General features: G+C 72.3%; 100 protein-coding genes, 1 pseudogene and 1 riboswitch (2 of these 102 only partly in view). Of the genes and pseudogenes, 51 read left to right on the top strand and 50 right to left on the bottom strand.

Annotation, left to right across the window (positions count from 1 at the left end; all coding sequences use genetic code 11):
• Positions 1-174: the 5' portion of a hypothetical protein gene (locus tag ABT360_RS05325; RefSeq protein WP_351810991.1), read on the bottom strand. The gene continues 156 nt to the left of window position 1, outside the view; the window shows 174 of its 330 coding nt (coding positions 1-174); it begins with the start codon at positions 172-174; its stop codon lies off the left edge, out of view.
• 164 nt (positions 175-338) lie between these two features.
• On the opposite strand from ABT360_RS05325, the gene ABT360_RS05320 reads away from it, so the two are divergent.
• A complete protein-coding gene (locus ABT360_RS05320) occupies positions 339-1031 on the top strand; it encodes a CPBP family intramembrane glutamic endopeptidase (RefSeq protein WP_351810988.1) in 693 nt (230 codons plus the stop codon).
• A gap of 512 nt (positions 1032-1543) precedes the next feature.
• Here ABT360_RS05320 and ABT360_RS05315 read toward each other — a convergent pair.
• From ABT360_RS05315 to ABT360_RS05305, 3 genes are all read right to left on the bottom strand, one after another.
• Positions 1544-2596 (bottom strand): HTTM domain-containing protein, encoded by a 1053-nt coding sequence (locus ABT360_RS05315; RefSeq protein ID WP_351810986.1) that lies wholly within the window; start codon positions 2594-2596, stop codon positions 1544-1546.
• Positions 2597-2678: 82 nt separating this feature from the next.
• Positions 2679-3413, bottom strand: a complete 735-nt coding sequence (locus ABT360_RS05310) for a DUF5819 family protein (RefSeq protein WP_351810983.1) — start codon at positions 3411-3413, stop codon at positions 2679-2681.
• A gap of 149 nt (positions 3414-3562) precedes the next feature.
• Positions 3563-4903 (bottom strand): ice-binding family protein, encoded by a 1341-nt coding sequence (locus ABT360_RS05305; RefSeq protein ID WP_351810980.1) that lies wholly within the window; start codon positions 4901-4903, stop codon positions 3563-3565.
• Between the two features lie 496 nt (positions 4904-5399).
• Here ABT360_RS05305 and ABT360_RS05300 point away from each other — a divergent pair, with 496 nt between their 5' ends.
• Entirely contained in the window at positions 5400-6233 is an 834-nt protein-coding gene (locus ABT360_RS05300; RefSeq protein WP_351810978.1) for a YhjD/YihY/BrkB family envelope integrity protein, read from the top strand.
• A gap of 40 nt (positions 6234-6273) precedes the next feature.
• On the opposite strand, the gene ABT360_RS05295 is transcribed toward ABT360_RS05300, so the two are convergent.
• Positions 6274-6906: a flavin reductase family protein gene (locus ABT360_RS05295; protein ID WP_351810975.1), complete on the bottom strand. Its 633-nt coding sequence runs from the start codon at positions 6904-6906 to the stop codon at positions 6274-6276.
• Positions 6907-6972: 66 nt separating this feature from the next.
• On the opposite strand from ABT360_RS05295, the gene ABT360_RS05290 reads away from it, so the two are divergent.
• Positions 6973-7701, top strand: coding sequence for a winged helix-turn-helix domain-containing protein (locus ABT360_RS05290; protein WP_351810972.1), 729 nt, complete (start codon positions 6973-6975; stop codon positions 7699-7701).
• A gap of 354 nt (positions 7702-8055) precedes the next feature.
• Here ABT360_RS05290 and ABT360_RS05285 read toward each other — a convergent pair whose 3' ends face one another.
• Together ABT360_RS05285 and ABT360_RS05280 are read right to left on the bottom strand one after the other, a co-directional pair.
• On the bottom strand, positions 8056-9093 hold the full coding sequence (locus ABT360_RS05285; RefSeq protein WP_351810969.1) for a DMT family transporter: 1038 nt from the start codon (positions 9091-9093) through the stop codon (positions 8056-8058).
• Positions 9090-9359, bottom strand: a complete 270-nt coding sequence (locus ABT360_RS05280) for a hypothetical protein (protein ID WP_351810966.1) — start codon at positions 9357-9359, stop codon at positions 9090-9092. The genes ABT360_RS05285 and ABT360_RS05280 overlap by 4 nt, the downstream gene beginning before the upstream one ends.
• A 21-nt stretch (positions 9360-9380) precedes the next feature.
• On the opposite strand from ABT360_RS05280, the gene ABT360_RS05275 reads away from it, so the two are divergent.
• The gene (locus ABT360_RS05275; protein WP_351810964.1) at positions 9381-10118 is read left to right on the top strand and encodes a DUF2470 domain-containing protein; all 738 of its coding nucleotides are present in this window, start codon (positions 9381-9383) and stop codon (positions 10116-10118) included.
• A gap of 100 nt (positions 10119-10218) precedes the next feature.
• Here the strand turns inward: ABT360_RS05275 and ABT360_RS05270 are convergent, their stop codons facing one another.
• From ABT360_RS05270 to ABT360_RS05215, 12 genes are all read right to left on the bottom strand, one after another.
• The gene (locus ABT360_RS05270; RefSeq protein ID WP_351810961.1) at positions 10219-11469 is read right to left on the bottom strand and encodes a cytochrome P450 family protein; all 1251 of its coding nucleotides are present in this window, start codon (positions 11467-11469) and stop codon (positions 10219-10221) included.
• 573 nt (positions 11470-12042) lie between these two features.
• Entirely contained in the window at positions 12043-13026 is a 984-nt protein-coding gene (locus tag ABT360_RS05265) for a hypothetical protein (protein ID WP_351810958.1), read from the bottom strand.
• Entirely contained in the window at positions 13023-15782 is a 2760-nt protein-coding gene (locus ABT360_RS05260) for a hypothetical protein (protein WP_351810955.1), read from the bottom strand. Before ABT360_RS05260 ends, ABT360_RS05265 begins: the two co-directional genes overlap by 4 nt.
• A complete protein-coding gene (locus ABT360_RS05255) occupies positions 15779-16204 on the bottom strand; it encodes a DUF6507 family protein (RefSeq protein WP_351810952.1) in 426 nt (141 codons plus the stop codon). The genes ABT360_RS05260 and ABT360_RS05255 overlap by 4 nt, the downstream gene beginning before the upstream one ends.
• Positions 16205-16228: 24 nt before the next feature.
• The gene (locus ABT360_RS05250; protein ID WP_351810949.1) at positions 16229-16543 is read right to left on the bottom strand and encodes a pore-forming ESAT-6 family protein; all 315 of its coding nucleotides are present in this window, start codon (positions 16541-16543) and stop codon (positions 16229-16231) included.
• Between the two features lie 42 nt (positions 16544-16585).
• On the bottom strand, positions 16586-16918 hold the full coding sequence (locus ABT360_RS05245) for a hypothetical protein (RefSeq protein WP_084898432.1): 333 nt from the start codon (positions 16916-16918) through the stop codon (positions 16586-16588).
• Between the two features lie 136 nt (positions 16919-17054).
• Positions 17055-18476 carry a DUF6177 family protein gene (locus tag ABT360_RS05240; RefSeq protein WP_351810945.1) on the bottom strand — a complete coding sequence of 474 codons (1422 nt, stop codon included), beginning with the start codon at positions 18474-18476 and terminating at the stop codon, positions 17055-17057.
• Positions 18477-18511: 35 nt separating this feature from the next.
• Entirely contained in the window at positions 18512-22489 is a 3978-nt protein-coding gene (eccCa, locus tag ABT360_RS05235) for a type VII secretion protein EccCa (RefSeq protein ID WP_351810942.1), read from the bottom strand.
• A 14-nt stretch (positions 22490-22503) separates the two neighbouring features.
• On the bottom strand, positions 22504-23796 hold the full coding sequence (locus tag ABT360_RS05230; RefSeq protein WP_351810939.1) for a MinD/ParA family ATP-binding protein: 1293 nt from the start codon (positions 23794-23796) through the stop codon (positions 22504-22506).
• A 60-nt stretch (positions 23797-23856) separates the two neighbouring features.
• On the bottom strand, positions 23857-25212 hold the full coding sequence (gene eccD / locus ABT360_RS05225) for a type VII secretion integral membrane protein EccD (RefSeq protein WP_351810936.1): 1356 nt from the start codon (positions 25210-25212) through the stop codon (positions 23857-23859).
• A gap of 100 nt (positions 25213-25312) precedes the next feature.
• Positions 25313-25606: a hypothetical protein gene (locus tag ABT360_RS05220; RefSeq protein ID WP_351810933.1), complete on the bottom strand. Its 294-nt coding sequence runs from the start codon at positions 25604-25606 to the stop codon at positions 25313-25315.
• Positions 25607-25737: 131 nt separating this feature from the next.
• A complete protein-coding gene (locus ABT360_RS05215) occupies positions 25738-26223 on the bottom strand; it encodes a DUF5994 family protein (protein ID WP_351810930.1) in 486 nt (161 codons plus the stop codon).
• A gap of 199 nt (positions 26224-26422) precedes the next feature.
• Between ABT360_RS05215 and ABT360_RS05210 the strand changes: the two genes are divergently transcribed.
• The 10 genes from ABT360_RS05210 to ABT360_RS05165 all read left to right on the top strand — a co-directional run bounded on the left by ABT360_RS05210 (position 26423) and on the right by ABT360_RS05165 (position 35040).
• A complete protein-coding gene (locus ABT360_RS05210; protein WP_351810927.1) occupies positions 26423-26914 on the top strand; it encodes a DUF5994 family protein in 492 nt (163 codons plus the stop codon).
• Between the two features lie 117 nt (positions 26915-27031).
• Positions 27032-27295, top strand: coding sequence for a hypothetical protein (locus ABT360_RS05205; RefSeq protein ID WP_351810924.1), 264 nt, complete (start codon positions 27032-27034; stop codon positions 27293-27295).
• A gap of 100 nt (positions 27296-27395) precedes the next feature.
• Positions 27396-27752 carry a PRC-barrel domain-containing protein gene (locus ABT360_RS05200; RefSeq protein ID WP_351810922.1) on the top strand — a complete coding sequence of 119 codons (357 nt, stop codon included), beginning with the start codon at positions 27396-27398 and terminating at the stop codon, positions 27750-27752.
• A 33-nt stretch (positions 27753-27785) separates the two neighbouring features.
• Complete coding sequence (locus tag ABT360_RS05195; protein ID WP_351810919.1) at positions 27786-27956, top strand: hypothetical protein; 171 nt, start codon at positions 27786-27788, stop codon at positions 27954-27956.
• 404 nt (positions 27957-28360) lie between these two features.
• Positions 28361-29869 carry an ABC transporter substrate-binding protein gene (locus tag ABT360_RS05190; protein WP_351810916.1) on the top strand — a complete coding sequence of 503 codons (1509 nt, stop codon included), beginning with the start codon at positions 28361-28363 and terminating at the stop codon, positions 29867-29869.
• Positions 29866-31575 (top strand): ABC transporter permease subunit, encoded by a 1710-nt coding sequence (locus ABT360_RS05185; RefSeq protein ID WP_351810913.1) that lies wholly within the window; start codon positions 29866-29868, stop codon positions 31573-31575. The genes ABT360_RS05190 and ABT360_RS05185 overlap by 4 nt, the downstream gene beginning before the upstream one ends.
• Positions 31565-32578 carry an ABC transporter ATP-binding protein gene (locus ABT360_RS05180; RefSeq protein WP_351810910.1) on the top strand — a complete coding sequence of 338 codons (1014 nt, stop codon included), beginning with the start codon at positions 31565-31567 and terminating at the stop codon, positions 32576-32578. The genes ABT360_RS05185 and ABT360_RS05180 overlap by 11 nt, the downstream gene beginning before the upstream one ends.
• Positions 32575-33267: a dipeptide/oligopeptide/nickel ABC transporter ATP-binding protein gene (locus tag ABT360_RS05175; RefSeq protein WP_351810907.1), complete on the top strand. Its 693-nt coding sequence runs from the start codon at positions 32575-32577 to the stop codon at positions 33265-33267. Before ABT360_RS05180 ends, ABT360_RS05175 begins: the two co-directional genes overlap by 4 nt.
• Positions 33264-34517: an MFS transporter gene (locus tag ABT360_RS05170; RefSeq protein ID WP_351810904.1), complete on the top strand. Its 1254-nt coding sequence runs from the start codon at positions 33264-33266 to the stop codon at positions 34515-34517. The genes ABT360_RS05175 and ABT360_RS05170 overlap by 4 nt, the downstream gene beginning before the upstream one ends.
• A 181-nt stretch (positions 34518-34698) precedes the next feature.
• Positions 34699-35040, top strand: a complete 342-nt coding sequence (locus ABT360_RS05165) for a hypothetical protein (protein WP_351810901.1) — start codon at positions 34699-34701, stop codon at positions 35038-35040.
• 82 nt (positions 35041-35122) lie between these two features.
• Here ABT360_RS05165 and ABT360_RS05160 read toward each other — a convergent pair whose 3' ends face one another.
• Entirely contained in the window at positions 35123-36499 is a 1377-nt protein-coding gene (locus ABT360_RS05160) for an FAD-dependent oxidoreductase (protein ID WP_351810898.1), read from the bottom strand.
• A gap of 86 nt (positions 36500-36585) precedes the next feature.
• Between ABT360_RS05160 and ABT360_RS05155 the strand changes: the two genes are divergently transcribed.
• Positions 36586-36984, top strand: a complete 399-nt coding sequence (locus tag ABT360_RS05155; RefSeq protein WP_351810896.1) for an ArsR/SmtB family transcription factor — start codon at positions 36586-36588, stop codon at positions 36982-36984.
• A 4-nt stretch (positions 36985-36988) separates the two neighbouring features.
• Here the strand turns inward: ABT360_RS05155 and ABT360_RS05150 are convergent, their stop codons facing one another.
• Positions 36989-37324: a YnfA family protein gene (locus tag ABT360_RS05150; protein WP_351810894.1), complete on the bottom strand. Its 336-nt coding sequence runs from the start codon at positions 37322-37324 to the stop codon at positions 36989-36991.
• Positions 37325-37502: 178 nt separating this feature from the next.
• On the opposite strand from ABT360_RS05150, the gene ABT360_RS05145 reads away from it, so the two are divergent.
• From ABT360_RS05145 to fxsT, 6 genes are all read left to right on the top strand, one after another.
• Positions 37503-39446 carry a protein-arginine deiminase domain-containing protein gene (locus ABT360_RS05145; RefSeq protein ID WP_351810891.1) on the top strand — a complete coding sequence of 648 codons (1944 nt, stop codon included), beginning with the start codon at positions 37503-37505 and terminating at the stop codon, positions 39444-39446.
• A 21-nt stretch (positions 39447-39467) separates the two neighbouring features.
• Positions 39468-40232 (top strand): DUF72 domain-containing protein, encoded by a 765-nt coding sequence (locus ABT360_RS05140; RefSeq protein ID WP_351810888.1) that lies wholly within the window; start codon positions 39468-39470, stop codon positions 40230-40232.
• Between the two features lie 58 nt (positions 40233-40290).
• Positions 40291-41526, top strand: a complete 1236-nt coding sequence (locus ABT360_RS05135; RefSeq protein ID WP_351810885.1) for an alpha/beta fold hydrolase — start codon at positions 40291-40293, stop codon at positions 41524-41526.
• A 72-nt stretch (positions 41527-41598) separates the two neighbouring features.
• Positions 41599-43224, top strand: coding sequence for a VMAP-C domain-containing protein (locus ABT360_RS05130; RefSeq protein WP_351810882.1), 1626 nt, complete (start codon positions 41599-41601; stop codon positions 43222-43224).
• Entirely contained in the window at positions 43221-44258 is a 1038-nt protein-coding gene (locus tag ABT360_RS05125; RefSeq protein ID WP_351810879.1) for an AAA family ATPase, read from the top strand. Before ABT360_RS05130 ends, ABT360_RS05125 begins: the two co-directional genes overlap by 4 nt.
• On the top strand, positions 44255-48673 hold the full coding sequence (fxsT, locus tag ABT360_RS05120) for an FxSxx-COOH system tetratricopeptide repeat protein (RefSeq protein ID WP_351810876.1): 4419 nt from the start codon (positions 44255-44257) through the stop codon (positions 48671-48673). The genes ABT360_RS05125 and fxsT overlap by 4 nt, the downstream gene beginning before the upstream one ends.
• Here the strand turns inward: fxsT and ABT360_RS05115 are convergent.
• The 4 genes from ABT360_RS05115 to ABT360_RS05100 all read right to left on the bottom strand — a co-directional run bounded on the left by ABT360_RS05115 (position 48670) and on the right by ABT360_RS05100 (position 52542).
• A complete protein-coding gene (locus ABT360_RS05115; RefSeq protein ID WP_351810873.1) occupies positions 48670-50538 on the bottom strand; it encodes an HEXXH motif domain-containing protein in 1869 nt (622 codons plus the stop codon). The genes fxsT and ABT360_RS05115 overlap by 4 nt on opposite strands.
• A gap of 33 nt (positions 50539-50571) precedes the next feature.
• Positions 50572-50751 (bottom strand): hypothetical protein, encoded by a 180-nt coding sequence (locus ABT360_RS05110; RefSeq protein WP_351810870.1) that lies wholly within the window; start codon positions 50749-50751, stop codon positions 50572-50574.
• A 138-nt stretch (positions 50752-50889) separates the two neighbouring features.
• Positions 50890-51981, bottom strand: a complete 1092-nt coding sequence (locus tag ABT360_RS05105; protein ID WP_351810867.1) for an effector-associated domain 2-containing protein — start codon at positions 51979-51981, stop codon at positions 50890-50892.
• Between the two features lie 27 nt (positions 51982-52008).
• Complete coding sequence (locus tag ABT360_RS05100) at positions 52009-52542, bottom strand: flavoprotein (protein ID WP_351810865.1); 534 nt, start codon at positions 52540-52542, stop codon at positions 52009-52011.
• Positions 52543-52739: 197 nt separating this feature from the next.
• Between ABT360_RS05100 and ABT360_RS05095 the strand changes: the two genes are divergently transcribed.
• A complete protein-coding gene (locus ABT360_RS05095; protein WP_351810862.1) occupies positions 52740-53993 on the top strand; it encodes a serine/threonine-protein kinase in 1254 nt (417 codons plus the stop codon).
• A gap of 26 nt (positions 53994-54019) precedes the next feature.
• Here the strand turns inward: ABT360_RS05095 and ABT360_RS05090 are convergent, their stop codons facing one another.
• A complete protein-coding gene (locus ABT360_RS05090; RefSeq protein WP_351810859.1) occupies positions 54020-54751 on the bottom strand; it encodes a DUF899 family protein in 732 nt (243 codons plus the stop codon).
• Positions 54748-55548 (bottom strand): VOC family protein, encoded by an 801-nt coding sequence (locus tag ABT360_RS05085; protein WP_351810855.1) that lies wholly within the window; start codon positions 55546-55548, stop codon positions 54748-54750. The genes ABT360_RS05090 and ABT360_RS05085 overlap by 4 nt, the downstream gene beginning before the upstream one ends.
• A gap of 421 nt (positions 55549-55969) precedes the next feature.
• Here ABT360_RS05085 and ABT360_RS05080 point away from each other — a divergent pair, with 421 nt between their 5' ends.
• From ABT360_RS05080 to ABT360_RS05065, 4 genes are read left to right on the top strand one after another with little or no spacing between them, the layout of a single operon-like run.
• A complete protein-coding gene (locus tag ABT360_RS05080) occupies positions 55970-56446 on the top strand; it encodes a hypothetical protein (protein ID WP_351810852.1) in 477 nt (158 codons plus the stop codon).
• A gap of 33 nt (positions 56447-56479) precedes the next feature.
• Positions 56480-57040: a toxin gene (locus ABT360_RS05075; protein WP_351810849.1), complete on the top strand. Its 561-nt coding sequence runs from the start codon at positions 56480-56482 to the stop codon at positions 57038-57040.
• The gene (locus ABT360_RS05070) at positions 57037-58263 is read left to right on the top strand and encodes an MAB_1171c family putative transporter (protein WP_351810846.1); all 1227 of its coding nucleotides are present in this window, start codon (positions 57037-57039) and stop codon (positions 58261-58263) included. Before ABT360_RS05075 ends, ABT360_RS05070 begins: the two co-directional genes overlap by 4 nt.
• Positions 58260-58904: a hypothetical protein gene (locus ABT360_RS05065; RefSeq protein ID WP_351810843.1), complete on the top strand. Its 645-nt coding sequence runs from the start codon at positions 58260-58262 to the stop codon at positions 58902-58904. The genes ABT360_RS05070 and ABT360_RS05065 overlap by 4 nt, the downstream gene beginning before the upstream one ends.
• A gap of 22 nt (positions 58905-58926) precedes the next feature.
• Here the strand turns inward: ABT360_RS05065 and ABT360_RS05060 are convergent, their stop codons facing one another.
• A complete protein-coding gene (locus ABT360_RS05060) occupies positions 58927-59328 on the bottom strand; it encodes an SsgA family sporulation/cell division regulator (RefSeq protein ID WP_351810840.1) in 402 nt (133 codons plus the stop codon).
• A gap of 148 nt (positions 59329-59476) precedes the next feature.
• Between ABT360_RS05060 and ABT360_RS05055 the strand changes: the two genes are divergently transcribed.
• Together ABT360_RS05055 and ABT360_RS05050 are read left to right on the top strand one after the other, a co-directional pair.
• Complete coding sequence (locus tag ABT360_RS05055) at positions 59477-60664, top strand: D-alanyl-D-alanine carboxypeptidase family protein (RefSeq protein WP_351810838.1); 1188 nt, start codon at positions 59477-59479, stop codon at positions 60662-60664.
• Positions 60665-60739: 75 nt separating this feature from the next.
• Positions 60740-61678, top strand: coding sequence for a nucleoside hydrolase (locus ABT360_RS05050; protein WP_351810835.1), 939 nt, complete (start codon positions 60740-60742; stop codon positions 61676-61678).
• Here ABT360_RS05050 and ABT360_RS05045 read toward each other — a convergent pair whose 3' ends face one another.
• A complete protein-coding gene (locus ABT360_RS05045; protein WP_351810832.1) occupies positions 61679-62845 on the bottom strand; it encodes a DUF418 domain-containing protein in 1167 nt (388 codons plus the stop codon).
• Positions 62846-62974: 129 nt separating this feature from the next.
• Here ABT360_RS05045 and ABT360_RS05040 point away from each other — a divergent pair, with 129 nt between their 5' ends.
• Positions 62975-63160: a hypothetical protein gene (locus ABT360_RS05040; RefSeq protein WP_351810829.1), complete on the top strand. Its 186-nt coding sequence runs from the start codon at positions 62975-62977 to the stop codon at positions 63158-63160.
• Positions 63161-63165: 5 nt separating this feature from the next.
• On the opposite strand, the gene ABT360_RS05035 is transcribed toward ABT360_RS05040, so the two are convergent.
• Genes ABT360_RS05035 through cobN form a run of 3 tightly spaced genes read right to left on the bottom strand, consistent with a single transcriptional unit; the run spans position 63166 to position 68336 of the window.
• The gene (locus ABT360_RS05035) at positions 63166-64032 is read right to left on the bottom strand and encodes an SDR family oxidoreductase (protein WP_351810826.1); all 867 of its coding nucleotides are present in this window, start codon (positions 64030-64032) and stop codon (positions 63166-63168) included.
• 24 nt (positions 64033-64056) lie between these two features.
• Positions 64057-64746: a GNAT family N-acetyltransferase gene (locus ABT360_RS05030; RefSeq protein ID WP_351810823.1), complete on the bottom strand. Its 690-nt coding sequence runs from the start codon at positions 64744-64746 to the stop codon at positions 64057-64059.
• The gene (gene cobN / locus ABT360_RS05025) at positions 64743-68336 is read right to left on the bottom strand and encodes a cobaltochelatase subunit CobN (protein ID WP_351810820.1); all 3594 of its coding nucleotides are present in this window, start codon (positions 68334-68336) and stop codon (positions 64743-64745) included. The genes ABT360_RS05030 and cobN overlap by 4 nt, the downstream gene beginning before the upstream one ends.
• 36 nt (positions 68337-68372) lie before the next feature.
• A riboswitch (cobalamin riboswitch) is annotated at positions 68373-68505 on the bottom strand.
• Between the two features lie 23 nt (positions 68506-68528).
• Between cobN and ABT360_RS05020 the strand changes: the two genes are divergently transcribed.
• Genes ABT360_RS05020 through ABT360_RS05010 form a run of 3 tightly spaced genes read left to right on the top strand, consistent with a single transcriptional unit; the run spans position 68529 to position 71820 of the window.
• Positions 68529-69692, top strand: a complete 1164-nt coding sequence (locus ABT360_RS05020; protein ID WP_351810817.1) for a cobalamin biosynthesis protein CobG — start codon at positions 68529-68531, stop codon at positions 69690-69692.
• A complete protein-coding gene (locus ABT360_RS05015; protein WP_351810814.1) occupies positions 69689-70336 on the top strand; it encodes a precorrin-8X methylmutase in 648 nt (215 codons plus the stop codon). Before ABT360_RS05020 ends, ABT360_RS05015 begins: the two co-directional genes overlap by 4 nt.
• A complete protein-coding gene (locus tag ABT360_RS05010) occupies positions 70333-71820 on the top strand; it encodes a precorrin-2 C(20)-methyltransferase (RefSeq protein WP_351810811.1) in 1488 nt (495 codons plus the stop codon). The genes ABT360_RS05015 and ABT360_RS05010 overlap by 4 nt, the downstream gene beginning before the upstream one ends.
• 141 nt (positions 71821-71961) lie before the next feature.
• On the opposite strand, the gene ABT360_RS05005 is transcribed toward ABT360_RS05010, so the two are convergent.
• Positions 71962-72375, bottom strand: coding sequence for a hypothetical protein (locus ABT360_RS05005; RefSeq protein ID WP_351810808.1), 414 nt, complete (start codon positions 72373-72375; stop codon positions 71962-71964).
• Between the two features lie 216 nt (positions 72376-72591).
• On the opposite strand from ABT360_RS05005, the gene ABT360_RS05000 reads away from it, so the two are divergent.
• Positions 72592-74577, top strand: a complete 1986-nt coding sequence (locus tag ABT360_RS05000; protein WP_351810805.1) for a TerD family protein — start codon at positions 72592-72594, stop codon at positions 74575-74577.
• A gap of 411 nt (positions 74578-74988) precedes the next feature.
• Entirely contained in the window at positions 74989-76371 is a 1383-nt protein-coding gene (locus ABT360_RS04995; RefSeq protein ID WP_351810802.1) for a D-glucuronyl C5-epimerase family protein, read from the top strand.
• An 87-nt stretch (positions 76372-76458) separates the two neighbouring features.
• On the opposite strand, the gene ABT360_RS04990 is transcribed toward ABT360_RS04995, so the two are convergent.
• Positions 76459-77208, bottom strand: a complete 750-nt coding sequence (locus tag ABT360_RS04990; protein ID WP_351810799.1) for a cobalt-precorrin-6A reductase — start codon at positions 77206-77208, stop codon at positions 76459-76461.
• An 11-nt stretch (positions 77209-77219) separates the two neighbouring features.
• Here ABT360_RS04990 and ABT360_RS04985 point away from each other — a divergent pair, with 11 nt between their 5' ends.
• Positions 77220-78335 carry a cobalt-precorrin-5B (C(1))-methyltransferase gene (locus tag ABT360_RS04985; RefSeq protein ID WP_351810796.1) on the top strand — a complete coding sequence of 372 codons (1116 nt, stop codon included), beginning with the start codon at positions 77220-77222 and terminating at the stop codon, positions 78333-78335.
• Positions 78336-78479: 144 nt separating this feature from the next.
• On the opposite strand, the gene cobM is transcribed toward ABT360_RS04985, so the two are convergent.
• Both cobM and cbiE read right to left on the bottom strand, forming a co-directional pair.
• Positions 78480-79229: a precorrin-4 C(11)-methyltransferase gene (gene cobM, locus ABT360_RS04980; protein ID WP_351810793.1), complete on the bottom strand. Its 750-nt coding sequence runs from the start codon at positions 79227-79229 to the stop codon at positions 78480-78482.
• Positions 79226-80548 (bottom strand): precorrin-6y C5,15-methyltransferase (decarboxylating) subunit CbiE, encoded by a 1323-nt coding sequence (gene cbiE, locus ABT360_RS04975; protein ID WP_444852177.1) that lies wholly within the window; start codon positions 80546-80548, stop codon positions 79226-79228. Before cbiE ends, cobM begins: the two co-directional genes overlap by 4 nt.
• Here cbiE and ABT360_RS04970 point away from each other — a divergent pair.
• Positions 80547-81467 (top strand): LysR family transcriptional regulator, encoded by a 921-nt coding sequence (locus ABT360_RS04970; protein WP_351810790.1) that lies wholly within the window; start codon positions 80547-80549, stop codon positions 81465-81467. The two genes, cbiE and ABT360_RS04970, sit on opposite strands and share 2 nt — an antisense overlap.
• A gap of 233 nt (positions 81468-81700) precedes the next feature.
• Here the strand turns inward: ABT360_RS04970 and ABT360_RS04965 are convergent, their stop codons facing one another.
• The 3 genes from ABT360_RS04965 to ABT360_RS04955 form a co-directional block, all read right to left on the bottom strand.
• On the bottom strand, positions 81701-82543 hold the full coding sequence (locus tag ABT360_RS04965; RefSeq protein WP_351810788.1) for an ABC transporter permease: 843 nt from the start codon (positions 82541-82543) through the stop codon (positions 81701-81703).
• Complete coding sequence (locus ABT360_RS04960; protein WP_351810786.1) at positions 82540-83526, bottom strand: ATP-binding cassette domain-containing protein; 987 nt, start codon at positions 83524-83526, stop codon at positions 82540-82542. Before ABT360_RS04960 ends, ABT360_RS04965 begins: the two co-directional genes overlap by 4 nt.
• Before the next feature lie 253 nt (positions 83527-83779).
• On the bottom strand, positions 83780-84190 hold the full coding sequence (locus tag ABT360_RS04955) for a hypothetical protein (RefSeq protein WP_351810784.1): 411 nt from the start codon (positions 84188-84190) through the stop codon (positions 83780-83782).
• A gap of 113 nt (positions 84191-84303) precedes the next feature.
• On the opposite strand from ABT360_RS04955, the gene ABT360_RS04950 reads away from it, so the two are divergent.
• The 4 genes from ABT360_RS04950 (at position 84304) to ABT360_RS04935 (ending at position 88376) form a co-directional block, all read left to right on the top strand.
• Positions 84304-85269, top strand: coding sequence for an endonuclease/exonuclease/phosphatase family protein (locus tag ABT360_RS04950; RefSeq protein WP_351810781.1), 966 nt, complete (start codon positions 84304-84306; stop codon positions 85267-85269).
• Between the two features lie 121 nt (positions 85270-85390).
• Positions 85391-85627 carry a DUF2630 family protein gene (locus tag ABT360_RS04945; protein WP_351810778.1) on the top strand — a complete coding sequence of 79 codons (237 nt, stop codon included), beginning with the start codon at positions 85391-85393 and terminating at the stop codon, positions 85625-85627.
• Positions 85628-85833: 206 nt separating this feature from the next.
• On the top strand, positions 85834-87345 hold the full coding sequence (locus ABT360_RS04940) for an APC family permease (protein ID WP_351810776.1): 1512 nt from the start codon (positions 85834-85836) through the stop codon (positions 87343-87345).
• 50 nt (positions 87346-87395) lie between these two features.
• On the top strand, positions 87396-88376 hold the full coding sequence (locus ABT360_RS04935; RefSeq protein WP_351810773.1) for a hypothetical protein: 981 nt from the start codon (positions 87396-87398) through the stop codon (positions 88374-88376).
• A 10-nt stretch (positions 88377-88386) separates the two neighbouring features.
• Here the strand turns inward: ABT360_RS04935 and ABT360_RS04930 are convergent, their stop codons facing one another.
• On the bottom strand, positions 88387-90435 hold the full coding sequence (locus ABT360_RS04930) for a PhoX family protein (protein ID WP_351811032.1): 2049 nt from the start codon (positions 90433-90435) through the stop codon (positions 88387-88389).
• A gap of 259 nt (positions 90436-90694) precedes the next feature.
• Here ABT360_RS04930 and ABT360_RS04925 point away from each other — a divergent pair, with 259 nt between their 5' ends.
• Positions 90695-92161 (top strand): VWA domain-containing protein, encoded by a 1467-nt coding sequence (locus ABT360_RS04925; protein ID WP_351810770.1) that lies wholly within the window; start codon positions 90695-90697, stop codon positions 92159-92161.
• Here ABT360_RS04925 and ABT360_RS04920 read toward each other — a convergent pair.
• Together ABT360_RS04920 and ABT360_RS04915 are read right to left on the bottom strand one after the other, a co-directional pair.
• A complete protein-coding gene (locus ABT360_RS04920) occupies positions 92158-93243 on the bottom strand; it encodes a sensor histidine kinase (protein WP_351810767.1) in 1086 nt (361 codons plus the stop codon). The genes ABT360_RS04925 and ABT360_RS04920 overlap by 4 nt on opposite strands.
• Positions 93240-93896: a response regulator transcription factor gene (locus tag ABT360_RS04915; RefSeq protein WP_351810764.1), complete on the bottom strand. Its 657-nt coding sequence runs from the start codon at positions 93894-93896 to the stop codon at positions 93240-93242. The genes ABT360_RS04920 and ABT360_RS04915 overlap by 4 nt, the downstream gene beginning before the upstream one ends.
• Positions 93897-94014: 118 nt before the next feature.
• Between ABT360_RS04915 and metG the strand changes: the two genes are divergently transcribed.
• The 6 genes from metG to ABT360_RS04885 all read left to right on the top strand — a co-directional run bounded on the left by metG (position 94015) and on the right by ABT360_RS04885 (position 102317).
• Positions 94015-95622, top strand: coding sequence for a methionine--tRNA ligase (metG, locus tag ABT360_RS04910; RefSeq protein WP_351810761.1), 1608 nt, complete (start codon positions 94015-94017; stop codon positions 95620-95622).
• A gap of 139 nt (positions 95623-95761) precedes the next feature.
• The gene (locus tag ABT360_RS04905) at positions 95762-96229 is read left to right on the top strand and encodes an SseB family protein (RefSeq protein WP_351811030.1); all 468 of its coding nucleotides are present in this window, start codon (positions 95762-95764) and stop codon (positions 96227-96229) included.
• On the top strand, positions 96226-96870 hold the full coding sequence (locus ABT360_RS04900; RefSeq protein WP_351810758.1) for a hypothetical protein: 645 nt from the start codon (positions 96226-96228) through the stop codon (positions 96868-96870). The genes ABT360_RS04905 and ABT360_RS04900 overlap by 4 nt, the downstream gene beginning before the upstream one ends.
• Complete coding sequence (locus tag ABT360_RS04895; protein ID WP_351810755.1) at positions 96871-101433, top strand: putative T7SS-secreted protein; 4563 nt, start codon at positions 96871-96873, stop codon at positions 101431-101433.
• On the top strand, positions 101423-101926 hold the full coding sequence (locus tag ABT360_RS04890) for an Imm50 family immunity protein (RefSeq protein ID WP_351810752.1): 504 nt from the start codon (positions 101423-101425) through the stop codon (positions 101924-101926). The genes ABT360_RS04895 and ABT360_RS04890 overlap by 11 nt, the downstream gene beginning before the upstream one ends.
• Positions 101913-102317 carry an Imm50 family immunity protein gene (locus ABT360_RS04885; protein WP_351810750.1) on the top strand — a complete coding sequence of 135 codons (405 nt, stop codon included), beginning with the start codon at positions 101913-101915 and terminating at the stop codon, positions 102315-102317. The genes ABT360_RS04890 and ABT360_RS04885 overlap by 14 nt, the downstream gene beginning before the upstream one ends.
• Positions 102318-102416: 99 nt before the next feature.
• Here the strand turns inward: ABT360_RS04885 and ABT360_RS04880 are convergent.
• The 3 genes and pseudogenes from ABT360_RS04880 to ABT360_RS04870 form a co-directional block, all read right to left on the bottom strand.
• A pseudogene (locus ABT360_RS04880) lies at positions 102417-102518 on the bottom strand (amino acid--tRNA ligase-related protein); the annotation flags it as partial.
• Between the two features lie 28 nt (positions 102519-102546).
• Positions 102547-102756: a DUF397 domain-containing protein gene (locus ABT360_RS04875; RefSeq protein ID WP_351810747.1), complete on the bottom strand. Its 210-nt coding sequence runs from the start codon at positions 102754-102756 to the stop codon at positions 102547-102549.
• Positions 102753-103631 (bottom strand): helix-turn-helix domain-containing protein, encoded by an 879-nt coding sequence (locus ABT360_RS04870; protein ID WP_351810745.1) that lies wholly within the window; start codon positions 103629-103631, stop codon positions 102753-102755. The genes ABT360_RS04875 and ABT360_RS04870 overlap by 4 nt, the downstream gene beginning before the upstream one ends.
• 153 nt (positions 103632-103784) lie before the next feature.
• Between ABT360_RS04870 and ABT360_RS04865 the strand changes: the two genes are divergently transcribed.
• Positions 103785-104219: an ATP-binding protein gene (locus ABT360_RS04865; protein ID WP_351810742.1), complete on the top strand. Its 435-nt coding sequence runs from the start codon at positions 103785-103787 to the stop codon at positions 104217-104219.
• A gap of 272 nt (positions 104220-104491) precedes the next feature.
• Positions 104492-105352 (top strand): helix-turn-helix domain-containing protein, encoded by an 861-nt coding sequence (locus ABT360_RS04860; RefSeq protein ID WP_351810739.1) that lies wholly within the window; start codon positions 104492-104494, stop codon positions 105350-105352.
• Positions 105353-105407: 55 nt separating this feature from the next.
• Here the strand turns inward: ABT360_RS04860 and aspS are convergent, their stop codons facing one another.
• A complete protein-coding gene (gene aspS, locus ABT360_RS04855) occupies positions 105408-107174 on the bottom strand; it encodes an aspartate--tRNA ligase (RefSeq protein ID WP_351810736.1) in 1767 nt (588 codons plus the stop codon).
• A gap of 122 nt (positions 107175-107296) precedes the next feature.
• Here aspS and ABT360_RS04850 point away from each other — a divergent pair, with 122 nt between their 5' ends.
• Complete coding sequence (locus ABT360_RS04850) at positions 107297-109384, top strand: SpoIIE family protein phosphatase (RefSeq protein ID WP_351810733.1); 2088 nt, start codon at positions 107297-107299, stop codon at positions 109382-109384.
• 213 nt (positions 109385-109597) lie between these two features.
• Here ABT360_RS04850 and ABT360_RS04845 read toward each other — a convergent pair whose 3' ends face one another.
• From ABT360_RS04845 to ABT360_RS04830, 4 genes are all read right to left on the bottom strand, one after another.
• Positions 109598-110410, bottom strand: a complete 813-nt coding sequence (locus ABT360_RS04845; protein ID WP_351810730.1) for a class I SAM-dependent methyltransferase — start codon at positions 110408-110410, stop codon at positions 109598-109600.
• 89 nt (positions 110411-110499) lie between these two features.
• Complete coding sequence (locus ABT360_RS04840) at positions 110500-111537, bottom strand: AI-2E family transporter (protein ID WP_351810727.1); 1038 nt, start codon at positions 111535-111537, stop codon at positions 110500-110502.
• Positions 111538-111601: 64 nt separating this feature from the next.
• Entirely contained in the window at positions 111602-112594 is a 993-nt protein-coding gene (locus tag ABT360_RS04835; RefSeq protein ID WP_351810724.1) for a pirin family protein, read from the bottom strand.
• A 428-nt stretch (positions 112595-113022) separates the two neighbouring features.
• Positions 113023-113466 carry an SseB family protein gene (locus tag ABT360_RS04830; protein WP_351810721.1) on the bottom strand — a complete coding sequence of 148 codons (444 nt, stop codon included), beginning with the start codon at positions 113464-113466 and terminating at the stop codon, positions 113023-113025.
• 154 nt (positions 113467-113620) lie between these two features.
• Here ABT360_RS04830 and ABT360_RS04825 point away from each other — a divergent pair, with 154 nt between their 5' ends.
• Positions 113621-114092: the 5' portion of an SMI1/KNR4 family protein gene (locus ABT360_RS04825; RefSeq protein ID WP_351810718.1), read on the top strand. It continues 182 nt past the right edge of the window; 472 of the gene's 654 nt are visible here — the first part of the coding sequence; its start codon is at positions 113621-113623; its stop codon lies beyond the right edge, outside the window.

Genomic DNA, 114092 nt, shown 5'->3' with positions numbered 1-114092 from the left:
GCCGTGACGGAGATCGCAGAAGCGGAAGTTCTCCGGCTTTCCGACCTCGCCTCGGTCCCTCCGCCGCTTCCTGCCGAAGCTGGCCGGCGGTACGGCGCCCTTTTCTCCCCCCACGAAGAGCAGCCCGTCCGGGCCCTCCCCCGCGTACCAGTCGAGGTGTCGCTGGAGATCCACCGAGGGAACTCCGGCAGGATGACGATGCACTTGCCCGCCCCTGACCCGGCTCCAGCACGGGGACCCGCGACCTTGCGGACGCCCGAGCATCCCGGAAGGCGGTGCTTCGTGAAACGGCGCGTTGCGGCCCGCTCGTCGCGAACGTCGGCGATCCTTGTGCGGCCATGTGGATGCTGCTCCTGGCCGTCGTGGTAATCGCGGCCGCGAACGCGCTCAACGACGCGCTCACGCCCGGTTGGTACGTGCCGGTCTGTGCGGTCGCGGCCGTGCTGCTTGTGCTGATCGCCCGCCGGTCCGGCCTCACTTGGGACGATCTGGGGCTCGGCAGGGCCTCTGCCCGCCGCGGTATGCGCTGGGGCCTGGTCCTGGCCGGAGCCGTTCTCGTGGTCTATCTGGTGGGCTTGGCCCTGCCGTTCACCCGGGAGGCATTCCAGGACGAGCGGGCTGCGAGCTTGTCTCCCGAAGAGCTGGTGTACCGCGTGCTGGTCCGCGTACCGCTCGGCACGGTGCTGCTTGAGGAGATCGCATTCCGCGGCGTCTTGTGGGCCATGGTTCGGCGACGGTGGGGGCCTGTATGGGCCACCGTCGTTTCCTCGGTGCTCTTCGGGCTCTGGCACGTACAGCCGTCACGCGGGCTCACGCGCGCGAACGCGGCGGCCCAAGCGGTCTTCGGAGCCGGTCAAGTCGGCGTCGCCCTCTCCGTGACAGCAGCGGTCGTCGGCACCGCCTTCGCCGGTGTGCTCTTCTGCGAGCTCCGTCGCCGCTCCGGCAGCCTCATCCCACCCGTGGCGCTGCACTGCGCCCTCAACAGTGCGGGCTACGCGCTCGCATGGGCGGCGAGTCGCTGGTGGGCCTGATGGGCGCACGTCGGTGTCGTCAACGGCGCACTGGTGATCGCAGGACTGCGAGGGCTGCGTGATGCCCGCTCCGGTCCGGTCCAAGGCCTCGGTGGCTGTGTCAGTTTCTGGGGGCCGCTTCACGGTGACTTCGGGATCCGTTTTGCAGACCCGGCATGACCAATGTCAGATCGGGAACAGCGCAACTGGATCACCGCGACGGCGGACGGCTGGGGCAGGCACAGCGGCCCGGACAGGACCACCGCGCTGTTCTTCAACCATTGCCGAGCGAACCGCTGTCAGAGAGCCAGCCCCGCTGGGCACGCCTCTCGCGACAGACGCCCCATGCAGCGCCCCTCCGGGTCGGCGGCCCGTGCTCGGTGACTCGGCGTGGTCGGTCTGTGCGGGCCGGTCGAGCCCGGCGGTGACTTCCCTGGCTCTCGTGGTGGGAGTGCTGGTGGGTCAGCGCGGCCTGCTCGGTGGACCGGCCCGGGTGTGGTCGGTGTGACGAAGGTCGCGGCGCCGAACGGTCCTCAGCCGACCGGTCCTGGTTGCACTGGTACGAGTCCCTTTTCCGGCCCGGGTGATGCTGGCCTTTCGCCGGCGCCGGTGCGGTGGAACGGACGGCGGCAGAGCAGCCCTAGAGAGTGGTAGAAGCGGTCCGGCAGGAAGACCGCGTCCGCGACGATCATCGCGGCGGAGAAGAGCGGCAGGCCCATGAGCACCGCGATGCCCACGTGCATGGTCAGCAGCATTCCCAGGACGGGGTACTTGAGCCGGCCGAAGAGGACGAAGGGGAAGGCGACCTGCAGCAGGACCGTCAGGTAGCAGGCGGCGGCAATCACGGCCTGGTGGTCGTCGACCATCTGGGAGAGCGCGGGCCAGGGCTGGAACAGGTGGAGGTTCAGAGCGTAGTGGAGGGCGGTCCCATTGCCCCAGGTGCCGCCCTGCACCTTGTACAGGCCCGCCGAGCCGTAGAGGAAGCAGACCTCCGCGGCGATGACGAACATGCCGCAGTTGTGCAGGACGGTGACCACGGTCAGGCGGGCGTCGCGGAGATGACGCCGGAGCCGGCCCCCGACCGTCAGTGGAGGGCGTGTCTCTCCCCCGGCGGCTGAGCGAAGCCGGGCCCTGCGGGCGTCGAGGGACCAACGCCGACCGCAGGCGGTGAACACGAGGTAGACGGCCATGAGCAGGATGAGATTGTCCCCGCCGTCCGTCATGAAGATCGACCTGGCGTGGAATGACGCCACCACGACGGCGAACAGCACGGACACCGCTCTGGTCCGCCAGCCCAGCAGGAACAACGCGGACGTGACGACGGCCACCGCGTAGCAGAGCTCGAAGTACGCGCGGCTGTCGGACAGGGTGAGGATGCTTGCCCATCCCGTCTGGTCGAACAGTTGCCTCGCCAGCGCGGGAGTCCACGGCGACCCGGGCCCCCAGATCTCGTCACGGTGCGGAAACTCGCGTAGGAGGAAGACGAGGTAGAGCAGGCCGTAGCCGATGCGCAGTACTGCCGCCGCGTACAGGGAGATCGGCCGCTCGATCAGGAGGGTGAAGAAAGCAGCGACGCGGTCGAGCATTCGCTGCGTCGCTGTGCGTGTACTTGCTCGCTCGGTGTCGCACTTCGACGGCGTGGGTGCCGTGGTCTGGGTTGGGGTCGGCTCAGTCGGTGCCATGCGGGGCCACCTTCCACCAGGGCAGGTAACGGGTGTCTACGGGTGTGGGCGCGGCTGTGGCCGGGCGGTTGACGCCCGCCGGGGCCGGGGCGCCGACGGGCAGCGTGATGACCCGCAGTTGGAGGGAGTGGAAGGAGCCGCCGCGCTGGTCGGCGACGCGTTCCGCCGCGATGTTGCGAAGGTACTGCTGGAACATCACAGCCCGCTCCGAACGCGGCTGGTCGTCACCCCCGAGCGTTTCGAGGTAAGAACTCCAGGCCCGGCGCAGCATGTTCTGCGACGTATGGCTCGGGAAGGGGTTGTGCTCGATCGCGGAGTTGTCCACACCGCTCAGATCGAACCAGCTGCTCACCTGCGCGGTGCCGTCCGGAGCGGTCCGCATGGTCCTCACCGAGATCTGCCGATTGACCGACTCCGGGTCCGGGGCGAAGAGTCGCCAGTTCTGCTCGAACAGCGGATAGACCCACGCATTGATCTGCCGACTGTACTGCTGCGAAATGGCGTTCGCCGGCGCCACATGCAGAAAGACCAGCAGCACATGAATGAGCGTGACCGCCAGGCACAGGACTACGGTGACTCCTGTGGCCGCGTTCAGCGAGCGGCGCGGCGGCCCTGAACCACCATGAGATTCAGGGAGAGCACCGCTGCGGCCTCTGTCGGCCGAACCTGCGGCGGAGTGCTCCGATTCCTTTGCTTCCGCTTGTTCGACACCGCTCAGCACGGCCCCACCCGGCCTTCCCATCCCGCTGTTCATTTCCACTTCTTCCGGTTCCGCGCGTGGCGCGCGGTGGAGTCGATCGACCGTCCACCGCGCGCCACGCATCTCACTCGCGCAGGCGGGCGACTGACTGCTCAGCCCGCCGCAAGGAACTACCTGCTTGTGTGACCGCCGTGCTCACCGGACTTGCCGTGCTGTCCGTCCTCGGCGTCGCCGTAGCCGCCGGGCTTACCGGGCTTGCCGTCGTGGCCGGGCTTGCCAGGCTTGCTGGGCTTGCCAGGCTTGTCGTGGTCGTGGTCGTGGTCGTGGTCATGGCCAGGCTTACCCGGCTTGCCCGGCTTACCCGGCTTACCCGGCGGCTTGGGGCCGCTTCCGCCCGTGACGCCGCCCGTGACACCGCCGGTCGTCGCGCCCGTGGCGCCGCCCACGGTGCCGCCGGTGGCGCCCGCGGTGGTACCACCGGTCACTCCACCGACCACTCCACCGCCACCGGTGCCGCCCGTCGTCACGCCGCCGAGCCCCCCACCAACACCGCCCGTGGCACCGCCGGTCGTAGGTGCCCCGTTCGTGGCGCCCGTGACTCCGCCGTTCGTGGTGGCCCCGTTGGTTCCGGCCGTGGTACCGCCGTTCGTGGTGGTCCCATTCGTTCCGGCCGTGGTACCGCCGTTCGTGGTGGCCCCATTCGTTCCGGCCGTGGTACCGCCGTTCGTGGTGGCCCCATTCGTTCCGGCCGTGGTACCGCCGTTCGTGGTGGCGTCGGCGCAGTCCGGTCGCGTGATCGTGTTGGTGTCCAGTGTCACGGAGCCGTTACGGGCCAGTGCGCGGCCGACGACGTCCGCCTCCGTGGTGGCGGTGATCGACGTCATAGCCATGATGGTGCCGACGAAGTCGGAGTCCGTACCGAGGGTGGCCGAGCTGCCGATCTGCCAGAACACGTTGCACGGCGAGGCGCCGTTGATGAGGCTCACGTTGCTGGCCGAAGCCGTCGTCAGGCCCGAACCGACCTGGAACACCCAGATGGCGTCGGGGTTGTCCTGGCCGTCCAGGGTGAGCGTGCCCGTGAGACCGAGGGTGGACGAGGCCGTGTAGACGCCCGGAACCAGCGTCAGGCCGCCCGCGTCCGGAGGGAGAGCGGCGTCCGAGGCCTGTCCGGCCGCGTTGTTGTAGGCCGCGACCAGGTCGCTCTTGGCTTGGGCGGCCACGGCGTCAGCCGAGTGGAAGGTTCCGTTCACCAGTCCCGGCGGGAATCCGGAAATGGCCGTCCCCGGATGCACCCCGACATCGCCGGTGATGACCGTAGGTCCGGTGTTGGTGACCGACTCGCCGGCGAGAACGGCGAAACTGTCGGCGGTGCCCAGTGGTACGGGCTGCGCAATGGCGTTCGCCCGCGTCGGCGTCACCGCCACGACGACAGCGGCGATCACCATGGCGAGCAGCGCCGCCATCCAGGCCGATGTTCTGCGCCAGTGAGGCGCGGCAGAGGTATTCAGCATCATCGAGAAGCCAGCTCCTGAGGGATGGTGGCGCGATCAGCGAATGCCGGATGTCCGGAATCGCCCATTTCCGACGGCTGGCATATTACGCAGACATCTTGCTCATGTACGTTCCATAAGGGCGATTTCAGCGGAGCCCACCATATGCATCATGGAATATATGAATATTCGGCCGAACGGTCAGGAACGCCGGGAACAGGGCTAGCCGGGAAGCGGAGCCTGAGGCGCACGGCACACGGCGCAGGCACAGTGCGGTGGCTTGAGGTCCCTCGGCGTCCTTTGCGCGACAGGGACGCCTTGTCGGTGCCCGCCGGTGGGCGGCGCCCGTTCCCTGGAGGGGCACGGCTCACCGCTGAGGGGCCGGCCGTGGCACAGGTGCCCGCCGGCCGCCGAGCCCGGCGGCCCGTTGCCCGTTGCCCGTTGCCTTCAGGACACCCGGGATCCTCTGCGTTGCGCCCTCGCGCGGTGAGGGTGCCGGCCGTGGTAGTCGACAAGCATGCCGACGAAGCCTTCCCGCGAACCAGGCCATCCGTCCCGTCCCAGGCGGCTGCGCCGCGTACTCGGTGATTCAGCGGCCGGACGGGTGTGGCGGCGGAGCCGCGGCCTCGAACTGGGGCAGCGTTCCCTGGGGTTCGCGGCGCTCGGGCTGCTCACGCTGGTGCCGCTCCTGATCATCGTGTCCTCGGCCGATCCTGAGCGCGGACGGGGGTTCGGGCAGTGGCTGGCCGACGGGCTCGGCGTCTCGGCGGCGTCCCGAGGAGAGGTGGAGCGGCTGTTCACACCGCCCAGTCAGGCCCTGCGGACCACAACGGCATTCGGCATCGCCGCCCTCGCCGTCTTCGGCCTGACCTTCGCGGCGGTGGTTCAGGCCGGGTACGAGAAGGTCTGGGACCTGCCCCAGACCCGCTGGTGGGCCAGGTGGCGGCACGTCGTGTGGCTCGGCGCACTGACCGGTTACCTCTTCTTCTCGGCGACCACCACGCTGCGCTGGGAGTCCCCTGTCGGCGCCATCGTGGCGTTGCTGAGCTCTGCCGTGTTCTTCTGGTGGTCGCAGCGCATGCTGCTCGGCGGGCGGGTCGCTTGGCGGGGCTTGCTGCCCGGCGCGGTGGCCACCGCGATCGGGCTGCTCGGCCTCAGAGTCTTCTCCCAGCTCGTCTTCTCCCCTCTGATCGCCTCCAGTACGGTCACGTACGGCGCCATCGGAACCGTCCTGGTGCTTCAGTCATGGCTCGTCGGTGTGGGCGTCGTCGTCTTCGGCGGCGCGCTGCTCGGCCGCCTGATCCACGAGAAACTCCCGCGCGTGGCCCGTGCGCTGAAACGGCGAGGGTGAGAGGGCCCGGTCGACGGCGGTTCGCGTCGTACCCGGCCCGTCATCGCGCGGTGGGTGTCTCCGAGGTGAAGCAGTGGCCGAGTTCGGGCCCAAGGCCTTGATAGTGGCGGAAGTTGAAGATGAGCGGGCTCCAGAGGGTGGGGTCGATGTGCTGGGTGCCCGGTACGACGATGCGCCGGTCGGCGTGGACGCGTACGACCGCGCACTCCACGATCAGGAAGTGGCCCTCCGCGTCCGGTGAGCTGCGCCGGACGCGGGCCTCGAGCTGGAGCGGGCACTCGGCGACGCGCGGAGGGCCCACCGTCCCGGACGGTACGGGCGTGAGGCCCGCCGCGGCGAACTTGTCGGGCTCGTAGCGGTAGCCGCGGGCCAGCTTGGCGGCGGGCACGCGGGCTGCTCCGGTGAGCGGGGCGAGCCGTTCCACCGCTTCCCAGAGGCCGGGCGACGGAAGGTTGATCACCAATTCCGGCCGGGCGGCCAGGTTGGCCGCGGTCCGGCTGTCGGCGCCCAGGCCGAGCACCACGGTCTGCCCGAGCGCCCAGGCGGAGGAGACCGGGGCCAGGTTGGCCGAGCCGTCCTCGTTGCCGGTGGTCAACAGGGCGACGGAAGTACCGAAATAGAGGATGCTCGGGGTTATCGCGGTGTGCGACGCCTCGTGTGTCACTGTCGTCATGGACCGGAACCCTAAGATCCCAACCCTTCGTCGGCGGCCGAACTGTCGCCGGGCGAGACTGTTCGGGTGACCAGCTTCGACGGAACCTTCGCGGACGGCCCCGACCTCGCCGCGTTCGCGGGGCTGCTGGCGGACCGTACTCGCGCCGCGTTCTGTCTGGCGTTGCTCGACGGCCGCGCCTGGACCGCCTCGGAGCTGGCCCGCACGGCGGGTGTCGCACAGTCCACCGCCAGTGCGCACCTCGACCGGCTGGTGCGGGGCGGCATCCTGGCCGAGGAGCGGCGTGGCCGGAACCGGCTGCTGCGACTCGCGAGCGCGGACACCGCCGAAATGATCGAGAACCTGGCTGCCCGGGCCCCGTCCCGGCCGGTCCCGGTGCGCTCGCTGACCGATTCCCACCGCCGCCGCGCCCTGGCTCACGCCCGGATCTGTTACGACCATCTCGCGGGCGCGCTGGCCGTGGCGATCACCGAGGCGATGACCGGACTCGGGCTGCTGGCGTGGGACTACGGACCGGCCCTGACCGCGGCGGGCCGGGACTGGCTGTGCGAGCTCGGTATCGCCGACGACCGCCCGGACAGCTCCTGGCGACCCCATGTCCGTACGTGCCTGGACTGGACGGAGCAGCGCCCCCACCTGGCCGGCGCGGTGGGCGCGGCGCTCTTCCGGCACGCCCTGGACTCATCCTGGCTGGTGCACCGGAGCCCGAACCGGACGGTCACGGTGACCGATGCGGGCCAGGCCGCGCTGCGCGCGCGGTTCGGCCTCACCGGTGATGTGCTCGCCCGCGGCTGAGCCCTGACCGTTCCTCGGCAACGACCAGGCGGGTGCCGATCGCGGCGTTGGCGGGGCCGGCGGCCACCGCGTTCCGTACGTCGGTCTCCCGAGCGGCCAGGGGGACGTGGGCGGGCTGTCGCAGGCGGGCCCCGGGTGGCGGGCGGTGATCTCGGTGGTGGTGGCGACACCGTCGAGGACCGGCATCCGCAGGTCGACAGGGCGACATCGGGCTCGTACCGGCCGGCGAGATCGAGGGCGCCCACGGAGAGCGGGGCGCCGGTATGACCGAACGGCCAGGGTCTTTCGTTTGGATCAGGCTGGATCAGGGAGTGGCGAGGCGTCACGAGCCCAGCAGGGTCCGAACGAGAGGCCCTAGGGGCGGCCGGCCGATTCCAGTCCGGGGTGAGTGCCGTCCGGCCCGGCCGGCTCGACGGCTGACGGCCGCGGCGCGCCGGTGTCCGACGACCGGGGCGGGCGCACGGCGGACGGCTCGGCAGCGGCTGTCGGCTCCGCCTCCGGGTCCGCGGCCGTGCGGCCCCAGGCCGTGCCCGCCAGGATGAGCACCACGCCGAACAGGCCCGGCCAGCCCGGCCGGTCACCGGCCAGGGCGATGCCCACCACGGCGGCCCACACCGGTTCCGTACCGAGCAGCAGGCTGACCCGGGAGGGCGAGGTGCGGCGTACCGCCCACATCTGGACGAAGAAGGCGAACAGCGTGCAGAAGGCCGACAGGTAGAGCAGCCACGCCCAGTCGCCTGCCCCGAAGTCCGCGGCGGCGGCCCACGGGGTGGCTCCCGTCCCGGGGGCGGCGCACAGCAGGGCGAACACCACCACCGAGCTGCCCAGCTGAACGGTCGTCAGCGACATGGCGTCCGCGCCCCGCACCGACCGCATCCGCGACATCGCGAGGACGTGCACCGTACGGGCGACGGCGGCGCCCAGCATCAGCAGATCGCCCACCGACGGCTCGCTGAAGCCCGCCCCCTGCGTCAGCAGCACCACACCGAGCACGGAGAGCCCCGCCGCGGCGACGAACGAGCGCGGCAGGCGCGTACCGCACATCCGGCTCTCCGCGATCGGTGTGAAGATCATGGTGAGGCTGATGATGAGTCCGGCGTTGGTCGCCGAGGTGTGGACGACTCCGTACGTCTCCAGCAGGAAGATCGCGGCGAGGATCAGCCCGAGGACGCCCGCCCCGCGTATCTGCGCACCGCTGAGCGCGCGCAGCCTGCGCCACCCGGTGACCACCAGCACGGGCAGCACGACGGCGAACCGCAGCACCAGGACGGCCAGGACGGTCTGGCTGGTGGTGACGCCCTTCGCGGCCAGGTAACTGGAGCCCCAGACCACCGCGACCAGCAGTACGGGCAGATCGGTCAGCCAGGCACGGCGGGCCGCGGTGACGGTCATGGGGCTCCTCGGACGCGCAGGGTGCGGCGGTCGTCGCCCAGCAGCAGGTCGCCGGGCTCGGACAGCGTAGTGGCCGGCAGGTGCTCGCCCTCGTCCGTGGAGGCGGCGCTCGCTTCACGTTCCAGCTGGTGATGCCGGTCGATCAGCGTGGTCAGGGGGGAGCGGTACGCCGTCGGCAGCGACGGGCCCGGCCATGTCCGCTTCCGGAAGCGAGCGGAGTCGTCGTACCGCTGGCGGGAGCCGCGCCACTCAGATAAGTTAGGCAAGCCTAACCTAAGGAGTGAGTGATGAGCAGTCTCACCGATGCCCGCCCACCCGAGCCGTCCGGCGCGGAACGGGTCCGGTCCGTGCTGGCCGCCGCGCGGTCTCTGACGGTGACGACGGACGGGTACCGCTGCGACCTGGCCGGCGCGCACACCCTCGACGGCCGGGCCCGGCTGACGTTGCGCCTGCCGGCCGACTGCCACCTCGCCGCAGCCGTGGCCTGCGCTCCCCGGGGCGACCTCGCCGCCATGCTGCAGTTCACCGATGTGGCGCCGACCGCCGTACGGGACCGGGTACGCGCCAAGGTCACGCTCTCCGGGTGGCTGACCCAGGACGGCGAGGAAACCGGGGCGGGCCGTGTCGAGCTGCGTCTGGACCCGGTGCGCGCCACCCTCGACACGGGGGACGGCGCCGTCGGCGTCGGTCTGGACGAACTCGTCCTCGCCGAGGCGGATCCGCTGGCGGGCCACGAGGCGGGGCTGCTCCTGCACCTCACCGACGACCACCCCGACGCGGTGGCCCGGCTCGCGCGGCTGGTGGAGCCGCGGTACCTGCACGGCGTCCGGCGCGTGGTGCCCGTGGGCCTCGACCGGTACGGGCTCACCCTGCGGCTCGAACACGCCCGCGCCCACGCCGACATACGGCTGCCGTTCACCGTCCCGCTGCGGGAGGCCGCCGAGTTCGGGGACCGGATCCAGGCGCTGCTGGCCGCCGCCCAGGCCTGCCCCCGTCGGCGCCGCAGCCTGTACACCCGGCCGTGACGCGGGACGCGGCGCCCCCGCCACCGGGCCCCGGCCCCCCTCCCGGACGGCGGGACCAGGTCGCGGCGATCATCCGCGCCGCCCCGCTCGCCGCCGCCCTCTACACACCACCGCCGAGGCGTACCGGCAGTGAACGATGCCCGTTGGAGATGAACGACTCCACGGGCAGCAGCTCCTCCAGCGGTGCGGCCAGTGCCATGTCCGGGAACCGCTCGAACAGCGCGGGCAGCGCGATACGGGCCTCCATGCGGCCGAGCGGGGCACCCAGGCAGTAGTGGACGCCGTGACCGAAGGCCAGGTGCTCCTTGTCGGCACGGGTGACGTCGAAGCGGTCGGCGTCCTTCCCGTACCGCTCGGGATCGCGGCCCGCGGCGGCGTACGCGACCAGGATCGCTTCGCCCTTGCGGATGACCACCTCGTCGAGGGCGATGTCATCGAGCACGATGTCATCGACCGCGTACCGCAGCGGCAGACTGGCGACCGGCGCGTCCGACCGCAGCGTCTCCTCGATCACGTCGTCCCACGAGGCGCGTCCCGCCCGTACGTGCGCGAGCTGTTCGGGGTGGGTCAGCAGGGCGTGGATGGCGTTGTCGATGAGGTTGACCGTGGTCTCGTGACCGGCGCCGATCATGAGCACCAGGGTGCCGAGCAGTTCCTCCTCGCTCAGCCGGGTGCCGCCCTCGTCGTCACGCGCCGCGATGAGGCCACTGGTCATGTCGTCACCCGGGGCCTGCCGTTTGGCGGCGACCAGTTCGCCCATGACGGCGTAGAGCCTGGTGTACGTGGCGGTGACCTCGTCCGGGTCGGCGGAGGTGTGGAAGATGCTGTCGACGATGGACCGCAGGTCCTCCCGCTTCTCCTCGGGGAGGCCGAACAGCTCGCTGATCACCTGGATCGGGAGGGGGTACGCGTACATCTCCCGCAGGTCCACGACGTCGCCGCGCCGCCCCGCCTCGGCGATCCGGTCCAGCAGGTCCGCGGTGATCTCCTCCACGCGCGGCCGCAGGGCGGCGGTCCGGCGCGCGGTGAACGCCTTGGCGACCAGCGTGCGGAGGCGCTTGTGCTCACCCCCGTACGCGGTGAACATGTTCTGCACCGCGACCCAGGTGAACAGGGGCCACTGAGGGGAGATCTCCCCGTTGATCCAGGCCGGCCAGTGCCGCCGAGGGTCCTTGGAGACCCGGGGATCGGTGAGCAGCCGCTTCAACAACTCGGGGCTGCTGACCGCCCACGCCTCGACCCCGCCGGGGAGTTCGACGCGCGCGAGGGGCCCTCGCTCACGTAAGCGGGCCGCTTCTCCGTGGATGTCGCGGCCGGTCGGGTCGATCACCAAGCGGTCCTGATCGCGCATCAGCGCCTCCTGCAATTCGCGTGCCGGTAGGGCGCCTCACGCTACGCGCGGTACGACTCCGGAACGAGACCGCGTCGTCCCCGCCACAACTCGCCCGGCACGGTCGACCGTTCCCACACCTCGCTGGACGCCGAGTGGGTGCAGCTGTACCACTCCAGCGCCCCGGCCGGCGACTCGCCGCCGCCGGTACGGTGCCGTCATGGCCGACATCCACGAGCTCGCGATAGCGCTCGCTGGACCTACGGGACGACCTCACCGACGACGAGGCCGCCGAACTCCGCCGGCACCTCGGCCTCGGGCCGCGACCGGAGACGGCGCCGCCCCGGGGGCTGGGCCCTCACCGCGCGCCAGGAGATCCACCCCGACCGGTTCGGCGAGGTCGGCGAACTGCTCGCCTGGCCGGCGGCCAGGACCACCGACGCACACCGCCGGTGCGAGGGCGCCGTCCACATCGGCTGGACCCGGTTCTACGAGGCCGACCAGCCCAATCCGCTGGTGGTCCGGAACGGCGGAACCGTGTGGCCGGAGCAGGGGCGGGCGCCTCGGAAGCTCGCCCCTGACGCGTCGACGCCGTCAGTCACCACTCGCCAGTTCGCGCAGCGCCACCAGGTCGCACGTGCGTGGACTGTCGCCCTCCGAGAGGTCCGCCAGTTCGGCGAGGGCCTGGAGGGGTGACAGATCGCGGGCGTACGCGGAACGCAGACGGTCCAGCCACATGAGCCCGGTCTTGTACCCCTCCTCGCCGGCATCGTCCCGGGGCTCGAAACTCGCGGCGTTCTCGACGTCGGAGGCCCAGAGATAGCCGAGCACCCCGTGCTCACCTCGCACGGGAACGTAACGCACTTCGCCGTCTGCAGAGCGCTTGTACGCCGCCTCGAATTCGGGCGCGTGGTGGAATACGCGGTTTCGGTAGGGGACCTCGAAACTCGACCAGACATCGGAGGCGCTGCCATCGCTTCCGAAGAAGTTCTCGACGCCTGTCTCCGTCGGCTTACCGAAGTACGTCGGGTCTTCCGGATCCGTCTCCGTGCCGAGCGCCTCCGCGAGATCACGCAGGCCGGCCGACAGCCGTGGCGCGTTCGCCTGGTGCACGCCGGGCTGTGCGCGGCCCTTCAGGTCGTAGGCCATCCAGCCGTCGGAGAACGTCACCAGTTCGACGGTGACGAAGTCGGCGAACGCGGAAGCGCCCAGCAGGAACAGGTTCTCCTGGTGGTGTTCCCCCGCTGGGCCCGCGACCAGGCCGACGCAGTCCACGGAGGCGTCCACGGAGCCGATCTCGCCGGGGCGCAGCGCGGCCCTGACCTCCTGAGCGAAGCGCTCAAGGGCCTCACCGGGATGCTGTCCTGCGGAGAGTGCGAGGTCGCCCCGGAACAGCTGGACGTTGGACTTGCCCGATTCGGACACCGACAGTCGCACCTTCGTCTCGCCAATGGCGAGTCGGTGAGCGGCCAGGACGGAGTGCGCGACGAGCAGGTCACGCAGGCAGCGAACCAGCGCGTCCGCCGAATCGTCCTCGCCGCCCCACGTCCAGCGGGCGACCGGTGTACTGGCGATCACAGCGTTCCCTCCGGCATGAACTTGCCGTCACGCGGCACAAAGATGATTCCGTCCGGCGTACGAATGACGAACTGCACGTTCTTCCCCTCGTACCCCTTCTGGAGTCGCCCGATCTGGGTTGCCATGTCGCTCTTCGCAACCTTGGTGTCGACCACGAATGTCTGCACATCCGCGTGGGAGTCCGTGAGCTGACCGATGTTCTTGAACATCTTGTCGACGACTTTGCTCGGGTTCGTTGTGGAGTCTACTCCGGTCATGTCCTTGAACTGCCAGCCGTGCACATTGCCGTTCGCGTCCCGCGCCATCACATCCAGGTCCGTCTTCACCTCGGTGAAAACGCCGGGCTTGATCTCATGGCCGCCTTGCTTGACCTCGAACGAAATGTCGGTGAGTCCGCTTTCGTGCAGCCGGTTGGCCAGACGGATCTGCTCAAGGCTGCCGGGAACCTCGCTCGGCCTCGACAGATTGGACACCACTGTCGAGAAGCCGTAGGAATCCTTGTAGCGGCCCGAAGCGATCGTTTCGGCGATCTCCTTGCCGGCCGGATGTCCGGCCAGGGTCTTCAGGATCGCGTCGACGTCACCGGGCTTGACCTTCGTGCCACGGAGCTGGTCCCGGATCTGTTGTTCCGTCTCACCGCCGCGCTCGAAGGGACCGGAGTCCTCCGTGGGCCGGGCCCAGCTCGGATCCTCGGGCCCGTTGGGTCCGTCCGGTCCGTCCGTTCCATCCGGTCCATCCGGTCCGTTGCCGCCGGGGCCGTCCCCACCCGGCCCGTTGCCGCCGGGACCGTCCCCATGGCCGCCGCCGGCGGGGGTTTCGTCACCACCACCACCGGTCGGGCCGTCACCATGGCCACCGGGCACGTGATCGGCGCCGCCCGTCGGCGTGTTGTCCAGGCTGTTGGTGGGCAGTTGGTCGCCCGCGCCGCCGCCCGGGAGGTTGTCGCCGGCCTGGCCGGTGGGCAGGTTGTCGGCGAGGCCGCCCGGGGTGTTGTCCGCGAGGCCGCCCGGGGTGTCCGGGACGTGGGTGGGGAGGTCGTCGCCGACGCGGCCCACGTCGCCCAGGTTGGTGTCCAGGCTGTTGCCCAGGTGGATGGCGGTGTTGTCGCCCGCGTGGACGGCCGCGCCCGCCATGGCCGGGACCTTGGCCGGGGTGTCGACGCGGGGATTGTCCGCGCCCGTGGTGGGGGCGGCGTCGGGGTCGGTGCCCCGGTCGACCACGTCCGGGGGCGCGTCCTCGGCGCTGCTGACGACGTTGCCGTTCTCGTCGAGGATGTTGCCCTCGCCGTCCAGGTAGCGGGCCGGGTCGCCCTCGCGGACGGGGAGGGGGTTCGCGTCCGGGGGCAGGGTCGGGGTGTCCTTGGGGAGGGCGACCGTGCCCTCCTGGAGGGGCACCGAGCCCGCCGGGGCCGGGACGTCGTCCGGGAGCTTGACCACGCCGTCGCCGAGGTCGACCGCGCCCGGCGGTACCGGGGCGCCCTCCGGGAGGCGGACCGCGTCGCGGGGGACCTCGATGGCGCCGGGGGGCACGGGGGTGCCGTCCGGGAGGTGGATCGTGCCGTCGGGGCGCATCAGGGAGCCCTCGGGGAGCACGACCGTGCCTTCGGGGATGGGCGGCAGGTCGATGTTGCCCATGCCCTTGAGACCGGTCATCACGTCACCGATCTTCGTGATGCCCGCGCCGGCGCCCTTGAAGAGGTACGTCGTCGGGTCGATCGCCCGGCCGGCCTTGCCCGCGAAGGAGATCGCCCGGGCCGCCGCGCCCGCCTTGCCCGCACCCGACACCGCGCCACCCGCGCCGCCGGTGAAGACGGTGGTCAGCACGTTGAAGGTGACCGCGCCGGCCGCGCGGGCCGGGTTGGAGCCCCACTGGTCCCAGGCGACCAGCGCCTTGCCGGTCTCCTTCATGGCCGTACGGGAGTCCCTGATCCAGCCGGGCAGGTCCTTGTCGTCGGCCATCCAGTACGCCGCGCCCAGCGGGCTGGCGGTGATGACCAGACCCGTGGCCAGCAGGCCCAGGCCCTTCCACGCCTGCCCGGCCGCGTCCCAGCCCTGGAAGCCGACCAGGGTGCCCAGGCCCTTGATCGTGCCCCACACGCCGTCGACGACGATGCCCTTGCCGAAGTCGTAGGCGTGCTCCCACACCTGCCACCACGGCGTCGACTCCTCCACCGCGTCGCCCCACGGCAGGCTCTTGGCCTGCTTGAGGGCCTCGGCGTCGTAGCCGTACATGCCCTCGCCGTTGGAACCGTCGTTGACCTTGAGCGCCTTGCCGCCGACCAGCGCGACGATCTTCGCGTGGGCGGCACGCTCGGCGGCCTGGAACTGGGTCCACACCTCGGCGATCTCGTTGCGGCGGTTGTTGTTCTCCTCGACCAGGTCGCCGTCCTCGCGCCACTTGTCGTCCTCGGCGATCTTCTGCCGGAAGGCGACGGCGTCCTGGCGCAGGTCGTCCAGCTTCTGCTTCAGGGGGCGGATGTCACTGGCGTACGTACCCAGCGCACCCGCGATGGTGCACATGTCCGAGCTGATGGTGAGCGCCTTGTCCTTGACCGGCTGCGTCGTGGCGAACAGCTGGTCGGCCTCGGGGGCCTTGTAGAAGGCGCTCAGGCCGCCGAAGGAGCTGTGGACGTCACCGGCGGCGGTGGCGATCTTGCCACCGGCGCCGGACAGCGCCTTCACCTTCTCGTCGAGCAGTTCCAGATCGCCGGTGAAGACCGGTACTTCGGCAGGGTTGACCGGCTGGTTCTCGCTCACTTCTTCCCCCCGAGCTCCTTCAGCAGGTCCAGCCGCACCTGCCGGGCCGCGTCCTGGGCCTCCTTGGCCTGGTCGAGGTCACCCTCGACGTACTCGTTGGTCGCCGTGGCCGCGCCGATGACCGCTGCCTGGATACGTTTCGCCATGGGCTCGAAGTGCGTCTTCTGCCGGGCGGTCATGTACTCGGCCAGCGCCGCGCCCACCGGGCCCGTCGCCTTCTGCGTCAGCGGCGCGCCGGAGGCCGTCGGCCCCTGCAACGGAATGTTCGCGGCCGAACCCGGCACCGCCGTACCCGCCGCCTGAGCGGCCTGCTGCATGTCCGTGACCAGGGCGTTCAGGGCCTTCTCCAAGTCCCCGGCATGCGTGCCGACGACCTTCAGCTGACCCTGCACCCCCTGGGGCTGGATGTCCCACGCCGTCATGAAAAACGCTCCCCCGTACCCGCGTCAGCCGATGTTGTCGACCGCGGCCTTCGCGCGTTGCAGCGTCGCTTGCGCGGTCGCGTCGTTCTTCTCCAGCGTCGTCTTCAGCAGCTGGATGATGTTGCGGACCTCCTGCGAGGCCGCGTTCCAGCGCAGCTCCTTGCCGTGGTACTCGTCCGCGACGCCATCGGCCGCGAAGTCCGTCATCGCGGCCTTCACCTGCGCGTCACGCGCGGAGATCACCTGCTCCAGACGAGCGATCACCGCCTGGATGTTCATCTGCGCCTCGGACGAGGCACCCGTGTCGTACGCACGACGGTCGCCACCCGCAGCAGCCATCAGCAATCAACTCCCCGTGTACGGATCGGTGTACGGATCGGTCTAGCGGCCCGAGAAACGCGCCGCGTCGAAGTTCGCCGACGACATCTGCGTCCGCGCGTTGTCACCCTGCTCCTGGTCACCGGAGCCGAATGCCGACTCCATGCCCGACTGGCCGCCCAGGATGGCCGCCAGCGAACCGTTCAGCGCCGCCGTGATCTCGTCCGAGCGCGACTTGAACGAGTCGAACGCCACCTTGCCCGAGCCGTGGAACTTGCCCTCCAGCGGCGCCGCTGCCTGCACCAGCTGCCGGATCAACAGGCCGAGGTCGTTGCTCGAACCCTGCGACTGGGACATCAGGGTGGAAAGGACCTGTGCCCCCATATCGAACTTCATCGGGCTACCCCCGCTGCGATGGACGATCGTATGGATCGAATGTACGGCTACATGCCTACCAACTCATGCGTCGCTCCTGCAATCAGCAATCACCGGCTTTGACCGCTCTGTGACGAACGCATGACATCGGAGGAGATCACTCCCCTTTCAGGTGCCGCACCAGCCGCTCGAAGTCCTGCCACCCCGACAGATCGGACGGGTCGCCGGGCAGCGGGTAGTACAACGCGGGGCGGGCTTTCGGGCCCAGTTGCACGGGCGCCTCGGTCAGCGGTGTGTTCCGCGCACGGTCACCGGGCATGGCGCGGACCTCCTCCGCACCGAGCACGAAGGCCAGCGGCACTCCCGGCCCCTCGAAGCGCGGCGGCACCGCCAGGTCACGACGCGCTTTGCGAAGTTGTACGAGCATCGACTGCAGGTGGTGCCGGGTGGCCAGCGCCTCGGCCGCCTTCGGCACGGCGTCCACCAAAGGCTCCTCGTCCGGCCCGTAGCCGAACGCCAGCGTGACCTCCTCCTCCACGCCCGCCTTCGTACGGCTGACGCGTACGGTGGCGAGCCCCGGCCGTTCCGGGCTGCCGACCACGACCACCCACGTCGGCTCGGGCGCCCGCTCGCGCGCCACCTCCGTCAACCGGCGCAGCGACCACGGCAGGTTGGCGGGCTCCGCCGTGCCCCACCCGGCCGGCGCCTCGCCGGTCAGCTCACGCCACACCGCCTCCAGCGCGCCGCCCAGCACCAGCCGGTCGTCCGCCGGGTGGACCGTGCGGAACGTCACGGCCAACTGCCGCTCGCCGGTGTCCTCGACGCCCTCCTGGTACGAGGCGGCCACCCGCGCGCGCAGCTCCTCCTCCGTGGAGCCGGGCCCCGCGACCGGGAAGAACATCCCTTCCTGCCACGCCAGCACCGCCCCGGACAGCCCGTCGTAGTAGCCGTCCCGCTCGTCCTGCACGACCCACCGCGACGGCCGGCCGGACAGGGAGTCCCGTACCGCCGGGGACAGCGTGGTGCCGGCCGGGCTGACGATCTGGAGCCCGAGCCCGCCCTCGGCCGCCGCCCGGAACGCGTCCGCCAGCCATGCCGTCATGGCCACCACCGGACGGTCCTGGATGACGACGGCCACCTTGTCGGTGAGGACGTCCACGGCGGGCTGCGCGGCGGCCTGCGGCGGCGCGACGCCCACCCCGTCCGACGCCACCACGGCCAGCGACCGCGCGGCCTCCGGCGGCCAGGCCGAGCCGCCCGTCAGCGACGCCAGCCGGGCCGCGAAGGTGCCCGCCAGCCGCTCCGCCTCCGCCACCCCGGTGGTGGCGCGGGCCTCGGTCCACCAGAACGGCACGGGTGGCGGCGTCGCCCCCAGCAGCCGCTCGGCCTCACCCGCCACCTGCACCAGCAGCGGCGCCTCGACGGAGACGAGCGGCCGGCCCTCCTCGTCGCAGAGCTGTACGACGGCGTCCTCGCCGGCCGTCCTCACCAGCTTGTCGGGGCCGCCGGAGAGCAGGCCGGCGAGCACGGTCCACGGGTCGGGCATGCGCTCGGTGAGGGCGATGACGTCCTTGGTCATGGGTCGTCCGGTCCTTACGTCTACGTGAAGTCGGGCTACTCGGGCGTGAACACCGTCTGGATCAGGCGGTTCGACTGGCCCCTGCGGATGAGCACGCCCCGCCCCGGCGGCTGCTGGGAGGCGTACACGCCCGGGAACAGCTGGCCCTCGCTGCGGTCGCCCGCCATGAGGATCGCCGACGCCCCCGACTCGCGCAGGCCTTGCACCAGCGGCTCGTACATACCGCGTGAGGCGCCCGCGACGCGGCGCGTCAGGACGAAGTGGAGGCCGATGTCGACGGCGGAGGGGATGTACGGCAGGAACGGCGCGAGCGGCGCCTGGCCAGCCGTCGTCAGCACGTCGTAGTCGTCGACGAGGACGACGATCCGCGGACCGCTGCCCCAGCTGCCCGGCTCCAGGTCCTCCAGCGCGGCGCCCTCGTCGGGCAGCCGCTTCTCCAGCTCGGTGGCGATACCGGCGGCAAGGCCCCCGCACAGCTTGGCGTTGTACGCGTACCCGCCGAGGAACTCCTCGGGCACGACGCCCCGCAGGCCCCGCCGCGGGTCCATGACGGCGAGGACCAGTTCGTCCTCCCCGTACCGCTCGACGAGCCCGGCCGCGATGGTCTTCAGCAGATTCGTCTTGCCGCACTCGCTGTCGCCCATGACCAGCAGGTGCTGGTCGTGCGCGAACAGGTCCAGCAGCACGGGCGCGAGCGCCGTCTGGTCCAGGCCGATCGGCACCCGCTTGGGCTCGGCGACCGGCCCCGGAAGCAGGTGCGGCTCCAGGACGTGCGGCAGGACCCGCACCGGCTGGGCGACCTCGCCGCTCCAGGCGGCGCGGACCCGCCGGGCGGTGCGCTCCAGGACGGTGCCCAGGTCGGTGGTGTCGGCCAGGCCGTCCGTACGGGGCAGGGCGGCCTGCGCGAACAGCTTGCCGTCGGTGAGGACACGGCCCGGCTCGTCGGGGACGAGGGTCTCGGCGAGCTTGCGGTCGATGCTGGTCTCGGTGGCGTCGTTGAGGCGCAGCTCGACGCGGGTGCCGAAGTACGACTGGGTCGCGATGCGGACGTCGTTCCAGCGGAGCATCCCGGCGACGACGTGGATGCCGTACCCGCCGCCCCGCTTGAGGATGTCGACCACCGCGTCGTCGAGTTCGTCGAAGTCGTCGCGCAGCGCGCCGAAGCCGTCGATGACGAGGACGATCTCGGCGGAGGCCAGCTCCGGCAGCCGGCCCGCCGCATGGAGGGTGCGCAGCTGCTCGACGGAGTCGATGTTGTGCTCGCGGAAGAGGTCCTCACGGGCGGTCAGCATGTTCCGCACCTCTTCGACGGTACGGGCGGCCCGCTCGCGGTCGGCGCGGCTCGCGATGCCGCCGACGTGCGGCAGGCCGGAGAGGGCCTGGAGGCCGCCGCCGACCAGGTCGAGGCCGTAGACGCCGACCTCCTGCGGGGTGTGGGTGAGGGCGAGGGAGAGGACGAGCGTACGGAGGAGGGTGGTCTTGCCGGACTGCGGGCCGCCGATGACGGCGGCGTGGCCGCCCGCCACCGTCAGGTCCAGGAACCACTGGCCCTGCCACTGCCTGGTCGGGTCGTCGAGCAGGCCGAGCGGCACCTGGAGGGGTCCGCGCCGCGCCGCGAGCTGCATACCGCGCGGACCTGCCTGGAGGGGGCCCGCGACCTGGTCGAGGGCGATCGCGTCCGGCAGCGGCGGCAGCCAGATGCGGCGCACCGGGTCGGTGCGAGCGTTCTCCAACTGCTCGACCATGACGCCGAGTTCGGTCGGCCCGGTCTCGCGTCGCCGTACCGTGCTCTCCTTGGGGCCGGTCTCCTCCGAGGCGCCGAGGGTGTTGTACGCCTCGTACTCCAGGGCCAGCGGCCCGGTGTCCTCGTCCTCGGTGCGCCGGACGGGGCCGCGGTAGGCGCCGGAGACGTAACTCGCCTTGAACCGCTCGTAGTGGCTGGTGTCGACCTTCAGGTAGCCGAAGCCGGGCAGCGGCGGCAGGTGGAAGGCGTCGGTGGTGTCCAGGACCGTACGGGACTCGTCGGCGGAGAACGTGCGCAGGCCCAGCCGGTACGACAGGTAGGTGTCCAGGCCCTTCAGCCGGCCGCCCTCGATGCGCTGGCTGGACAGCAGCAGGTGCACGCCGATCGAGCGGCCGATGCGGCCGATGGACAGGAACAGGTCGATGAAGTCCGGCTTGGCGGTGAGGAGTTCACCGAACTCGTCGATGACGATGAACAGGTGCGGCAGCGGCTCCAGGTCGGGCCGCTTCTCGGCGCGCAGCGCCGCGTAGTCGCCGATGTCGGCGACGTTGCCCGCGTCCTTGAGGACCTGCTGGCGGCGCTTGACCTCACCGGCGAGGGAGGCGTGGACGCGCTCCACCAGACCGGCCTGGTTCTCCAGGTTGGTGATGACACCGGCGACGTGCGGCAGCTCCGCGAACGGGGCGAAGGTCGCGCCGCCCTTGTAGTCGACGAGGACCAGGGCGAGGTCCTCGGGCGGGTGGGTGGCCACCAGCGCCAGGACGAGGGTGCGCAGCAGCTCCGACTTTCCGGAGCCGGTCGCGCCGACGCACAGGCCGTGCGGTCCCATGCCCAGCTCGGAGGACTCCTTCAGGTCCAGCAGCACCGGTTCACGCGCGTCACTGATGCCGATCGGTACGCGCAGGAAGGCCCGCTCCCCGCGCGGCGCCCACAGCGTCGCGAGGTCGAGGCGCGCCACGTCGTCGATGCCGAGCAGGTCGGCGAAGTCGACCGGCCCGGACAGCGGCGCGTCGACCATCGACTCGGCGGACAGCCGCAGCGGCGCCAGCATCCGGGCGAGGCCCTCCGCGAACGGGACGGACACCTCGTCGACCGTGCCGTGCGCGCTGACCGGCTCCTCCTCGCGGAGGTCCTCGATGAGGACCTGGTCGCCGTCGACGGTGATCCGTACGCCGACGTGGCCCGGCTCCTGGACGCGCTGCTCCAGCAGGTGCAGGACGGTGACGCCCATCTCCCGCAGGCCCACCGCGTCGTCGGGGCGCGGCAGGTCGACGGCGTCCTCGCCGTGCCCGTCGGTGACCACCAGCAGCCGGGACGACATGGACAGGGCGTCCTTGCCGGACAGGCCCCGGCGCACCTCGGCCGCGTAGGAGGCGCGGCGGCGCAGCTCGGGGCCGAGCTGCCGGGCGAGCTGCGGCGCCGAGGGGGCGATGCGGCGGGCGGCGACGGGCCCGTCGAACTGGTCGGTGTCCAGCAGGTGCGGCATCCACTTGGCCCACTCCCACTCCGCGAGCCGTTCGCCGGGCACCGCGAGGGCGATGGCCACGTCGTCGGGGGCATGGAGGGAGGCGGCCTGCACGAGCAGGGCGCGCGCGACCCGCAGGCAGTCCTCGCGGGGGCCGACGACGCTGATGTTGCCGACGCGGTCCAGCGGGACGGTCAGGGGGAGTTCGGTGCCGGTGCGGAAGCGGTCCATCAGCGCCGACGCCTCGTTGAGCATGAACCGGTCGGGCGGGGTGAGGACGGACGACCCCTGGTCGGCGATCCTCAGGTCGCGCACCGGCATCTCGCCGGTGCCGACCCGTACGCGCAGGAAGTCGGCGTCGAGCCGCCGGCGCTCCCACAGCCGGGCGGGGTCGCGGACGATGTCGTACAGCGCGTGCGGCGGCGGGTTGAGCACGTCGGCGCGTTCACGCCGCTCACGCTCCTCGGCGGACAGCTCCTCGCGCAGGTCCTCGAGGTACGCGAGGTAGGCCTCGCGCTGGGTACGGCGGGTGCGCTGGGCCTTGCCGCGCTGCGAGAAGACCAGCACGAGCGAACCGATGATGGTGATGACGAGGATCAGCGCGCCGAGCGCGGCGAACTGGCTGTTGCGCACGACCGTCATCATCACGACGGACGACATGACACCGGCGACGGGCAGCAGCGACATCGCGATGTTGCCGCCCTTGCCCTCCGGGAGGTTGGGCGGGGCCTCGATGGTGCGCGCCTCGGAGGCGGCGGGCGGCCGGGTGGTCCTGGCGGGGCGGTGTATCAGCCGGGTGGTCATCGGTCCGCTCCCCCTCAGTGGCGCTTCTGGGACAACCGGAACACGTCCGCGGCCAGCCGGGTGGCGGCCTGCCGGGTGGGGTGGGCGAGCAGCTCGGTACGGATCGTGCCGCCGGCCGCCAGGTGCCGGTCGTACGGCAGGACCTGGACGGTCGCCCCGGTGGCGGCGAGCTTCCGGGCGGCCTCGTCGAGGTCCAGCCCGGCGTGCGGCACCAGTTCGGTGAGGACGACGACGGTGCCCGCGATGATGTGGCGGGGCAGGCCCTGCATCCACTGGAGCACCGCGTGGGTGCTGGCGATGCCCTCCAGCGTGGCGGGCGTCGTCAGCACGCGGGCCTGGGCGGCGGACAGCGCGGCCCGCGCCACCTCGGCGGGCAGGGTCTCGCAGTCGACGACGGTCACGCCGAAGTAGCGGCGCAGCGCCACCATGACCCGCTCGTACGCCCGGGTGTCCAGCATGGCGCCGATCCGGCCCTGGCTGCCCGGCAGGAGCCAGGCGTTGTCGGGCAGCTGGACGAGGTAACCGGTCACGTCCAGCAGCGACATCTGCGGCTCGACGATCCCGGCGACGTCGCCGGTGGTCCACCGCAGCGTCTCGGCGCCCAGCCGCAAGGGCAGCGACCCGAGCGCCGGGTCGGCCTCGACGAGGAGGACGGGGTCCTGCCGGTAGTGCGCGTACGTGAGTCCGAGCAGCGCGGCGACGGTCGACTTGCCGGCCCCGCCGCGGATGGACGTCACGGCGATCTGCCGCCCGGTCGTCACCGGTTGCTGGAGCGTCTCGGCGGTACGGGTCGTCTCGGCGACCTCCCGCGCGGTGGAGGAGGACACGGTACGCCGGACGGCGCGGAGGGCGCGGGTGGTCAACGGCTCGCCCCGGCGCGGCTTCCGCCCGGCGGCGGCGAGGTCCTTGTCGACGACGGGCCGCGAGTCGGGTGTGGCGGGCCCCTGGGGGTACGGGGCGGGGGCGGCGGCGTGGGGCGCCTGCGGCGCGCGGGGGGCGTGGGGCGCCTGCTGGTGCGGCACCTGCGCGGGGGCGTGGGCGTGCGGCTGCGGGGCGGTGGCTGTGGCGGGCGGGGCGGAGGCGGCGACATGGCCTTGTCGCGGCTGGGCGTGCGGAGGCTCCGCCTGGGGCGCCTGGGGGTTCCCCACCGGGGCGGGCGAGCCCTGCTGGGCCGGACCGGGCGCGGGCGTTCCGGGGGCACCGGGGCTGGAAGGGGCCCCCGTACCCTCCTGCGGCGCGGGCTGCCGGGCGGCGCCGGCGCGCAGGTCGCGCAGGACGTCGCCCTGCCAGTTGTCTCGGTTCGGCATGTCTGCCCTTCTTCTCCCGCCCTGCCGCAGAACTCAGAACTCAGAACTCGAACTCGGAACTCAGAACTTGTCGAGCAGTTGCCCGTACACGCCGAACACACCGACCGCGAGCGGGAAGAGCCCCACCATGCCGATGGATTCGACCAGATCGGCCGTGCGCCCCAGCCGTACCCGCACGTGCTCCGGGGGCTGGACCGCCAGGACCACCAGCGGCAGAACCGCGGCCGCGCACAGCACGGCGAGCGGCCCCGCGCCCCTGGCGTGGTCCATCCACAGCATCACCAGGCGTACGACGAGGAGCGCCGCCGCGGTGAAGAGCGCCACGACCTCCGCGACCAGCGGGAAGGCCCGCGCCCTGGACAGGAGCACCACGGTGACGACGGACGGCAGCACGACGGTCCAGACGGTCGGCCGGTCCGCCAGGGTGAGCAGCCAGCCGCCCGCGGCGGCCGAGAGCGCGGTGACGGTCGTCGCGAGGGCGAGGCCCCGGTGCGTGGCAGCGAGGGCGTTCCCCACCTGGTGGCGGCTGACGGACGTGCCGCCCGAGTGCCGGTCGTCGAGTGCGGTGAGCCCCGACGCCATCAGGGCGAGCCGGGGCAGCAGGCCGAGCAGCACCACGGAGAAGACCGCCATGACGGCGCCGAGCCGCGCCAGGTCGTCCTGGACGGCGGCGACGGCCTCCCACACGACGGTGAGCCCGGCGGTGGCCCCGGCGCCGATGAGTCCGCCGCGGCCGAGCGGCGAGAAGTGACCGAGCATCGCCAGCGTCACGACGAGCACACCCGCGACGGCGGCGAGCCGCGCGGCGCCGGACCAGCCGTGCGCGTCGGCGGCGGTCCAGGCGGTGAGGGCGCCCAGTCCGCCGGCGGTCAGGAGGAGCGCGGTCGCCAGGCCCCGGTTGCCCTGTCCGATCCGCGCGACGAGCGCACCGGCCGCGAGGAGGACGAACGTCACGGCGGCGAGGGCGCCGGCCAGGGCGTCGAGTGCGTACTCGCGGCGGGCCAGCAGCGCGGCGACCACCGCGAAGGCGACCGTCGCCACGCCCGCGCCGGCCCGGCGGGCGGCGGGGCGCCAGCGCCAGGCCTGGAGGTCGAGGTCGTCGGCCACCTGGTCGGTGACGTCGTGCACCACGGGTGCGGGCGGCGCGGAGTGCGCCCGGACGAGCCGGAGGACGGCCCCGTCGGCGACCTGGGCCGACGCCAGCGTGCTGTCGTGCGGCAGCGCCGAGCCGTCGGACGTGAGCAGCTGCCGGGTCATCGGCCGGGACGCGGCCCGGTCGTCCAGCAACCGGAGGATGTCGGGCAGCAGTTGACCGATCGGTGTGTCGGAGGGCAGGACGATGTCCGCCCGGCGCCGCTCGCCGACCAGGGTCACCCGGCTCAGTTGCGCCCGGGAAGTCGTTGCTGTGCTCACCACTTGCGGGAACCTATCATCGCGACGTCGGGAACATTCGGGCCATTTCGACTGGTCTCGAAGTCTGCACTGCCGGCGCTTCCCCCCATTCCCTTTGCGGGAGTTACTGCGAGTTCTTCCCGGATTCCGCGGATTTCTCCGGCTTCGCCGGTTGCTCGAACCGCTGCTCCTGCTTGCGCTGCTCGGCCTTCTGCTTGGCCAGCGTGTGCTGGAGGAAGGACCACCCGACGCACCCCGCGCACAGGACGGCCGCGATGGCGATGCCCGCGAACACCTTCCCGAGCCGCTCGTCGGCCGTGCGCCGCGCCCGCTGGGCCCCGAACAGCAGCGCGTCCCGCATTCTGCGCCGGCGTACGGCCACCGACTCCAGAAGCTGGCTGTCGTAATCCCGTGCCATCCGTCGTCCGTCCCCCTTGCTTTGCCTCCGCAACATAAAGCATGGGCGAGCGGCCAGTACACCCCAGGGGCCGCCGGGCACCGGGGTGCCGCCGAGGGTCAGGAGACCTCCGGGAAACAGCAACCCACCGGTCAGGAGGCCGCCGGGCCCGTGCCGGTGTCGATGAGGATGTGGGCGGCGTCGGTGACGTTGCCGGTCTGGACCGCTCGGGCCATCGCGGCGCGCGCCGCGTCGGGAGTCGCGTGCGGAGGGACGACCAGGAGTGTGAAGTAGTCGCGTTCGCCCCGGGTGACGAGGATGGTGTCGTCGCCGACCGGGAACGAGTCGATGTGCACGACACGGTCCTCGATGACCAGGCGTACGGGAAGGTCTTCCCACGCGGCGGCGTCCAGGCCGACGCGGGTGACGGGGCCGAGGTGCTCGGTGAGCGCGCTGATGAGGTGGGGCAGCTCGGTGCCGATGTCGCGCGAGCGCGGCCACCACGCGCCGTCGAGGATTCCCTCACGGGAGTGGGTGGTCTGGAGCCTGAGCAGCGCCGTACCCGGCTTCACCGCCTGGTGAACGGCGTCCGGGAGGAGCTTGCGCGGGGACGGGGAGGAGGAGTCCGGGTTCGTCATGGTGGTGCCACCCGTCTACGGATCCGGTGCGTCGGCCGGTCGGTGATTTCACCGTACTCCGCTTGTCCTCACCGCAGCGTCCGACATGTCGGGCGGAGTAGAGTGAAGGCACCGGGCACTCTCCGTACACCCGCTTTCACGCGGTGTCGTTCCCGGCGATCGACGACACCGGCCGAGAGGCCGGGGGCAGGTCCGCGCCATGACCGTGACCGAGACCTTCGTCCGTACCGCACCCGATGTACGCGTCCCGCTGCCCGCCCGCCTCTCCTTGACCGCGCCGAGCCGCGTCGCGGGCCGGCTGGACGGCGCGTGGTGGCCGCGCTCCCGCGACCTCACCCAGGAGTTGCCGGCTCTGGCCGCCGCGCTGGACGGCCCGTGGGGGCGGATCACCCGTGTCACCGTGAATCCGGCCCAGTGGCCCGTCGTCCCGCGCAAGGTGCCCGTCGCCGGACACACCGTGCACGTCGGATGGTTCAGGGCCGAGCAGGACCCGCACGCGCTGCTCCTCCTCTCCTACTCCGTCGGCCGCTGGGACCTGCTGGTCGTACCGCCGGAGACCGGCGCCGCGGCCGCCGCCCGGCTGATGGCGGCCGCGGCCACCGTGGGCGGCCTCGCCACGGCGAGCGCGCTGCTCGCCGACGAGGCGGCGACCGGTGACGTTACGGACGCCGCGAGCCGGGAAGTCGCATGAGTGACCGACGGCGGAGCAGCGGCGGCAGCGTCCTTGTCGCCGTACGCTCCGTCGTGATGCGCCGGTTCGGCGCTCAGCCCGACACACGGCCCCCCGCGCGTGAGGAACGACCTGACCATGAGCACCGCGGAACCCATGCCGGCGACCGGACACGCCGAGGTCCGGATCGTCGCCGCGTCTCCCGAGACGGCCCGGCGCGTCGCGGAGGTCCTCCGGCGCTGTTTCGACGCCACCGAGCAGCGCAGCTACCCCGCCGGGGGCGAGGGAGGCACCCGGCTCCACCTCACCCTGGACACCAGCCGGGCGGCCGAACCCGCCCGGTCCTGGCTCTCCTCCAGCAGGTCGGGCACCGACGACCCCTCGCACGCGGACGAACTCTGACGTACCGGATCCGGTGCGGTGGCGCCCGTCGGCGTGCGGGCGGACGCTGGACAGCGACAGCGAGAACGACCGTACGGACCCGCTCAGAGGGCAGAGACGCATGATCCAGTCAGCAGACATCCGCGAGTGGCGCAACCACGATGTCGTGGACCCCAAGGGCCACAAGATCGGCGTGCTGGAAGCCATCTACGTGGACACCGCCACCGACGAACCGGCCGTGGCCACGGTCCGGACCGGGCTGCCGACCCGGCAGCGGCTGGTGTTCGTCCCGCTCGACGGGGCGATCGTCGGACCGGACTACCTGAAGGTCTCGCACCCCAAGGGGGAGGTCCGCAAGTCCCCGTCCATCGGTACGGACGACGTTCTGCCCGCCGAGAGCGAAGCCGCGATCTTCCAGCACTACGGCATGCCGTACCAGCCCGGCGCCAACGGCGAACGGAAGCTCGCCCGCCGCTGACCGTCCGCCCCAGTCGAGGAGGTGCTCGTCCCCATGGCGCTGTTCCTGTTCCTGATCATCGTCGCCATCGTCCTCGGGCTCATCGGCGTCGTCGCCGAAGGCCTGATGTACCTGCTGATCATCGGCATCGTCGTGCTGGTCATCGACGTGATCTTCTTCGCCGTCCGCTGGAACCGTCGCTCGCGTGGCCGCCCGCTCCGCTAGGCACCGCATCACCCGGTCGGCCGATCGGCCCGCCCCCGGCCGGCGTGGTCCGGACGGGAGGGGCGGGACGGGCCAGGCGGTGACGCGCTGGTCCCCCGCGGCGAGGACACCCTCGCGCGGGCGGCGGCGACGCTGCGGACCGGCAGGCCCGGGCTCGCCGTGGGATCTGTGAGGTGCCGGGGACTTCGACGTCCAGCTCACCGAGCTGCTGCCGACCGTCGCCGGCGGGGCCCCCGGACCACTGGCTGGAGCAGGTGACAGCGCGCCGGCGCTGTCGCGGGCGGGCAAGGGCGCGCTGCTCCCACCCGCGCCCACGTGGATCAACATTCAATTGTTGAAAACGATTGTCATTGTGTTACGGTCCCGTCCGCCCCCGCTGCTCGTCCCTGCCCGGAAGGGTTCCCGTGCGCCTGCCCGCCCGTCTCCTCCCCACCGCCGCCATGGTCTGCGCGTCCGTCCTGCTCACCGGCTGCTTCAGCGCCTCGGGCGGTGACGGCGCACACGGCGGTCAAGGCGGACCCGACGGTCACGGGAAGCGCATCCGCGTGGCGATGATGAACCCGCCGCGCTCCGGGCTCTCCCCGCTCTCCGACGACGCCTTCAAACTCTCCCGCTGGTCCACCGCCGAGACCCTCGTCACCCTCGACGCCAACGGCGACCCCCGGCCCGCGCTGGCCACCTCCTGGCGGCAGACCGGCCGGACCTGGACCTTCACCGTCCGCGACGGCGTCACCTTCCACGACGGCAGCCCGCTCACCGCCCGGGCCGTCGCGAACTCCCTCACCAAGGCCGCGACCGCCTCGCCCAAGCCCCGCATCCTCGACGGCGTCGACCTCCGGGTGAAGACCTCGGGCCGGTCGGTCACCGTCACCACCGCCGCCCCCGACCCGCTCCTCCCGCAGCGGCTCAGCTCGCCCCAGCTGTCGATCCTTTCGGCCAAGGCGTACCGCGGGAAGACGGTCAGCCCCGTCGGCACCGGCACCGGCGCGTTCCGGCTCACCAGGGTCGACGGCACCTCGTCCGCCGCCCTCGACCGGTACGACGGCTACTGGGGAACGAAGGCCAAGGCGCCCGGCATCGACGTCACCTTCGTACCGGACGGCACCGCCCGCGCCGCCGCGCTGCGCAGCGGGGAGGCCGACATCGTGGAGGCCGTACCGGTCTCGCAGGCCGCGCTCCTCGACCCGGAACTGATCACCGAGGTGCCGATGCCTCGCACCAACACCCTTTACCTCAACACCGCCAAGGGCCCCTTCAAGGACGCCGGGCTCCGGTCCGCCGCCCGTGCCGCCATCGATGCGAAGGCTCTTGTCGAGGGCGTGTACGAGGGACGGGCCGACGTCGCCCGGGGCCTGCTCGGACCGGCCCTCCCGTGGGCCGCCCCCCTCCGCTCGGAACCCGGGCGCGCCAAGGCCGCCGACCCGGACGGCGCCGCCATCACCATCGGCACCTTCACCGACCGCGCCGAGCTGCCCGAGGTCGCCCAGACCCTCCAGCAGCAGCTCCAGAAGGCGGGCTTCCGGGTCGAGCTGGAAGTGCGCGAGTACGCGAACATCGAAACCGACGCGCTGGCAGGCGAGTTCGACGCGTTCATCCTGTCCCGGGCCACCGTCCTCGACTCCGGCGACCCCGCCGCCTACCTCTACAGCGACTTCGCGTCCCGGGGCTCCTTCAACATCTCCCAGCTCGCCGACCCCACCGTCGACAAGGCCCTGGACAAGGCCGCCGCGACGAAGGCCGGTGACGCCCGCCGCCGGGCCGTGATGGCCGCCGAGGCCGCCGTACTCGCCACCGACGCCGCGATCCCGATGCTGCACGAGCGGGTCGTCCAGGGCGACGCGGCCGGTGTCGTGGGCGCCGAGCACGACCCGCGCGAGCGGCTGCTCGTCACGCCCGCGACGTACGTCAAGTGAGCGCGGGGGTCGCGCGGGGCGCCGGGACCGCCGGGGCGCTCGCCGCCGTCCTCGCGGTGGTCGGGCTGCTGCCCTGGCTGTCGGGCCGGGACCCGGCGCTCACGGTGCTGCGCGCCCGGTCCGCCGAGCAAGAAGCCACGCCCGAGGCGCTGGACGCCATCCGTGCCGACCTCGGGCTGGACGCCGGGCCGCTGTCGCTGCTGGGCGGCTGGGCCGCCGGGCTCGTCCGGGGCGACCTCGGCACCTCGTGGGTGTCCGGCACCGACGTCCTGCCGTCCGTGGTCACCGGGCTCCAGGTGTCGCTGGGGCTGATGGGCGCCGCGCTCGCGGTCGCCCTGGTCGTGGCGGTCGCCCTCGCCGCACCGGTCCTGGTGCGCGGGCGGGGCACGTCCGGGACGTTCGCGGCGATGCTCGCGGCCGTGCCCGAATTCCTGCTGGCCACCGTGGTGTTGGTCGTCGCCGGGGTGTGGCTCGGCCTGCTGCCCACGTCCGGCTGGGAAGGACCCACGCACCTGGTGGCGCCCGCCGTCGCGCTCGGTGTCCCGGCGGGCGGGCTGCTGGGGCGGCTGGTCGCCGACGCGCTGCCCGCCGTGCTCGACGAGCGGTGGGTGGAGCTGTGGCGCGGGGCGGGCGTGTCCCGGGCACGGGTCGCGCTGGCCGCGCTGCGTCGCATACTGCCGCCGCTGGTGCCGCAGTTCGGCATGGTCGCGGTGGGCCTCACGGGCGGGGCGGTCGCGGTGGAGACGGTGTTCGCGGTGCCCGGCATCGGACGTACGTCCCTGGGCGCGGCCAAGTCCCAGGACCTCCCGCTGCTCCAAGGCTCCGTGCTGGCACTGCTGGCGCTGGGCCTGGCCGTCGGGGCGCTCGCCGCCCTGGTACGGCGGCGGCTGCTGGGGCCGGGGCTGCGGGACGCGGGCCTGACGCTGCCCGCCGCGCGGCCGGTACGGGTCGCCCCCGCCGTACCGGTGGTCCTCGCGGTGGTGCTGGTGGCCGTCATCGGGTGGGGGCTGCTGCGTGACCCGTACACCGTCGACACCGCCGCCCGGCTCGCCCCGCCGTCCCTCGTACACCCGCTGGGCGCGGACGGCCTCGGCCGTGACGTGCTCGCCCGGCTCGGGCACGGGGCGGCGGCGACGGTCGGCACGGCGGCGGCCGTGTGCGCGCTCAGCTGGCTGCTGGCCGTGGCCCTGGGCTTCGTCCCGCACATGACGTCCGGTCTCTCCGACATCGCCAACGCCCTGCCGCCGGTGATCGTCGGCATCCTCGTCGCCGCCGTCCTCGGCCCCGGCACGGGCGGTGCCGCGCTCGCCGTGGCGCTGATCTCCTGGCCCCCGCTCGCCGCCCATGCGGCGGCCCTGGTCCAGGAGGTGCGGGCGTCGGGCTTCCTGCTCGCCCAGAAGGCGATCGGGGCGACACCCGGCTGGATCCTGTGGCGGCACGTGCTCCCGTCCACCGCCGCCCCCGTCGCCCGCCACGCCGTGCTGCGGCTGCCGGGCATGGCCCTCGCCCTGGCCTCGCTGGGCTTCCTCGGCCTGGGCGCCCAGCCGCCCGCCCCGGAGTGGGGACTCCTGCTGGACGAGTCCCGCGCCTATGTGGAACGCGCGCCCTGGGCGGCGCTGGCCCCCGCCCTGGCCCTGGCGCTGCTGGCCGGCCTGGCGGTGTCATTGTCCGCGTACACCAGGAAGGCGCCCTTCCATGGCGGCTGAACCACTCCTCTCCGTACGCGACCTCTCGGTGGCCTTCGGGGCCGTCGAGGCGGTGCGCGGGCTCACCTTCGACGTGTACGACGGTGACGTCCTCGCCCTCGTCGGCGAGTCCGGCGCCGGAAAGTCCCTGACCGCGCGAGCCCTGCTCGGCATGGCGCCGCGCGGCGCGACGGTGGGCGGCAGCGTCCGGCTGCGGAAGGCCGACGGGGCCGACGAGCCGGTGGGCGCGCGGGCGGACCGGCTCTGGGGACGCCGGGTGGCCCTGGTACCGCAGGACGCGCTGTCCGCGCTGTCACCCGTGCACCCGGTAGGCGACCAACTGGCCGCCGCCGTCCGTTCCGTGACCGGCCTGTCCCGCAAGGACGCCCGGGCCAGGGCCGCCCTCGCCCTGGAGCGCGTCGGCATCCCGGCCGCCCGGTGCCGCGCGTATCCGCACGAGCTGTCCGGCGGGATGCGGCAGCGTGCCGTGATCGCCATGGCGACGGTCAACGAGCCCGAGCTGATCGTCGCCGACGAGCCGACCACCGCCCTCGACCCGGACCTGCGGGAACAGGTCCTCCACGTTCTCGCCGAGCAACGGGAGGCGGCGGGCGCTGCGCTCGTCCTCGTCACCCACGACCTGGACGCGGTGCGCGCGCACGCCGGCCGGGTGCTGGTGATGTACGCCGGAGGGCACGTCGAATCGGGCCCGGTGGACCGGGTGTTCGGCCGGCCCCGCGGCCCGTACACCGCCGGGCTCCTCGCCGCGCTGACGCCCGTGGAGCGCGGCCGCCGCCTGCCCGTGATCGCCGGATCCCCGCCCGCGCCGGGCGCGCTGCCGTCCGGGTGCGCGTTCGCGCCGCGCTGCCCGCTCGCCGACGACCGCTGCCTTACCGAACGCCCGGAGCCGCAGGCCGTGGGCGGCCGTGGGGGCGGCCACGAGGTCGTCCACGAGGTGTCCTGTCACCGCTGGGACGCCGTGCCCGAATCCGCCGCCGGCCTGTTCGCCGGGGAGCACGCATGAGCGACGCCCTGCTGGACGTCCGTGACCTGGTCGTACGGTACGGACCGCATCTCGCCGTCGACCACGTCTCCTTCAGCCTGGGTGCCGGGGAGACCCTCGCCCTGGTCGGCCCGTCCGGCTGCGGCAAGTCCTCCACCGCCACCGCCGTGCTCCAGCTGCGCCGCCCGGCCGCCGGTGAGGTGTGGTTCGACGGCCACGAGCTGACCCGGCTCGGCGAGCGCGAGCTGCGGCCGCTGCGCCCCGCGATGCAGCCCGTCTTCCAGGACCCGTACGGCTCCCTCAGCCCGCGCCGCACCATCCGTGACGCCGTCGCCGAACCGCTGCGCGTCCAGCGCCGCTGGGACGCCGGCACCGGTCCGGCCCGGGTCGCCGAACTGCTCGACCTGGTCGGCCTGGACGACACCGTCCACGGCCGCCGGCTGCCGCACGAACTGTCCGGTGGCCAGTGCCAGCGCGCCGGAATCGCCCGGGCCCTGGCGAGCGGGCCGAAGCTGCTCGTCCTCGACGAACCGGTCTCCGCGCTCGACCCCTCCGTCCGCGCCGGGATCCTCAACCTCCTCTCCGACCTCCAGGAACGTCTCCGGCTCGGCTACCTCTTCATCTGCCACGACATGGCCCTGGTACGGCACTTCGCCGACCGGACCGCCGAGATGCGGGCGGGCCGCATCGAACGGATCACCACCCCATGAGCCCTCTCGCCCGCCTCCTCATCGGCAGCCAGTTCGCGTTCAACGTCGGCTTCTTCGCCGTTCTCCCCTACCTCGCCGACCACTTGAGCGACTCCCTCGGGCTGGGCGGCTGGCTGGTCGGCCTGGTCCTGGGCCTGCGCACCTTCAGCCAGCAGGGCCTGTTCGTGGTCGGCGGCGCCCTCACCGACCGGTACGGCCCGCGCCCGGTGGTGCTGGCCGGGTGCACCCTGCGGGTGACCGGGTTCCTGTGGCTGGCGGTCGCGGACTCGGTGTGGACGGTGACCGGCGCCGTCCTGCTGGTGGGTTTCGCCGCTGCGCTGTTCTCACCCGCCGTGGAGTCGGAGATCGCGCGGGAGGCGGTACGCCACGAGACGACGACCGGGACCGCGCGCACCCGCCTGCTCGCCCGCTTCTCGGCGGGGGGCCAGGCGGGCGCGCTGATCGGGCCGGTGCTGGGCGTCCTGCTGCTCCACGGGGGTTTCGGCGCGGCCTGCGTGGCCGGGGCGGCGGTCTTCGCCCTCGTACTCGCGGGCCACTGGCGGCTGATGCCGCACCGGGAGCCGCGCGGCACGGTCCACCACCGGGCCGCTTCCCCGTCCGCCCTGCACGAACTCCTTGGCCACCGCCGCTTCCTGGCTCTCGCCCTCGCGTACTCCTGCTATCTGCTGGCCTACAACCAGCTGTATCTGGCGCTGCCCGCCGAGCTGGAGCGGGCGACGGGCTCGCAGGCCGCGCTCGGGTGGCTGTTCGCCCTGTCGTCGGTGCTCGTGGTGGCGGGGCAACTCCCGCTGGAGCGCTGGGCGGCGCCCCGCCTGTCGTGGGGCGCCTCGGTCCGTACGGGGCTGCTGCTGATCGCCGCCTCGTTCGCGGCGGCCGGGGCGCTGCGGCCCGTGGGCGGGGTGTGGCCGTCACTGGCCTTCGTGGTGCTGCTGACGGCCGGCCAGATGCTGGTGGTGCCCGCCACCCGCGCATGGCTGCCGGACCTGGCCGACGAGCGCCGGCTCGGGCTGTACACGGGCGCGTTGTCGTCCCTGTCGGGCCTGGTGGTGCTGGCGGGAGGCGCTCCGGCCGGGGCCCTGGTGGAGCTGGGCGGGGTCTGGCCGTGGGCTGCTCTGGCTGCGGTGCCGCTGGCGGGGCTGGCCCTGGTCCCCCGCCGGCCGCGCGGTGCCGCGACCGGCTTGGGCGCCGGTGCCGTCGGTCCCCCGGCCTCCCCGGAGGAGTGCCCGGGTGGGGCCGGCCGAGGCCGGTGACGGCCCCCGGCGGGGCACAGCCCGGTGGCCCCGCGCGCGGCGGCGGTTGCCCGGCCCCGCACCGGTCGACCGGCGCCGCGTTACCGCCATCCGGTGCCACAGCCGCCCTGGACCGTGCCTTCCGGCCACGTGGCGGCGTTGTCCGGGTACCGCAGGACGATCGCGAACCGGAAAGAAGCTCATGACCAGGACCCGCCGCGTCACCGCCCGTATCGTCGCCACCACGGCCGCCACCGCCACCCTCGCCCTCGGCGGCGCCGCCACCGCCCAGGCGGCGGCCGCCGACCCGCTGAGCGGCCTCACCGGCGGCGCGCCCGCAGGTCTCCCCGGCGGCCTGCCGGCCGGTCTGCCCGGCGGCCTCACCGAAAACCTCGGCGGTGGCCTCCTCGGCAGCGCGTCCGGTCCCCTCGGCAGCGTGACCGGCCCGCTCACCGGCGCGACCCACCTCGCTTCCGCCGGCGGCCTCTCGGGCGCCACCCAGTTCGTTCAGGGCGTGCTCGGCACGCTCGCCGCGGTGCGGTAGGCACGGCGACAGCGTCGGCACCACGGCGCGGGGCCGCGACCGGAGGACTCCCGGTCGCGGCCCCGCCCCTTTGGTCTGCGTTTCAGCACGACGCCGCCGGGCCGCCACCGATCCGGAGCACGGTGGGCGCGCCGCAGCAGCCGCCGTCGCTCTCCTCGTCGGACGTCCCCGGCTCGTCGAACAGGCCCGCGCCGCCGCACACCCCCGTCTCGGGGAGCGTCAGCTCCACGCGCTCGGCGGCCTCCCGGTCACCGGCGAGGGCGGCAGCGACGGAACGGACCTGCTCGTAACCGGTCATGGCGAGGAACGTCGGTGCGCGTCCGTAGGACTTCATGCCCACCAGGTACACGTCCTTCTCCGGGTGGGCGAGCTCGTTCACGCCGTGCGGGTAGACCGTGCCGCAGGAGTGGACGTTCGGGTCGATGAGGGGGGCCAGCTCCAGGGGTGCCTGGAGGCGCTCGTCGAGGCCGAGGCGCAGTTCGCCGAGGAAGGACAGGTCGGGGCGCAGTCCGGTCAGGACGACCACCTCGTCCACCGGGTCCAGCCGGCGGCCGTCGTCCCCGACGAGGACCAGGCCACCCCCCTCGGGGCGGCGCTCCACCGCCTCCGTACGGAAGCCGGTGACCGCGCTCGCGCGGCCCGCCTCCACGGCCGCCTTGGCGCGCAGGCCGAGGGCGCCGCGCGCCGGGAGCTGGTCGGCCTCGCCGCCGCCGAAGGTGGAGCCGGTGAGGCCGCGGCGCAGGATCCATACGGCGTGGGTGCCCGGCTCGTCCTTGGCGAGGTCCGCGAGGAGGGCGAGGGTGGTGAAGGCGGAGGCGCCGGAGCCGACGACCGCGGTGCGCTTCCCGGCGTAGCGGGCCCTGACCGCCGGGTCGGTGAGGTCGGGTACGCGGTACACGATGCGGTCGGCGGCCGCGCGCTCGCCGAGCGCCGGGAGGCCGTCGCCGCCGAGCGGGTTCGGGGTGGACCAGGTGCCGGAGGCGTCGATCACGGCGCGGGCGAGGACCCGCTCCTCGCGGCCGCCCTCACTGCCGCCCTCACTGCCGTCCGTCCACAGGGTGTGGACGGTGAAGGGCCGCTCGTCGCGACCCGCGTCGACCACGCGGTCGCGTCCGGCCCGGGACACCCCGGTCACCCGTGCGCCGAAGCGGACCCGGTCACCCAGGACGTCGGCGAGCGGCTGGAGGTAGGCGGCCACCCAGCCGCCGCCGGTGGGGTACGTGTTCCCCGCGGGCGCCGTCCAGCCGGTGGGCGCGAGCAGCTTCTCGGCCGCCGGGTCGACGAGCTCCGCCCATGTCGAGAAGAGCCGGACGTGCGCCCACTCCCGTACCGCCGTACCGGCCGAGGGTCCGGCCTCGAGGACGAGCGGCTCCAGGCCGCGCTCGACCAGGTGCGCGGCCGCCGCGAGACCGGCCGGGCCCGCTCCGATGACGACCACCGGAAGGTGCTGCTCGCTCATGGCTGGATCTCCCTCGTTGATTCGACAGTTGTCGATGTCCCGGGGTCGAGCTTGCCAGCTGCATCGACAAGCGTCAACATAGACGCATGTCGAATACGAAGGTGGCCGACCTGCCGATGGCCGGAACCGGCTCCGGTCCCGGTCCCGGTTCCAGTTCCGAGTCCGGTTCCGCGGTGCCCTGCTGCGCCCCGCTGACCTCGGAGGCCCTGTCCGAGGAGGACGCGGTCAGGACGGCGGCCATGTTCAAGGCCCTGGGCGATCCGGTCCGGCTGCGCCTGTTCTCGCGCGTGGCGTCGCACCCGGGCGGTGAGGCGTGCGTGTGCGACATCTCCGACGTCGGGGTGTCGCAGCCGACCGTCTCCCACCACCTGAAGAAGCTCAAGGACGTCGGTCTGCTCACGTCCGAGCGGCGCGGCACCTGGGTCTACTACCGCGTCTCCCCCGGCGTACTGGCGGCCATGGCCGCCCTGCTGACGACGGGGTGAGCCCTCAGCCGCCGCGCGGCGCGTACATGATGACCGCCATGCCGGCGAGGCAGACGAGAGCGCCGATGACGTCGAAGCGGTCGGGCCGGTAGCCGTCGGCGACCATGCCCCAGGCGATGGAGCCCGCGACGAACACTCCGCCGTAGGCGGCCAGGACGCGCCCGAAGTTCTCGTCGCTCTGGAACGTGGCCACCGCCCCGTACAGGCCGAGCGCGATCACGCCCGCGCCGATCCAGATCCAGCCCCTGTGTTCACGGACGCCCTGCCATACGAGCCAGGCGCCCCCGATCTCGAACAGCGCGGCGACGGCGAACAGGGCGACGGAGCGGGCGACGAGCACGGCGGCGGGGTCCTTCCGGTGGCGGGGCCTCCAGCATCCCCTCCCCGCCCGCCCCGGCGCATCCGCCCCACCCACCCCCTCAACCACCCCGAACCCGCCAATTCCCCCTCCCCAGGCAACGGGACGTTCGTCCACGCCCTCTTCGGTCTCGGCAACCCAACCCCCCACGAAGGGACGCATGGTGGTTACGAGCACGCCGAGACGAACGGCCCTGGCCCTCACCGTGATCGGCGCCGTACTGGCGCCCACGTCAGCGGTGTCCGCCGCCCAAGCCGCAGCGGCCCAGGCGCCGCCCCCCGTCGATCTCCGGGCGGACGTGAACCGGGACGGGCGGGTCGACGTCACCGGGACGACGGACACCGCCGGTGAGGACGCCTGGACCCCCTCCCGGGGCGCGGTGTTCCTGCCCAACATCGACGACGACACCAAGCGGTGCCCGAGCGCCGGCCCCGGCGGCAAGCCGCTGCCCGACGCCAAGCTCGCCGCCTGCCACGACGCGGCCGACGCCGTCGTCAACGGCAACGCCGACCTCGCCGACCTGGCGCGTGTCCGCGCCGCACCGATGGCGAACCTGCCCGCCACGGCGACCGGCGCCGTCAGCGTCCCGGCCGGCGGCAAGCACACCCGGGTGTTCGCCAAGCGCGCCACCGGCTGGGCCCACGTCACCGGCAAGACCCGCCTGACCGCCGCCGAGCTGCGCGCCGGGGTCGAGTTCGCGGTCGAGAGCACCGACATCGTCCGCGACAGCAAGGTGTGGGACGGCCGCGCCGTGATCCGCCTGACGGTGACGGCGCCCGGCAGGCCGGCCACCACGGACGACATCACCCTCCGCGTCGCCCCGCTGCTGACCCACCACCACCTCCAGAAGGCCCAGCGGGTACTGGTCACCAAGGTGCCCGGCAAGGACGACTTCGCGCGCCGTCAGCAGGCGTTCGTCAACGGCCTGGCCAAGGAGGTGAAGTCGGCGGGGATCACCCAGCCGCTGATCACCTTCGACAAGTACCAGGACATCTGGGCGCAGGACTTCGTCGAGCCGGGCTATGTGAGCATGACCGGACCCGACGGGCGTCGCCAGGTCATACGCGTGATGCTGCGCTCGGCGCAGCCCGACCGCGAGGCGGGGCGCGAGCTGTTCGAGAAGATACGCGGCAACGGCACAGGCGTCGTCCAGGTCTCCGGGGTCCGCGACTCGGAGGAGTGGACGCTGAACTCGATGGGGAACCTGGAGACCATTCCCCCGTACGCGCACAAGGGCCGGTCCTTCCCCGCCGGGCGCATCATCATGGGCGAGCGCAAGGACGACGGCTCCAAACCCGCGCAGGTGATGCGCACGATGCTCGCGTCCCAGGGGTTCCAGGACCCGCTGCTGCTGGACACCTCCTGGCTGCACGTGGGCCATGTGGACGAGTTCGTGCAGTTCCTGCCCGCGCCGGGCACCCCGCGCGGCTGGAAGATCGGCATCGCCGACCCCGAGGCGGGGCTGAAACTGCTGCGCGACGCGCAGAAGGCCGGGCACGGCAAGACCCGCATGTTCTCCGTGCCGGACTCCGTGGAGCGACTCGCGCCGAAGGAGACCGTCGACCAGGCGCTCGCCTCCCAGTGGCTCGTCGCCGACAACACCCTGGCCGCCGCGCGGATCAAGGCCAACCTGGCGGTCCTCCAGCGCGAGACGGGCGTGACGGACGCCGAGGTCGTGCGCGTACCGGCGCTGTACACGCGCGGTACGGAGCAGGTGGGCGAGCGCGGCGAGCGCATGCCGCGCCTGTCGCGGCTGGGCGCCGGTGAGGTCCCGGAGGCGGTCAGCGAGTACGGCCAGCAGAAGCGGCTGGACCGCCGCGACGGGCGGGCGGCGGGTCCCGGGCCCGTCATGACCAGCGCGTACGTCCCGGGAGCCGTCAACGGCATCCTGCTGGGCAGCGACCGGTACCTGGCCCCGCGCCAGTGGGGTCCGGTCATCGGCGGCAAGGACATCTTCACCACCGCCGTGACCGCCGCCTACACGGGCGCCGGGCTGAAGGTGTCGTACATCGACGATTGGTACACCTACCACCTCGGCATGGGCGAGGTGCACTGCGGCACGAACACCCTGCGCGACGCCTCCGCCGCGTGGTGGAAGCCGTAGACAGCGGGGAGCATGGGTGATGTGCCCATGCTTGTCGGAACCTCGGGGTGGAGTTACGCGGACTGGCGCGGCGTGCTCTACCCGGCCGGGCTGCCGCAGCGGCTGTGGCTGGAGGAGTACGTCCGCCACTTCGTGACCGTGGAGAACAACAACGCCTTCTACCGGCTGCCCACCAGGGAGGTCTTCACCGCCTGGCGCGAACGGACCCCCGAGGGGTTCGTCATGGCGGTGAAGGCCAGCCGGTACCTGACCCACATCAAGCGGCTCCGTGACCCCGAGGAGCCGGTGGAGCGGCTGATGGGCCGGGCGGAGGGCCTCGGCGACCGGCTGGGGCCCGTCCTGGTGCAGTTGCCGCCGAACTTCCGCGAGGACACCGGCGCACTGGAGGCCTGCCTGCGCTGCTTCCCGGACACGGTCCGGGTGGCCGTCGAGCTGCGCCACCCCTCCTGGTGGGAGGCGGAGCGGGAGCTGCGGGCGGTGCTGGAGCGGCACGGCGCCGCCCTGTGCTGGGCCGACCGGGGCTCCCGGCCGGTGACGCCGCTGTGGCGCACGGCGCCCTGGGGGTACGTCCGGTTCCACGCCGGCGCGGCCCGGCCCTGGCCCCGGTACGGGCGCCAGGCGCCGGCCTCCTGGGCCCGGCGCATCGCGGACGCCTGGACCGACGCGGCCGACGTGTACGTGTACTTCAACAACGACCCGGGCGGCGCGGCCGTCCTGGACGCCGCCGTGTTCGCGCGGGCGGCGGCCGCGCTGGGGCGGACGGTGACGCGTACGCCCTCCTTCTGATCCCCCGGGACCCTAAACTCCCCGAACGGAGCTTGTGGGCAAGCGACTTGGGGGGCACATGGTCACGGTCCTGTTCGTGCACGGTACGGGGGTTCGCGAGCCGTCGTACACCCTCGCCCTGGAGGCCATCCGCGGTGGCCTCGCGCGGGTGCGGCCCGATGTGCGGGTCGAACCGTGCGACTGGGGGTCCGCGCTCGGCTCCTATCTGCGGGCGGGCGGCGTCTCGATCCCCGGGTACGTCACCGAAGACGTCCCCGGGAACGTCACCGAAGACGCCGTGCCGGTGCGGGAGGACGACGAGGACCGGCTGCGGTGGGCGATGCTGTACGCGGACCCGTTCGCCGAGCTGGGCGTCTACGCCCTGGCGGACCGGCCGTCCGGGACGGCGCCCGCCTTCGTCCCCGGTGCGGTCGCACCCGGCGACGCCCTGCTGGACCTGATCGGCCGGCTGGACGGCTCGGCGGCGATACGCACCGCCTGGGACGCCGCCGTCCCCGACGTACCCCTCTCCGAGGCCGTCGACGCCCTGCTCGCCGCGCCCCCGCTGCGCCGCGCCGCCGCCGTGGCCGCCCCCGAGGGCGACGCCCTGCCCCGGCTGGCCGCCCGCGCCCTGACCGCCTGGGCGCTGGTGCGCGCCGACCGCCCGGCGGGCGACGTGCCGGTCGCGGCACGCGACGACCTCGCGGACACCCTCACCGCCGAACTGGGCGGCGACGTCAAGGGCCTCGGCGACGCGCTGGTCTCCGCGCTGGGCTTCTCCGCCCGGCTCTTCGAGCGCTCCGTCGGCTCCCGGCTGCTGGTCTCCCGGCGGGCCGCGCTCAGCGGCCGCTCGGTGGGGTTCTTCGGCGACATCCTGGCCTACCTCACCCGCGGCCAGGCCGTCCGCGACCACGTCGCCGCCACGCTCCGCGCCCTGCCCGGCGACGCCGGTCCGGTCGTCGTCCTCGGCCACAGCCTCGGCGGCATCATCGCGGTGGACCTGCTCACCGATCCGCCCGCCGGTGTGTCCGTAGACCTGCTGGTGACGGTCGGCTCCCAGGCGCCGCTGCTGTACGAACTCGACGCGCTGCCCTCCCGCCCGTACGGCAGTGGGCTGCCCGGGGCGTTCCCCCGCTGGCTGAACGTCTACGACCGCCGCGACCTGCTGTCGTACCTCGCGGCCGGGGCGTTCGGCGGCGACCCCAGGATCACCGACGTGGAGGTGGACAACCGCCAGCCGGTCTCGGCCGCCCACAGCTCCTACTGGGCCAACGATCAGTTCTACCGGGTGTTGTCCACAGCGCTTCCCGGCTGAGCGGAAAACCGCTTAACCTGGGCCATCCAGTACGCAGGGGCATCACACGGCACGGTGCGAGGGGGAACGCGCGTGGCCGCCACGGGAGGGTTCGACGCCGTACAGCTGCGGATCCTGGGCGCGTTCGTCGACGCGCTGGAGGATCCGGCCGTCCGGCTGATCAACGACAACAGCAGGGATCTGTGGCGCCAGATGGTGCACCAGCACATCCCCGGCCTGACGGCCGTCAGCTTCACCGTGCCCCGCCAGGAGTTCCTCAGCATCGTCAACAACTGCGCGACGATCGACGGCGGCATGGACGGGCTCGTCGCGGCCACCTGCCTGGTCACCCCCGTGCTGGAACCGGCCCTGTCCCTGCTGCTGGCCGAGTGGAAGGCCCGCCTCGCCTTCCCCGGCCCCGACTGGGCGCCGCTGCGCCGTGTGCTGGAGGTGCCGGTGTCCGAGCTGGGCGGCCTCGTGGACCGGGCCACGGACGGCCTCGTACCACTGCCGGAGCACTGCGCCACCCCGTGGGAGGCGTTCGTCCACCTCGCCGACCGCAACAGCCACCCCGGCGGTCTCCTGCCCGCCATGGCGTTCCTGGAGCACACCGCCGCCCTGTGCCCGGAAGTCGCGGCGGGCGTGGGGGAGTTACGGGCGTGGAACGACCACTTCGCACGGCAGTGGCACCTGACCGGCCCGCTGACGACCCTGCGCACGGAACTCTCCGGCGCCCCCCTGGCAGGCAGCACCGGGCCCGCCCAGGACCCGCCGCCCGCCCGGCCCGCCGGGCCGGCCGCCCCCGTCAGACCGCTGATCAGGATCTACGTCAAGGTCGAGCCCGACCGCACTCCCCAGGGCGGCGTCGGCAGGCGCCGCGCCGTGCGCACCCAGCGGTACTACGTCTCCGCGTGTGTGAAGTACACCGACTCCAGCGCCCTTCACCGCGATCCTCACACCGAGCCACGAGAGTCCGTGACTCGCTCCCAACTCCCCATTGCTGTGGCAGAGTTGCTCACGCATATGACTCAGCTACGCCACTCCCGCGCCGAGAACGCCGCCCTGGAGCTGTTCCTCCCGGCGGAGCTCCTCAACGAACCCGTGGAGTGGTGGGACCGCGACCCGACCCTGGGGTTTCCCAACTCCCTGCTGAGCCGCTACCGGGAGATCCTGCTGCACAGCCTGGAGCGGGTGCAGCGCCCCGCCTTCCACAACGCCTGGCGGGCCCGCTGGGCGCACTGGCGGACCGGAGAGGGCCCCGGACTGGTGCACGAGTGCGACCCGGAGACACTGACCGACACCGAACACCTCGCCCTGCTGGACGCGAAGATCGGGCGCGACGACGACGTGGTGGGGATGGTGCTCAGCCGACCGCCCCACCGCGACAGCGAGCTGGGCTTGAGGGAGATGAGTCTGGCCCTCGACCTCGGGGTACCCATAGTGGTGTATCACCGCGACGACCCGGCGTCGGAGGTGTTCCGCAGCATGATCAGAGAGACCTTGGCCAATGAAGGACTGTCAGGGCTCCCCGAGCGTGCGCAACAGTGGAAGTCCGACGTCGCCGTCCGTGCCACCACCACCGCCTCCGGCGGGGCGAGCGCCGTGACCGACCGGGACGTCGAAGCGATCCGGTCCATGAGCATGATCTGGGACGACCCCGAGCTTCTTCTCGAGGGCGGGCAGAGCGCTCCCGCCACCTTTGTAGGGGGGACCGAGTGAACGCGGCGCACCATGGCGGGCCGCTCTACCGGGGCACCGGAGAGCTGTTACCGGACACACCGTACGAGGACCGGACCTGGCCCGAGGGCCCGCCCTGGCGCGACTTCCGCGCCCCGGCGACCATGCCCCCGCCGCCGGACGACGACGAGGCCGACCGGCGCCTCGGCCCGCCCGGCCGGCCGCGCACCCCGCGCCCCGAGGAGGTGCGGCTGGTCAACGCCGCGCTGCTGCTGCGCAGGCCGCTGCTGATCAGTGGGCGGCCAGGGGTCGGAAAGTCGGGCCTGGCGTACCGGATCGCGCGCGAGCTGCGGCTCGGCCGGGTGCTGCACTGGCCGGTGACCAGCCGCACCACGCTGGCCTCGGGGCTGTACGAATACGACGCCATCGGGCGTGCCCAGGCGGCCAGGGACGGGACCGACGACCACCGGCCGGGGATCGGGAACTACGTCCAGCTGGGGCCGCTGGGCACGGGGCTGCTGCCGTACCGGCTGCCGCGCGTCGTCCTGATCGACGAGATCGACAAGTGCGACGCGGACCTCCCGAACGACCTGCTCACCCTCTTCGAGGACGCCTGGTTCGAGGTCCCGCCACTCGTCCGGGTGAAGCAGGCGGAACCGACGGCGACCGTCCATACGGCTGATCCCGGGGGCACCGCCGTCATCCAGGACGGAGTGGTCAGGGCCCACACCTTCCCGGTCGTCGTCATGACCTCGAACGGCGAACGGGAGTTCCCCGAGGCCTTTATGCGCCGCTGCCTCCGGCTGGACATTCCGGACCCGGACGCGGAGACATTGGGGGAACTGGTCGCGGGTCATTTCGGCGACCGCCTCGGACCGGCGCAGGAAGCACTGATCCAGGATTTCCTCCGGCGCAGCAGCCGGGTCGGCGGACTGGCCGCCGACCAGTTGCTGAATGCCGCCCATTTGGCGACCTCGGGCCTCTACCGGCAGGACGGGAGCGATGCCGGTGAGTGGCAATCGGTCCTCGCCGCCATTTGGCACCCTCTGGGTGGTGAAGGGGCGGATACGGCGTGACCGGCGATACTTCGGCGGCCCGCGGCGCTGAAGGGCGGCACCGACGGGACGGCCCGGCAGACCTGCCGGGCGGCTCCTGGCTGCCCGTCACCGGCCTGTACGCGTGGGAGGTCGCCGACGCCGTGTGGCTGGCCGCCCACCACCCGTGGCTGGCGGGCGGGCAGGAGGGGACGGAGGAGCGGAAGACCGACGCCCCGGCGCTGCCGCCGGACCCCGGCGCCCACACCCCCGCACCCGACGAGCCGCCCCACCCCCACCCGGGCGCCCACGACACGCCCGAGCCCCCCGCGCCCGGCACCGCACCGGACGCACCCGCACCACCGGGCCCCACCGCGGACGCCCACGCCCCGGAGAACCCCGCCACGGACGACCCCGCCACGGACGACCCCGACCCCCTGGACGAAGCACCCCCGCACCCGTCACCCGCCGCCGTACTCCCACCCGCCCCCGCCGGGCTCACCCGTCCGCCCGGAACACGGGAGCTGGGCCGGGCGCTGCGCCCGCTGCGCGGCCACCTCGACTCGGCCCACGCCGACGTCCTCGACGAGGCGGCCACCGCCGAGCGGATCGCCCTCGCCCCGCACCTGCCGCCGGTGCTCGTCCCCGAGCCGGAGCGGCGGTGGAGCGCGGTCCTGGTCGTGGACAGCGCCCCGCACATGGCCCTGTGGCAGCCCGCGGTCGACCGGTTCCGCTCGGCCCTCCACGGGTACGGCGGTCTGCGCGACGTGGAGGTCCTCACCCTCGACACCGCCCGTCCCGAGCGGGCGGTGCTGCGCGGCCCCGGACCGGTCGGCCGGCCACGGCCGCCCGGCGGCCTCGTCGACCCGACCGGGCGGAGCATCGTCTTCCTGCTGACGGACGGCGCCGCGCCCGCCTGGCGGTCCGGCGCCGCCCAGCGGCTGGCGGCGCTGTGGGGCAGGTCCCAGCCGGTGGCCGTGGTGCAGATGCTGCCGCAGCGGCTGTGGTCCGGCACCGGCCTGTTCCCGGTACGGGTGCGGCTGCGCGCCCACGGGCACGGGTCGGCGGGCGGACAGGTCCGCTGGACGCCCGCCGAACCGCTCGCCGCGTCGCTGCTGCCCGACGCCCCCGGCCGGGTGGTGGCCGTGCCGGTCCTGGAACTGAGCCCCGAATGGCTCGACCCCTGGGCCCGGTTCGTCTCCGGGACCACTCCGCGCTGGGCGGACCTGCCGGCGATCCTCACCACCTGCCGCCCCCCGTCGCCCGCCCCGCCACCCCCGTCGCGGCGGTCCACGGCGGCGGAACTGGTGGCCCGCTTCCGCAACCGCGCCTCCCTCCAGGCGTTCGACCTGGCCACCCGGCTGGCTGCCGTCCAGCTCGACCTGGACACCATGCGGGAGGTGCGGCGGCAGACCATGCCGCACGCCACGGACGCCCATCTGGCGGAACTCGTCATCAGCCCCCTGGTGGAACCCCTGCCGGGCTGCGCCGGGAATTCGTACCTCTTCGTCGACGGTGTACGGGAGGAACTCCTCGCCGCCGGCAGCAGGTCGGCCACCGAAAGCGCCCTGAAAAAGGCCGCCGAATTCCTCGCGCCGCACAATGAAGCCGCCCGCGAGCTCCTCGACTACCTGGAAAGCGCCTCCGACTCAGCGGCTCCCGCGTTCCGCGAGGAAAGTCTGGCGGCCGTCGAGGCGACCGCCGAGAACCTCCGTTTCCGGCAGGCCGAGCACGCGGCGCTCCAGGCGATCTCCGGTTCCCATCTGCGCCGCGCCCGGAGACTCGGTGAACACATCGGAAACGCACCTCCGAACGGCGTTTCACCGGGTCCGGCTGATGAGACACTCCCCGACGACAGCGACTACCCCATTCCCCCGTCTGGAGGCCCCCACGTGAGCACGGTCCCCGCCCCGGCACAGACCCCGGCCCAGCAGCCTCCGGCCGGAGGGGGTGCGCGACCCGCCATGCCCGCTGTCTGGGGGAACATGCCGCCGAGGAACGTGGTGTTCACCGGCCGGGAAGAGCTGCTGGTCGCCCTGGAGAACGGGCTGCGCCAGGGCCCCACCGCCGTGCTCCCGCACGCGCTGCACGGAATGGGCGGAGTCGGCAAATCGCAGCTGGCGCTCGAATACGTGTACCGGCACGCGGCCGAATACCAGGTCGTCTGGTGGATCCCCGCGGAACGGACCACGCAAATTCAGCAGGCGTTCGTCGAACTGGCCCGGCGCCTCCACCTCCCGGTCAGCACGGAGGCCATTACCGCCGTGCCCGCCGTACTGGAAGCGCTTCGCACCGGAAATCCGTACAACAGCTGGCTACTGGTGTTCGACAACGCCGAAAGTCCGGCCGCCGTGCAGGAATACTTCCCGAGCACTCCCGAGGGCGGGCCGGTAGGCTCCGTCATCGTGACATCGCGCAACCCTCAGTGGAACACCTTGGCCCATCCGCTGGAAGTCGATGTGTTCGAACGGCAGGAGAGCATCCAGCTCCTACGGCGGCGTAATCCCGACCTGTCCGAGGAAGACGCGGACATGCTCGCGGAAATCCTCGGTGACCTGCCGCTCGCCGTGGAGCAGGCTTCGGCGTGGCGCGCCGAGACGGGAATGCCCCCCGCCGAATACCGGAGGGTGTTCGAGGAAAAGAGCGCCGAGCTGATGGCGGTGTCACCGCCCACCCAGTACGAGAAGACCGTCGCCACCGCGTGGAACGTGTCCCTCGACCACGTCGAGGGCAAGAACGCCGGAGCCATCCAACTCCTGGAACTGTGCACCTATTTCGCGCCGGAGCCGGTCAACCGGCAGTTCTTCTCCAACGCGGTGTCCGAACCGATCGCGCCCGAGCTGGACCGGATCTTCACCGACCCCATCCGGCTCAGCCGCGCCATCCGTGAGATCAGCCGGTACTCGCTGGCGAAGATCGACCACCGCACCAACTCGATCCAGATGCACCGGCTGGTGCAGGCCGTGCTCGAAGCACGCATGACCGAGGAGCAGCGCCAGAGGTTCCGCCACGGCGCACACCTGCTGCTGGCGGCGAACGCGCCCAGCGATCCGCAGGCCCCGCAGAACTGGCAGCGGTTCGGGGAGCTGTACCCGCACGTCATCGCGTCCAAGGCGGCGCTCTCGCCCCACCGCAACGTCCGCCAGATGGTGCACAACGTGGCGGAGTACCTCTTCTACTGGGGCGATCACGCCGCGGCCCAGGACTTCGCCCGGGAGACCTACCGCGAGTGGTGCCGGCTGTTCGGGGAGGACGACCAGCAGACGCTGGTGCTGGGCCGGCACCTGCGGTTCGTCCTGTGGCGGGACGGCCGCTACAAGGAGGCCGCCGAGCTCGGAGAACGCATGCTGGCCACCTTGGAGGCCGCGGGCCCCGACCTGGAGGAGGAGTACCTGCGCGTCAAGGGCCAGGTGTCGGGCGACCGCAGGGCCCGCGGCGACTTCCGGGGCGCGCTGGAGTTCGACGAGGAGGTCTACGAGCGGGCCGTCCGGGCGTACGGGGACGAAGACCCGGAGACGCTGCTGCACGCCCACAACCTGGGCGTCACGCTGCGCGTCAACGGCCTGTACGCGCGGGCGCTGGAGCTGGACCGGGCGAGCTGGCGCACCAAGGTGCAGCTGTTCGGTGCCGACGCCCCCACCACCCTCAGCTCCGAGGCGTCCCTCCACCTGGACAAGCAGGAGCTCGGGGAGTACGCGGCGACGGAGAAGGCGTACGAGGAAGCGATCGACATCCACCGCGACACCTTCGGCGACATGCACCCGAACACGCTGAAGGCGATCGCCCGCCTGGGTGTCGCCCAGCGCAAGGCGGGCCACCACGCGGCCGCCGAGGCCAATACCCGCAACGCGCGCAACGCTCTCGTCGAGCGGTACGGCGAGCGCAGCCCCGACGCGCTCCAGGCCTCACTGAACCTCTCCATCGACCTGCGCCAGAACCGCTCGCTGGAGGAGGCCCTGAAGCTCGGCGAGCGGACCAGGACGCTGTACGCGGACATCTTCGGCCAGAGCCACCCGCACACCGCGGCGGCGGACGCCAACGCGGCGATCACCCTGCGGCTGCTGGACCGGGTCGACCAGGCCCGCAAGCTCAACGAGTCGGCGCTCGCGCGTTTCCGCGAGAAGTTGGGCGACGGGCACCCGCACACGCTGATCTGCTCGGTCAACCTCGCCAACGACCTGTTCGCCCAGGGTGACGCCGCCGGTGCGCTGGAACTGGACCAGCGGTCGCTGCCGTTGCTGGCCGAGGCGCTCGGCGAGGCCCACCCCACGGTGCTCGTGCTGCGCGGCAACATGGCCGCCGAGCTGCGGGCGCTGGGGCGTACGGGCGAGGCGGAGGAGCTGCACCGGGCCGCCATCGACGGCATCCGGGCGACCCTCGGGGAGAATCACCCGGCGTGCGCGGACATGCTCGCCTGGCGCCGGGCCAACTGCGACATCGACCCGATGCCGATCTAGCCGATCCAGGGGCGTCCTAGGGTGCCCCGGCCCATCCACCGGGCCAGGGCCACCGGGTCGGGCGGCCGTCCCGTGCGGCCGGTGACCTCGCGGTGGACGGCCGCGACCAGTTCCGGCACCGCCGTCAGGGCGGCGACCGCCTCCGGAGCCTCGCCGGTGTCCGCCAGGGCCAGCCCCAGGCCCGTCCACGCGACGGCCCGCCGGTCCAGGTCACGGACGTGGAGGCGGCGGGCGCCGTGCGGGTCGCCGCACGCCCACAGCAGGTCCGCCCTGCTCGCCCCGGTGGCACCCGGCACGGTGTCGCCGGGGCGGGCGCGCAGCGTGTCGAGGGCCTTGGGGTCGGCGAGCCCGATGCGTACGAGCATGGCGCGCGCGTCCAGGTGCCGGTGCCCGCCGTCCCGGGGCGCTCGCCGGCGCGACGGCAGCGCGGGCGGCCGGTCCCGTGCCGTGTGCCAGGCCGTCGCCAGGTCCTCGACGTCCGCCGCGTGCGGCCGGACGTGCGCGAGCCGCCAGGAGGCCCGGTGGTCGGCGGCCATCCGGTGGGCGAGCCGCTCCTCACGCCCGTCGCCGCAGCCGTCGCCGAGGCGCCGCACGGCCTGGAGCAGGTCCTGTAACGCCCTGCGGCCCGCGGTGGTGAGCGCCGGGTCGGCGGCCGGCTCCGGTACGACCCGCGCCAGCTGCGTCTGCCAGAGGGTGCTGTCGAACCGGGCGACGGCACTGTCCGGGCCGCCGGGGTGCCGGGCGGCGTACGCCCGCCAGAACCGTGCCACGGCCGTGAACGCGTACACGCCCTGGAGCATCCCGCCCAGCGGCCGCGGATCGTCGCGCCATGGCGCGTAGTACAGCCGCCGCGCCTGCGTCGGGTCGTACAGCGGGCACAGGTGCATCAGCGCGCTGAGCTTGCTGTGCTGGAGCTCGTGGACGAGCGTCGCCGCGCACAGGGCGACCGAGTCGGGCAGGGACGACGCCAGCCCTCCCACGCCGTGTCCGCTGGTGACGCTGCGCACCCGGAACGGTTCATGGGCCGGCAGGGGCTGGATCGAGCGCAGCAGCACGGCGGCGGCCTCGGCGGTCGGAGGGTCGACGTCCGCCAGCAGCGCGTACGCCTCACGCAGCAGCCGGCTCCAGGTGTCGTGGGCGGTGGGGGTCAGGCGCCGGGCGGCCCCGTAGGGCAGTGGCGCGATCCGGTGGGGGCCGAGGTCGTCCACGACGATCCCGCGGGCACCGGGGACGAGGGCCGCCCGGCGCACCGGCAACCATCCGGGGGCGGGCCGCTCGGTACGGGCAGGCAGAGCGGTCCTCCCGTACCGGCCGGTGAGGGTGACCCGCCCGCCGGACGCGTCGGCCTCGGCCGTGTCCCATCCTCCGCCCCGCCGGTGCACCGTGGAGAGCCTTGCCATGCCCAGGGTCGGAAGCCGCACCGTGCCGTGGTGGGCCGGGACGGGGAAAGAGAAGGCCATGCCCGCGCGGATGGCGGCGACCGCGGCCAGGGTGTGGAGGTGGCCCGTGTCCGCCCACAGCGGGATGTCGGCCTTCTCGGGGCTACGGAGCCGGGCCAGCAGCCGGTTGAGCCACAGCCCCGTCTCGGGCAGCAGGAGAAGCTCCTCCACCGCGGCCGGCCGGTGCCGCTGGGCGGCGGCCAGGAGGTCCCAGGCCCGCTGGGCGGCGGGGAGGGGGCCCGTCACTCCGGTCAGTGGGGTGAGCGTGTCCATCAGCAGATCGAACAGCAGCAGGCGGTGACTGAACTCGGCTCGGGACAGGGTGGCGAGGACGTCCGTTCCGCCCTCGCCGCGGGCCAGTGCGTGGAACTGGCGTGATGTCAGTGAATGCCGTGACTCCGCTTCGGGCAGTGAGTCAGGGCGCATACCGTCCCTCTGTGTCGCCGCACCCCCGGCGCATCAGGCGGTCCAGCTGTTTTCCCCGCCGGGCGACATGCTGCCGGCCGCGCGTCCCGCGTCCGCCAGCAGCCGGGCCTTGGCCACCGCTCTGCTCTCGTCGGGCCGGGAACGCAGCTCCTCCAGGGAGGTGCCCGTGAGGTCGGGCAGGTCCGACATGATGGCGGTTTCCGGCTTTTCCACTGCCGTAGACCTCCCCCGGTGTCCGAGCGGTGTTCGATCCGCCGCCCTTACATGATGTCCTAAGCACCCACCGCTGGAAACATGCGCTACCGGACAGCCTGTGGTCCTTCCAGGGCCCCGTGGCCGAATCGCCGAGGCTCAACCACCGTTCGAGGACGGCCCGGTGAACCATTCCGGATAGTCCTGGAGGACCTCCAGGAGGTCGTCGAGGGCGGTGGTCCCCGGGTCCACCAGGGACACCGCCTCCCACAGGCGGGTCAGTCCGTCACCGAAGGTCACACAGGTGTCGATGAGCCCCAGGATCTCCAGCCGGGTCTCTCCCCGCCTGGGGACGCTGCCCGCCATCACGTCGGGGAGGAGGCCGATGATCTGGCCGCGGGACTCGGGGCGGCGCATCGCCTCCACCGCGGCGAGTGCGTCGTGCAGGCGGCGCTTGTCGGCCAGTTCCAGTTTCCGGCGCGGTGCCGCGCGCCGGGGGCCCGGGACCGTGGGGTGTTCGCCACGGGTACGGGCGGCCTCGCCGTCGCCCTCGAACCAGAGCGAGGTGGTGTTCCCGAACGTGCGGCGCAGGGCCTCGGCGAGCGGCCGGGGGGACGCGCGCCAGTCGGGGTGGTCGCGCAGCAGGCGGAGCGCCTCGGCGCTGAAGAGGCCGGAGCGCATGCCGTTGCGGGTGGTTTCGCCGGGGCCGCAGGCGAACAGCGCGTACTGGTCGGCCCGTTGGCGCGGGGCGGCGCGGGGCAGGGGGTCCGGGCGGAGGGCGCCGGAGGCCGCCGCCGCGTCGGCGTACGTCTGGCAGGCGTCGAGGAGCCACAGCTGGCGCGGGTGGCCGGGGGCGCCGTCCGAGCGGTACAGGGCGAGGGCGACCTCGACGTCCAGGCAGCGCAGGTCGCGCTGGACCGCGTCGGCGAACAGCAGCCGCCGGTTGCGGTCGGCGTCGACGAGACCGTGGCCGGACCAGGCGACGAACAGCCAGTCGCTGCGCTCGTCGGCCAGCTCCCGCGCCAGCACCCGGTGCACGGTGTCCCGGTCGGCCGGCCGGTGGGGCAGACCGGCGCCGTCGGCGAGCGCCCGGTTGCGGGCGAGCGGGGACAGCAGCAGGGTCATGTCCCGGTCCGGTACGCCGAGTTCGCGCAGCCAGCCGACGTAGCCGAGTGCGTCGCGCACCGGTCCGTCAAGGTCCCAGGCGGAACCCGCCTCGTAGGACTCCACCCCGACCACGAGCGCCCTCATCCGCACCTCCCCGCTCCAGAGTAGGGCTCAACGGGCGTTCACAGCGGGGACGTTCAGCAGATCCAGCGCCTCCTCCCAGCGGAAACCGCCGGCCTTGACGTGGTCCGGATCCTGGGTGCCGATGCGGACGCCCATCTCACGGAGCGCGTCCAGACTGCGCCGGTAGGCGGGGTGGGCGGCCTGGGCGGTGCTGAGGCACGGCAGGACGGCGGTGGGGACGCCGGCGCCGTACGCCTCGCAGAGGATGCCCAGTGCGAGGGTGTCGGATATTCCGGCGGCCCACTTGTTGAGGGTGTTGAAGGTGGCGGGGGCGACCGCGATGGCGTCCGGGTCGGGCAGCGGGCGCGGGTCTCCGGGGCGCCGCCAGGCGGAGCGGATGGGGTGGCCGGTCTGGGCCTCGATGGCGGCCGTGTCGATGAAGCCGAGGGCCAGGGGGGTGGCGACGACACCGACGTCCCACTGCCGCTCCTGCGCGGCGGTGATGAGCTTGCCGACGTCACCGGCGACTCCGGACGCGCAGACGACGACGTACAGGAAGGGCTTCGACGGCTGGTGGGACACGTGGGCACTCCGGGGTGGTTCGGCGGGATGCGGGTCGATCCCGGTGTTGTACACCGATGGTGGCGCAGTGCGCGCGGCGGGCGGTAGGTACCCTGAGGCCGTCGCGGACTCTCCCATCACCTCATCCGTACGGTGCAGTTGGTTCCGCCGGCGTCGGGTGGGGTGGCGGATCGATCGGAATCAGGCAGGTGCACAGGGTGCTGGTGGCGGATCGGTACCGGTTGGAGTCGCCCATCGGCCGCGGCGCGATGGGGGAGGTCTGGCGCGCCACGGACGAGGTGCTGGGCCGGCCGGTGGCCATGAAGCTGCTCCTCGGGGACGACTCGGACGCGCAGACGGCGGCCCGGTTCCGGCTGGAGGGCCAGACGGCGGCCCGGCTGAGTCATCCGCACGTGGTGGCGGTGTTCGACTTCGGGGCCTGGGAAGGCCGCTTCTACCTGGTCATGGAGCTGGTGGAGGGGCGCAGCCTGGCGCAGGAGCTGGCGGCCGCCGGTTCGCTGACGGCTCCTCGGGTGGCCGCCGTCGCCGCGCAGACCGCGGCGGGGCTGGCGTCGGCACACCGGCAGGGCATCGTGCACCGGGACATCAAGCCCGGGAACCTGATGTCGGACGCGGACGGGACGGTCAAGCTCGGGGACTTCGGGATCGCCCGGTTCGTCGACGACCCGGCCGCCGCGCTGACCCAGGCCGGGCAGATCGTCGGTACCAGCCTGTACCTGGCGCCGGAGCGGGCGCTGGGCCGGCCGGCCGGCCCGGCGTCGGACGTGTACTCGCTCGGGTGCGTGCTGTACCAACTGCTGACCGGGCGGCCTCCGTTCCACGCCGACACGGCGACGGCGATCCTGTACCAGCACATCGACACCGCGCCGGTGCCGCCGCTGCGGCTCGGGGTGGACGTGCCGCCCGCGTTCGAGAACTACCTGCTGGGGATGCTGGCCAAGCAGCCGGAGGAGCGGCCCTCGGCCCAGGACGTCGCCGACTGGTTCGCCTCGGGCGCCTGGCAGGGGCGGGCGCAGTCGCTCCCGCACCCGAGCCCGGCGCCCGCCGCCGCGCACGCCACCGCGCACGCCACCGCGCACGTCACCGCCCCGGCGCCGATGCGCGCCGCGCCCGCCTCCGCGCCCACCCGCCCGGGCGGCCCGCTGCCGTCGGCGGCGCCCCTGCCGGGGGCGTCGGGGAGCGATGCCGGGACGACGTACATGCTGCCGAACGTGGAGCGCCAGGGGGGCCGGGGCCGACGGGCGCTGCCCGCGCAGACCGGCGTCGGCAGCGCCCGGCAGTTCGTCAGGCGGCGGCCGCGGGTGGCGAGCCTGATCGCCGGGAGCGTGGCCTTCTTCACCGCCGTACTGATCGGGATGGCGCTGTTCTCGCCGGACGCCACCTCGGCGGACACGCCCCAGGTGGAGATCGCGGTGACGCCCAGCACCCTGGGCGGGGGAGCCGGCGACTGAGGGCCCGGCGCCGTCCCGCGTCGGCGTCAGTCGTACGACAGCTGCTCGTCCCAGTCGGTGCCCCGGCCCTCCGGGGTCAGGTCGAACATGTTCCACGCGGGTTCCAGGGTGCCCACGTGGCGGGGGTCCTGGCCGGGGTCGGTGGGCGCGTAGAGCAGCTCCGACCCCCAGAAGTGCCGGATCCGTGTCCCGTCGCGCCGGAAGACGTTCAGCATCGGCATCGCCGAGCCGTCCGCCGTCTCGGCGAAGTAGTCGCGGCTGTAGCGGTTGCCCGCCGTGGACAGCAGCCGCAGCCGCCGCCAGCCGCGCTCCTCGGCGAAGGTGAGGAGGCGGTCCAGCGATGTCCTGGCCACCACGGCGAAGGCGAGGTGCGGGGTGACGTGTTCGACGGCGCCGTCGAGCTGGTCGAGCAGGGCCGTGCACGACGGGCACGGCCCTTCCGCGATGGGGAGCTCGGCGGTCCGGCCGGATGCCGGGCCCGGCCGGTCGTCGTGCGGGTGGCGCGGGAACATGTAGCTGTAGAGCACCAGCGAGTCCCGTCCGGGCGCGAACAGCTCGGAGAGCCGTACGTCGGCCGGGGCGCCGTCGGGGCCCACGCCCCGGAAGACGTAGTCCTCCGGCACCTCACCGCCGGGGGGCAGGGCGCGCCGGGCGGCGGCGACCGCCTCCATGGCGCGGCGCAGCTCGGTCTCCTGCTGGAGGAGCCGGTCGCGGGCGGCCCGGTACTCGGGGGTCTCGCCGGGGAAGGAGATCCTCACGGCACGTCGGTCATGGCGGGCATCTCGCCCTCCGTCCGGCTCATGTCGATGACCGAGAACGTCGCGCCCTGCGGGTCACGCACGCTCGCGAACCGGCCGAACGGGGTGTCCATCGGCCCCCACACCACCGCGCCGCCGCGCTCGGTCGCCTTCGCCACCGCCGCGTCGCAGTCGTCGACGCCGAAGTACACGTTGATGTACGGCGGGACCTCCGGCGGGAACTCGTCCCCCATCTCCATCCGGCCGAGCACGGGGTCGTCGCCCACATGGAAGACCCGGAAGTCGATGCCTTCGGGGGTCTCCATCGTCTTGGCGCGGTAGGGGAAGACGGCGGGGAAGAAGCCGTCGGACTTCCCCGGTTCGCGGGTGAAGACCTCGGCCCAGCAGTACGCGCCGCGCGTCCCCATCGCCTGGAAGCCCTCGTGGGTGCCCGCCTGCCACACCCCGAAGACGACGCCGCCGGGGTCACGGGCCAGCACCATGGTGCCGAAGTCGGAGACCTGCATCGGCCCCATCAGGATCTCGCCGCCGTTGTCCTGGATCTTGCGCGCGGTGGCCGCCGCGTCGGGCGAGGCGAGGTACAGGCACCAGGCCGACTGGCCCTCCGCCCCGGGCATCGGAGGCACGACGGCCGCCACGGCCTTGCCGTCGGAGTACACCTCCGTGTAGTTGCCGAACTCGGTCGCCGCCTCGCCGAACGTCCAGCCGAGTACGTCGCCGTAGAAGCTCTTCGCGCTCTCGACGTCCGCGAACATCGCGTCCGCCCAGCACGGCACGCCTTCGGATTGCACCGCCATGATTCGTCCTTTTTCCGCTCCGTGCATACGTGGTCCGATTTGCCACGCTAGCGAGCGATACGCCAGGGCGCTCGCCGGAACGGACCGGGCGGGAACGGAAAGCCGGTGCCAAGGACGGCCCACAGCCCTTGACGAGATGTCATAATGCGAAACGTAGCCCATCGTGCATCCCCCGTCGCGATGGGCTACACCCCTGTCCGGGCATATCCAGACGGACATACACGGGCAAGGGACTCCCCTCGTGGCCCCCTGCCCGTGTTTTTTCGAGTTAACAGTGACGTAGAGTGGTTGCGCAAGTGTTCTTCTGATGCGGGAGTGGGATGCTCCGCTTTGTCGCTGGTGCAAAGGCGCCAACGTTCTGCGTCGGTTACAGTACGAGCCCGTTGACCGAACTCGAACACCGCGCGACGTGGGGACCCCGATGGACGACGGCGCAGAGCGCAACGGCGAGCAGCACACTCCCGAAGAGCGCCCGCCCGAACTGCGGACGTTGCAGCAGAAGGTCGAGTACATGGTCGAGAAGACCTTCCCGGGCCAGAAGATCTCGGGACGCGTCTTCGCCGATCTGGTGAAACAGCGCGGCGGCTCCCTCTCCCACAGCTATTTCTCCAACATCCTGGCCGGGAAGGTCACCCACCCCTCCGAGGACATCCTCAAGGCGCTGGGCCTGGGATTCGGGGTCGACTGGCGGTTCTTCAAGGACGAATCGGAAGTCGTCGACGATGTCGTCGCAGGTCTGCAATTCCTCGCGAAACGGCGCACCGGGGAAATCAGCGGGGTCGCCGCGCGCGGCAACGACGAGGACGGGATTCCGGCGGAACTGCTGGAGTTCGCCCTCGCGCTGCTGGAGGAGACCAAGCAGAAGGACTCCGGCCGGGGGCAGCCGGACGGCCGGTAAAATCGCGGATCATCACGAGGGCAAGAGGCGTCCATGTCCATGCGCGAGCTGCGGAAAGAGTGCGAAGCCGGACTCGCCGGCCTTCCCATCCCGGCGCCCTTCACCATCGAAGGGCTGGTGGCCAATATGGAGGCCGCCCGGGGCCGCACCATCGTCCTGCGGGAACTGCCCGACCGGCTGGCGCGCGTCAACGCCGCCTGCGGGCTGCGCCTCGCCTCCGGCACCACCAGCGTCGTCCTGTACCGCCGGCGGCCCACCGCGTACCAGACCCAGCACGTCATCCTCCACGAGCTGTGCCACGAGTGGTTCGACCACGGCACGACCCTGGACGCCGAGCAACTGCGCCGTCTCCTGCCCGTGTTCGACACCTCGCTGATCTCCCGGGTGCTCGCCTCCGGCGGCACCGTCCAGGCCCGTGCGCAGTACGACACGCACGACGAGCGGGTGGCCGAGTTCGGCGCCTCGCTGATACCCCGGATGGCACGGGACATGACCAGCGACGACATGGTGGGACGGCTCGCCAACTCCCTGTCGCGGCCCGTGGCCCACCGGCGGCGCGGCCCGTTCCGACGTCACCCCAAGGATTCCGCGTGACCTCGCTCGACCTCGCCGGCTACCTCATAGCCGGCCTGATGACCGCCGTCGCCCTGTGGCGCATGCCGGCCGCCCTGTGGGGCGACGAGGAGGACCGGCGCCGCCGGGCGCTGTGGGGCTGTTACGCCGGGTTCGCCGCCGCCCTGTGGACCAAGACCGAGGCCGTGCGCACCGCGCTCAACACCAGCCCCGTCGTCGACCTCGCCGTGCTCATCAAGCACTACACGTCGACCCTCGCGATCCTGGCGATCCTCAGCTACATCGTCGCCATCTACGGCCACTACCCGGAGGACGGCACCGTGCCGCGGCACGTGCGGTTCGCGCGGACGGTCCAGCACGTGGCGGCGAAGGCCTCCGTCGCGACGCTGATCCTGCTGACCGTGCTGTTCTTCACGGTCGTCGACCGGTCCGTCCCCTCCGACCGGTTCGTCTCCGACCACGCCGGGCAGTGGGGCGCCGCCCTCTACATGAGCGTGTTCTACCTGTACTTGGGCGCGGCGTCCGCCGTCTGCGCGTACCAGTGGGCACTGGCGACCGGCAACGCGCGGCTGCGGCACCTGCGGGTCGGGCTCGGCATGATGACCGCCGCCATGTTCATCGGCGTCGGCTACACCGTCAGCCGGACGGTGTTCATGTGGGTCAGTGTCGTCCACCACCCCGGCCAGGGCTTCGCCCGGACCTTCGACAAGGCCACCGAGCTGGCGCAGATCGTGCTGTTCGCGCTCTTCGCGGTGGGCGCGTCCATCCCCGCCTGCCGCACGGGCTGGCGGCGGGCCAGGCTGTGGCGGGCGCAGGCGAAACTGCACCCGCTGTGGCGTGAGTTGATGACCGCCTTCCCCGACCAGCCCTTCGAGCCGCCGGCCTCGCTCCTGCGGGAACTGACCCGCTTCGACACCCCCGCCGACCTGCGCGTCGACCGGTGGGCCGCCGACATCGCCGACGCCGTCGAGAAGCTGCGCCACTACGTGCCCGACGCCCTGGTCGGCGCGGCCGCGGCCGCCGCGGGCGGGCCCGGCCCGCTCGCCGACGCGTACTGGATCAAGGCGGCCCTCGCCGCCAAGGCGGACGGAGCGCCCGCCGGGAAGGCCGCGGCCGTCGAGCAGAGGCACGCCACCGACCAGGACGACGAGGTGGCGTGGCTGGTACGGGTGGCGGCCGCGTACCGCAGGACCGACGGCGACCGGGCACGCGCCCTCCTGGCACCCGCGGAGCGGACCGCGTGAACCGCTCCTCCGGCCGCACCACCGCCACCGAGACCGCGACCGCCACCGCCACCGCCACCGCCACCGCTCGTACGGTCACCGCCACCGCCCGTACGGTCACCGATGTCTTCCAGCCCCGCAACGTCCTGCTGGTCGGTATGCCCGCCATCGGCTGGGCGGCGGCCGGTCACTGGTCCGGACTGCTGTGGGGCCTCCTCGGCGCGCTGTGCGCGGGGCTGGTCCCGGCCGGGTACATCGAGTGGGAACGGGCCCGCGGCACCTGGGGTGACCGGCACGTCGTCGACCGCACGAAGCGCGCACCGATCTTCTTCGTGATCCTCGGATCCATCGGTACGGGCTCGGCGGTCATGGTCCTCGGCCACGCCCCGACGGGGATCCTCGTGGCGATGCTGGCGCTGTGGGTGATGACGGTCGGGCTGCTGACCGTCAACACCGTCTGGAAGATCTCGGTCGACTCGGCCGTCGCCTCCGCCGTCGTGGCCCTGCTCTCCGTCGTCCACTCACCCTGGTGGCTGGCGGCGTACGCGATGACCACCGCCGTGTGCTGGTCACGGGTGGCGCTGCGGTACCACACGGTGGCGCAGACCGTGGCGGGCGCGTCGCTGGGCGCGGCGACGGCCGCGGCGGCCTGGCTGCTGTGAGCCGGCGCGCCACCGGATCCGGTCAGCCCGCGGCCAGGAGCTCCGCCAGGAACGCGTCCAGGTCCTCCAGGCGCTCCCGGCCCGCCGGGACCTCCTCGTAGGTCCGCTCCAGGAAGCGCCGCAGCGACGGCACCCACACGGTGAACACGGCGGCGTGCGCCAGCTCGATGCGCAGTTCCTCACGGGTGCCGTTGAGCACCGGCCACATCCGTACGTCGCCCTCGCCGACCGGGTGTGCCATGCCGTCCCGCAGCATGTCGCGGTCCAGGCGCCATTCGGCGTACACGAACCCGCCGTGGGTGAAGCCGACCGTGACCGCGTACGGGTCCCGCACGTCGTAGGTCAGGTGCGCCAGCACGGGAAGCTCCTGGCCGTCCGGCGAGAGAAGCCGCATGAAGACCTTGTCGCGCAGGACCGCGTTCATGTCGTTCCTCCAGAGGGATGGGTGACGTCAGGCCCCCTCTCAGGTGCCCCGGGAAACGGGAGTAATGCGAGTGACGGGGCGACCCGCGGTACTCCGGTCGGCCGCACACCACCCTGCGTCCGGTCCGTCCCGTTCTTACCGTGGCTGAATGATCGTCAGTTCGCTCGTGGCCGCCCTTCTGCTGCTGCCGTCCGCACCGGCCGGCCCGGCCGCCGCCCCGCGCCCCGTCGAGCCGGTGCCGCCGCCCGCCACCGTGCGCGTGGACCCGGCGCTGCTGCACCGCCCCGGCACCCAGGTGCGCCTCCCGCCCGGCGTGAAGGCGCCGCCCCGGTTGTCCGCCCGGTCGTGGCTGATCGCCGACGCCGTCACCGGTGACGTCCTGGCCGCCCACGACGCCCACCGGCGCCTGCCGCCCGCCTCCACGCTGAAGGCGCTGTTCGCGCTGGCCTCGCTGCCCGGCCTGCCGGCCGAACGGCAGCACACGGTGAGCGAGCACGAGCTGCGGGGCATCGGGGACGGCAGCAGCCTGGTGGGCGTCCGCGAGGAGGTCACCTACCGGATCGCCGACCTGTGGCGGGGGGTCTTCCTCAGCTCCGGCAACGACGCCGTCCGCGTCCTGGCGGGCCTGGGCGGCGGGTGGGAGGCCACCGCCCGCAAGATGCAGGCCACCGCCCGGGCGCTGGGCGCCCACGACACCCGGGTGGTGTCCCCCGACGGGTACGACGCGCCCGGTCAGGTCTCGTCCGCGTACGACCTCGCGGTCTTCGGCCGCGCGGGGCTGCGGAACCCGGACTTCGCCCGCTACGCCGCCACGGCGTACGCCAAGTTCCCCGCCGGGCGCTGGTCGTACGGCATCCGCAACACCAACCGGCTGCTCACCGGAGCCGACGGGGTGCGGCGCTACCCGGGCATCCTCGGCATCAAGAACGGCTACACCACCAACGCCGGCCACACCCTGATCGCCGCCGCCCGCAAGGGCCCGCGCACGCTGGTCGTCTCGGTGATGAACCCCCGCCGGGGCGGGGCGTACGCCGTGTACGAGGAGGCCCGCGACCTGCTCGACTGGGGGTTCGCGGCGGCCCCGCACGCCCGCCCGGTGGGCTCCCTGCTGCCCCCGCGCGCCACCCTCCCGGTCCAGGCGGCCGCCCCGCCGGCGCCTCCCGCCCCGCACTCCGCCCCGCGCTCCGTTCCGCCGACCGCCGCCGTCTCCGTCGCCACCCTGCCGGACGCGGGCCACGGCGACGGCCCGCACCTCTTCCTCCCCCTCACCTTCGTCGGCTCGGCCTGCGTGGCGGCGGCCACGCTCTGGCTGGTCCGCCGCCGTGCCGAGCGGTGACTCACGGCGGGAGGCCGCCGGGCTCGGTGTCGTACTCGGCTGCCGGTGCGACGTCCGTCGCGTCACACTGCCCTCATGACGCCCATCCCCGTGATCCTGGACTGCGACCCCGGCCATGACGACGCCTTCAACATCCTGCTGGCCGCCGCCCACCCCGCCATCGAGCTCCTCGCGATCACCACCGTCGCCGGCAACGCCACCGTCGACCGGACCGCGCTCAACGCCCGCCGGGTGTGCACGGTCGCCGGGATCGAGGGCGTACCGATCGCCGCCGGGCTGGCGCGGCCGCTGCACGGGACCGGGATCGTGGCCGGGAACATCCACGGCGAGTCCGGCCTCGACGGCCCCGGTTTCGGCGAGCCGGCCGTCCCGCTCGACCCGCGCGACGCGATCACGCTCCTGCGCGAAACGCTGCTCGCCCACCCCGCCCCCGTGACCCTCGTCCCGACCGGCCCGCTCAGCAACGTCGCCGCGTTCCTGCTCGCCCACCCGGACCTGGCCGCCGACCGGGTCGACCGGATCGTGCTGATGGGCGGCTCCACCGGACGGGGCAACCGCACCCCGGCCGCCGAGTTCAACATCGCCGCCGACCCGGAGGCCGCCGACATCGTGTTCTCCAGCGGGCTGGACGTCACCATGATCGGCCTGAACGTCAGCCACCAGGTCCCGGCCGCCCCCGACGTCCTCACCCGCCTGGAGGCACTCGGCACGCCCCTGTCACGGCTGTGCGTGGAGCTGCTGACGTACTTCGGCGCCACCTACCGCGAGGTCTTCGGCCTTGCCGCCCCGCCCCTGCACGACCCGCTGACCGTCGCCCACCTCATCGACCCGGACCTCATCACCACGGTCCGCGCCCCGGTCGCCGTCGAACTGACCGGCACCCACACACGGGGCGCCACGGTCGTCGACCTCGACGGCGTCACCGGCCGCCCCGCCAACGCCCGCGTCGGCACCGCCGTGAACGCCCCCGCCTTCTGGGACCTGATCATCGACGCCGTACGCCGGCTGGGCTGACTACCGCCGCAGCGCCCATTTCTGCACGGACTCCAGCGGGCCGGTCGAGAAGCGGCTCAGCCACAGCGTGGAGCCCACCAGCAGCACCACCGACACCGCCGCCCACAGTCCCATCACCCACCACGGCCGCCACGCCCCGCCGAGCTCGGACGCCAGGCCGAGGCCGATGCCGTACGAGACGAGCATGCAGATCACGTTCTGCGCGACGTAACCCGACAGCGCCATCCGCCCCACGGACGTCAGCCCGTCCATCAGCGGTCCCGGGCGCCGGACGCGGTCCACGGCCGCCCCGATCAGCCCGATGTACCCGACCGCCATCAACGGCGCCGCCCCGTACCGCCCCAGCAGGAAGAGGTCCGAACCGCCCAGCGCCACCGCCACGTTCAGCGGGACGCCCAGCCCCAGTCCCCACGCCAGCATCCGCGCCCGGATCCGCCGCGCCGCCCCGTCCGTCCCGAAAGCGCCCGCCCGGAAGAGCCGTACGCCCAGCAGGAAGAGGAACAGCAGCAGGCAGAACGTCAGGACCGGCTCCATGCGCAGCGCGATCGCGTTCTCGAGCCGGAAGGCGATCTGCTCCGCCCAGCTCCCGTGCGCGTACAGGTCGACGACCTGCCGCGAGACGCCGCCGCCCGGCGACGAGGCCGACGCCAGGGCGGCCGTCAGCAGCCCGATCACCGTCAGGTGCAGCCCGGCCGCCCACCACATCACCCGCCGCCACGCCCGCTCCGAGCGGGTCAGCAGCCAGGCGACGAGCAGCGCGGTCACGGCGTACCCCATCAGCACGTCCCACGCGAAGACCAGCACGAAGTGCACGGTCCCCTCCGCGAACAGGAACAGCGCCCTCCACTTGTAGCGCCCCGGCCACGGCTGCCCGCGCCGGGCCGCCGAGCCGTACTGGATCGCCAGCCCGACCCCGAACAGGATCGTCAGCATCGACAGGAACTTCCCGTCCGCCAGCATCCGGAACACACTCTCGGCGGCGCCCGGGAACGACCCGAACGACGTCTCCGCCAGCGATCCCTGCAGCACACCCCACTCGGCCCCCGGCCCGGTGAACACCCATACGTTCGTCATGAGCGTCCCGAGGATCGCCACCCCGCGCAGCACGTCGAGGAGGGCGAGGCGTTGCGTCGTGGTCCGTACGGGAGCGCCAAGGGTCTCGGTCATGCCTCCAGCGTCCCGGCGGCCCACGCCGAAAACGTCATGAGCGCAGACGAACCGGCGCTCCATCGAACGATGTAGCACGGCGCCCGACACGCGTCCGTTTCGTCCTTGTTGGGCGGGTACTCGGACTGTATGAACACGCAACCAGTCCCCACCAGAAGCGACGGGCCGAAGAAGCGGGTCACGACCGCCCTTGAAACGCCCCTCGGAACGAGCCGCGAGCTCCGGGGCCGTATCCGCATGTACCAGCCGGCCGTTGCCGACGCCGAGACCCAAGGCACCCCGGGCGAGGGGAACATCGTCCTCGGTGAGGACTGAAGCCGTCACACCAGATGGGCATAGGAGCGCGGGTGGGCCGCGAGGTACTCGCGCAGTGTCATGGGGGCGTGGCCGGCCAGGCGGCGGACCGTGTCGGCGACCGTGCCCATCTCGCCCGCCGCGATCGCCTCGTAGGAGGTGACCCAGCCGGTGACCTCCCAGTGGTCGGCACCGTACCCTTCGCGTGAGGCATAGGCCTCCGCACGGGTCTCGGGGACGTAGCGGACCGGGCGGCCGGACGCGCGCGACAGCTCCTCCGCCGCCTCCGCGAGGGTGAGCGCCTGCTCGCCGGTGACGTCGTAGGTGGCGCCGTCGTGCTCCCCGCCGCCGAGCAGCACGGCCGACGCCACGTCCGCGATGTCCTCGTGGGCGACCGCCGCGACCCGCCCGTCGCCCCCCGGGCCGCGGATGACGCCGTCCTCGCCGGCCATCGCCGCGAACCCCGCGAGGTACCAGCTGTCCCGAAGGAACGTGTGGGGCACGTCCTGCGCCTCGATGTACCGCTCGGTGTGCCAGTGGTCGCGCGCGAAGGTGAACGTCGCCTGGGGCGCGGCGCCCAGGAACGACACGTACACGATCCGCCCGACACCCGCCGCCAGCGCCGCGTCGATCGCCGTGCGGTGCTCCTGGATCCGGTCGGGGCTCTCGTGCGCGGACACCAGGAACAGCGTGTCGGCGCCGTCCAGGGCGCGGCGCATCGCCTCTCCGTCCCCGTACGGCGCGGGCGCGGCCCTCACCGCGCCCGGCAGGTCCGGCAGCCGGGCCGGGTCACGGCCCAGCAGCCTGGTCTTCAGGCCCTGGTCGGCGAGGCGGCGGGCGACACGGCCGCCGACACGGCCGCTCGCCCCGGTCACAGCGATCACGGATGACATACGGCCGAGTCTGCCTCGGCTCGCTCAGCCGTACACCTCGGTGACCTCCAGCACCCGCGCGGTGACGCGCCCGTCCGGCGTACGGTCCGGGTCGGCCAGGTAGGCGCGGTAGGCGTCCTCGGACGGGAACCTCAGCAGGTGGACCTCCGACAGCCCGTCGGCCGTGCGCAGCCGCCGCTCCAGCCGCCCGCCGTGACGCGGGAGCAGGGACAGCGCCTTCTCCTCGTACGCCTGGGCGTCCGCCGGCGCGTCGGCCGGGTAGTCCAGCAGCACGGCCAGCTGGAAGGCCGCCGTGGCGGACGGCTCCAGCGACTTGGAGAAGTGGACGTCCACGTTCCCGCCGGGGATGCCCTCGGAGCGGCCGGTCTCGACGTACCCCAGGCGCCGGTAGAAGGGCGGCGCCTGGAACGAGAACGACGACACGATCATGCGGTCGCAGCCGCGCCGCCGGGCCTCGTCCTCCGCCGCGCGCATCAGCTTCGTCCCGAGCCCGGTACCGCGCTGGTCGTCGCGGACCCACAGCATGCTGACGCCACCGAGCCCGCCCCACGTCCAGCCGGTGAGGCCGCCGATGATCTCGCCGTCGTCGTCGGTGGCCCGCACCGACAGCTCGGCCTCGTCCGAGGCACCGGTGGCGGCCTGGTTGAAGGCCGTCAGCTCCCTGTCGAGGCGCGCGGACAGTTCCTTGTCCTCGCCGCCCACCGTGAGGGTCACTTGTCCTCCAGGTCGCCCTCGGTCTCCAGGTACACCTGCCGCAGCGCCTCCAGCACCTGCGGGTCGGGCTTCTCCCACATGCCGCGCGACTCCGCCTCCAGCAGCCGCTCGGCGATGCCGTGCAGGGCCCACGGGTTGGCCTCCTGGAGGAAGGCCTTGTTCTCCGGGTCCAGGACGTACGTCTCGGTGAGCTTGTCGTACATCCAGTCGGCGACGACACCGGTGGTGGCGTCGTACCCGAAGAGGTAGTCGACGGTCGCGGCCAGCTCGAACGCGCCCTTGTAGCCGTGGCGGCGCATCGCCTCGATCCAGCGCGGGTTGACCACACGGGCGCGGAAGACGCGGGAGGTCTCCTCGACGAGGGTGCGGGTGCGGACCGTCTCGGGGCGGGTCGAGTCGCCGATGTACGCCTCGGGAGCCGTGCCCTTGAGCGCGCGGACGGTGGCGACCATGCCGCCGTGGTACTGGAAGTAGTCGTCCGAGTCGGCGATGTCGTGCTCGCGGGTGTCGGTGTTCTTCGCCGCCACCGCGATGCGCTTGTACGCCGTCTCCATCTCGGTGCGGGCGGGCTTGCCTTCGAGGCCGCGCCCGTACGCGTAACCGCCCCACACCGTGTACACCTCGGCGAGGTCCGCGTCCGTGCGCCAGTCGCGCGAGTCGATCAGCTGGAGGATGCCCGCGCCGTACGTGCCCGGCCGGGAGCCGAAGATCCGGGTGGTGGCGCGGCGTTCGTCGCCGTGCTCGGCGAGGTCGGCCTGCGCGTGGGCCCGTACGTAGTTGTCGGTGTCGGGCTCGTCGAGGGAGGCGGCGAGGCGTACGGCGTCGTCCAGGAGCCCGATGGTGTGCGGGAACGCGTCGCGGAAGAAACCCGAGATGCGCAGCGTGACGTCGATGCGCGGACGGCCCAGCTCGGCGAGCGGGATGGGCTCCAGGCCGGTGACGCGGCGCGAGGCGTCGTCCCAGACGGGGCGGATGCCGAGGAGGGCGAGCGCCTCGGCGACGTCGTCACCGGCGGTGCGCATGGCGCTGGTGCCCCACAGGGACAGGCCGACGGAGGTGGGCCATTCGCCGTTGTCGGTGCGGTACCGCTCCAGGAGGGAGTCGGCGAGGGCCTGGCCGGTCTCCCAGGCGAGGCGGGAGGGGACGGCCTTGGGGTCGACGGAGTAGAAGTTGCGGCCGGTCGGCAGGACGTTGACCAGGCCGCGCAGCGGCGAGCCCGAGGGGCCTGCCGGGACGAAGCCGCCGTTCAGGGCGTGGACGGCGTTGTCGAGCTCGTCGGTGGTGGCGGTGAGGCGCGGGACGACCTGGCGGGCGGCGAAGTCGAGGATCGCGGCCACCTGCTCGCCGTGACCCTCGGCGACGGTGGCGACGGCGGCCGGGTTCCAGTCGGCGGCCTCCATCGCCTCGACCAGGGCGCGGGCCTTGGCCTCCGCCTCGTCGGCGGTGGTACGGGTCGCGGCGGACTCGTCCAGCCCGAGGGCCTCGCGGAGGCCGGGCAGCGACTGCGTACCGCCCCAGATTTGCCGGGCGCGGAGGATGGACAGGACCAGGTTGACGCGCTCGGGGCCGGTGGGGGCGCCACCGAGGACATGCAGGCCGTCGCGGATCTGGGCGTCCTTGACCTCGCAGAGCCAGCCGTCGACGTGGAGCAGGAAGTCGTCGAACCCGTCGTCGTCCGGCCGGTCCTCCAGGCCCAGGTCGTGGTCGAGCTTGGCGGCCTGGATCAGCGTCCAGATCTGGGCGCGGATGGCCGGCAGCTTGGACGGGTCCATGGAGGAGATCTGCGCGTACTCGTCGAGCAGCTGCTCCAGACGGGTGATGTCGCCGTACGACTCGGCGCGGGCCATCGGCGGCACCAGGTGGTCGACGAGGGTGGCGTGGACGCGGCGCTTGGCCTGGGTGCCCTCGCCCGGGTCGTTGACCAGGAACGGGTAGATCAGCGGGATGTCGCCGAGGGCGGCGTCGGGGCCGCACGCGGCGGACAGGCCGGCGTTCTTGCCGGGCAGCCACTCCAGGTTGCCGTGCTTGCCGAGGTGGACCATGGCGTCGGCGCCGAAGCCGCCGTCCTCGGCGCGGGCGGCGATCCAGCGGTAGGCGGCCAGGTAGTGGTGCGAGGGCGGCAGATCGGGGTCGTGGTAGATCGCGATCGGGTTCTCGCCGAAGCCGCGCGGGGGCTGGATCAGGATCAGCAGGTTCCCGCGCCGGAGGGCGGCGAGGACGATGTCGCCCTCCGGGTTGCGGGAGCGGTCCAGGAACATCTCGCCGGGCGGCGGGCCCCAGTGCTGCTCCACGTTCTCGCGCAGCTCCTCGGGGAGCGTGGCGTACCAGCGCTTGTAGTCGGCGGCCGGGATGCGGACCGGGTTCCTGGCCAGTTGCTCCTCGGTGAGCCAGTCCTGGTCGTGGCCGCCCGCCTCGATGAGGGCGTAGATCAGCTCGTCGCCGTCCCCGGACGCCAGGCCCGGCACGGCCTCGTCGCCGAAGTCGTACCCCTCCTCCCGCAGTCGGCGCAGCAGCGCCACGGCGGAGGCGGGGGTGTCGAGGCCGACGGCGTTGCCGATGCGGGAGTGCTTGGTCGGGTACGCGGACAGGACCAGCGCGAGGCGCTTGTCGGCGTTCGGGATGTGGCGCAGCCGGGCGTGGCGTACGGCGATCCCGGCGACGCGGGCGGCGCGCTCGGTGTCGGCGACGTACGCGGGCAGGCCGTCGGCGTCGATCTCCTTGAAGGAGAACGGCACGGTGATGAGCCGGCCGTCGAACTCGGGGACGGCGACCTGGCTGGCGGCGTCGAGCGGCGAGAGCCCCTCGTCGTTCTCCTCCCACGCGGAGCGCGAGCCGGTCAGGCACAGGGCCTGGAGGATCGGTACGTCGAGGGCGGCGAGGGCGCCCGCGTCCCAGGACTCGTCGTCGCCGCCCGCCTGGGCCTCGGCGGGCTTGGTGCCGCCGGCCGCGAGGACGGTGGTGATGACCGCGTCGGCCGTCCGCAGGCTGTCCAGGAGCTCCGGCTCGGGGGCGCGGAGGGACGCCACGTACAGGGGGAGGGCCTGCGCCCCCGCCTCCTCGATGGCGTCGCACAGGGTGTGGATGAAGGCGGTGTTCCCGCTCATGTGGTGGGCGCGGTAGTAGAGCACGGCGACCGTCGGGCCGGTGGTGCTCCGCGCGGTCCGCTCCAGGGGGCCCCAGGTGGGGGCGGCGGCCGGGGGCTCGAAGCCGTGGCCGGTGAGCAGGACGGTGTCGGAGAGGAAACGGGCGAGTTGTTCCAGGTTGCCCGGTCCGCCGTGGGCGAGGTAGGCGTGTGCCTCGGCCGCGATGCCGATCGGGACGGTGGAGGTCTCCATCAGCTGGGCGTCGGGCGCCTGTTCGCCGGTGAGGACGACGAGCGGCTTGCCGGTGGCGCGGAGGGCCTGGAGGCCTTCCTCCCAGGCGCGGATGCCGCCGAGGAGGCGTACGACGACGAGGTCGGCGCCGTCGAGGAGGGCGTCCAGGTCTTCGAGGGGGAGCCGGGCGGGGTTGGCGAACCGGTACTCCACGGGGCCGCCGGCCGCGCGGGCGCTCAGCAGGTCCGTGTCGGAGTGCGACAACAGCAGGATCATGGCGTGCGCAGGCCTTCCTCGGGGTGTCCGCGCCCCGGGTGTTCGTAGGACGGCGGGAGTTCCTGACTTACCGGACCTGTCGGGTTCGGCTCACAGTGGCGGGACCGCGCCGGAATCGCACCGGGCTTCCTCCCTAGGGCCCTGGGACCCTGTGCCGTCTGCATAGTAGAGGCTGCGCGTATGCTCGCCGCCATGCCGCCCAGCTCACCAAAGCCCCAGGACCGGGGCGAAGCGCACATACGGGACCGCGGTGACGCCTGCCCGGGTGCGCTCCGGCTGCACCGGGCCGACGACGGCGCCCTGGCCCGCCTCCGCCTCCCCACCGGGGTGCTGACGCCGCGTCAAGTGCTGCTGCTCGCCGACGCGTCGGACCGCCTGGGCGACGGACACCTCTCCCTCACCTCGCGCGGCAACCTCGAACTGCGGGGACTCGGTGAAGGCTGCGGGCTCGGGCTGGCCGACGTGCTGCGCGAGGCGGGCCTCCTCCCCTCCGAACGCCACGAACGCGTAAGGAACATGGTCGTCTCACCGCTCGCCGGGCCGGACGTGCAGGCCTGGGCCGCGCGCCTGGACGAGCTCCTGTGCGCCGAGGACTGGACGCCCGAACTGTCCGGCCGCTTCCTCTTCGCGGTGGACGACGGCCGGGGCGACGTGGCGGCCCTGTCCCCCGATGTGACGTTGCTCGCAGCCGCGGACGGGCCACTGCTGCGGGTCGCGGACCGGACGTACCGCGTGGCCGCCGCCGACGCGCCCCGCGCCGCGCTCGCGGCGGCGGAGGCGTTCCTCGCGGCCGCCCGGGAGGCGGGCACGGGCGCGTGGCGGGTACGGGAGCTGCCGCCGGGGCAGGACGTGGACGTGACGGGACACCTGCGGCGCGCGGCCATCGCGGCGGAGCCCGTACCGGACTCCGTGCGCGCCCCGAGCGGGCCACCCCCGCCCGGCGTGATCGGCGACGACACGGTCTCCGTCCTGGCCCGCCTCGGCCGGGTGACCTCGGCGCAGTTCCGGGCGCTGCTGCCCGCCGAGGAGGTACGGGTCACGCCCTGGCGCGGCTTCGTGCTGCCGCGCTTCGCCGACCGGGCCTCGGCCGAGGAGCGGCTGCGCGCCCTCGGCGAGGCCGGGTTCCTCACCCGTACCGACTCCCCCTGGATCGGCGTCACCGCGTGCACCGGCCGCCCCGGCTGCGCCAAGTCCCTGTCCGACGTACGGGCCGACGCACGGCCCCGCGAGGGTGCGCTGCCCGTCCACTGGTCGGGGTGCGCCCGCCGCTGCGGCCACCCGCAGGGCACGTGGACCGACATGGTGGCGACCGCCGAAGGCGCCTACCAGATGACCGTACAAGGATCGACGAGATGAGCGAGAGCAGAGTGTTCGACTACGAGAAGGACGGGGCGGAGATCTACCGCCAGTCCTTTGCCACGATCCGCGCCGAAGCGGATCTCGCGGACCTGCCGGCCGACGTCAGCCAGGTCGCCGTGCGGATGATCCACGCCTGCGGCATGGTCGACCTCGTCCACGACCTGGCGTACACGCCGGACGTGGTGGCCCGCGCCCGCGAGGCGCTGCGCGCCGGCGCGCCGATCCTGTGCGACGCGCAGATGGTCGCCAGCGGCGTCACCCGCAAGCGGCTGCCCGCGGACAACGACGTGATCTGCACGCTCTCCGACCCGTCCGTCCCGGCGCTCGCCGCCGAACTCGGCACCACGCGCAGCGCCGCCGCGCTGGAACTGTGGCGCGACCGGCTCGAAGGGGCGGTCGTCGCGGTGGGCAACGCCCCGACCGCGCTGTTCCGGCTCCTGGAGATGATCGAGGCGGGCGCGCCGCGCCCGGCGGCGGTGATCGGCATACCGGTCGGGTTCATCGGGGCGGCCGAGTCCAAGGACGCGCTGGCGGCGTTCCCGGGCCTGGAGCACCTGGTGGTGCGCGGGCGGCGGGGCGGCAGCGCCATGGCAGCGGCGGCGATCAACGCGATCGCCCACGAGGCGGAGATCCAGGCATGAGCGGCAAGCTGTACGGCGTGGGCCTCGGCCCCGGCGACCCGAACCTGATGACCGTGGCGGCGGTGAGGGCCATCGCGGCCGCCGACGTCATCGCGTACCACTCGGCGCGGCACGGCCGCTCGATCGCCCGCTCGATCGCGGCCGAGCACATCCGCGAGGACCACGTCGAAGAGCGCCTGATGTACCCGCTGACGGTCGAGACGACCGACCACCCGGGCGGCTACCGGGGCGCGCTCAACGACTTCTACGAGGAGGCCTCCGCACGGCTGGCCGCGCACCTGGACGCGGGCCGCACGGTGGCCGTCCTCGCCGAGGGCGACCCGCTCTTCTACGGCTCGTACCAGCACATGCACAAGCGGCTGGCACACCGGTACGACACCGAGGTCATCCCGGGCGTCACCTCGGTCAGCGCGTCGGCGGCCCGCCTGGGCAAGCCGCTGTGCGAGGCGGAGGAGATCCTGACGATCATCCCCGGCACCCTGCCGGAGGAGGAGCTGACGGCCCGTCTGGCGGCCACCGACTCGGCGGTCGTGATGAAGCTCGGCCGCACCTTCCCGACCGTGCGGCGCGCCCTGGAACGGGCCGGGCGCCTTCAGGACGCGCACTACGTGGAGCGGGCCACGATGGCCGGCGAACGCACGGGTGCCCTCGCGGACGTCGACCCCGAGTCGGTGCCGTACTTCTCCGTGGCGGTGCTCCCGTCCCGGATCGACGCCGCGCCGGCCGCGCCCGACCGGGGCGAGGTCGTGGTCGTCGGCACCGGCCCGGCGGGGCCGCTGTGGCTCACGCCCGAGACGCGCGGTGCGCTCGCCTCGGCGACCGACCTGGTGGGCTACACCACGTACCTGGACCGCGTCCCGGTGCGCCCCGGGCAGGAGCGGCACGGCTCCGACAACAAGGTCGAGTCGGAGCGCGCCGAGTTCGCCCTGGACCTCGCCCGGCGCGGGCGCCGGGTGGCGGTGGTGTCGGGCGGCGACCCGGGCGTGTTCGCCATGGCCACGGCGGTCCTGGAGGTCGCCTCGCAGGACCCGTACCTGGACGTCCCGGTCCGCGTCCTGCCGGGCGTGACCGCCGCGAACGCCGCCGCCGCGAAGGCGGGCGCCCCGCTGGGCCACGACTACGCGACGATCTCCCTGTCGGACCGCCTCAAGCCCTGGGACGTCATCGCCGGGCGCCTCGCCGCCGCGGCCGCCGCCGACCTGGTCCTCGCCCTCTACAACCCGGGCTCCGCCAGCCGCACCTGGCAGGTCGCCAAGGCCCGCGAACTCCTCCTGGAGCACCGCGCCCCGGACACCCCGGTGGTCGTCGCCCGCGACGTGGGCGGCCCGGAGGAATCCGTCCGCGTCCTGCCCCTTGCGGACCTGGACCCGGCGGAGGTGGACATGCGCACCCTCCTGCTCATCGGCTCCTCCCAGACCCAGGCGGTCCGAAGGGGCGACGGCGACACGGTGGCCTGGACGCCCCGGAGGTACCCGGAGGGCTGATCCCGCCCCTGGGCCGGCGCCCCGCACGGCGCCGGCCCCCGCGCGTGCCTCCCCTCAGCGCCGCTGTACGAACGCCCGGCCCCGGTGGTCCGCGTCGGCGGAACAGGACCGCTTCTCCGCGTCCGTCCTCTTGCGGCTCTTTCACCACCACCGCGTTGCTCCTGCCCTCCGTGCCTTCTCGGCCGGCCCGGTGATCGTGTCCGGGAAGAACCAGTAGTAGTGCCCCCAACTGTGGCTGTGAGTCGCCGTCACACTCAGGTCCACTATGCCCGCGATCTTGCCGCCCGCGGTGACGGAGGCGCCGAGCGAGTCGGTCGAACCGACGGTGTCGGTCCACGTCATGCTCTGCGTGGCGTCCGAGCCGGAGCAGTTGTCCAACGAGTCCGAGACCTGGCGGAACGCCCCGAGGTACGCCTCCCCGAGCTTCGGCTCGTTGAACGTGCACTTGCCCAGTCCCGAGGCGCAGCCCGCCATGAGCTCCGGCTTCGTCGGCCGCTCGGCGGCGGATGCGGGAAGCGCACCGGCCACCGTCATCCCGCAGGCCGCGACCGCCACGGCCGAGTTCGTTTCCGGGGGAACCGGAGGGGCTTCCCGGCACCCACCGCCCCGATTCAGCTACCGAGGGTGGCTTCCTCTCCCACTTCTCGCAGTTCTCCTCATACGCTCCGGCCGCTAGGGTTCCCGGAAACGGCGCACGTGTGACGCACCACACACTGCCTTCCGTCTGGCTGCCGGGGTGCGTCCCGACGCAGCTGTGCATCCGGGGGACACATGCACACGATGGTCAAAGGTTCCAACATCGGCCTGTCGGCGCTCAGCGAGGACGTCGGCTCGGTGACGGTGAGCCTGAGCTGGAGCAGCAGCACCGGAGAGGGCGACGCGGATGTCTCCGTCCTCTTGCTCAACGGAACCGGCAAGGTGCGCAGTGACGCCGATTTCTACTTCTACAACAACCCTGTCGCCGCTGACGGAAGCGTCCAGCTTCTCGGCAAGACCCCCACTCCCGACGGGAGCGAGGACCGCATCAGCTTCGACCTGGACGCCGTACCACCCGACATCGAGCGGATCGTGGTCTCCGCAAGCCGGTACGGCGGATCCCACTTCGGTGAGCTCGACGACCTGTGCCTGTCACTCGTCGACGGCGCTGGAGAGGGACTGGTCCGGTTCCGTATCGAGGACGCGGGCGTGGTGAGTGCCTTTATTTTCGGAGAGCTCTACCGGCGGGCCGGGACATGGAAATTCCGCGCGGTGGGCCAGGGATACGAGTCCGGTCTGGTCGGCCTTGCCACGGACTTCGGGGTCGACATCGACGACGACGCCGGGGAAGGCCCCACCGAAGAGGACACCGGACCGGATCAGGATGACGCGAGCCCGGTGGCACCGCCGGTGCCGCAAGCACCCAAGCCCGTTCCCTCACCGAGGGCGGCCGAAATCAACCCCCGGGAACGGCCAGTTCCCCAACGCTCCTCACGACCACGCACCGCGAAGAAGAAGGTCACCCTCCCGAAGACGACGAAGACGTCCCTCGCCGAGAACGAGTCCTGGAAGACCGCCCGGCTCTCCCCTGTCACGGCGCTCAAGAGCGATCGGGAACGCGAAACGCGCGCCACGTCGGTACTGCTGTCGGTGATGGCCCAAGTGCCGGAATTCGGTCGTCGCCTCACCGCCGGCTTCGGAGCACCGGCTGGACGCATGGAGACGTTCACAGAGGTCTCCCTGCCGCATGGCGACTCTCCGAGGCGTCCGGACGGTGTCGTGCGCGTCGAGCGTGCCGGCAAGCTGTGGACCGCTCTGATCGAGACGAAGACCAACGGCAACCCCCTCAGGTCCGACCAGGTGCAGGCTTACGCCGACATCGCCGCGCGGCGCGGTTATGAGGCCGTGATCACGCTGTCCAACGATGTCGCGCTGGAGGGCAGTCCGCTGGTCGGCGTCAAGATCGATGGCCGACGCAAGCACAAAGTGGCTCTCTGGCACCTTTCCTGGGCCGAAGTCGCCCACCAGGCGCAGATGTTGATTCGCCACGAAGGCGTGGGCAACGCCGCACACGCATGGCTCTTGCAGGAACTGCTCCACTATCTCCAGCACGACAACTCGGGGTGCCACGGATTCCAGAACATGGGGTCGGCATGGGTGCCGGTGCGCAATGGGATCGACAACGAAACCCTCTGCCAGGGTGATTCGCGGGCCACGGAGGTCACCGAGAGCTGGGAACGACTGATCAGGCAGGTCTGTCTACGTCTGGGTGGTGAGCTCGGCCAGAAGGTGTTGCCCGTCCAACGCGCCAAGCGTGGGACGGATCCGCGTACCCGCCGTGCCGAAATGGCGGACCGACTCTGCCTGGAAGGGCGGCTGCACGCCGAGCTCCGCATGGAGGACACGCCCGGAATCCTCGCCATCACCGCTGATCTGCGCACGGGCAAACTGCGTACGTCGATCGAGCTGCCGTCGGCCCAGGAGGGTTATCCCCTCACCAGGGCCAAGCGGCTCATTCGCCGACTGGCGGCTGCTCCGGCGGACCTCCACATCGAAACGCTGGTCGCGGGGTCGGGAATCGGCTCGCGGGGCACGCTGGAGCGACTTCGTCCCGAACCGGCCGACCTCCTGCCGAAGGACGGCGCGGAGATCACCGGTTTCCGCCTCTCCCTCTTCAAGAGCATGGGCACGGGACGCGGCTCCGCCGAAACCGGCTTCATCCGCAGCGTGGACGAGGCCGTGGACCGCTTCCACACACAGGTCATCACGCATCTGGAGTGAGGGGGGCGCACCGCGGTCATCCGGCCGGCGACCACTGCCCGCCGAGGCAGCCGGCTGTACTCCGCCGTGCCCCCAGGCACCCTCGGCCCCCGGCCCGGAACCACGACGTCACACCTTCCGCACCACCACGCGGGCGTGCCCGGCGATGAGCAGGGTGATGTCCTCCACGCCGGAAATCAGGACGGTCACGCGTCCCGGATGCGCGAGCGCCGTCGCGCACGGGATTTACATGCCGGAGCCTGTCCGACGGCCCATGGGGCCCCGCGGACCCTGAACCAAGATCCCTCCTTCGGGGAACAGCAGGTGACTGTTCGACCGGGTGGGGGATTCGTGGTGGAGAGCCGTAGACGGTTCTTGAAGGCCGTCGGGGGCAGCGGGGCGGCAGTGGCGCTGGCTGGAGGTGGATTCCTGGTGGGACAACGGGCTCCGGGTGAGGTGGCGGTGCCCACCGGGCTGCCGTTCACCTTCGGCGTGCAGGGGTTCCGGTGTGTGCTGGACGTGCCCGACGGGCTGCGGCCGTGGCGCGACCGGGTGGCCGGGCGGGAGGACGAGGGGACGCACGACCGGGACGGGGTGCGGATGTTCCGGTGGAAGGGGCGGCTGCACGACCATCCCGTCGGGCAGATCCAGTACGGGCTGGAGAACCTCGCCGCGTACCGGCGCACCGGCGACGCGTTCTTCCTCGAGCGGGCGCGGGCGCAGGCCGGACGGGTGGTGGCGCGGCGGCACGAGCGGCGCGGCGCGTGGTTCTTCCCGTACCCGTTCGACTTCGCGCACGACGTGCACACCGGCATCGCCTACGAGGCGCCCTGGTACTCCGGGATGGCCCAGGGCGAGGCGCTGAGCCTGTTCGCCCAGCTGGCCCAGCTCCCGGCCGTCCCGGCGGCGGCACGGGGGCAGTACCGCAGGGCGGCCGACGGGGCGTTCCGGTCGCTGCTGGTGGGGGACGACGGGGTGCCGTGGGTGGTCGCCCGGGACGAGGCGGGCCACCTGTGGATCCACGAGTACCCGATGGACGCCCCGGGCACCTCCGACTACACGTACAACGGCTTCATGTTCGCCGCGCTCGGGCTGTGGGACTACTACGCGCTGACCCGCAGCCCCCTTGCCGCCGACCTCTTCGACGGCTCGCTGACCACCCTCGCCGCCAACTTCCGGAACATGCGCAACCCCGGCTGGCTGTCGCACTACTGCCGCACGCACGCCGTGCCGACGGCGTCGTACCACCCCGTGCACGTCACACTGCTGCGCCAGTTGTCCTGGCTGTCCGGCAGTGAACTGCTCGCCGCGCAGTCGGACCTGCTGATGGACGACCACCCCTCCCCGTCGCTCGGCGAGGACGGCGGACGGGTGCACCTCGCGGAGGGCACGCACACGCTGTTCCGGTACGACGAGGACGGCGCCGTCACCGGCACCCGCACCCTGGACCTGGTCCGCCCCGCGGAGGCCACCGCCTCGCACCGGAAGCGGATCAAGGGGCGGGAGGTGCACTACCTCCTGACGGACGGGCCGGACAAGACGGAGGGCTGGTACGTGGCGGAGCGGTACCCGGCCGCGTACCTGAGGGGCGAGTGGTGCGCGTCCGACTACCGGCCGGCGCGGCGCGCGCGGTTCCGGGCCGGGGTGAGCGTCGTGTGCCGCAGAGGGGCGGAGGAGCGGACGGTGACGTACCCCGAGGACACGCCCGTGCGGTACGACCGGCGCGCCCTCGTCGACGGCCGCATGATGCTCCGCGCGGTCGACGGGGACGCCAAGGGCTGGTGGGTGCCGGGCTCCCAGCTGCTGGCGGGCTGACGGGCCGGCGGGGGCGGAACACCCGGGCGGTGGCCCGCGTCGCCGGCCCGGCCGCCCCGGGGGTGGCCGCGCCCCGGGACGTGACCGTCACATGTGAGGCCGGTCCGCCGCGAGGGCCGCCACCCATGCCGCCGCCTCTTCCGGCGTGGGCACCACCGGCACCGCGGCCGGGGCCGGGGGCCGGCGGACGATCACGACCGGGAGTGCGGCCTCACGGGCGGCCCGGAGCTTCGGGGCCGTCGCCGCAGCGCCGCTGTCCTTGGTGACCAGGACGTCGATCGCGTGGCGGCGCAGCAGCTCCCGCTCGCCGTCGAGGGTGAAGGGGCCGCGGTCGAGGAGGACCTCCAGCTGGGGCGGGAAGGGGGGCTCCGGGGGGTCGACCGAGCGCACGAGGAACCAGGCGTCCGTGATGTGCGCGAAGGAGGCGAGACCCATACGGCCCGTGGTCAGGAAGATGCGGCGGCCCAGGGTCCGTGCCGTGTCCGCGGCCTCCGTGAGGGTGTCCACGGGGTGCCAGTCGTCACCCCCGGCGGGGGCCCACCCGGGACGGCGGAGGGCGAGCAGGGGAACATGGGCTTCGGCGGCCGCCCGGGCCGCGTGGGAACTGATCGTGTCGGCGAAAGGGTGAGTGGCGTCGATGACCGCGTCCACCTGGTGCTCGCGCAGCCAGCGGGCGAGGCCCTCGGCTCCGCCGAAGCCCCCGATGCGCACGTCGCCCGGAGGCAGCGTGGGGGCGGCCACACGGCCCGCGAGTGAGGTCGTCACACGCACGGTGCCGTGGAGGGACTCGGCCAGGCGGCGGGCCTCGGTGGTGCCGCCGAGAAGGAGTATGTGCACGGTGACGGTCCATGGGTGAGGCGACGGGTGGGCGCAGCGCCCAACTCAAGCACACCGGCCTGAGGTCCGGATGGACGACCGGGGCGTGCGCGACGGCGGCGACGACCGCCGCGTACACCGCCCTGCTGACCGGGGACTTCCCGGATCCGGTGACGATCACGCTGCCGAAGGGGCAGACCCCGGCGTTCGCGCTGGCGGCGGAGGAGCTGACCGGCGCGTACGCCATGGCGGGCATCGTGAAGGACGCCGGGGACGACCCCGATGTGACCCATGGGGCCCTGGTCCGGGCCACGGTGCGGTTGCTGGCGGCCGGGGCGGGAGTGGTGTTCCGGGCAGGGCCCGGGGTGGGGACCGTCACCCGGCCCGGCCTGCCGCTGGAGGTGGGGGAACCCGCGATCAACCCCGTGCCGCGGCAGATGATGCGCGAGCACGTCGCGCGGGTCGCGGCCGCGCACGGCGGCACCGGGGACGTCGAGATCACCGTCTCCGTCGACCACGGCGAGGAGATCGCCCGCTCCACGTGGAACCCCCGCCTCGGGATCCTGCACGGCCTGTCGATCCTGGGGACCACCGGCGTGGTGGTGCCGTACTCGTGCTCGGCCTGGATCGACTCCATCCGGCGCGGCGTCGACGTGGCACGGGCGGCGGGCCGCACCCATGTCGCCGGGTGCACGGGCTCCACGTCGGAGCGCACGGTCACCTCGCTGTACGGGCTGCCCGAGGACGCCCTGCTCGACATGGGCGACTTCGCGGGCGCGGTCCTGAAGTACGTACGCAGGCACCCGGTCGACCGGCTCACCATCTGCGGCGGCTTTGCGAAGCTGTCCAAGCTCGCGGCGGGACACATGGACCTGCACTCGGCGCGCTCCCAGGTCGACAAGGGCTTCCTGGCGGAGCTGGCCCGCCGGGGCGGCGCCGACGAGCCCCTGGTCGCCCAGGTGGCGGCCGCCAACACCGGGCTCGCCGCGCTCCAGCTGTGCGCCGCGGCCGGCGTCCCGCTGGGCGACCTGGTGGCCGAGACCGCCCGCGACCAGGCCCTCGACGTGCTGCGCGGCGCGCCCGTCGCGGTCGACGTGGTGTGCATCGACCGGGCGGGCACGGTGGTGGGGCGCAGTGCGGTGCGGTGACCGGACGACGCGCGTCAGCGGGTGACCGAGGCGCGCGTCAGCGGGTGACCGGGGGCCGTGTCAGCGGGTGACCGGGGCGCGCGTCAGCAGGTGACCGGGGCGCGCGTCAGCGGGTGACCGGGGCGCAGCGCCCCCCGGGGGCGTTCAGCAGACGTGACGGTCGCGTTCCGGCGAGTACAGGTGGCTGTCGCGGAACTGGGTCGCCGCCAGGGTGCGGCCCACCAGGATGACGGCCGTGCGGGTGATGCCGGCCTCCTTGGTGGCGGCCGCGATGTCGGCGAGGGTGCCGCGCAGGATCACCTCGTCGGGGCGGCTGGCCATCGCGACCACGGCGGCCGGGCAGTCGGCGCCGTAGTGCGGGGTGAGCTCCGCGACGACCCGGTCGACGTACCGGGCCGCCAGGTGCAGCACCAGCAGGGCGCCGCTGCGCCCCAGGGTCGCCAGGTCCTCGCCCTCGGGCATGGCCGTGGCCTGCTCGGCGATCCGGGTGAGGATCACCGTCTGGCCCACGGTCGGGACGGTCAGCTCCCGCTTCAGCGCCGCCGCGGCGGCCGCGAACGCCGGGACGCCCGGCACGACCTCGTAGGGGATCCCGGCCGCGTCGAGCCGCCGCATCTGCTCGGCGACCGCGCTGAAGACGGACGGGTCGCCGGAGTGGAGGCGCGCCACGTCGTGGCCCTCCTCGTGGGCACGGACCAGCTCGGCGGTGATGGCGTCCAGGTCGAGGCGGGCGGTGTCGACGAGCCGGGCGTCGGGCGGGCACTCGGCGAGCAGCTCGCGCGGGACGAGGGAACCGGCGTACAGGCACACCCGGCAGGAGGCGAGGGTGCGCGCGCCGCGCACGGTGATCAGGTCGGCGGCGCCGGGGCCCGCACCGATGAAGTAGACGGTCATTCTTCTGTCTCCTGCTTGGTTACGGACCATTGCGTGACCGGCATGGCCTGGCGCCAGCCGGTGAAGCCGCCCACCGGGACGGCGTGTGCGACCGCGAGCCGGACCAGTTCGCCGCCGTGGCGCCGGTAGCGGTCGGCGAGCAGCGCCTCGGATTCGAGGGTCACGGTGTTGGCGACCAGCCGTCCCCCTGCCGGGAGGGCGTCCCAGCAGGCGTCCAGCAGCCCGGGAGCGGTCAGTCCGCCGCCGATGAACACCGCGTCGGGGCGGTCCAGTTCCGCGAGCCCGGCCGGGGCGGCCGCGGTGACCACCTTCAGGGCGGGTACGCCGAGGGCGGCGGCGTTGCGGGTGATGCGCTCCGCCCGCTCGGGCGAGCGCTCGACCGCGATGGCGCGGCACGTGCGGTGCGTACGCATCCACTCGATGCCGATCGAGCCGGATCCGCCGCCGATGTCCCACAGCAGTTCGCCGGGCGCGGGGGCCAGCGCGGCGAGCGTCGCGGCGCGCACGTGCCGCTTGGTGAGCTGGCCGTCGTTCTCGTACGCCGCGTCCGGCAGCCCCGGCACGGCGCCCAGGCGCAGGGCGTCGGTCGAGCGCACACACGTGACGGCGATGACGTTCAGCGGGTCGCCGGGCGGGTGGGGCCAGTCGTCGGCGGTGCCGGTCAGGTGGTTCTCGCGGTCGGAGCCGAGCTGTTCGAGGACAGTGAGGCGGCTCGGCCCGAAGCCCCGGTCGCGCAGCAGCGCGGCGACCTCTCCGGGGGTCGCCGCGCCCGCGCTCAGCACCAGCAGCCGGCGCCCGTCGTGGAGCGCGGCGGCCAGGGAGGCGAGGGGGCGCCCGACGAGGGTGACGGTCTCGGTGTCCTCCAGCGGCCAGCCGAGGCGGGCGCACGCGTACGAGACGGAGGACGGGTGCGGCAGGACGTGCAGCCGCTCGGGGCCGGCCGTCTCGGCGAGGGCGCGGCCGATCCCGTAGAACATGGGGTCGCCGCTGGCGAGCACGGCGATCCGGCGGCCGGTGTGGGCGGCCAGCAGGGTGGGTACGGCGGGCCGCAGCGGCGAGGGCCAGGCGACCCGTTCGGCCTCGCACTCCTCCGGCAGGAGGGCGAGTTGCCGATCGCCGCCGATGACGACGTCGGCGGCGCGCAGGGCGGCGCGGGAGGAGTCCGGGAGCCCGGCCCAGCCGTCCGCGCCGATACCGACGACGGTCACGGGCGGTCGGGTGCCGGGGACGGGACCGGGGACGGGGCCGGGGACGGGGCCGGGGCTGCTCACGGGCTGGAACCCTACCGGCCGGTCGCCGCGCCCTAGGGTCGGGGGCATGACCGACAGTGCACCCGGCGGGCCGCCGCTCGACCTGACGCTGCTCCGTACGTTCCTGGCCGTGCACCGCTCCGGTTCGTTCACGGCCGCCGCGCGGCTGGTGGGCCTGTCGCAGCCGACGGTCACCGCGCAGATCCGGGCGCTGGAACGGCAGCTGGACCGGGAGCTGTTCACCCGCCTGCCGCGCGGGGTCGCCCCGACCGCCGTGGCGGACGCCCTCGCCGCCCGGGTCGCCGAGCCGCTGGACGCGCTGGAGGCGGTGACCGGCCGGCCGTCGGCGGGGGAAGCGGAGCCCGTACGGCTGGCGGGGCCGGCCGAGCTGCTGTGCGTCCGGGTGCTGCCCGCGCTGGCGGCGGCGGTCGCCGAGCGGGGCGTTTTGCTGCGGGTGGCGACGGGGCTGACCGACGACCTGCTGGACGGGCTGCGGGCCGGTCAGCACGACCTGGTCATCGCGACGTACCGGCCGAGGGGCCGGGCGCTGGTGGCGACGCCGCTGATGGACGAGGAGTTCGTGCTGGTCGCCGCGCCCGCCTGGGAGGCCCGGATCGGGGCGGGGCGGGTGGCGGCCGAGGGCGCGGCGGCACTGCGGGGCGTGCCGCTGGTGGCGTACGCGGAGGACCTGCCGATCACCCGCCGCTACTGGCGGCACGTCTTCGGCACCCGGCTGACCGACCGGGCCACCGTGACCGTGCCCGACCTGCGGGGCGTGCTGGCGGCGGTGGCGGCGGGCGCGGGCATCGGCGTCCTGCCGCGCTACCTGTGCCTGGACGAGCTGGCCACGGGGGCGCTCGTACCGCTGCTGACGCCAAAGGACCCGCCGATCAACACGGCCTACCTGGTCCGGCGGCCGGGAACGGCGGACCACCCGCACCTGACGCTGGTGCGCGACCTGCTGCTGCGGGAGGCGCGCGAGTGGTGAGGTGCTGCTCGCTCTTCGACCTGGCCGCCCCGGACCGGCAGCGGCACCTGCTGCCCGGGCGCTGCCCACGCCCGGGGCAACCCGCCCGGCCACCGGACACGGCACGCCCACCCGCACCCGCCTGCCCGCACCACCCCGACCCCGCGGCGCCCGTCACCCGGCGCCCCGGCAACTCGGCGCCCGGCCCCACCGATGCTGGGCCTTCCCGGGAGGGGAAGGTCAACAAGGGGGAATCACTTGCGGTTGTAGAGCCGCATCGTCACCGCGCCGAAGACGGCCACGAACACCGCCGACCACCCCAGCGACCAGCCGATGTCCGCCGTCGGCCACTCGCCGGCCATCAACTCCCGTACCGCGCTCGCCAGGTGGGTCACCGGGCTGTTGTTGACGAAGGCCTGGAGCCAGCCCGGCATGGTCTTCGGGTCGACGAAGATGTTGCTCAGGAACGTCAGCGGGAAGATCACCATCATGCTGACGCCCATCACGGACTTCTCGCTGCGCAGCAGCAGACCGAACATCGTCCAGATCCACGAGAACGCGAACGAGAAGACCAGCAGCAGCGCCACCCCCGCCGCCACGCCGACCACCCCGCCGTGCGGGCGGTAGCCGATGATCAGGCCGACCGTGAGCATCACCGCGGACGCGATCAGATAGCGCACCACGTCACCGAGGAGATAGCCGACCATCGGCGCGGGCCGCCAGATCGGCAACGTACGGAAGCGGTCGAAGACGCCCTTGGTGATGTCGGTGTTGACCGCGACACCCGTGTACATCGTGATCATCACGACGCTCAGGGTGAGGATGCCGGGCAGCAGGAACTGGATGTACGCCGAGACCGACCCGGCCAGCGCACCCCCGAAGAGGTACGTGTACATCAGCACCATCATGATCGGGAACGCCGTCACGTCGAAGAGCTGCTCCGGCACGTGCTTGATCTTCAGCATGGCGCGCCAGCCGAAGGTCAGGGAGGCGGACAGTGCGCTCGGGCGCGGCGGCCGCTCGCCGGCGACCAGCAGGGCCGCCAGTTCCTCGGTGCGGGGACCGGTGAAGGTGGCGTCGTCGGTGACGGTGCTCATGCCCTGACCTCCTCGGCCTTGTCCGTACGGTCCGTGAGCGCCAGGAACACCTCGTCCAGACTCGGCTGGCCCAGCGCGAAGTTGTCCACCATCACACCCGCCCGGGCCAGCTCCGCCAGCGCCCGCGCCGCCTGCTCGGCCGCGCCCAGGTCCGTGCCGTGCCCGTCGACCGTGGCCGTCAGGGCCACCGGGTCGTGGTCGAGCTGCACGGTCGCGTTCAACGCGCCCGTCAGCACCCGTTCCGCCTCCGGCCGCTGCCCGGCCTCCCGCAGCCGTACGTGCACGGACCCGGAGCCCACCGACGCCTTCAGCTCGCCCTTCGTCCCCTCGGCGATGACCCTGCCGTGGTCGATGACCGCGATCCGCGAGGCCAGTTGGTCGGCCTCGTCCAGGTACTGCGTGGTGAGCATCACGGTGGTGCCCTGGGCGACGACCGCGCGGACGATGTCCCACACCTGGTTGCGGCTGCGCGGGTCCAGGCCGGTGGTCGGCTCGTCGAGGAAGAGGAGGTCAGGCGTGTTGAGGATGGACGCGGCGATGTCGATACGGCGCCGCATGCCGCCCGAATAGTTCTTGACCTGCCGGTCGGCCGCGTCCGACAGCCCGAACGCCGCCAGCAGCTGCGCGGAGCGCTCCCGCGCGGCCCGCTTCCCGTGACCGAGCAGGCGGCCCAGCAGCACCAGGTTCTCGGTACCGGTCAGGTCCTCGTCGACCGACGCGTACTGCCCGGTGAGGCTGACCCGCCCGCGTACCGCGTCCGCGTCCCGCACCACGTCCTTGCCGAAGACCCGCGCCTCCCCGCCGTCCGGCCGCAGCAGCGTCGCCAGCACCTTCACGGCGGTCGTCTTGCCCGCCCCGTTGGGCCCGAGCACCCCGTACACGGTGCCGGCGGGCACCCGGAGATCGATGCCGTCCACGGCTCGGTTGTCGCCGAAGACCTTCACCAGGCCGTTCGTCTCGATGGCCAGGTCCGCGATCGTCATCGTCACTGTCCTTGGGAAGGCGGGTGTACGGGCATCCGGCACGATCCCTCCCAGTCTCCGGCCGCCGCCCGCACCTCGCCACCGGTTTGTTGCAGTGGTACGGCCACGTGCCGGCCGATCCCGCCCCGTCCACCGCGAGCTCCACGCCCGCGGTGAACGCCGCGCCCACGCCGCGTCCACGCCGCGTCCACGGCCGGGAACAGCGCCGCCCGCGCCACCATGACGAGTGCGCGAGGACGTCGACGCGCAGGGATTACTCGTGCGTGTAGAACACGTAGAACGCCATCAGCCCCGCTGCTGCCGCCACGATCAGCGAGACCACCGCCACCGTGAGGACGCTGTTGCCGGACAGGCCGTAGAGGAAGCCGACGCTGAGGCCGAAGAGGAGCCCGAAGGCGACCGCCCGTGCTTCGCGCGGCAGTGCGCGGCGGACGCGGAGGTAGCCGTACCAGAGGACGCCGAAGCCCACCATGCTCACCACGGCGAGCACGGCCTGCCCGCCGGTGAAGGGGCCGTCGCCGCGGCGGACGATGACCTCGGCGTAGAGGCCGTAGAGGACGGCGCACACCGCGAGCACGAGCAGGGTGGACCGGTGTGCGTGAGGACGGGTCGCCCGTTCCCGGGTGCGGCGGTGTCGTCGGGGCAGCGTTGCGTGTGCGGCCATGGCGCGCTCCTTCCCGTGGCCTTCCTCCAGAGCACACCCGCCGCGGCGGCCCGGCAAGTGGATCAGCGCGGGAACCGGGGACGGGGGCCGGGGGGCCATGAGAAGGTGACGGCTTGGCCGATTCCTCCACCTCGCATCTGCTCCGCCGGGCCACCTCGTGGGCCGCCGGGCTGTTGCTCGTCGTGCCCACCGCCGTCACCGGCTGCCGGCTCTTCGGCACCGACGCCGTCACGCCCGTACCGCAGCTCCTCGCCCTCCTGCCGTGGCTCGCCGTCCCGGCCGGGCTCGCGTTCCTCGTCTCCCTCCCCGCCCGCCGCCCGCTCCTGACCGCCTGGGCCGGCGGGGCGCTCGCCGTCACGCTCTGGTTCACCCAGCCGTACGGGCCCGCCGGCACCCCCGCCCACGGGCCCGTCACCGGCAGGCTGCGGGTGCTCGCCGCCAACGTCGAGTTCGGCAACGCGACCGCCGAACTGCTCGCCACCGTCCGGCGCGAGCGCCCCGACCTGGTCTTCGTCTCCGAGTGCGACCCCGCCTGCGCGCGGGCGCTCACCGCCCACTACCCCTACGGCGCTCATGTCGCCGCCGCCGGCTCCGCCGGATCCGTCATCCTCGGCACCCTCCCCCTCACCCCCGAACCCGCCCTGCCCGGCACCACCATGGGCATGCCCGGCGCCACGGTCCGGGTGGGGGACAAGGACGTGACGCTCCGGCTCGCCCACCCGATGCCGCCGCTGCCCGGCGGGATCGGCCTGTGGAAGCACGAGCTGGGCCTCCTGCGCGACTTCGCCGCCGCCCACAAGGGCCGCCCTCTCGTCCTCGCCGGCGACTTCAACGCCACCCAGGACCACGCCGCCTTCCGCTCCGTCCTCGACTCCGGCGCCCTCCACGACGCCGCCCGCCTCGACGGCGCCGCCCGGACCGGGTCCTGGCCGCAGAACGCCACGCCGCCCCCGTACGCTCAGATCGACCACGTCCTGGTCAGCGGCCACTTCTCGGTGCGCGGCACCCGCTTCCTCGACCTGCCCCGCACCGACCACCGCGCGCTCCTCGTCGACCTCGACCTGCACACCGGCCCCTGAGCGACCTGCACACCGGGCTTGCACCGGGCCCTGATCGACCATGCACACCCGACCCTGATCTACCCGCATCGGGCCCCTGATCGACCTGCACACCGGAGCCTGATCGGGGAACGTGGGGAGCATGGACAACGAGCAGATCCTCGACCACATCGGTGCCCTCGTCCGCGAGGAACACGCCCTGCGCGACCGCGCAGGCGGCCTCACCGACGACGAACGCGTCCGCCTGCGGTCCCTGGAGGTCCAGCTCGACCAGTGCTGGGACCTGCTGCGGCAGCGGCGCGCCAAGTCCGAGTTCGGCGACAACCCGGACAACGCGACGACCCGGCCGCCCGGCGAGGTGGAGGGCTACCTCGGCTGACGTCTCCATCGGGGCCGAAGCCGCCCCGCTCCGGCGCGTGCCGATCACGCCGATACATTCCGGACGTCATCCTTCCGGGTGACCTCACCGCACCGCGTCCACCCGACTACGATGCGCACGACTCACGCGTGCCGCCCCATCCCGCGCCATGCGCGGTCCGCGCCTGCCCCACCGCCACATGCCGTGCAATACAAGGACATTCGCCAATGCGCAGCAGCTCAAGCAAGGCCTCCAGCAGGGCTTCCCGGAGGCCTCCCGGGCGGGGGCTCCAGCCCAATGTCCTCGGTACGTTCGACACGATCGTGATGGCCGTCGCCGGCAGCGCGCCCGCCTACTCGCTCGCCGCCACCAGCGCCGTACTCGTCGGAGCCGTCGGCCTCGCCGCGCCTGCCGCGCTGCTGTACTGCGCGATCCCGATGCTCGGCATCGTGCTGGCGTTCAGCCGGCTCGGCCGGATCGACGTCAGCGCGGGCGCCAGCTACTCCTGGGTCGGCCGGACCCTCCACCCCGCCCTGGGCTTTCTGTCCGGCTGGGCGCTGATCGTCGCCGCGACCATCTTCATGGTGGCCGGGTCGCTGCCGGCCGGGCAGCTGACCCTGACGCTCCTCGCGCCCGGCCTGGCCGCCGACACCGCGCTCGCGACGGCCGTCGGCGCCGGCTGGTTCCTGATGATGCTGCTGGTGGTCCTGGGCGGCGCCCGGCTCACGGTACGGGCGCAACTGCTCATGACGGGCGTCGAGTTGGTGATCCTGCTCCTCTTCCTTATCGGTGTGGTCGTGCACCGGGGCGCGGCCACCGCCTTCGACTGGTCGTGGCTGGGCTTCGGGCACTTCGACGGGGTGTCCGGGTTCGCCTCCGGCGCGTTGATCGCCGCCTTCTACTACTGGGGCTGGGACGTCACGAGCAACCTGAGCGAGGAGACCCGCGACAGCCGCCGTACGGCCGGGCTCGCGGCGCTCGTCGGCATCGGGGTCGTCTTCCTCCTCTTCGAGGCGTTCACCATCGCCGTCAACGTCGTCCTGTCGGCCGGGGAGATCCGCGCGGGCGGCGCGAACGTGCTGGCGCTGCTCGGTGAGGCCGTGTGGCCGGGCGTCGGCGGCAAACTGCTGATCGTGGCCGTGATGCTGTCGAGCATCGCCACCCTGGAGACCACGCTGATCCAGGTGACCCGGTCGCTGTTCGCGATGGGCCGGGACCGGACGATGCCGGCCGCTCTCGGCGCCGTGCACCGCCGCTGGAACACCCCGTGGGTGGCGATCGCCGTGGTCGGGGCGGTGGCGCTGGTGATGTTCGTCGCGGCGACGGCGCTCGGTTCGGTCGGCGACATCCTGGACAGCGCCGTCAACGCGATGGGGCTCCAGATCGCCTTCTACTACGGGCTGGCGGGCATCGCCGCCGTGGTGGCCTACCGTGGGACGCTGCTGAGGTCGGTGCGCGACTTCGTCCTGGGCGGCGCGTGGCCGCTGGCCGGCGCGGCCTTCATGTTCTGGATCTTCTTCGAGTCGCTGGGCGGGCTGACCGGCACGACGGTCGCGATCGGCCTGGGCGGTCTGGGGGCCGGAGTCGTACCGATGATCTGGTACTGGCGCAAGGGGAGCTCGTACTACCGTCCGGCGCGCCTGGACGCGGTCCGCGCGATGGCGGCGGCGGGGCCGTACGACGTACCGCGACAGCACCACCGTGCCGATGGGAACGAAACCCTGGCGACCGACTTCTAACACCACACAACGGAGTGACACGACCGCGCTTTTGACGGGGGGACAGGGAAGTGGCCGTACGCCGCAGCCGCCGCTCCACACGTTTCGCGCCGGACTTCGACCCGGACTTCGGCGACCGGGCGCTGGGCCACGCCCGGCACGACATCGTTATCGGTCGCTGGCAGGGCGTCCGTGACCTGCTGTGCGACACCGGTGACGACTGGTCGCTGCGTACCCACCGGCTGCGGCTGCTGTCGCACGCGGCGGCGGGGAGCACCGCCGTCGAGGCGTGGCGGGCGGCCGAGCCGGACAGCCCGGACGCGGCGGTGCTGCGGGCGGCGACCGAGGTGGTACGGGTCTTCAACCAGGCCATCGCGGTGGGGCGGGGGACGGCGGTGGACCGGGCGCGGCTCGACGCCACGGTCATGGCCTGCCTGGGCGCCGCCGACGCGCGTCCGGCCGACCCGATGCCGTGGGTGTCGCTGCTGACGGTGGCGCGGCTGTACGAGGGCGGGGTGGGGCGGGCGGAGCTGCGGCGCTGGTGGGACGAGCTGCGGCGGCGCGACCCGCACAACCTGGAGGGCCATGTGCAGCTGCTGCGGTACTGGTCGGCGCGGTGGCACGGCACGCACGGCTCGATGTACGACTTCGCGCGGGACGCGGCCGGGGCGGCGCCGCCCGGGTCGCCGCTGCCGGTGCTGGTGCAGATCGCACGGGTGGAGGAGTACCGGTACATCGTGGACGCGGGCCGCGGGCAGGGGCCGGTGCGGGGCTTCGACCAGCACTGGAAGCACGAGCTGGCGGCGACGGAGGTACGGCGGACCTGGGAGCGGTGGCTCGGCGGGCGGCCGCCGGGCCAGGTGCGGCCGGAGGAGGTCGAACCGCTGAACTACCTGACTCACGCCGCCTGTTACGCGGGGCTCCCCGAGGTGCACGGGCAGCTGTTCGGGCTGCTGGAGGCGCGGGCGTCGTGGGCGCCGTGGGCGTACACGGGGGAACCGGCGGAGCAGTTCACGAGGTGGCGCGGGGGGACGGCCCGCGCCACCTCGTGACCCCCGTGCGTCAGACGCCGATGTTCCGGCCGTCCTTGCGGTATACGGCGACGACCGACGGGCGGACGATCCGGCCCGGGCCGTCGGGCCAGTTCGACGCCGGCTTCTCGACGGACGCCCCGTCGACCTCGCCCGGGTGCTGTACGGCGACGAGGACGCGGCGCTCCTGGATGATCGGGCCGCAGGTCTCGGCGCCGGCCGGCACGGTCAGGAACTGCTTCAACTCACCGCGCCGCTCGCCCTGCGTCGCGACACCGAACAGGCCGTCGTGCGAACCGAGCTGGTTGCCGTCCGTGGACAGCCACAGGTTGCCGTACGGGTCGAAGGCCACGTTGTCAGGGCAGGAGATGGGGCTGACCTTCTCCTTGGGGTAGCCCGCGAAGTACGTGGACGGGTCGTCCGGGTCGCCCGCGACGAGGAACAGCCGCCAGGCGAAGCCGTCGGACGCCGGGTCGTCCCAGTGCTCGGCGAGCTCCAGGACCTGGCCGTGCTTGTTGTTGTTGCGCGGGTTGGCCTCGTCCGCGCCGGGCTTGCCCGCCGCGCCACGGTCCTTGTTGTTGGTGAGGGCGACGTACACGCGGCCGGTGCACGGGGACGGCTCGACGTCCTCGGGGCGGTCCATCTTGGTGGCGCCGACCTTGTCACCGGCGATGCGCGTGAAGACGTACACCTCTTCGGCGGTCATGCCGGGGACGTGGCTCTTGTCGCCCGTCGCGAGCGGGATCCAGTGGCCGCTGCCGTCGAATTCGCCGTCGTTCGGGAGCTTGCCGGTGCCGTCGATGTCCTGCGGGCTGTCGCCGGTGAGCTTGGCGACGTACAGGGTGCCCTCGTCGAGGAGGGTGAGGTTGTGCTCCCGGGCCTTGCGGGAGGTGCCCTTCATCATCCGCTTGGACGAGACGAACTTGTAGAAGTAGTCGAACCGCTCGTCGTCGCCCATGTAGACGACCGGACGGCCGTCGGCGGTCAGGCGCGGCTGGGCGGCCTCGTGCTTGAAGCGGCCGAGCGCGGTGCGCTTGCGGGGCGTGGAGTCCGGGTCGTAGGGGTCCAGCTCGACGACCCAGCCGAAGCGGTGCGACTCGTTGGGCTCCTGCTTGGCGTCGAAGCGCTTGTCGAACCGCTCCCACTTGCGTTCGGTGGCCCCGGAGCCGATGCCGTACCGCTTGTCGGTCGGGCTCGATCCGTTGGCGAAGTACTGGTTGAAGTTCTCCTCGCCGTGGAGCGTGGTGCCCCAGGGGGTGGTGCCGCCGGCGCAGTTGTTGAGCGTCCCGAGGACCTTGCGGCCGGTCGGGTCGGCACTGGTCCTGAGGAGAGCGCCGCCCGCGGCCGGCCCGGTCAGCTCGAACTCGCTGGTCGCGGTGAGGCGGCGGTTGAGCGGGTGGCGGGTGACCGGGACCAGCCGGCCGTCACGGTGCTGTTCCTGGACGACGACCACGGACAGGCCGTGGGCGGCCCAGGCGATCTCGGCCTGCTCACGGGTCGGGTTCTCGGGGTCGTACCCCTTGAACATCAGGACCTCGTCGGTGTACTCGTGGTTCGCCACGAGGACCTGGCGGCCGTGCTCGCCCCGGAGCGGCAGCAGGGACAGGAAGTCGTTGTTGTACCCGAACTGTCCGGCCTGCGCCGTGGCGGTCTGCTTGTCCGGATCGAAGGCGGGCGCGCCCCGGAGGATGGGCTCGCCCCAGCGGATGACGACGCTCTGGGCGTAGCCGTCCGGGACGGTCACCTTGTCGTCCGTGTTGGGCGCGACGGGCGTGAAGCGCAGCCCCCGGGCACCGGCGCTCTTCCCCGCCGTACGGGGCATGGCGGCCACCGCCTCCGGTCCGGCCGCCGCCTGCGCGACGACGGCACCGCCGGCCGTGGCGGCGACGGTGACGACTGCGGCGGCGCGCATCATCGAACGGCGCGACAGGGCACCGGCTATGACGTCGCCGACGTACTCGTTGTCGCTGGTGTTGGGCACCTCGTGGAAGCAGGCGTCGCCGCACCGGTAACGGCAGGTGAGGGCGGAACGGCCGCCTCCGTGCGGGTTGGTGCTCAGCAGCGGCAGCAGCTTGCGCACTTCGTCCTCCTCCGGCGCAGCCTGCGCCGACATGGTGTCGGGAATCGGTCCGGCGGTGACGTTAGGCGCGTAGATGTGCAGGTCGGCGGCGGCGGGGTGAACGGTGGATGAATGCGGTGCGGCCGGGGTGGGGTTGACGCGAATGCCCCTTGCCTTTCCGCGCCACTCGGGGCGGCTAACCTTACGTGTCCGCCATGGCCAGGGATGATTCCTAGCAGTACGGACATACACGGCACCCAACATGCGAAAGGCCTCGCCCATGGGCATTCGGAGCTTGCTGCGCAAGGTGTTTGGACGCGACCGTGCGGAGCGCAACGAGACGGCAGCCGCCTCCGTCCCGCCCCAGACGGAACGCACGGTGCCCCGGGAGGAGCCGGCGGAGCCCGCGGATTCCACGGCGACGGTTCCGCCCCAGACGTCCACGTCCACGTCCCCGTCCCCAGAGCAGGCGGCGGCGGACCTGGTGGCGGCGTCGTTCGACAAGGCACGCCGCGCCTCGGTGCCGGCGGCCCGCGAGGCGGCCCCCGAATCCACCACCGCCGCCCCGAAGGCGGACATCCCGCCCCAGCCGGAGGCCGCCGCTTCCGCCGAACCGGCCACCCCGAAGGCGGAGCCGGCCACCGACCCGGAGCCCGCGCCGAAGGCGTCCGCCGACCCGGAGCCCGCGCCCGAGGCCGCCGCCACGGGCGCCGCCGCCGAGCGGGAAGCCGAGCCCGAGGCCGCGCCGGAGCCCGAGCCGAAGGCCGCCGCCGAACCGGAAGCCGAGCCCGAGCCCGAGCCGAAGGCCACCGCCGAACCGGCGGCAGAGCCCGAGGCAGACGCCCCGACGACCGCCCCCACGCCCGACGCCTCAGCACCCGACGCCTCCGCGCCGGAGGCCGAAGCCCAGGCCGAGGAGCCCGCCGCAGCCGGCTCCAAGGCCCCGGAGGCCAAGACCACCGACGAACCGGAGCCGGAGCCCACCGAGGCCCCGGCGGCGAAGGCCACCGACGAGCCGGAAGCGGAAGCGGAACCGGAAGCGGAGCCGGAGGCGGAACCGGCGGCGAGCGCCCCCGCGGCCAAGCCGGCGCATTCCGCCGCGCGGGTCAAGGCGCGGGCGCCGCAGCTGGCCGAGGCGTACAAGGCGGCCGGGGCCGCCCTGCGCAAGCGCGAGCTCGTGGGCGCCCGGGCGACCGTGTACCTGGTCCTCGACCGGTCCGGGTCCATGCGGCCGTACTACAAGGACGGCAGCGCGCAGCACCTCGCCGAGCAGGCCCTCGCGCTCGCCGCGCACGTCGACGACAAGGCCACCGTCCCGGTCGTCTTCTTCTCGACCGAGATCGACGGCACCGGCGAGATCACCCTCGACGACGTCGACGGGAAGATCGAGGCCCTGCACAGCTCCCTGGGCCGCATGGGGCGGACGAACTACGACCGCGCCGTCCGCGAGGTGCTGGCCCACCACGAGAAGTCGGACGCGGCGGACCGTCCCGCGTTCGTGCTGTTCCAGACGGACGGCGCCCCCGAGTCGAAGACGGCCGCGACGCAGGCGCTGGCCGACGCGTCGGCGAGCGGCAGGAGCCTGTACTGGCAGTTCGTGGCGTTCGGCGAGGAGGACTCCAAGGCGTTCGACTACCTCCGCAAGCTGGAGGCGCCCAACGCCGGGTTCTTCCACGCGGGGCCCGCCCCGCGCGAGGTGCCGCACGCCACGTTCTACCGCGAGATCCTCGCGAACTGGTCGGTCTAGGGCCGCCCGGGGGCCCGGTCGCGGACGGGCAGGCGCACCGTCACGACCAGGCCCCCACCGTCCCGGCCGGTCGCCGTCACCGTGCCCCCGTGCGCGAGCGCGACCGACCGCACGATGGACAGCCCGAGCCCCGCGCCGGGCCCCATCCGGTCGCGCCCCTCACCCCGCCGGAACGGCTCGAAAAGCCCAGGTATGTCCGCTTCCGGAATCACCGGCCCGGTGTTCGCGACCGTGAGCACGCCCCCGTCCACGGCCACGCGCACCCACCCGCCCGGCACGTTGTGCGTGACGGCGTTGGCGACGAGGTTCCTGGTCATCTGAGCCAAGAGCACCCGATTCCCCCGTACGAGACCACCGCAACCACCGCCCGTCACCGCGGTGACCACGTCGAACCCTTCACACTCCTCCGCCACCACCTCGCCCAGCCGCACCGGCTCCCGCTCCTCCAGGCCCCGCTCGCCGCGCGCCAGCACCAGCAGCCCGTCGATCAGCCGTTCACTGCGCCGGTTGCTGTCCAGCAGCACCTGCTTGACCTCGACGGAGTCGTCCAGCCCCACCTGGATCGCCGTGCGCTGCGTGGCCAGCGGCGTACGCAGCTCGTGCGACGCGTTCGCGATGAACCGCCGCTGGCTGTCGAAGGCCGCTTCCAGCCTCGCCAGCAGCGCGTCGATGGTGTCGCCCAGCTCCTTCAGCTCGTCGTCCGGCCCGCTCACCCGGAGCCTCTCGTGGAGGTTGCGCTCCGAGAGCCGCCGCGCCCGGGCGGTCATCTCGTGTACGGGGCGGAGGACGCGCCCCGCCGTCCACCACCCCACGACCACGGCACCGAGCGCCATCACCAGCAGCGCCCCGCCCGACCAGATCAGCAGCTGCTCCGAGGCCGCCCGGCTGACGTCGCCGGTGACCTGTTCCACCCGGACGATGTCCGGGCCCTGCACCCGCGCCGCGATCGCGTCCGCCTCGCCGCGCGTCCCGGCCCCGGAGAGCAGGTTCACCACGCCGAGCAGACAGCCGCCCAGCACCAGGAAGACGCCCCCGTACACGAGGGCGATCCGCGTCCTGATCGTCGACCCCGGCCCGATCACAGCGCGTACCCCACGCCCTGCACGGTCCGGATGATCACCGGCTCCCCCAGCTTCCCGCGCAGCTTGCTCATGCACACCCGCACCGCCCCCGTGAACGGGTCGGCGTGCGCGTCCCAGGCCCGCTCCAGCAGCTCCTCCGCCGACACGACCGCGCCCTCCGCCTCCATCAGGATCTGGAGCACCGCGAACTCCTTCGGCGACAGCTCCAGGTCCCGCCCGTCCCGCTCGGCGGTCCTCCGTACCGTGTCCAGCCGCACCCCGTGCCGTTCCAGCAGCGGCGGCACCGGCGGCCGGGCGTTGCGCCGCCGCAGCGCGCGCACCCGCGAGACCAGCTCGGGGAACTCGAACGGCTTCCCCAGATAGTCATCGGCCCCCAGGTCGAGCCCTTCCACCCGGTCCTCGACCCCGGCCGCGGCGGTCAACATCAGGATCCGGGTCCGTGCCCCGCCCCCGACCAGCCGCCGCGCCACCTCGTCGCCGTGCACCCGGGGCAGGTCGCGGTCGAGGACGACGACGTCGTAGTCGTACAGCTCGACGTGGGCGAGGGCGGCGTCCCCGCTGTGGACGGTGTCGACGGCGAATCCGGCGCGCCGCAGTCCGGCGGCGACGAGCTCGGCGAGGACGGTCTCGTCCTCGGCAACCAGTACACGCATGCCCCCACTCTCCACGCCCCCAGGTTTCGCGAACGTCTCCCCCTCCCCCCTCCCCCCTCCGTCTCCCCCCGTGAAACGAAGGTGAGGGGAGCTTCCGCGGCCGGATAGGATTTCGACCATGGCGGCCACTGGATCCGAGAAGCAGGGGGCGAAGGCGTACTACGTCTCGACCCCCATTTACTACGTCAACGACGCTCCTCACCTGGGCCACGCCTACACGACCGTCGCAGGCGACGTGCTCACCCGCTGGCACCGTCAGCGCGGCGAGAAGGTGTGGTACCTCACCGGCACGGACGAGCACGGTCAGAAGATCATGCGCACGGCCGACGCGAACAACGTCACCCCGCAGGAGTGGTGCGACAAGCTCGTCGAGGAGGCCTGGAAGCCCCTCTGGGAGCACCTGAACATCGCGAACGACGACTTCATCCGCACGACGGAGAAGCGGCACACGGACCGTGTGCAGGAGTTCGTGCAGGACCTGTACGACAAGGGTGAGATCTACAAGGGCGGGTACGAAGGCCCGTACTGCGTGGGCTGCGAGGAGTACAAGCTCCCCGGCGACCTCATCGAGGACGAGCAGGGCACCAAGCTCTGCCCGGTCCACAAGAAGCCGGTGGAGATCCTCAAGGAGGAGAACTACTTCTTCAAGCTGAGCGAGTACGGCCCGAAGCTGCTGGAGTTCTACGAGGCGAACCCGGACTTCATCCAGCCCGAGTCGGCCCGCAACGAGGTCCTGAACTTCGTGAAGCAGGGCCTTCAGGACCTCTCCATCTCCCGGTCCACCTTCGACTGGGGCATCCCGATCCCGTGGGACGACAAGCACGTCATCTACGTGTGGGTCGACGCGCTCCTGAACTACGCGACGGCGGTCGGCTACGGCTCGAACCAGGCGAAGTTCGACGAGACCTTCCCGGCGAACGTCCACCTCGTCGGCAAGGACATCCTGCGCTTCCACGCGGTGATCTGGCCCGCGATGCTGATGGCGCAGGGCCTGCCGGTGCCCGGCAAGGTCGCGGCCAACGGCTGGCTGATGGTCGGCGGCGAGAAGATGTCGAAGTCCAACCTGACCGGCATCAAGCCGCAGGACCTGACCTCGCACTTCGGCGTGGACGCCTACCGCTGGTACTTCCTGCGGGCGATCGCCTTCGGCAGCGACGGCTCCTTCTCGTGGGAGGACTTCACCGCCCGCTACACCTCCGAGCTGGCCAACGACTACGGCAACCTCGCCTCGCGCCTCGCGGCGATGGTCGGCAAGTACTTCGCCGGCGCCCTCCCGGAGGCCACGGCCGCCGGTGAGGCCGAGCAGGCCGTCCAGGAGGGCCTGGCCAAGGCGGTCTCCGAAGCCGACCGGAAGATCGGCGAGGAGCTGGACTTCCAGGGCGGCATCCTGGCGATCTTCGACTTCGTGAAGCAGGTCAACGGCTACATCACGGAGCAGGAGCCCTGGAAGGTCGCCAAGGACGACTCCGACGAGGGCCGCGCCCGCCTGGCGACGATCCTCTACACCGCCGCCGAGTCGCTCCGCGCGGTCGCCGTGCTCCTCAACCCGATCATGCCGGAGACCTCCCAGAAGCTCTGGGACTCCCTCGGCGCCGAGCCGGTCCTCGGCCCCCTCGCCGACCAGACCGTCGACTCCGCCGCCACCTGGGGCCTCCTCCCCACCGGCGCCACGGTCACCAAGGGCGCGGTCCTCTTCCCGCGCCTGGAGGAGCCGAAGAAGGACTGACCCCCTTCCTCCGCACGACCGGGACCGCCGCTCTCTCCAGAGGGCGGCGGTCCTGTCGTAGGCGGTACTGCATCCAGCCGTTTCTTGGACATCTCATTGGAGTCGAAAATCCGAACGTGTGATGATCTCCGTCGTGACCATGAACGGGGACATGACCACAGCGGACGAGTCGACTGCCGGCCGGCCATCGCGACTGGCGGATCTGCTCGACGGACCGACGCCATCCGCCCCGTCCGAACCGCCCTCTCCCGCGGCGGCACGGCGGGAGTTCGCCGTCCTGCTGGGGGAGTTCCGGCGTACCGCCGTGCTGGTGCCGATCGATCCGTACGGGAGCCTGTGGACCGCTGAACACGGCGGGGTCCGGTGGATCTGCGCGTTCTCGAACGAGGAGACACTGGCGCGGTTCGCACATGTACGTGGTGAGGCCGGGCGGGAGTGGGAGTACCGGACGGTGCTCGGGGCGCGGTTGTTGGATGTGCTGGTGCCGGGACTGGGGGTCCCGGCGGGTGTGGCGCTGGACGCGGGCAGCGACGACGGCGTGGTGTTCCCGCCGGTGAAGGGCATCGTGCCGGACGCGGCGGTGGTGGAACTCGGGGGGACGCAATGAGCGGTACAGATCCTGATCTCGCGGCGTCCAACGCCGGCTTCCGGCTCATCGCGATGGGCATCGACAAGGCACACGAGGAGCTGAAGGACCTCGGGATGATCGGCGAGGCAACCGCCGGTCGTGGCTTCTCGGAGCTGACCCTGTCGGGGCTGGAGTTGGGGCACGCGGGGCTGGCCGCCGGGTTCAAGACGTTCTGCGAGCGCTGGGAGTGGGGTGTCCGGGACCTGATGCAGCGGGGCAACAGCTTCGCCTCGGCTGTCGGGTTGTCCGCAGGGGCCTTCCACGAACAGGAGCTGTACGTCAAGGACACCATCAAGATCGCCGTGAATGCGCTGAACGGCAATCCGCACCTCACGGAGGACGAGGTCAAGGCCAAGGACTGGGACGAGATCAAGTCCCAGCGGACGGGCGACAACCCGGACTACAGCCTCGAGTCGATGGCAGCGGCGCAGCGGAACGTCGAGCAGACGTGGAAGGACACCGGCTACGACGTCGAGGACGCCGCCTTGGACTCGTTGGAGAACATCGGTGCCTTGGACCCGGCGTTGCGTGAGGCCGTGGACGAGCACATGCGCGAGACGTTCGATCCCTCCCAGGAAGCGGTCGAGCGTGCGGAGCGGCCGGCTTGGGGGAGCGAGTAGATGACGGACTGGCTGGGGAAGCTGGGGGACGTCTGGGAGGCCGGCGAGAAGGTCGTCGGTACGGGCGTCGACAAGGGCACCAACGCTCTCGGGGAGGTGCTCGACTACGTCGGTGCCGAGGGCGTGGCGGAATCGGTCACGGACTGGGGCGACAGCGCGGCCTCCTGGCTCGGAGCGGAGGTCGGAGAAAAGCAGCTCGGCCAGAGCGAGGATGCCAATGAGCTGATCCACGGCCAAGCATCCAAGATCACCGCGAGTGCGAAGAACCTGCGCGACTTCAGCGCGGCCTTCAATCTGGTCGGCGCCGGCATGAAGGGGCTGGACTCCGCCCACTGGAAGGGTGAAGCCGGCGATACCTTCCGTGAGAAGTTCCAGCTCCTGCCCACCGACTGGCTGCACGCGGCGGACGCCTTCGAGGCCGCCGCCGCGGCGCTGACGGCGTACGCCGCGGCGGTGACCGCGGCACAGGGCATGGCCAGGGAGGCGATCGCCCTGTTCAAGCAGGGCGACGAAACCTCCCAGAAGGCCGTCGACGCGCACAACAAGAAAGTCGACGCCTACAACAAGGCCCTCACCAGCGACACTCCGCTCCCCGAACCGGCTCCTTTCACCGACCCGGGCAAGGCCCAACGCGACCAGGCCCAAGAGATCCTCGACAACGCCCGCCGTCAGCGCAACGAGGCGGCCGAGACGGCCAACCAGGTCGTCACCGCGGCCCTCGCCCACGCACCCGCCGAGAAGTCCGCCATGGAGCGCGCCAAGCTCGGCCTGGTGGACTTGGCGATGGGCAACGGCGTCGAGACGATGCACTTCGTCGGCGGAGCCGTCAAAGGCACGGTCGGCCTCACCAACTTCGTCCGCTCGCTCAACCCTCTCGACGGGTACAACCGCACGCACCCGGCCGAGTACTACGAGAACGTCAACATGACCCTGGCCGGCGTCTTCTCCAGCGCTGCCCATCCCGACCGGGCGTTGAAGGGCGCGTGGGACGCGTTCCAGGAGGACCCGAGCGAGTTCGGCGGGCGCCTTTTCCCGGAACTACTGGGGACCCGGGGCGCGGGCGGGCTGAAGTCCCTGGCGCGCAAGGGCGTGGACGACGCCAAGGGCGGGCCGGGCAAGGGGCATGACGGACAGAATCCTCACGCCACCTCGCAGCAATGTACCGAGCTCAGGTGCGAGAAGGACCCGGTCGACATGGCGACCGGCCGGATGGTCCTTCCACAGACGGACATCACCCTCCCGGGGTCACTGCCGCTGGTCTTCACCCGCACCTTCCAGTCGTCCTACCGCGCCGGACGCTGGTTCGGACCGACCTGGGCCGGCACCGTCGACCAGCGCCTGGAGATCGACTCCGAAGGTGTCGTGTTCGTCTGCGAGGACGGCAGCCTCCTCGCTTATCCGCACCCCGCGCCCGGCGTACCGGTCATGCCCACCCACGGCCGCCGCTGGCCCCTGGACCGTGACCGGGACACCTACACCGTCACCGACCCCGGCACCGGCCGCGTCTGGCACTTCACCGAGCAGGGCGCCGACCTTGCCCTGCTGACCCAGATCGACGACCGCAACGGCCGCTGGATCACGTTCGAGTACGACACGAACGGCACCCCGACCTCGATCGTCCACCACGGCGGCTACCACCTGAAGCTCACCACCGACCAGGGCCGCGTCACCGCCCTCCACCTCGCCGGCGCCGCCCCCGACGGCACGGACCAGGAGATCCTCCGCTACGCCTACACGGACGGCCATCTGACGTCCGTCACCAACTCCTCGGGCCGTCCACTGTCCTTCGGCTACGACGAGCTCGGCCGCATCATGTCCTGGACCGACACCAACGGAAGCCACTTCGACTACGTCTACGACGACCGGCACCGCTGCGTATACCAGTCCGGCACCAACGGCCACCTCGAATCCAGCTTCACCTGGGACGACACCGATCCGGACACCGGTCTGCGGCAGACCTCCGTCACCGACGGCCTGGGCCACACCACCCGCTTCCTCATCAACGAACGGATGCAGGTCGTCGGCGAGATCGACCCGCTGGGCGCGGTCACCCGCTACGAATACGACCGCTACAACCGGCTCCTTTCCCGCACGGATCCTCTCGGCCACGTCACCCGCTTCACCTACGACGAAGCCGGCCGGCCGACCGCACTGGTGAGACCGGACGGCCGCGAGATGTCCGCCGAGTACAACGCGCTGGGCCTGCCGGTCCGAGTGCGCGGCGCGGACGGCACGGTGGTACGCCAGGCGTACGACGAGAAGGGCAACCGCACCGCGGTCACCGACACGACTGGGGCCACGACCGCATTCACCTACGACGAGGCCGGCCACCTCACGACGATCACCGACGCACTCGGCCACTCGACCGTCATGCGGTACGACCGCGCCGGCCTGCCCATCGCGATCACCGACCCGCTCGGCGCGACCGTCCACTACGAGCGTGACGCCTTCGGCCGACCGGTCACCATCACCGACCCCCTCCGGTCGGTGACGCGCCTCGAATGGACCGTCGAGGGCAAACTGGCCAGGCGCATCGAACCGGACGGCACCGAGCAGTCGTGGACGTACGACGGTGAGGGCAACTGCCTGTGCCACACAGACGCGATGGGTGGCACGACCCGCTTCACGTACACCGACTTCGACCTGCTCGCCTCCCGCACGGACCCGGACGGGGCGCGCTACGAGTTTTCCCACGACACGAACTTGCGGCTGACGCGGGTGACGAACTCGCAGGGTCTGACCTGGGACTATGCCTACGACCCGGTGGGCCGCCCACGGTCCGAGACGGACTTCGACGGCCGGACGTTGGACTACGCGTACGACGCGGCGGGCCGACTGGTCGCCCGCACCAACGGCCTGGGGCAGACGGTCCGGTTCGAGCGCGACGCCCTCGGCCGGATCGTCCGCAAGGACGCCGAAGGCACGGTCAGTACCTACGAGTACGACGTCTTCGACGAACTGGCGGTGGCGACGAACCCAGACGCGAGGCTTGAGCGCATCCGGGACCGCCACGGCCGTCTGAGGTCGGAGACGGTCAACGGTCGGACGCTGTCGTACGCGTACGACGAGTTGGGCCGCCGGGTGGGGAGGACGACACCGGGCGGATCGGCCAGCGCGTGGTCGTACGACGCGGCGGGCCGCAGGACCGGCCTTAACGTGTCCGGCCGGGAACTCGCCTTCACCTTCGACGCGCTGGGGCGTGAGGTTGAGCGCACGGTCTCGGACTTCGTGTCGCTGACGTCGTCCTACGACGCGGTGAGCCGGCTGACGGCCCAGGAGGTCACCTCACGGAGCGGCCGTCTCCAGCACCGGGCGTACGGCTACCGCCCCGACGGTGGGCTGGTCTCCGTCACGGACAGCCTCTCGGGCACACGCGACTTCGACCTCGACGGGGCGGGCCGGGTCACGGCAGTGCGGGCGGACCGGTGGACGGAGCGGTACGCGTATGACGAGGCCGGTAATCAGACGGAGGCGGACTGGCCGTCCACGCACCCGGCCCACGCCGCGACGGGCCCGCGTGCCTACGAGGGCACCCGCATCACCCGCGCGGGCAGCGTCCGCTACGAGCACGACGACCAAGGCCGGATCGTCCTGCGCCAGAAGACCCGCCTGTCCCGGAAGCCGGACACCTGGCGCTACGAGTGGGACGCGGAGGACCGGCTGACGTCGGTGACCACGCCGGACGGCACGGTCTGGCTCTACGCGTACGACCCACTGGGCCGCCGAATATCCAAACAATCCGCCCTGGAAACAGTCCACTTCACCTGGGACGGTACGACCCTCTGCGAGCAGACGACCGCGAACGTCGTCCTGACCTGGGACCACGCGGGACTGCGCCCCCTGAGCCAGACGGAACGCCGCACGGACACGGACGACGAACGCTTCTTCGCCATCGTCACCGACCTGATCGGCACCCCCACGGAACTCGTCGACGAATCGGGCGACCTGGCCTGGCGCACCCGCACGACCCTCTGGGGCACGACGACCTGGAACCGCGACGCCACGACGTACACCCCGCTCCGCTTCCCGGGCCAGTACTTCGACCCGGAATCCGGCCTCCACTACAACTACTTCCGCTACTACGACCCGGAATCTGCTCGATACCTGAGCCAAGATCCGCTGGGGCTGGCTCCAGCTCCCAACCCGGCAACTTATGTCCACGATCCCCGCACGTGGAGCGACCCGCTGGGACTTGCTCCCAAGGAGTGCCCGCCAAAGGTCGGCCGCGATCTGGCGGAGACAAAAACCAAGGCATTGAGGGATGCGGGTATTCCAGAGGGTGCAACACCTATCGATGTGAACGACTACGTTCCCGCGACAACACCGGAGTGGCAAGGCTCGAAACAGTTGCTGGACGAAAATCACCAGCCGATCTACTACCGGGAGGAGGTCTACGAACATCCCAACGGTCAGGATCTCATCGTATTCCAGGACCACTGGTTCGGCCACCAGAAGCCTGGAGAGCCCGGGTACCAACCACCGCACGTACATGTGAGACCTTTTGAGGACACCCGAAACGGCCAGGTACCCGGAGCCGAGGAGCATTATTACTATGACCGATAACATTGTACTAGTAAATTCCGATGACCTTCTCAACCTATACGGAGAGGCCCCGCCTCTCGGGCAACTTCGCCTACGCTCCCTGAATATGGATTGGCGAGGCCCGACGGTCACCCTTCGAGTGGACCTGTCGAGCTTCCCGGCAGTGGTCCCCCAGGAGTGGCAGGGGGAAGAACTCGACACGGTTCAATGCCACCTGCAGTTCCTCGCTGTGGAGGATTTCTCTCTGGCGGAGTGGGAGCCACCTGTCGCCTCCGCTTCCTTCCGGGTACAACCCCTAAAAGAGAACCGAAGGATCCGGGTGCGAGTGACAGGAGCCGGAGTAGCTCTCGAATTCACCAGTAATTCAGCCGTTCAGGTGGGACATGTGAGCGCCTTCAAAATTTCACCCGATGGCACGGACAGGGAACGGCACATCTTCTTGAAAAAACTTGACAGGTTGCGCTACGAATTCATTCCGGGAACTGAGGAGAAGACCTTTTATGGGAGAATCTGACTGGACGACAGTTCTCAACTCAAAGGTTATGACGGACTCGTACACATCACCTCCCAATCTGAGTGAATGCAGACTTCATTACACTCAGATCGACGAAAGAGAGGCGTCGGTAACGTTGGCGTTCGAGACGTCCGCTCTACCCTCGAGCCCTCCTGCCGACTGGAAGAGAAGGGAATACAACACCGTTGAGTTCTACCTGAAATTCACCGGCGTGAAGAAACTCCGAGTCGCCGGCTGGGACTTTACCATCCGCGACGCAGAAGTCACCTTGAGCCGTTGCGGAGACGAAGGCATCCAGGTCTCGCTCGCAGCAGTGGGTTCGCACATTGATTTCATGGCAGCCCAATGCATCATGCCTCGGATGCGCTCCTACCTCTCTGCGCAGGAGTGATACTGGGGAGGCAAAGTCATCATCCACTGAGCGAGGCGCTCCGGGGCCGCCGATGGTCCGTAAAAGCGCGGCCGCCCCGGAACCGGTGGCTCGCCCGCAGACGTTGGGCTCGTCGGCGAAAGGCATGACGATGCGGTCCACGCCCGGGGCGATGCTGCCGTGCGGTGGGGCTCCGTATTGGAAGGCCGACGACAGCCTGCCGCTGCGTGGGCGCGTGCGGTCGGTGAGGTCAGGTGCCCGACGCGTACGACACGAAGCCCGCCCACGCAGTCGGGGTGAGCGTGAGCTGGGGGCCGGCGAGGCACTTGGAGTCGCGGACGTGGACCGTGCCGGGAGTGGTGGCGACCTCGACGCAGGAGTCGCCCTCGCTGCTGCTGCTGTAGCTGCTCTTGAACCACGCCAGTCCGGAGCCGTCCCCGGACGAGGTGTTGCGGATCATGTCTCTCCCAGCAGTTGCTCAATGAGGGCTGTCGACTCACGGGGAGTGAGAGCCTGCGCCCGGAGGATGCCGTAGCGCAACTCCAGGATATGGAGCGGCTTCCGCTCGGTCACGGGTCGGCCGTTGGCCACGGCAGGTGAGCGTCCGACGGCCGACCCGTCGCCGAACTTCAGCACCTCGATACCACCTGCCAGCCCTGCGTGCTCCTCGCGGTCCATCGGCATCACCTGAAGCTCCACGTTCCGCAGGTGGGCGACCTTCAGCAGGTGTGCGAGCTGGGCGCGCAGCAGCGCCCTTCCGCCCAGCGGGCGCCGGAGCGTCCACTCCTCCAGGACGAAGCTGAGTTCGGGTACGGGGTCCCGCTCGAAGACGGACTTGCGGGCCATACGACCGGCCACCATCCGCTCCACCTCGTCCTGCGAGTAAGCCGGCCTTCGCATGAGCAGCAGCCCCCGTGCGTACTCCGGGGTCTGCAACAGGCCGTGGATGTTGAGCGGGTCGTAGAGCTGGAGCTCCACCGCCTGGGCCTCCAGCTTGGCCAGTTCCCGGACTTTCTTCGGGTACCGGACCTTCGCCACGTCCTCCTTCATGGCCGAGAGCAGCCCACCCGCGCCCAAGACCTCGTCCGCCTTGTCCAGGAACTCGGGGCGGGGGATCCGCTTCCCGCCCTCGATCTTGTAGACGAGGTCCTCGCCGTAGCCGACGGCCACCCCGAAGTCGGCGGCGCGCATCCCCACCGCTTCCCTGCGCAGCTTCACCTGCCGTCCCACCGTGGCGATGACGGCCACGCCCCAGTCGTCGTCCGGGTCCACCTCCCAACCCGGCTCGTCCGCCTCGCTCTTGAGCCGCACCCCGGTCCCGCCGTCCTCCGGCATACCCGCACCCCTCTGTCCACGCTCTCGTGCCGCGGCACTACCCCACCCGCGGGTTCGGACAGCCCGGACAGCAGTGGACAAGCTCCGGACAGTCACTCTACGCATGGACAATGTCACTGTTCGCGGCCAGGCGGGGCGGCCAGGCTCGGTGATGTGAACCAGATCGACGTCACTCACCTGCCCTCTCTGGAAGCCCACTTCCGCGTGTTGCTGTCCGCCACCCCACGCGGCGCACGGCTCGCCCGGCTGCTCGCCTCCGAGTGGCTGCGGACCCGGCAGGAGCTGCCGTACGGCGTGATCGAGGCCGCCGCGCAGCTCGTGGCCGAGCTCGCGGCCAACGCCGCCACGCACGGCCGCGTGGCCGGCCGGAGCTTCCGGGTCGCGCTCCTCGCAGACGAGGGGGTCCTGCGGATCGAGGTCACGGACACCCGGGCCGACGCGCTCCCGCACCGCAGGCCCCCGTCGTCCCACGCGGAGTCCGGCCGTGGGCTGCTCCTCGTCGAGGCGCTCGCCGACCGCTGGGGCGCCACGCTCGGGCCCGCCCCGCAGAAGACCGTGTGGGCGGAACTCGACCTCCCGCTCCCCTGACCGGAGTCCGGGAACGTGGATTCCGGTGGGGCCGCCGGTCTCCCAAAGAAACGACGAGAGAGAAAGGAACCGGACCAAACCCCACCCCTCCTCCCCCGCTGCGAGCCACTCACTCACGCGGGTGAAAAACACCAACTCGGCTGGCTTTGGGACGGGTTGCTTGATCTACGCTCAGCGCGACAGACCACATCACCGCTGACATGCGTCGGCCCCCGCCGGGACTGCGAATCCCAGTGCGGGGGCCTGACCATCAAGGAAGAAGACGCTTCCCGATGGATACTCAGAACAGTAGCGCGCGCACGCGCGCCCAGTCCCGTAACGACGGGAAAAACCACCCCTCCCGGGGAGCCCGCAGAGCCACGCACCGCGGTGGCGTCATCCACGACAACTCCCGCCACACCAGCCGCTTCACGGTGATCGGCAACCACCTCGCCCAGCACACCGAGCTGTCGCTCCTCGCGATCGGCCTGGCCGTCCACATCCAGTCGCTCCCCAGCGGCGCCCAGGTCGACATCGAGACCCTCGCCGACCGCTTCCCCGAGGGCAAGACCCGGATCGCGGGCGGCCTGCGCGAGCTGGAGGCCCATGGCTATCTGCGCCGCACCCGCATGCGCACCGACGGGGGCCTCATCGTCACCCGCACGGTGTCCTGCAACCAGCCCGGCCGGACCGGCGCCACGGAGGAGCCGAAGCCCCGGCCCCGGCGCAGCACCGACCAACCGGCCCGCCGCCGCGCGCTGCCCGCCGTACCGCAGCCCGCGTACCGCGCGCCGGACCTTCTCCAGACCGCCCTGGGGGTCCTCTCCGGCCTCCGCCGCGAGGATCCCCGTCTCCTGCTCTCCGCCGCGGACGCCGACCATCTCGTCCCGGGCGTCGCCGCGTGGCTCGAACGCGACCTCACCCCCGAGGACGTCCAGCGGGCTCTGACCACCGGCCTGCCATCGGAGCCGCTGTCCCGCCCGGCAGCTCTTCTGGCCCACCGCCTCTCCGCCCAGCTGCCGCCTCTGCCGCCCTTCCGCGCTCCGGGCGCGCCCTCGGCCGTCAGGCATCCGCTCCAGAACTGCGACATCTGCGACCGCGCCTTCCGTGGCCCGGAGCCAGGGGCCTGCGGGACATGCGCTTCCGGACGGTGACGCGCCGAAGGGCCCGGAATCCGAGGATCCCGGGCCCTTCGTGAAGCGGCGGCGACTACTTGTCCGCGACCGGCTTGCGGAGCGCGATGTTGAGCTCCTTCAGGCGGGCCTCGTCCAGCTCCGTCGGGGCGCCCATCATCAGGTCCTGGGCGTTGCCGTTGAGCGGGAAGGCGATCGTCTCGCGGATGTTCGGCTCGTCGGCGAGGAGCATGACGATGCGGTCGACGCCCGGGGCGATGCCGCCGTGCGGCGGGGCGCCGTACTGGAAGGCGCGGAGCATGCCCGCGAACTCGGTCTCGACGGTCTCCCGCGAGTAGCCGGCGATCTCGAAGGCCTTGAACATGATGTCGGGCTCGTGGTTGCGGATCGCGCCGGAGGACAGCTCGATGCCGTTGCAGACGATGTCGTACTGCCAGCCGAGGATGTCCAGCGGGTCCTGGGTCTCCAGGGCCTCCAGGCCGCCCTGCGGCATCGAGAAGGGGTTGTGCGAGAAGTCGATCTTGCCGGTCTCCTCGTCCTTCTCGTACATCGGGAAGTCGACGATCCAGGCGAACCGGAAGACGTTCTCCTCGAACTGGCCGGCACGCTTGGCGGCCTCGACGCGGACCGGGCCCATGATCTTGGAGACCTCGTCGAACTCGCCCGCACCGAAGAAGACGGCGTGGCCGGGCTCCAGGCCGAGGCGCTCGGTGAGGACCTTGACGTTCTCCTCGGTGAGGAACTTGGCGATCGGGCCGGTCAGGGCGTTGCCCTCGCCGACACGGACCCAGGCCAGGCCCTTCGCACCGAGGGAGACGGCGTAGTCGCCGAGGCCGTCGAAGAACTTGCGCGGCTGGTCACCCGTGTTGGGGACGGCCAGGGCGCGGACGTGCTTGCCCGCGAAGGCCTTGAACTCGGAGTTCTCGAAGACGTCGGTGATGTCGACGAGCTCCAGGTCGGTGCGCAGGTCCGGCTTGTCGTTGCCGTACTTGAGCATCGACTCGCGGAACGGGATCCGCGGGAACGGGGACGTGACGTGGCTGCCGCCGCCGAACTCCTCGAAGAGCTCGGTCATCAGCTTCTCGATCGGCTGGAAGACGTCCTCCTGCTCGACGAAGCTCATCTCGACGTCGAGCTGGTAGAACTCGCCCGGCGAGCGGTCGGCGCGGGCGTCCTCGTCGCGGAAGCAGGGCGCGATCTGGAAGTACCGGTCGAAGCCGGAGATCATCAGCAGCTGCTTGAACTGCTGCGGGGCCTGCGGCAGCGCGTAGAACTTGCCCGGGTTCAGGCGGGACGGGACGACGAAGTCACGGGCGCCCTCGGGGGAGGTCGCGGTGAGGATCGGGGTCGCCATCTCGTTGAAGCCGAGGGCCGTCATCTTGGAGCGGATCGAGGCGATGACCGCCGAGCGCAGCATGATGTTGCGGTGCATGCGCTCGCGGCGCAGGTCGAGGAAGCGGTACTCCAGGCGCCGCTCCTCGTTGACGCCGTCGTCCGTGTTGATCGTGAACGGCAGCGGGGCGGAGGCGCCCAGCACCTCGACCTCGGAGACCTCGACCTCGATCTCGCCGGTGGTGAGCTCGGTGTTGATGTTGTCGGCACCGCGCGAGACGACCTTGCCGTCGACGCGGACGACCGACTCCTTGGTCTGCTTGTCGAGCGCCTCGTACGCGGCGGTGCCAGGACGGGCGACGAGCTGCGTGATGCCGTAGTGGTCGCGCAGATCGATGAAGAGGATGCCGCCCAGGTCGCGCCGATTGTGCAGCCAGCCGCTCAGCCGGACGTCGGTACCGACGTCAGAGGCGCGGAGCTCGCCGCAGGTGTGGGACCTGTACCGATGCATCGTCGTTCATCCAGTCTTGGGGGAGAGGGTTTGGCTCGACCCGTCAAGGTTACCGGGCCTGCCGGGATCGCCGGGGCTCAGCTCGGTGGCGGCCGATCCGGTCATCTTCTTAGAGTGGGGCAATGCGCACCGAGGACGTCCTGGCCGCCATCGCGACCGGCCTGTGGCGCTGGGACAACGCATCCGGGATCGTCACGCTCGACGCGGAGGCGGCCCGGCTGCTCGGGCTGCCCGCCGAGCCCGCCGAGCTGACCGAGGCGGCGGTGCGTTCCCGTTTTCATCCCGTGGACTGGAACGAGATCGACGGGATCGTGAACCTCGCCGTGGCGGAGGGCACCCTCGCCGAGGCCCGGCTGCGGATCATGGACGAGAACGGGCGGGTGATCCGTACCGTACGCAGCCGGTCGAAGCCGTTCGTCGAGGGCACGGACTACCAGCTGGTCGGGACCTTGCAGGAGGTCGCCGAGCCGCAGCCCGGTACCGCGGCCCGTACGCCCGTCACCGGTGACTGGCGCCGCTCGCGCGAGGCGTTCCTGCTGGACGCGGGGCGGGCGCTGGCGGAGGCGCGGTCGACGGCCGAGGTGCTGCGGGTGGCGGCCTCGCTGTCGATGCCCGGATTCTCACCGGACGGGCTCGCGGTGTTCGGCGTCTCGGGTGACCGGCTGACGATCATCGGCCACCACGGGCACAACGCGGGCGACGACGGCCCCTTCTCGGACATGCCGCTGGACACCGACTATCCGGCGGCGGAGGTGGTGCGCACCGGGCGGGCGATCTATCTGCCGACGCCGGAGGAGTACCGGGCCCGTTTCCCGGCGACCTGGCCCCTGGCGCAGCGTTTCGGCAGGGAGTCGTGGGCGTTCCTGCCGCTGATCGTCGCGGGGCGCACGATGGGCGCCTGGATGGCGGCGTTCCGCTACCCGGTGTCGTTCACGCCGGACGAGCGGTCCGTCCTGACGACGGTGGCCCGGATGCTGGCGCAGGCGCTGGCCCGCGCCGGGGTCGCCGAGTCGGAGCGGGAGCTGTCGCTGGGCCTCCAGCGCACGATGATGCCGGTCCTGGGGCCGGCCATCCCCGGCATGGAGGTGGCCGCGCGGTACGTCCCGACCGGCGGCGGGCTCCAGGTGGGCGGCGACTGGTACGACATGATCCAGCTCCCGGGAGGCCGCATCGCCCTCGTCATCGGCGACGTCCAGGGGCATGACGTACGGGCGGCCGGGCTGATGGGCCAGCTGCGGATCGCGCTGCGCGCGTACGCCTCGGAGGGCCACCGCCCGGATGCCGTCCTGTCCCGGGCGTCCCGCTTCCTGTACGGCATCACGGACGGGGCCGAGGGCGACCACGGGGCGGCGCGGTTCGCGACCTGCCTGTACCTGGAGGTGGACCCGGCCACGGGGACCCTCGACATCGCCCGGGCGGGCCACCCGGACCCGGCGATCCGGATGGCCGACGGCACGGTGATGCTGCGGCCCACGGCGGGCGGTCTGCCGCTGGGCATCGTCCCGGACACGGACTACCCGACGACCCGGCTCACCCTGGAGCCGGGCGAGACGTTGATGATCTGCACGGACGGCCTGCTGGAGACGGGCGGGCACGACCTGGAGACCGGCTGGACCCGTATCCGCACGCTGCTGGAGCGGCACGACACCGAGGGCGAGTCGCTGGAGGGGCTGGCGGACAGCCTGGTGCAGGCGGTGCACGGGCCCGGCTCGCACCACACCACCGGTCCGCTCGCCGACCGCCGCGAGGACGACATCGCGGTGCTGCTGCTGTCCCGGACGGGTGCGCCGCTGCGCACGGCGGCGGCCCGGCGTACCGCGATGACGGTGGCGCAGGCGGAGCCGGAGCGGATCGCGGCCGCCCGGCAGCACCTGCGGGAGCTGCTGCACGACTGGGCGGACCCGGAGCAGGTCGATTCGGCGGTCCTCATGGTGTCCGAGATGGTCACCAACGTGCTCGTCCACACCGACGGCGACGCGCTGCTGGTGGCGGAGGCGACCGGCGACCACGGCAAGCGGCGGCTGCGGGTCGAGGTAGCGGACGCCAGCGACGAGCTGCCGCACCGGCGGCGGCCGGGCGAGATGGCGTCGTCGGGGCGCGGCCTGATCCTGATGGAGATGCTCGCCCACGAGTGGGGCGTGGACCCGCGGGGCGAAGGCAAGTCGATCTGGTTCGAGCTGCACGAGGACCGGGACGGGGAGGCTTTCTAGGCGGGGTTCTTCCGGGGGGCTTCCGGGGGGGTCTTCCGGGGGGGGCTTCCGGGGTTCTTCCGGGGGGTCTTCCGGGTGGGAGGCGTTCTGGGTGAGAGGCGTACTGGGTGGGAGGCGTTCTGGACGGACGGCACAGGTGCGGAAGGCTTTTCCTCGGACGGCACCCGGTGCGTGAGCCTTTCCAGGCGGCCACGCACCGGGCGCGTGGGTTTTCTAGGCCGTCGCCGGGTGCGTGAGGCGGAGCTTGGACTGGCCGTGCGGCAGCCGCTCCCAGTCGTCCATGAAATGGGCGGCCAGCCCGTGCTTCTCCGCCAGCCGCACCAGCGTCTCCGTGCGGTAGTAGAAGTCCTCGCCCAGCACCTGGTGCTCGCGGCCCTCGGTGCGGTCGAAGGTGAAGTCGAAGAAGCCACCGGGGGCCAGGACCCGCCCCACGTGCGCGAGGCATTCGTCGATGATCTCCAGGGGTGAGTGGGAGAACACGCTGTGCGCGTGCACCACGGTGAACCAGGAGTCGGGCAGGAAGTCGAGCTTCAGGTTGTCGACGGGTGTCAGATACGGCATCTTCCGCTGGAGCCCGTAGCGTACGAGGGTCTTCTTGGCCTCGATGAGGATGTCGGGCGAGATGTCGATCCCGTAGTAGTGGCCGGGCTCCAGGTGCTCGATGAACCGCCACCCGGCGCGCAGGTTGCCGCAGCCGATCTCCAGCATCCGGTCCTCGGGGCGCAGCCCGTGCTCGACGAGGTAGTCGTACTGCATCTGCCCGAGCGCCAGCCAGCGCGCGTGCGACGGCTGGCCGCCCACGGCCGCCTCCGGGCTGCGGGCGGTGTCGGACGCCATGACCGCCCGGTAGTACGCGACGTGGTCGCCGCCGTGCCTCAGGCGCAGCCGGGCGTTGCGGGCCGCCCGGCGCAGGTGGGGCACCACCCGCTGGGGGTGCGTCAGCGCGTACCGGATCTTGTGGCCGAGACGGGAACGGTTCTTCAGCAGGCGTGGGTCGGGTGGTGTCTGGTGCGTCTGGTCGTGCATGACGGCCTCCGTGCGTCCCGGGCTGCCCCCTGCCGCGGATGCTAACCGGGCGCCGGGTCGACGGCCGCCAGGACACGGCCTGCGCGCCGCTACGTCCCGCCCGCCGCGTACAGCCGCCGCAGCTCGCCGATCACCCCGAACGCGGCGGCCGTGAGCGGGACCGCGAGCAGCATGCCGAGGATCCCGGCGACGGACGCGCCCGCGGTGATGGCGAGCATGACGACGGCCGGGTGCATCTGGACCGTACGGCTCTGGATCACCGGCTGGAGGACGTGTCCCTCGATGAGCTGTACGGCGAGGACGACGCCGACGGCCCACAGCGCGATGACGACGCCCCGGTCGGCGAGCGCCACGAGGATCGCCACGGCCCCGGAGATGAACGCGCCGAGGTAGGGGATGTACGCGCCGACGAAGACCAGGGCGCCCAGCCCCACGGCGCCCGGGACGCGCAGGATGAGCAGCCCGGCGGTGATGAGCAGGGCGTCGATCAGCGCGATGAACGTCGTGCCGCGCATGAAGCCCTCCACGGCCCCGAAGGCGCGGCGGGCCATGGTCTCGACGTGGTCGGCGCCGCCCTGCGGCACGAGGGAACGCAGGGCGCGCATGGCCCGGCCCGAGTCGCGGAGGAAGAAGAAGACGAGGAGCAGGGCGAGGACGGCCATGGCGATCACCTCGCCGACGACGCTGAGCCCGCTGATGACGCCGGACGCCGCCGTGCCGCCGAACTTGCCCAGGAGGTTCCTGGCGTTGCCGGCGAGATCGTCCAGCGAGGTGCCGGCGGCGCCGAAGTGCTCGGAGAGGTCGGTGGCGGCACGGCGCAGGGAGGTGATGATCTGGTCGCCGGTGTCGATGAGCGCGGCGACCACGATGTAGGTGGCGCCGCCGACGACGGCGACCACGGCCGCGCAGGTCAGCCCGGCGGCCAGGGACCGCTGGACCTTCATGGCCACGAGCCGCCGGTACAGCGGTCCGAGCAGTGCGGTCCCCAGCAGGGCGAGCAGGACGGGCGTGACGGCGGTCCGGAACGTCACGCACAGCCATACGCCGACCGCCGCCACGCCGGTGACGAGCAGGATGACGACGCACCAGGCGGCGACGCGCCGGACGGGCTCGGGGAGCGTGTGCACCCCTCCACGCCATCACGATCACCCCGGCTCCGCCCGCGGGCGGGGCCGGGCGGGTGACGCCCCGTCAGGCGCCGGGGGTGATCTCCGGGCCCGTGCCGTCCTGCATTCCGTGGACCGCCGGGACCCGGCCGAGGCGGCCGGCCTGGAAGTCCTCGAAGGCCTGGCGCAGTTCGGCCTCGGTGTTCATCACGAACGGGCCGTAGTGCGCCATGGGCTCCCGGATGGGCTGACCGCCGAGGAGGATGACCTCCAGGTCGGGGGCGTGCCCGTCCTGCTTGTCGTCGGCGCGGACGGTCAGCGAGGCTCCGGCACCGAACACGGCCGTCTGGCCCATGTGGACGGGTCGCCGTTCGGTTCCGGCGGAGCCGCGCCCGGCGAGGACGTACGCGAGGCCGTTGAAGTCCTGCCGCCACGGGAGGGTGACCTCGGCTCCGGGGCGCAGGGTGGCGTGGATCATGGTGATGGGTGTGTGCGTGATGCCGGGCCCCTGGTGGCCGTCGAGCTCGCCGGCGATGACGCGCAGCAGCGCGCCGCCGTCGGGTGAGGCGAGGAGCTGGACCTGGCCGCCGCGGATGTCCTGGTAACGGGGGTCCATCATCTTGTCCTTGGCGGGCAGGTTCACCCACAGCTGGAGCCCGTGGAAGAGACCGCCCGACATGACGAGGTTCTCCGGCGGGGCCTCGATGTGCAGCAGACCGGAGCCGGCGGTCATCCACTGGGTGTCGCCGTTGCGGATGGTGCCGCCGCCGCCGTTGCTGTCCTGGTGGACGAACGTTCCGTCGATGAGGTACGTGACGGTCTCGAATCCTCGGTGGGGGTGCCACGGCGTCCCTTTCGCCTCCCCGACGCCGTATTCGACCTCGCCCATCTGGTCCATCATGATGAACGGGTCGAGGTAGCGGTAGTTGATCCCGGCGAACGCGCGGCGCACCGGGAAGCCCTCCCCCTCGAAGCCGCTGGGTGCGGTGGTCACGGCCAGCACCGGACGCGGCACCGCACCCGCGGGCGTGTCGACGCGCGGCAGGGTGAGCGGGTTCTCGACGGTTACGGCAGGCATGGCGGGTCCTCCTCGGGGCTGCCCGTCCGGGCGGCACACCCCCAGATTAGTTGAACACTGAACTTCCTGCCACCGGAACACGTCCGGGCCGCTCGGCATTCCCGCCGCCACAGCGGCGGTCGGCAGCGCCGGCCGGTCGGCGGTCCTGGAGGGCCGTCCAGGAGGACGGCCGTGCGGAAGGCGGGACTGCGGTCGAGGCCGAGCCCTGGACGCGTATCGCGCGCTGATTGCGGAATGCGGCGTTCCGATCCACCGGTATGGCGGGCCGCCCGCCCCGTACGAAGTCGAAGCGGTGGACGAACGCGCCGCCCGGTTCCGCCACGTCGCAGCTGGCCCCAGGCCCCTGACCTGCGCCTGAACCGCTCCCGCTCGGCGGGGGCGATGACCTCACCGCGCCGTCGGCGGATCCGTCGGGGAGTCCCCGTGCCTCAGCCGTACATCCGGCGCATGGCGAAGTCGACCATCTGCTCCACGGCCTTCGCGTCGAACACCATCCGGTGGTCGCCCTCCATGTCGAGGACGAAGCCGTACCCGGTGGGCAGCAGGTCGATCACCTCGGCGCCGGTGATCACGAAGTACTTGGACTCCTTGCCCGCGTACCGGCGCAGCTCCTTGAGCGACGTGAACATCGGGATGACCGGCTGCTGGGTGTTGTGCAGCGCGAGGAAGCCGGGGTTGTCGCCGCGGGGGCAGTAGACCTTCGACGTCGCGAAGATCTGCTGGAAGTCCTCGGCCGACAACGACCCGGTGGTGAACGCCCGCACGGCATCCGCGAGCGAGGGCGGCGACGGCTCGGGGTACAGCGGCTGCTGCTGCGCGTACCCCTGCTGGGGCTGGGCGTACGCGCCCTGGTTCTGCTCGTACCCGTACATGCCCGCAAGGGTACTGAGTACGCGGGCTCCCGTGGCGCGTGCCCGGCGACTCGAGCGCCACGGTTCGCCGCACGGCCACCGGACGTCACGTCCGCACGGGCCCCTTGGCCGCGGGAGCACCGTGTGTCAGTGGTGGGCCTTAAGCTCCCCGCCCATGAGCACAGGGGTGTGGGCGGGCGTCCGGGAGCGGGTTCTGGCGCTGGCGAAGGCGCCGGCGGCGCGGGAGGTGTTCGGCTTCCACGGCCGGCTGGAGGACCCGCTGTCCCGGGAGGACCTGGCCGGCTTGGAGCGGTACACCGGCGTGCGGCTGCCCGAGGAGTACCGCGACTTCCTGCTGCACGTCGGCGCGGGCGGCGCGGGCCCGGCGTACGGGGTGTACCCGGTGTGCCGGAACGAGGACGGCAGCTGGCAATGGCACGGCGACGGCGCCGACATGACGCTGCCCACGCGGCTGGCGGAGCCCTTCCCGGTCGACCGGGTGGACCCGGGCGTCCTCGCGGAGCTGCTCGATGAGCAGCCGGACGAGGAGGCGTACGAGGACATCGACAAGTTCGACGCGGTGAACGAGGCGTGGGAGGAGCGCATGAGTGAGGTGCTCTGGGCCGACGAGGCCACCGTCGGCGCGA

The sequence above is a fragment of the Streptomyces sp. NPDC000229 genome (genome assembly GCF_040300825.1).
GTDB lineage: Bacteria > Actinomycetota > Actinomycetes > Streptomycetales > Streptomycetaceae > Streptomyces.
Note: the sequence above shows the minus strand (reverse complement) of the source record. Positions and strands in the feature narration are given on the sequence as shown.

Coding starts and splice junctions, on each gene's coding strand:
- ABT360_RS05020 (WP_351810817.1), top strand. CDS start 68,529: ATGCCGCCCAGCTCACCAAAGCCCCAGGACCGGGGCGAAGCGCACATA.
- ABT360_RS04925 (WP_351810770.1), top strand. CDS start 90,695: ATGGGCATTCGGAGCTTGCTGCGCAAGGTGTTTGGACGCGACCGTGCG.
- ABT360_RS04940 (WP_351810776.1), top strand. CDS start 85,834: ATGCGCAGCAGCTCAAGCAAGGCCTCCAGCAGGGCTTCCCGGAGGCCT.
- ABT360_RS04835 (WP_351810724.1), bottom strand. CDS start 112,594: ATGCCTGCCGTAACCGTCGAGAACCCGCTCACCCTGCCGCGCGTCGAC.
- ABT360_RS04870 (WP_351810745.1), bottom strand. CDS start 103,631: ATGCCGGAGGACGGCGGGACCGGGGTGCGGCTCAAGAGCGAGGCGGAC.
- ABT360_RS05000 (WP_351810805.1), top strand. CDS start 72,592: ATGCACACGATGGTCAAAGGTTCCAACATCGGCCTGTCGGCGCTCAGC.
- ABT360_RS05245 (WP_084898432.1), bottom strand. CDS start 16,918: ATGAAGTTCGATATGGGGGCACAGGTCCTTTCCACCCTGATGTCCCAG.
- ABT360_RS05315 (WP_351810986.1), bottom strand. CDS start 2,596: ATGCTCGACCGCGTCGCTGCTTTCTTCACCCTCCTGATCGAGCGGCCG.
- cbiE (WP_444852177.1), bottom strand. CDS start 80,548: ATGCCCCCGACCCTAGGGCGCGGCGACCGGCCGGTAGGGTTCCAGCCC.
- ABT360_RS04965 (WP_351810788.1), bottom strand. CDS start 82,543: ATGAGCACCGTCACCGACGACGCCACCTTCACCGGTCCCCGCACCGAG.
- ABT360_RS05175 (WP_351810907.1), top strand. CDS start 32,575: ATGAGCGACGCCCTGCTGGACGTCCGTGACCTGGTCGTACGGTACGGA.
- ABT360_RS05215 (WP_351810930.1), bottom strand. CDS start 26,223: ATGACGAACCCGGACTCCTCCTCCCCGTCCCCGCGCAAGCTCCTCCCG.
- ABT360_RS05075 (WP_351810849.1), top strand. CDS start 56,480: ATGTCCATGCGCGAGCTGCGGAAAGAGTGCGAAGCCGGACTCGCCGGC.
- ABT360_RS05040 (WP_351810829.1), top strand. CDS start 62,975: ATGAACACGCAACCAGTCCCCACCAGAAGCGACGGGCCGAAGAAGCGG.
- aspS (WP_351810736.1), bottom strand. CDS start 107,174: ATGCATCGGTACAGGTCCCACACCTGCGGCGAGCTCCGCGCCTCTGAC.
- ABT360_RS05050 (WP_351810835.1), top strand. CDS start 60,740: ATGACGCCCATCCCCGTGATCCTGGACTGCGACCCCGGCCATGACGAC.
- ABT360_RS05205 (WP_351810924.1), top strand. CDS start 27,032: ATGAGCACCGCGGAACCCATGCCGGCGACCGGACACGCCGAGGTCCGG.
- ABT360_RS05010 (WP_351810811.1), top strand. CDS start 70,333: ATGAGCGGCAAGCTGTACGGCGTGGGCCTCGGCCCCGGCGACCCGAAC.
- ABT360_RS04915 (WP_351810764.1), bottom strand. CDS start 93,896: ATGCGTGTACTGGTTGCCGAGGACGAGACCGTCCTCGCCGAGCTCGTC.
- ABT360_RS04945 (WP_351810778.1), top strand. CDS start 85,391: ATGGACAACGAGCAGATCCTCGACCACATCGGTGCCCTCGTCCGCGAG.
- ABT360_RS05015 (WP_351810814.1), top strand. CDS start 69,689: ATGAGCGAGAGCAGAGTGTTCGACTACGAGAAGGACGGGGCGGAGATC.
- ABT360_RS05145 (WP_351810891.1), top strand. CDS start 37,503: ATGGTGGTTACGAGCACGCCGAGACGAACGGCCCTGGCCCTCACCGTG.
- ABT360_RS04875 (WP_351810747.1), bottom strand. CDS start 102,756: ATGATCCGCAACACCTCGTCCGGGGACGGCTCCGGACTGGCGTGGTTC.
- ABT360_RS04860 (WP_351810739.1), top strand. CDS start 104,492: ATGGATACTCAGAACAGTAGCGCGCGCACGCGCGCCCAGTCCCGTAAC.
- ABT360_RS05300 (WP_351810978.1), top strand. CDS start 5,400: ATGCCGACGAAGCCTTCCCGCGAACCAGGCCATCCGTCCCGTCCCAGG.
- ABT360_RS05275 (WP_351810964.1), top strand. CDS start 9,381: ATGAGCAGTCTCACCGATGCCCGCCCACCCGAGCCGTCCGGCGCGGAA.
- ABT360_RS05155 (WP_351810896.1), top strand. CDS start 36,586: ATGTCGAATACGAAGGTGGCCGACCTGCCGATGGCCGGAACCGGCTCC.
- ABT360_RS05285 (WP_351810969.1), bottom strand. CDS start 9,093: ATGACCGTCACCGCGGCCCGCCGTGCCTGGCTGACCGATCTGCCCGTA.
- ABT360_RS05200 (WP_351810922.1), top strand. CDS start 27,396: ATGATCCAGTCAGCAGACATCCGCGAGTGGCGCAACCACGATGTCGTG.
- ABT360_RS04845 (WP_351810730.1), bottom strand. CDS start 110,410: ATGCACGACCAGACGCACCAGACACCACCCGACCCACGCCTGCTGAAG.
- ABT360_RS04955 (WP_351810784.1), bottom strand. CDS start 84,190: ATGGCCGCACACGCAACGCTGCCCCGACGACACCGCCGCACCCGGGAA.
- ABT360_RS05135 (WP_351810885.1), top strand. CDS start 40,291: ATGGTCACGGTCCTGTTCGTGCACGGTACGGGGGTTCGCGAGCCGTCG.
- ABT360_RS05045 (WP_351810832.1), bottom strand. CDS start 62,845: ATGACCGAGACCCTTGGCGCTCCCGTACGGACCACGACGCAACGCCTC.
- cobM (WP_351810793.1), bottom strand. CDS start 79,229: ATGACCGTCTACTTCATCGGTGCGGGCCCCGGCGCCGCCGACCTGATC.
- eccCa (WP_351810942.1), bottom strand. CDS start 22,489: ATGACCACCCGGCTGATACACCGCCCCGCCAGGACCACCCGGCCGCCC.
- ABT360_RS05060 (WP_351810840.1), bottom strand. CDS start 59,328: ATGAACGCGGTCCTGCGCGACAAGGTCTTCATGCGGCTTCTCTCGCCG.
- ABT360_RS05255 (WP_351810952.1), bottom strand. CDS start 16,204: ATGACGGCGTGGGACATCCAGCCCCAGGGGGTGCAGGGTCAGCTGAAG.
- ABT360_RS05105 (WP_351810867.1), bottom strand. CDS start 51,981: ATGAGGGCGCTCGTGGTCGGGGTGGAGTCCTACGAGGCGGGTTCCGCC.
- ABT360_RS05240 (WP_351810945.1), bottom strand. CDS start 18,476: ATGACCAAGGACGTCATCGCCCTCACCGAGCGCATGCCCGACCCGTGG.
- ABT360_RS04885 (WP_351810750.1), top strand. CDS start 101,913: ATGGGAGAATCTGACTGGACGACAGTTCTCAACTCAAAGGTTATGACG.
- ABT360_RS04985 (WP_351810796.1), top strand. CDS start 77,220: ATGGGTGAGGCGACGGGTGGGCGCAGCGCCCAACTCAAGCACACCGGC.
- cobN (WP_351810820.1), bottom strand. CDS start 68,336: ATGATCCTGCTGTTGTCGCACTCCGACACGGACCTGCTGAGCGCCCGC.
- ABT360_RS05210 (WP_351810927.1), top strand. CDS start 26,423: ATGACCGTGACCGAGACCTTCGTCCGTACCGCACCCGATGTACGCGTC.
- ABT360_RS05080 (WP_351810852.1), top strand. CDS start 55,970: ATGGACGACGGCGCAGAGCGCAACGGCGAGCAGCACACTCCCGAAGAG.
- ABT360_RS05180 (WP_351810910.1), top strand. CDS start 31,565: ATGGCGGCTGAACCACTCCTCTCCGTACGCGACCTCTCGGTGGCCTTC.
- metG (WP_351810761.1), top strand. CDS start 94,015: ATGGCGGCCACTGGATCCGAGAAGCAGGGGGCGAAGGCGTACTACGTC.
- ABT360_RS05165 (WP_351810901.1), top strand. CDS start 34,699: ATGACCAGGACCCGCCGCGTCACCGCCCGTATCGTCGCCACCACGGCC.
- ABT360_RS04900 (WP_351810758.1), top strand. CDS start 96,226: ATGAGCGGTACAGATCCTGATCTCGCGGCGTCCAACGCCGGCTTCCGG.
- ABT360_RS05035 (WP_351810826.1), bottom strand. CDS start 64,032: ATGTCATCCGTGATCGCTGTGACCGGGGCGAGCGGCCGTGTCGGCGGC.
- ABT360_RS05055 (WP_351810838.1), top strand. CDS start 59,477: ATGATCGTCAGTTCGCTCGTGGCCGCCCTTCTGCTGCTGCCGTCCGCA.
- ABT360_RS04895 (WP_351810755.1), top strand. CDS start 96,871: ATGACGGACTGGCTGGGGAAGCTGGGGGACGTCTGGGAGGCCGGCGAG.
- ABT360_RS05270 (WP_351810961.1), bottom strand. CDS start 11,469: ATGCGCGATCAGGACCGCTTGGTGATCGACCCGACCGGCCGCGACATC.
- ABT360_RS05085 (WP_351810855.1), bottom strand. CDS start 55,548: ATGGCGGTGCAATCCGAAGGCGTGCCGTGCTGGGCGGACGCGATGTTC.
- ABT360_RS04830 (WP_351810721.1), bottom strand. CDS start 113,466: ATGTACGGGTACGAGCAGAACCAGGGCGCGTACGCCCAGCCCCAGCAG.
- ABT360_RS04890 (WP_351810752.1), top strand. CDS start 101,423: ATGACCGATAACATTGTACTAGTAAATTCCGATGACCTTCTCAACCTA.
- ABT360_RS05305 (WP_351810980.1), bottom strand. CDS start 4,903: ATGCTGAATACCTCTGCCGCGCCTCACTGGCGCAGAACATCGGCCTGG.
- ABT360_RS05170 (WP_351810904.1), top strand. CDS start 33,264: ATGAGCCCTCTCGCCCGCCTCCTCATCGGCAGCCAGTTCGCGTTCAAC.
- ABT360_RS05195 (WP_351810919.1), top strand. CDS start 27,786: ATGGCGCTGTTCCTGTTCCTGATCATCGTCGCCATCGTCCTCGGGCTC.
- ABT360_RS05230 (WP_351810939.1), bottom strand. CDS start 23,796: ATGCCGAACCGAGACAACTGGCAGGGCGACGTCCTGCGCGACCTGCGC.
- ABT360_RS04960 (WP_351810786.1), bottom strand. CDS start 83,526: ATGACGATCGCGGACCTGGCCATCGAGACGAACGGCCTGGTGAAGGTC.
- ABT360_RS05160 (WP_351810898.1), bottom strand. CDS start 36,499: ATGAGCGAGCAGCACCTTCCGGTGGTCGTCATCGGAGCGGGCCCGGCC.
- ABT360_RS04905 (WP_351811030.1), top strand. CDS start 95,762: ATGAACGGGGACATGACCACAGCGGACGAGTCGACTGCCGGCCGGCCA.
- ABT360_RS05295 (WP_351810975.1), bottom strand. CDS start 6,906: ATGACGACAGTGACACACGAGGCGTCGCACACCGCGATAACCCCGAGC.
- ABT360_RS04850 (WP_351810733.1), top strand. CDS start 107,297: ATGCGCACCGAGGACGTCCTGGCCGCCATCGCGACCGGCCTGTGGCGC.
- ABT360_RS05220 (WP_351810933.1), bottom strand. CDS start 25,606: ATGGCACGGGATTACGACAGCCAGCTTCTGGAGTCGGTGGCCGTACGC.
- ABT360_RS05320 (WP_351810988.1), top strand. CDS start 339: ATGTGGATGCTGCTCCTGGCCGTCGTGGTAATCGCGGCCGCGAACGCG.
- ABT360_RS04970 (WP_351810790.1), top strand. CDS start 80,547: ATGACCGACAGTGCACCCGGCGGGCCGCCGCTCGACCTGACGCTGCTC.
- ABT360_RS05115 (WP_351810873.1), bottom strand. CDS start 50,538: ATGCGCCCTGACTCACTGCCCGAAGCGGAGTCACGGCATTCACTGACA.
- ABT360_RS05250 (WP_351810949.1), bottom strand. CDS start 16,543: ATGGCTGCTGCGGGTGGCGACCGTCGTGCGTACGACACGGGTGCCTCG.